A 113,677-nucleotide genomic window follows, 5' to 3' on the forward strand; every position below is an offset into this window, starting at 1 on the left:
CTCGCGGCTTGCGCCGCTGCACTTCCATCAAACGCCCACACTTATCGGCTGTTAATTTTTAAAGAACCTGTTCTGCCCTGCCTTTATTTCAGCAGCGCTGCGAAGCGTTTTGTTCGTCAGCAGCAGAGAAACGAGATTATGGGGCACTTCCTTCAACTCGTCAACTACTTTTGAAAAATTTCGTTGTCTTCGTTTCGGATCGGCTTTCACCTATCTCTCAAGAATCCTAGTCTTGCGACTTGTTTTCTTGCCCCGTTTTTCAACGGGAGGCGAACTATATCAAATCCCCTTGAAGACTGGCAAGCGCTTTTCCAGAAAAGCTTTCATTCCTTCTTTCTGATCTTCCGTTGCGAAAGTGCTATGGAAGAGCCGTCGCTCGAATTGCACACCTTCCGACAGCGTCGTTTCATAGGCGCGGTTGACCGCTTCCTTGGCCATCATCACCATCGGCAGCGACATTGCTGCGATAACCTGTGCTGCCGCCAATGCCTCTTCCTTTAATTTGTCCGCCGGGACGATGCGCGAGACAAGGCCCGCACGTTCGGCTTCCTGCGCATCCATCATGCGCGCCGTCAGACACATATCCATGGCCTTGGACTTGGAGATCGCACGCGGCAGACGCTGCGTACCGCCGGCGCCGGGAATAATGCCCAGTTTGATTTCCGGCTGCCCGAACTTCGCCGTATCGGCGGCAATGATGAAATCGCACATCATCGCCAGTTCGCAACCGCCGCCTAATGCATATCCGGCAACGGCTGCAATCACCGGCTTGCGTACGCTGCGAATCCGCTCCCAATTCCGGCTGATGAAGTCGCTCTTGTAGGCATCCATATAGGAATACGTCGCCATTGCGGCAATATCCGCCCCTGCGGCAAATGCCTTGTCGCTGCCAGTAACGATCATGCAGTGGATGTCGTCGTCGGCATCGAATGCCAGCAATGCCTGCCCCAACTCGTCCATCAGTCTATCGTTCAGCGCGTTCAGTACTTCCGGCCGATTGAGCATCACCAATCCGACCTTGCCGTGGATTTCCACAAGTATGTTTTCGTATTGCATGATCGCTCTCCGATTGATCCTGAGTAGTCCCTACTTATTAGCAGATCCGATCGTCACATTCTTGGGCAGCAGCACCCACATCACGCCGCGCTGCTTCATGCGCCCGGCCAGTTCGCCGGCCTGCGCACCGAAACCCCAGAAATAGTCGGCACGCACCGCATTCTTGATCGCGCCGCCCGTATCCTGCGCCATCACCAGCCGCTGCAACAACACCTTGCTGTTCGGCTGCGTTGTCGCCAGGAAGACCGGCACACCCAGCGGGATAAACTGCGGATCGACAGCAATCGAGCGTTGCGGCGTCAAAGGCACGCCCAGCGCACCTTTCGGTCCTACAGTCGGATCCGTCACTTTTTCCTCACGGAAGAAGACATAGCTGGGATTCGCATTCAGCAACTCCTGCTGGCGCTCAGGATTGGCCAGAACCCACGCCCGAATATTTTGCATCGAGGCCTGATCCAGAGTCAGTTCGCCCTTGTCCACCAGATAACGGCCGATGGACTTATACGGCCAGCCGTTCTGGTTCTCGTAAGCGAGGCGCACGATTTCATTATTGCCGGCCAGTTGCACCCTCCCCGATCCTTGCACTTGCAGGAAAAATGCCTCGATCGGATCATCCACCCAGAGAATTTCCTTACCGGCCAGCGCGCCCGACTGCATCAGTTCGGCACGCGACGGGTACGCCACCACTTTCTTGCCGTCCAGCCGGCCGCGCAGACGCAATCCCTTCAGCTCTGGATAGACATTTGTGAGGTCGATAGAAAGCAAATCGGCCGGCGCGCGATACAACGGCGTCTGATACGCCCCGCCACGTTTGCGTGCACCGCGCAGCAGGGGCTCGTAATAACCGGTAACGAGTCCGTTCTGCGAACCGTCGGCATTGGCAACCTGATAGGGCGTGAAATTCGCCTCGAAGAAAGCGCGAACCGCTTCCGTATCGCCACCATCCACGCTGCGCGCCGCAGCACAGACTTCTCTCCAGTCAGGACGCCTGATCAGCACCGAACAAGAAGCAACGAATGCCGGCCATGCTTCGTTTTGCCGATCGACTGCCCAACCAGGCATGGCGGCAAAGCTCGATGGCTGCAATGTCGCGCCGACTTCCGTTCGCGGCAATGCCGGTTTCGGCTGTTCGACCGGTTGCGCGGTCTTGCCCGGCTGCTCAGGTGGCATGGTCGAGCAGGAAACCAGCCCGAGCAATAACGATATGAGTACACTACGGCGGATAAAGGACATCGGGAGATGGAGCATGTGGCTATTGTTCGTTGAAGCAGGCATAGCGGTATTTTTGCTGATTTTCATCGTATGGTGGACGATGTTCGCCGGCAGAAAACCGGTCCGTCCACTCGATGAGACAAAGGACAATCCGCCCGCACGGGATGCGGACGGCAAACAGGATTAATGCAAGGTGCGCGGCAGAGACAACACGAACTCCGGAATCGGCACCTCGAAACGCGCACCGTCTTCCGCCACGCAGAAATACTCGCCCTTCATCGACCCCTGCGGTGTTTCCAGCGCGGCGCCGCTGGTGTATTCGAACTGCTCTCCCGGCTGCAGTAGCGGCTGGTTGCCGACAACACCCAGCCCGCTCACTTCCTCGATGCGGTTGTTGGCATCGGTAATGATCCAGTGGCGAGAAATCAATTGCGCCGGCACCGTGCCGGTATTCTTTATCGTCACCGCATAGGCAAAGACATAATGGGCGCGGTCCGGATCGGACTGCTCTTCCAGGTATTGCGTTCGAATGGAGACGGTGAATTCATAAGCTGGCATGCGATTCCTTCAATGCGACTGCAATCCGATGCAACGGACAATATCGGCAGCATCGGCTCTCATGGCGGCCCATTGCACACGAAATTCCCGGATCACGCAAGGAAAGCGAGCCCCAAGGTAAAATAACGGCCTTGCTTTCAGGGCTTGCTTCCAGCCCTTATTTCTCGGTTTTACCTGCAGCTTTATTTTCAGCCTCATTCGAAGGCCCTCATCATGCCGACCTATCGCATCGCTCCCAGCATTCTTTCCGCCGATTTCGCCCGTCTGGGCGAAGAAGTCCGCAATGTCGTTGCCGCCGGCGCCGACATCATCCACTTCGACGTGATGGACAACCATTACGTTCCCAACCTGACGGTCGGCCCGCTGGTCTGCGAAGCGATTCGCCCGCATGTGCAAGTGCCGATCGACGTGCACCTGATGGTCAAGCCGGTTGATCGCATCATTCCGGATTTCGCCAAGGCCGGCGCCGACATCATCACATTCCATCCGGAAGCGTCCGAGCACGTCGACCGTTCGCTGCAACTGATCCGCGACAACGGCTGCAAGGCCGGCCTGGTCTTCAATCCGGCCACACCGCTGCATTATCTGGAGCACGTGATGGACAAGCTGGACATCGTGCTGCTGATGTCGGTCAACCCCGGTTTCGGCGGCCAATCCTTCATTCCGCACACATTGAAGAAGATCGAAGCCGTGCGCCGGATGATCGACGAATCCGGACGCGACATCCTGCTGGAAGTCGACGGCGGCATCAAGGTCGACAATATTGCCGCCGCGGCAAAAGCCGGGGCCGATACTTTCGTGGCCGGCTCCGCCATCTTCGGCAAACCTGACTACAAGGCCGTCATCGACGCCATGCGCGGCGAACTGGCAAAAGTCTGATGGCGGGCAAGACAGCGCCGCAACCGGAGTTGCGACCATTGCACGACATTCGCGGCGTCATCATCGACCTCGACGGCACCATGCTGGATACGGCGCAAGATCTGCATGTGACCGTCAACCGCGTACGCCACGATCTGCAACTGGCGCCGCTCGACCAAAAAACCGTGGTGTCCTTCGTCGGCAAGGGCGCGGAAAACCTGGTGCGCAGCGCCTTGCGCCTCGACATGACGGAACAGCAAGTCGCGCAGCATTTCGACCAGGCCATGCAGGCATTCAACCGCCACTATCACGACATCAACGGCGACCATGCCACCGCCTACCCGGAAGTGCATGAAGGCCTGCAGGCCATGCAGGCCAAAGGCTTACGGCTCGCCTGCGTGACCAACAAGCCGCTGGCCTTCACGATTCCGCTGATGAAGAAAACCGGTCTGCACGACTATTTCGAGATCATCTATGGCGGCGACTCGTTCGCCAGGAAGAAACCCGATCCGATGCAATTACTGCAAGTCTGCGCAGATTTCTCCCTTTCGCCAGAAAGCGTCGTCGCCATCGGCGACTCGATCAACGATTCGCAGGCAGCGCGTGCGGCCGGCTGCCGCGTGCTGAACGTCCCGTATGGCTACAACCACGGGCAATCTATACAAGAAGTCGACAGCGATGGTATAGTTTCCTCGCTGCTCTGCGCAGCCCAACTGATCAATCCCTGAATCCATTCATGTCTCTCGGCAAAAAACGATTCGCGACACCCGGCACGCATGAGGCCTGGCTCTGGCGACGCTGGCAATTCTGGTGCTGACCACCAGCTGCCGCTGATCGCCCCTGCGCGGTCGGCAACGTTTTTTGAACACCGTCTACTGTGACGAACCGCTCGACTACAATAGCGGTCCGGGAGAAAACCATGACTGAACTCGAATTCAAATCGCTGGCCGCGCAAGGCTACAACCGCATTCCGCTGGTCGCAGAAGCCTTTGCCGATCTCGAAACCCCGCTGTCGCTGTACCTGAAACTGGCGCAAACCCAGAACGGCGGCAAGAACACCTTCCTGCTGGAATCCGTCGTCGGCGGCGAACGCTTCGGACGCTATTCATTCATCGGCCTGCCCGCCAACACGCTGATGCGCAGCTACGGCAACCGCGTCGAAGTCGTGCGCGACGGCGCCATCATCGAAACCTTCGACGGCAATCCGCTCGATTTCATCGCGCAATTTCAGTCGCGCTACAAGGTCGCCATCGCGCCGGGCATGCCGCGCTTTTGCGGCGGTCTGGCCGGCTACTTCAGCTACGACACGGTGCGCCACGTCGAGAAGCGTCTGGCGAACACCGCGCCGAGGGACGATCTCGGCCTGCCGGAAATTCAGCTGCTGCTGACCGAAGAACTCGCCGTCATCGACAACTTGTCCGGCAAGCTTTATCTGATCGTCTACGCCGACCCGACGCAACCGGAAGCCTTTGCAAAAGGCCGTCAACGCCTGAAGGACTTGCGCGCGAAACTGCATCGCGCGGTAGACGTACCGGTCACCAGCGGCTCGGTCCGCACCGAAACCATCCGCGAATTCGATAAAAAGGATTATCTGGATGCCGTCGCCAAGGCCAAGGAGTACATCATGGCCGGCGACCTGATGCAGGTGCAGATCGGCCAGCGCATCAAGAAACCGTACGTCGATGCGCCGCTGACGCTGTATCGCGCGCTGCGCTCGCTGAATCCGTCGCCGTACATGTACTTCTACAATTTCGGCGACATGCAGATCGTCGGCTCGTCGCCGGAAATCCTGGTGCGCAACGAGGCGACGCCGGACGGCAAGAAAAAAGTGACGATCCGTCCGCTGGCCGGCACCCGCCCGCGCGGCGAAACGCCGGAGAAGGATGCGGCGCTGGCGAAGGAACTGCTGGCCGATCCAAAGGAAATCGCCGAGCACGTGATGTTGATCGACCTCGCGCGCAACGACATCGGCCGCATCGCCGACATCGGCAGCGTCATGGTCACCGACAAGCTGGTCATCGAAAAGTATTCGCACGTGCAGCACATCGTTTCCAACGTCGAAGGCACATTGAAAGACGGCCTGTCGAATCTGGACGTGCTGAAAGCGACCTTTCCGGCCGGCACGCTGTCCGGCGCACCGAAAGTACGCGCGATGGAAATCATCGACGAACTGGAGCCGACCAAGCGCGGCATCTACGGCGGTGCCTGCGGCTATCTGTCGTTTGGCGGCGAAATGGATCTGGCCATTGCCATTCGTACCGGCGTCATCAAGGACGGCACGCTGTATGTGCAGGCCGCCGCCGGCATCGTCGCCGATTCGGTGCCCGAGATGGAATGGCAGGAGACCGAGAACAAGGCGCGCGCCGTGCTGCGCGCCGCAGAGCAGGTACAGGACGGTCTGGACGGCGAAGCCTGACGGCTGGCGCAAGGAGCATTCCCATGTCCTCCAAACCATTGTTCCTCCCACATTCGCCGGACGGCGTAACGCCGGACGGCTTTATCCGTTTTTCATGTAGTCCGAATGTCCGTACACATAGCTGCCCGCAGGTTTTCGTTTTCGCTATCGCCCGTTTTCTGTTTCTTCGCTGCGCTGGTCGCCAGTTATCTCATCGCACCGCGCCTGCCGGCGCCCTTCGGATGGGAAAACGGGCCGATCGAGAATCTGCAGGCTGCGCTGCTGCTCGTCGGCGGCATCTGGGCATTCCGCTTGCGCGCCGCGTCGCCGGAACCGCGCTATCGCGCATTCTGGCTGCTGATCGCGCCGATCTGGCTGGCAATGTTCGCGCGCGAACTCAGCTGGGGCGCCGTGCTGCTGCAACCGCTGGACGTATCGACTTTGACCGGGCCGGTCTTTTCATCGACGAAACAGCTCTGGTACAAGCCGGCCATTGCGCCCGCGCTACTGCTGTTGCTGCTGCTGGGCATCGGCTCGTTCATCCGCAACCGGCAGACGCTGACCGTCGGCGAACTTTGGCGATCGCGCAGCCTGCCGTTGCTGGAGATCGCGCTGTTCGTCTTCGTCCTGTTCGCTTCCGCAATAGCGGAAGGCCACATGGGCATGAATCTGGACGAACTTGGCGAAGCCGGCGCACAGAATTTCGAGGAACTGGTGGAACTATGGGGATACCTGCTCCTGATTGGCGCGCAATGGCGCGTCGCACGATGTCTGAAGCAACTGCAATCCTCGTTCCATTCGGGATGATTTCATCCCACTCACCATTATCGGGTGCCCTATGCTGCTCATGATCGACAACTACGATTCATTCACCTACAACCTGGTGCAATACTTCGGTGAACTCGGCCAGGACGTGCACACCGTGCGCAACGACGAAATCACGCTGGAAGAAATCGCCGCGCTGAAGCCGGAGCGCATCTGCATCTCGCCGGGACCCTGCACGCCACATGAGGCTGGCGTCTCGGTTCCCATCCTGCAGCACTTCGCCGGCAAGCTGCCCATTCTTGGCGTCTGCCTCGGCCATCAGGCAATCGGCGCCGCATTCGGCGGCAAGGTCGTGCGTTCCAAGCAGGTCATGCACGGCAAGACCTCGGCGATTGAACATACCGGCGTCGGCGTCTTCAAGGATTTGCCGAGCCCGTACACGGTGATTCGCTATCATTCGCTGGCGATCGAGCGTGCTTCTCTGCCGGATTGCCTGGAAGTGACCGCCTGGACTGCAGACGGCGAAATCATGGGCGTGCGCCACAAGCAGTTCGATATCCAGGGCGTGCAATTCCATCCGGAATCCATCCTGTCCGAACACGGCCACACGCTGTTGAAGAACTTCCTCGTCTGACAAAGGCATACGATGATCACCAACCAGGAAGCCCTGCTGCGCTGCATCGAACATCGCGAAATCTTCCACGATGAGATGCTGACGCTGTTCCGCCGCATCATGCGCGGCGAAATGTCGCCGGTCATGATTGCGGCGCTGACAATGGGCCTGCGCGTGAAGAAGGAAAGCATCGGCGAGATCGCCGCTGCCGCGCAGGTGATGCGCGAGTTCTCGACCAAGGTCGAACTGGCCGACACGACCGGCCTGCTCGACATCGTCGGCACCGGCGGCGACGGCGCCAACACCTTCAACATTTCGACCGCCTCCATGTTCGTCGCCGCCGCAGCCGGCGCGCGCGTCGCCAAGCACGGCGGCCGCAGCGTATCGTCGTCGTCCGGCAGCGCCGACGTGCTGGAATCGCTGGGCGCGAAGATCGACCTGCAACCGGCTCTGGTTGCCGAATCGATTGCGCAGACCGGCATCGGTTTCATGTTCGCCCCCAACCATCACGCCGCGATGAAGCACGCCGCGCCGGTACGCAAGGAGCTCGGCGTACGCACGATCTTCAATATCCTCGGCCCGCTGACGAATCCGGCCGGCGCACCGAACATCCTGATGGGTGTGTTTCATCCGGATCTGGTCGGCATCCAGGTGCGCGTGCTGCAGCGCCTAGGCGCACAGCATGCAATCGTCGTCTGGGGCCGCGACAACATGGACGAGGTGTCGCTGGGCGCTGCCACCATGGTCGGCGAACTGATCGACGGCGAAATCCGTGAATACGAAATTCATCCGGAAGATTTCGGCCTGCAGATGATCGCCAGCCGCAACCTGAAAGTCGGCAACTCCGTCGAATCGAAAGCCAAGATTTTCGAAGCACTCGACAACGTTGATGGCCCCGCCCGCGACATCGTTGCACTGAATGCCGCCACAGCGCTATATGCGGCCGGCATCGTCCCGTCGATTGCCGACGGCCTCGTCAAGGCACGCGAAACCATTGCTTCCGGCGCCGCCCGTGCGAAGCTCGAACAGTTCGTCCGCGTCACGCAAGAACTCGGCAAGCCCTGAGCCGATTCACACTCCATACTGGAACCGAAACATCATGTCCGACATTCTCAACAAGATACTCGCGGTCAAGGCTGAAGAAATCGCTACCGCGAAAAAGGCGCGCAGCCTGGCCAGCTTGCGCGACGAAGTCGAAGGCGACAAGGAAGCGCGCGCCGCACTGCGCGGCTTCGAGGCATCGCTGCGCGCGAAGATCGCTGCCGGCCATGCCGGTGTGATCACGGAAGTAAAAAAGGCTTCACCGTCGAAAGGCGTGCTGCGCACCGATTTCCGCCCGGCCGACATCGCCGCCAGCTATGCGCAACACGGCGCGGCCTGTCTTTCCGTGCTGACCGACGTGCAATTCTTCCAGGGCGCACCGGACTACCTGAAGCAGGCTCGTGCAGCCTGCGCATTGCCGGTACTGCGTAAGGATTTCATCGTCGATCCGTATCAAGTGTATGAAGCGCGCTCGTGGGGTGCGGACTGCATCCTGCTGATCGTCGCGGCACTCGATCACGGTCTGATGGCGGAACTGGAAGCCTGCGCGCACGAGCTGGGCATGAACGTGCTGGTCGAAGTGCACGATGCGGCAGAACTCGATGTGGCACTGAAACTGAAGACGGCACTACTCGGCATCAACAACCGCAATCTGCGCACGTTCGAAACGTCGCTGCAGACGACGATCGGCCTGCTGCCGCGTATTCCAGCCGACAAGCTGGTTGTCACCGAGTCCGGCATCCTGGCTCCGGACGACGTGAAGAAGATGCGTGATGCGAACGTGCATGCCTTCCTGATCGGCGAGGCGTTCATGCGCGCGCCCGATCCCGGCGTGGAACTGGCACGACTCTTCCAATAAAACCGCTTCTTCCGAATCAATAAAAAAGCCCGCAACAGCGGGCTTTTTTATTGTGCGCGATACGGCTCACTGGCCGAACCACGCCGCACGCGAACGCACGGCCGCGATCGGCCGTTCTTCCGCTTTCAGCGTAACGGCCGGCGTATCGTCACCGCCAAGCGTCAATGCAAGCGGCAGCAATTCGTCGCGACGGAATACATGCAGTGCAATCGTATCGCCGACGCGATAACGGCTCAACACACTCTCCAGATTGGTAGCCGTGACGCGCAAGCCATCTATCGCCACCAGCACATCGCCGGCCGACACGCCAGCGATGTGTGCCGCACCGTTTTCGTAAACGGCGGCCACCTTGCAATCCGCGTTGTCGCGCGCCGTGCGTACGCCCAGACTCGGCTTACCGCGCCGCTGATCGATATAAGCAATGCCGTACGGTGCAAGCAGTTTCTCCAGCGGCAGATCGCCCGTGCCGCGCACCCAGCGATCAAGCAGACGCTTGAGCCGCAATCCGGTCACGCTGTCGAATAATGCATCGACTTCGGCTTCCGTCACCCCGCGCCCGGCTTCGCCATCGGCATAGAAGTCGCGGCCGTAACGCTGCCACAAGGCACGCATCACATCGTCCAGCGACTTGCGCCCTTTGGTTTCCGCACGGATCGTCAAATCCAGTGCCAGTGCAACCAGCGAACCTTTGGTGTAATAGCTGACGATGGCATTGGTCGAATTTTCATCCTGGCGGTAATACTTGGTCCACGCCTCGAAGCTGGATTCCGCCACGCTCTGCTTGTGGCGTCCGCTGCCGCGCAACACGCCATTGATCGTCTTGGCGACCAGCTTCAGATAGGCTTCCTGCGAAATGACGCCGCTGCGCACCAGCATCAGGTCATCGTAGTAACTGGTGAAGCCCTCGAACAGCCATAACAGCGGCGTGTAGTTCTCGCGCGACAGATCGTACGGCGCAAACACCGCTGGCTTGATGCGCTTGACGTTCCACGTATGGAAATATTCATGGCTGCACAGCCCGAGGAAGGTGCGATAGCCGTCCGTCATTTCCTTCTGTCCCGTAACCGGCAGATCGGCACGCGAACAGATCAACGCTGTCGATGCGCGATGCTCGAGTCCACCATAACCGTCGCCGACCACCATCGTCATGAAGACATAGCGATCCATGGGCGCACGTTTCGACTGCGGTTCGAACAGCGCGATCTGCGCTTCGCAGATTTTCTTCAGGTCGGCTGTGATGCGCGGCAGATCCAGATTCGGGATCACGCCGGTAAACACCACGTCATGCTGCACGCCATGCGCCTTGAAGGTCGCCAGTGCGAACGTGCCCATTTCGACCGGATGATCGATCAATTCATCGTAGTTCGCCGCCGCATAGCGGCCGAAGCCGTACCGACGTCCCTTGATCTGCCGCATCGCCGTCGCGACACGCCAGTCGGCATAGGCGTCGCCTTCCGGCGCAACGATATCCACGACATGCGCGCCATGCTCATGTCCTTCGGCACGCAGGAAAACGCTGGTACCGTTGAAGAAGCCATGCGTGCGATCCAGATGCGCCGTCCTTACCGACAGATCCCATGCGTAGACTTCGTAGTACAGCGTCAGCGGCCCGTCGCACGGCGCCGCGCGCCAGGTGTGCTTGTCGAGCTTGCTCAGTTCCACGCGGGTATCGCCCGACATCGCGACAATCTGCACAATGTTCTTTGCGAATTCGCGAATCATGTAGCTGCCCGGAATCCAGGCCGGCAGCGAAAACGACTGCCCCGCCGGATCCGGACGCGCAACAGTGACGGTAACGCCGAATAGGTGCGCCGCCGGATCGCGCGGAACGATGGTGTAATGCACGGTATTTTTCATGCGAATTCTCGTCTTGTGAATGTGTCAGTGTAACGGCATCGTGCCTTGGCTGCATCGCGCCATCGCAAATGAAAATGGCCGCAAAACCTGCGGCCATTCATCGAAAGACGTGATGCTAAACGTGATACGTAAACGTAATGCGTCGTCGTTACTTGCTGCCCACTTCGGCCAGCTTGGCTTCCAAGCCCTTGGCATCGATCGCGCCGGGAATGCGCGAACCGTCGGCGAAGAAGATCGTCGGCGTACCGGTCACGCGCAGGCGTTTGCCCAGTTCCAGCACCTTCTCGTGCGGCGCGGAGCAGTTGGCGTTGGCCGCCGGCGGCAGCTTGCCGTCCAGCATCCAGTCTTCCCAGGCCTTATTGCGATCGGCTGCGCACCAAATGTCGCGCGACTTGGCGATCGAATCCGGTGACAGGATGTTGTACTGGAAAGTGTAGATCGTGATGTTGTCGATGCCTTGCAGCGTCTGGCTGAAACGCTTGCAATAGCCGCAGTTCGGGTCCTCGAACACGGCGATCTTGCGCTTGCCGTTACCCTTGACGCGCTTCATCGCCAAGTCCAGCGGCAAATCGGCAAACGGCACCTGGTTAATTTCCTCCAGGCGCGCCTTCGTATAGTCCTGATAAGTGCGTGTATCGACGACACGGCCGACGAACAGGTATTGCGCCTTGGCGTCGGTATAGATGATGTCGCCATTGACCTGAATTTCGTACAGGCCCGAGTATGGCGTCTTCGTTACCGATTCGATCTTCGCGTCTTCGCCCAGTCGCGGAGCGATCGCTTTCCGCACGGCAGTTTCCTGCGCCGTTTCCGCATGCGTCATGGCACTGGCCAATACTGCGAATCCAGCCAGCATCATGCCGGCGACTTTGCTCATATTCATCTGACTCTTTCGTTCGTTTTCAAGTTGCCGTAATACGGCATTACAGCGTTTTCCCAAGTGCATGGCCGATCAGCCGCCGCTTTAAGACAGGTATCCTGTTCACGAGGTTCAATCCGAGATTGCGCGCAATGCGCAACGGCTCCAGATCGACGGTAAACAATCGCGCCAGACTGTCGGTTGCCAGTTGCATCAGCAAGATATCTTCCTTGCGGGAACGGGCGTAACGCGACAGTACACGTGCATCGCCGCAATCACGATGCGCGTCGCGACCCGCAACGGCATCGACCAGTGCGGCAATATCGGCAAACCCGAGGTTCATGCCATGCCCGGCCAGCGGATGGATCACATGCGCAGCGTCGCCGATCAGCGCGACGCGCGGCGCGGTGATCGCATGCGGCCGCACCAATGCCAGCGGGAACGATTTCACTGTTTCCGGTTGCAGCGGCGTCAAATTGCCCAACTCCGGTAACGCATAGACTGCGAGACGCGATGCCAACTGGGTCGACGTCATCTGCAGCAATTTCGTTGCCAGCGCATCCGGCGCAGACCAGACCAGCGACACGCGCTCGCCCGACAACGGAAGCAATGCAACGATGCCTTCGTCGGCAGTGAACCATTGGTGTGCAACGTGACGATGCGGTTTCTCGCAACCGAAATTGGCAACGATCGCACGCTGGCCGTATGCACGGTAATCGAACCCGATATCGCAACGCGACCGCACCCACGATTGCCCGCCGTCGGCACCCACCAGAAGTTCGGCGGAAAGCACATCGCCGTTTTCCAGTTGCACGGAAACGCCGGCCGGCTCCATCTGCAATGCGCTTGCACGACCGGTCACGATACGTACATTCGATGCAAATTTCAGCGCGGCATCCAGCGCGTGATTGAGATTGGCGTCCTCGACGATCCAGGCCAGCGCGCCCACGCGCGCGCCATAGGCATCGAACGCCAGCGCGCCTGCCGCATCGCCGTTGACCGCCATCGCGTCCACCGGCGCGACGCGCGAAGCATCCAGCGCATCCCATACTTTCAGGGGCGACAGCAAGGCGCGTGCGGCGTGATTGAGTGCGTAGACGCGCGCATCCCACGCATCGGTCATCGGCGCTGCAGATGCCGCAGCGGCAGGACGCAGCAGGGTCACCCTCAATCCAGCCTGCGCGAACGCCAGCGCCGCCGCCTTGCCGATGACGCCGTCGCCGATGATGCAAATTTCGCTTCGTACCTGCATATTCCACACCGCATTCGCAAAAATATGTCCGCATTATAGCGGCGCGCTCTTCGCGCCACGCATATTGCACTTGCATATTGCCGCAAGTTTGCTATACTTGCGCGCCTTGGCCTGGTAGCTCAGTTGGTAGAGCAGAGGATTGAAAATCCTTGTGTCGGTGGTTCGATTCCGCCCCGGGCCACCAAGAAAATCAAGCACTTAGCCCAGCCTTGCGCTGGGCTTTTTGCTTTCCGGCCTTCTCCACTGCATTCAGCGACAATCCGCGCGCGTTGCACGCCCTGTTGAACAGGGATTCCAGCTGCCCTCTCTTCTCCCGAAACGACATCAAAGTTGTCTTTATTACCTCATTGCTCCCGCACGGAGCGGTGCAAATGACAATAAATAGTGCGCCCCCAAACAAAAACTGAAAATCGCGCACTCCTATGATTTGGGCAGACCACAATCAAGTGGAGCCTTAGAGAGATTAGGAGACATATGTCGGATCATATTTGCAGTGCTGGATGCACCCACTCTTCCCACCTGAACGACGCGGATCTGCAAGGGGAATTTGCAGAAGCCCGCCGTAGTTTGCGTGCCAGCATCGGAGGCAAGCCCACCACCGGAGCCGCAGGAAAGGCCGGCGTTACACAACGCCCGCTGCCTTCCAAGAAGGCCGGTGAGAACTTCAGCCATTACTACGTCCCGGCCAACGACAAGACCGTGCGCTGGGGTTATTTCAGCAAGTCCATCGAACCGCTGCTGAAAGTCGAATCCGGTGATTACGCGACGATCGAAACCGTCACGCACCACTCGAACGATGACTTCGATCGCATGATCAAGGGTGACCCGGGTGCCGAGAGCATTTTCCATTGGGATGCCAAGGGCAAGAACATCGATCGCCGCGGCATGGGGCCGATGGATCACCCGCTGGGCGCCGGCGGCGGCATGGGCGTTCACGTTTGCACCGGCCCGATCTTCATCAACGGCGCCGAACCGGGCGACGTGCTGGAAGTACGCTGCATCGACACGATGCAACGTCCGTCCGGCAACCCGGAATTCCATGGCAAGACCTTTGGCATCAACGCCGCCGCCAACTGGGGTTTCCAGTACAACAACCTCATCACCGAACCGAAGACGCGTGAAGTCGTCACCGTCTACGAAGTGTGTGCCAAGGGCGAATACACTTCGGCAAAGGCTGTCTACAACTACCGCTGGACGCCGCAAACCGACCCGTTCGGCGTCGTTCACCCGATCATCGACTACCCGGGCGTTCCTGTCGATCACTCCACCATCCAGAAGAACTTCGACGTTCTGAAGGGTTACGAAATTCCTGTGCGCCCGCACTTCGGCCTGATCGGCGTGGCTCCTGCAGAAGTGGAAATGGCTTCGTCGAACCCACCTAGCTACACCGGAGGCAACTTCGACAACTGGCGCATGGGCAAAGGCGCAACTGCCTTCTTCCCGGTCTCGGTCAAAGGCGCGATGTTCACGGTCGGCGATCCGCACGCTTCGCAAGGCGACGCGGAACTCTGCGGCACCGCGATCGAATGCTCGCTGACCGGCCTGTTCCAGTTCATCCTGCACAAGAAAGCGGATCTGCCGGGCACCAAGCTTTACGACCTCGACTATCCGCTGCTCGAAACCGAAAGCGAACTGATCGTTCACGGCTTCAGCTGCCCGAACTACCTCAAGGAATTTGCCAATAGCGCAGATCCGGTAGCAGAGGTCTGCAGCCGCGCTTCGCTCAACACAGCAATGACCGATGCCTTCAACAAGACGCGCCGCTTCTTCATGAATACGCGCAACCTGTCCGAAGACGAGGCGATTTCGCTGATTTCGGTGTCGGTCGACTTCGGCATCACGCAGGTCGTGGACGGCAACTGGGGCGTGCACGCCATCATCAAGAAAAACATCTTCCCTAAGTAAACGACGTGACATTGCACACCGGCGGAAATCCGCTGGTGTGTCTTCAGAATCCAGCAGAGACATTTGCCGAAAGGCTTTTACAAGGAGGAGCAAAAATGAAACCGGAACACGTCTATGTAGGTAGAAATGAGATCGTGGCGCTGATCGTCGGCCTGATTACGGGTGCACTGTACACATGGCTGAGCCTGCCGATTCCCGCACCACCCGTCCTTGGCGGCATCATGGCGATCATCTTCACGTACGTCGGCTATCTGATCGTACAAGTGATCCGCAAGGCTGTCGTATTTGGTCCGCCGAAAGAGTGATCTGTCTTTCGCAACATCATTTCATAAAAACAGGAGACACTCATGATCGAAATTGGCTTTGGCTCAACTGAATTGCTGGCGTCCGGCGTCGGCCTTGTTACCGGCTTGCTTTATACATCGGTGCGCGCACCGATCCCGGCGCCCAACGTGCTTGGCGGCATCTTCGCTATTCTGGGCACCTTCATCGGCTACCTCGCTGTCGCCGCGATGCGTGGTCAGGTGGTTTTTGTAGGCTGATCGCCGCAATTTCCGCACACATGACCGCCCCCCACCTTGCGTGGGGGTTTTTCATTTCCGCCGCAAAAAACGCACGACATTTTCGATACACCGGACGCGCCCGGCATTCACCTTCTCATCCATTGCATCGGCAGGCTTGATACACACCACTCAAGTCCCGGCAACAAACCCAAACCACATTGCAGGCCGCCACGCGGCGCATGAACCACGGTTCAGACAACAAAAATGCAATGTTATGTATCCGTCGCGACGACAGATACATTGCGACACAAACACCTCGCACTGCTTCGGTATAAATCCATCTGTCCGCAACGCACGTCGTTGATGAGACTGTGCATATCGCCGCTGCGACGCCGGCAGCGCCCCTTAATAGCCTGGCAACAGGCCATCCGTACAGTGAGAGCAAACATGTCCGAACAGATCAATCAGCATCGCCGCCGCTTCTTCAACACCGCCGCCTTGGGTCTGGCCGCTACACAGATGGGGCTGGCAACCCAGGCGGGAGCCGCTTTGGCATCGCCGTCATCGGCTGCCAGGAAAGCCGGCGGCCACACTTCCTTCGCCTCTCTGAAACAGGTCAAGGCAGGCCTGCTCGATGTCGGCTACGCCGAAGACGGCCCGGCAGACGGCGCGCCCGTCATCCTGCTGCATGGCTGGCCATACGACATCCACAGCTTCGTCGACGTTGCGCCCATCCTGGCAGCGGCCGGCTACCGCGTGATCGTTCCCTATTTGCGCGGCTACGGCACCACGCGTTTTCTCTCCGTCGACACCTTGCGCAACGGCCAGCAGTCCGTGTTTGCAGTCGACCTCCTCGCCTTCATGGATGCACTCAATATCCAGAAAGCCGTTATCGCCGGCTTCGACTGGGGCGCACGTATTGCAAATACGCTGGCCGTGCTGTGGCCGGAACGCTGCAAGGCGATGGTATCGGTCAGCGGTTACCTGATCGGCACACAGGAAGCCAATCGCAAGCCGTTGCCGCCAAAAGCCGAATTGCAGTGGTGGTACCAGTACTACTTCGCCACCGAGCGCGGCCAGGAGGGCTATCAGATGTACACACACGAATTCGCGCGCCTCATCTGGGAACTGGCTTCCCCGAAATGGGCTTTCGACGATGCCACCTTCAATCGTTCCGCCGCGGCGCTCGATAATCCCGATCAGGTCAGCGTAGCCATCAGCAATTACCGCTGGCGCCTGGGCCTCATCCAAGGTGAGGCGAAATATGACCGTCTGGAAGCTGTGCTGGCGCGACGCCCGGCCATCGCCATTCCGACCATCACGATGGAAGGCGATGCCAACGGCGCGCCGCATCCGGAACCGGCCGCCTATGCGGCAAAATTCTCCGGCCCTTACGCGCACCGCCTGATTACCGGTGGCATCGGCCACAATCTTCCGCAGGAAGCGCCCGAAGCGTTTGCACAAGCGGTTATCGATGTCGACAAATTCCGGACCTGAACCGCCTCCGGCCTTCAAATAGGCTCGCCGCACAGCCCCATGCCCGGTCGCATGGGGCTTTTTGTTTGGGCGCAGCAAACGGCCTGCCGCCGGCATCACGATAAATCGTGAAATTTCCTGTCTAAATTTCCGAAGTAATTTGTCGTTTACAGATTCAATCACCCAATGAAAAGGGCCAAGATTCCCTTTACGTTTTCTGAAGCGTGAATTTGCAAAACAATGTGAACTCTGACGGCGCACGATGCGGTTTGTAGTCAAATCGAAAACAAGCGACATTGCCAATCAGACAAATCGGCAAGAAAAGTACGGACAATCTTGCATTTTCCGTACGTGAGGAAATAGCGGACACGGTAAATTTTGTCGGTCAATAAAGTAAGTCAAACACCGACATGATGCAAAAAAGCCATAAAAATCCGGTATATAGCTTTCGGATTTGTGAAATATTGTCACATCGCAACTGTCGAAGGTTCAGCGCGGGAATAGTTTGTTAAATTAGGCCTACGATGTACTACCTGCTGATCAAGCGTCAAAAATATGCGAATCGCCGTACTTGATGATGACCGCAGCCAGACAGATTTAGTCTGTCAGGTGCTGAGTGCAGCCGGTCATTTCTGCCATCCATTCCAGAGCGGGAAGGAACTGCTGAACCAGTTGCGCCGTGAAAGCTTCGACATGCTGATCATCGATTGGCAGGTTCCTGACTTGAGCGGTGCCGATGTGCTGCGTTGGGCGCGCGAGAAATTGCCTGCCAACCTGCCGGTGCTGTTCATGACCAGCCGCTCGGGCGAAGACGATATCGTTGCCGGCCTAGCTGCAGGTGCCGACGACTACATGATCAAGCCGATTCGGCGCGGCGAACTGCTGGCGCGCGTACAGGCGCTGCTGCGACGCGCCTATCCGAGCCAGAATCCGATCGAACAGATCCAGTTCGGCAATTACGTATTCGAAGCACGCACCGGACGCCTGACGGTATCCGGCACGCCGGTCGAAGTAACGCAGAAGGAATTCGATCTCGCCCTGCTGTTCTTCCGCAATCTGGGCCGTCCGTTGTCGCGCGCCTACATTCTGGAAGCGGTGTGGGCGCGCGATGTCGAAATTCCGTCGCGGACGATGGACACACACGTTTCGCGCGTACGCAGCAAGTTACAATTGCGCCCGGAACATGGTTTCCGCTTGGCTCCGGTATACAGCTACGGCTACCGGCTGGAGCAAATGACAGGTTAGCAAGTCGCACCTTACAGGGTTGCGCGGAGAGGACAGATGCGCATCACCCTCCACAAACTGATTCTTGTTGCAGTGCTGGCACTCGGCTTGCCGGGTGCCTGGTCGAGTGCTGCTGCACAGACTCTCGGCAGCATCGTCGTCAATCCGTCCGGTATCGTCTACTACGCGCAGGCCGGCGATACGCTGATGTCGATCGCGCACCGCTTCACGTCCAAGGCGTCGAACTGGTCCGCACTTGGCGATATCAACCGCATTTCGCAGGACACCAGCATTCCGATCGGCACCGGCATCATCATCCCGGCAGACCTGCTGACCGACGAACCCAGCGAAGCCACCGTCATCGCCCGCAATGGCTCCATCACCGCCATCTATCCCGACGGCAGCAGCAGCCTGCTCAATGTGGGCAGCCGTGTTGTCGAAGGCATGAAAATCCAGACCGGCGCCAACAGCTTCCTGACGATCTCGCTGCCGGATGCATCGCGCATCTCGCTGCCGTCCAACAGCGGCATGCAGATGACCAAGTTGCGCCGTGCGCTCTATACCGGCAGTCCGCGCGTCGAAGTCACACTGCTGCGCGGCCGCGTGCTGTCGCGCGTTTCGCCACTGGATAAGAACAAGGGCCGCTTCGAAGTCCGCACGCCGGTGTCGGTTGCCGGTGTGCGCGGCACCTATTTCCGCGCCAGCTACGATGGCACCAAGGCAGCGACGGAAGTGCTGGACGGGCATGTCGCTGCCAGCTCCGCCCGTACCCAAGAAACGCGATTGCTGCTGCCTGCCAAAGGCAACATCATCACGCGCAGCGATGTCGGCCCAGCCATCGATCTGCTGCCGCCGCCACAATTGAACGGCATGCCGTACCGGCAGGAAGGCGCAGCGCAGTTCATGCTGAAACCGGTCAGCGGCGCACGTGTCTATCGCGTGGAACTGGCGCAGGATGCCGAGATGCTCAACCTGCTGGCGGAAGCTACCGCCAATACAACCAGCGTCCCGCTCGACAACATCGCCGAAGGCCATTATTTTGTCCGCCTGTCGGCCATCGATGCCCTCGGCCTGGAAGGCTTGCCACGCGTCGTCGCGGTCTCGATCCGGAACCGCACTGGCGCCGCAGCCATCGAGCCCATGCAGCCAGCACCCACCGTTGCCAGCAGCGATCCCAGCGAACTCGTCCTGCACTGGCAAGGCATGCCTTATGCGCGATACAACGTTCAGGTCGCGCGCGATCCGGAATTCAGCTGGCTCATCTGCTCGACTACAGTAACAGGCACGGAAGCGCGTTTTCCGCGACCGGCATTCGGTACCTACTACGCACGCGTGCAGCGCATCAACGAAGATGGCAGCACGCACGCCTTCTCGTATCCGCAAAGCCTGATCGTCACCGATCAATGGATCATCAACGATGGCCATCCGCTGCATCCCGGACAGTCGACGCGCAACGCTTACCGATAAGCATCGCCTCTCTTCATGAACACGCGCTGGCTTTCTCCCTTCGTGCGACGACTGGCCCTGCGCGAATGGCTGGTGCTGTTCGTCGGCCTGCTGATGCTGGCAGCGACGCTGGGCTGGCAGAACGGGCTGGGCCGCCTCGATCAGTCCATCTACGATTTCTTCCTGTCTTTCAATAACCGCGAGGCGCGTGACGACATCATCATCGTCGCCATCGACGACTACAGCATTTCCCAGCTCGGACGCTGGCCGTGGCCGCGCCACCTGCATGCGCAACTGGTCGACCGCATCAATCATGCACATCCACGCGCGCTCGGCCTCGACATCATCCTGTCGGAAGCGGAATCCGTAAAAACCGGCAATGGTGACGACGATGCACGGCTGGCCGCGGCAATCCGTCAGAACGGCCGCACCGTATTGCCGGCATTGATGTCGAGCGCCGGCCAGGGATTAATGATCAGCACGCCGATTCCGGCACTGGCGCAAGCCGCGCACGCACTCGGCCATATCGATCTGCAGCACGACAGCGACGGCGTCGTGCGCAGCGTCTATCTGCGCGAGGGACAGAACGGCCGCTGGTGGCCGCACTTCGCCACGGCGCTGCTCGCCACCGGGCACGGCGAAGACATGTCCGCCACCAGGCAGCCAGCCTCGCCGCATGCCGATCGTCCGGACGACTGGCAGCGCGACGACCTGATCCACATTCCGTTCGAAGGCGGCATCGGCCACTTCCAGTCGGTGCCGTATGTTGCGGTGCTGCGCGGTGAGGTTCCCGATGCATTCTTCGCCGATAAATACGTGCTGGTCGGCGCCACCGCACTCGGCATGGCCGATTCTTATCCGACGCCTGTCTCCGGCTCGTCGGGCGCCATGCCCGGCATCGAGATCAACGCGCATGTGCTCGCCAGCCTGCTGAACGGCGAACGCATCGTGATGGCATCGCCGTGGCAGAACGCGCTGTTCAACAGTCTGCCCTTGCTACTGGTGCTGTTCGGCTATCTGGCCCTGTCGCCGCGCATGTCGCTGCTGGCGACCGGCGGCTGTCTGGCAGCGACGCTGATCGCCAGCGGCATCGGACTGCAGATGGGCATATGGCTGGCGCCGTCGGCTGCCATCATCGTGCTGATGATGTCCTATCCGCTATGGAGCTGGCGCAGACTGGAAGCGGCCATTACCTATCTGGGCCAGGAATTCATTCGCCTCGACAAGGAGCCGCATCTGCTGCCGGAGCAGCGGAATGCACCGCAACAGGAAGAAATCGCCGACGTACTCGAACAGCGGATCATCGCGATGGAAAAGGCCACGCGGCGCGTGCGCGACTTGCGCCAGTTCGTTTCCGACAGCCTCAACAGTCTGCCCGATGCGACGCTGATCACGACGATGGAAGGCCGCGTGCTGCTGGCCAACAAGCATGCAGCCGATTATTACCGTTCGGTCGGCTTCGACGATGTCACCGGCCTGTGCATCCATCATCTGCTGCTGCACCTGAACGCGCCACAGCCACTGGATCAGCCGGCCATGCCATCGTTCGAATGGACGGAACTGCTCAATCCGGAATACGCCAGCGCCTTTGCCAACGGCGTCTCGGTGCAGGATCCGAAAGGGCGTGACCTGCTGATCAAGAGCGCACCGTGCTACGCATCGTCCAGCCAGCTGATCGGCTGGATCGTCAACATCATCGACATCTCGGCCATCCGTGCCGCCGAACGCAGCCGCGACGAAACGCTGCGCTTCCTGTCGCACGACATGCGCGCACCGCAGGCTTCCATCCTCGCGCTGCTGGAATTGCAAAATGAAGAATCATCGGCGCTGCCGCCGGAAGAATTCTTCGCGCGTATCGAAAAGGCATCGCGCAAGACGCTCGGCCTGGCGGACAACTTCGTGCAATTGGCGCGCGCCGAATCGCATGAATACCGGCTGGAGATCGTCGACTTCCACGATCTGCTGTTCGATGCCGCCGACGAAATCTGGTCGCTGGCGAAAAGCAAGCACATCGCCGTGCAGGTCGAAGGCGAGGAAGGCAGCTATCCGGTCAACGTCGACCGTACGCTGATGACGCGTGCGCTGAACAATCTGCTGTCCAACGCCATCAACTACAGCCCCGAACATACGAACATCGTCTGCACCGTCTGGACCGAAGAACGCAGCGGCCAGCCATATGTCGTCTGCGCGATTCGCGACCACGGCTACGGCATTGCGCCGGCCGATCAGGTCAAGCTGTTCCGGCGCTTCCAGCACGCGGAAACATCGACGCGGGCCCGCCACGACGGTGTCGGCCTCGGCCTGGTCTTCGTGAAGACCGTCGTCGAACGCCATCAGGGCAGTATCGCCTGCACCAGCCAACTCGGCGAAGGCACGACGTTTACACTGGCCCTGCCCTGCTGCCAGAGCGCCTAGCCTGAAACAGGCCTGCGCCCTTGGCAAACGGGCCGTCAGGCTATAATAATGAGCTATTCATGCGCTGAATATTTGTGCGAAAAATGCAACTCGTCGCCGTCGGCATCAACCACACTACCGCGCCTGTTTCGCTGCGCGAAAAGGTCGCTTTTCCCGCCGACCAGCTCGGTCAGGCGGTCGCGTCCGCGCGCTCGTGGTATGCGCGCAGCATGAGCAAGGCCTACAGCGACGAAGCGGCCATCCTGTCAACCTGCAACCGCACTGAGCTGTATGCCGCCAGCGACGTGCCCGGCGGCATCGACGAAGCACTCGACCTGACCGCGCATTTTCTCGCCGACTATCACAAGCTTTCCTATCCCGAACTGCGGCCCTATCTGTACGCGCTGCCGCAGGACAACGCCGTGCGTCACGCCTTCCGCGTCGCCTCCGGACTCGATTCGATGGTACTGGGCGAACCGCAAATCCTCGGCCAGATGAAGGATGCGGTACGCCAGGCCGATGCGGCCGGCGGACTCGGCACCTATCTGCACCAGATGTTCCAGCGCACCTTCGCCGTTGCCAAGGAAGTACGCAGCACGACGGAAATCGGCGCGCACAGCGTGTCGATGGCGGCTGCCGCCGTGCGCCTGTCGCAGCGCATCTTCGACAAGTTGTCCGAACAGCACGTGCTGTTCATCGGCGCCGGCGAGATGATCGAACTGTGCGCCACGCATTTCGCCGCGCAGAATCCGAAATCGCTGACAATCGCCAATCGCACGCAGGAACGCGGCGAAGCGCTCGCGCATCGCCTCAACGGCCGCGCGATCCGCCTGGCCGAACTGCCGGATCAGCTGGCGCAGTATGACGTCGTCATCTCGTCGACCGCCTCGTCGCTGCCGATCATCGGCCTCGGCATGGTCGAACGCGCGATCAAGACGCGCCGTCACAAACCGATGTTCATGGTCGATCTGGCCGTGCCGCGCGATATCGAGGAAGAAGTCGGCCGCCTGAACGACGCCTATCTGTACACCGTCGACGATCTCGGCACCTTCGTGCAGACCGGCGTCGAGAATCGCCAGGCCGCCGTCGCACAGGCGGAAGCCATCATCGAAACCCGCGTGCAATCGTTCATGCATTGGGTCGATACGCGGTCCGTCGTGCCGCTGATCCAGGACCTGCACGAAACCAGCGAAGCGATGCGCATGGCTGAACTCGATCGCGCCCGCAAGCTGCTCGCCAGAGGTGAGGATGTCGATGCCGTTCTCGAAGCGCTGTCGAAGGGTTTAACCGCCAAGTTCCTGCACGGCCCGCAGCAGGCGCTGCATCACGCGCAAGGCGACGAACGCGCGCGCCTCGCATCGCTGCTGCCGCAACTGTTCCGCACCAAACGCTAGCGACGCCCTGTCGCCGCTGCATGATTCGCATGCAGCATCCGCTCGCCGCATCGTCCTGCGATGCCGCCACTTTCTCCCGACTTTCCCGATCCGCTATCAAGATGAAACCATCGATGCTTGCCAAACTCGACCAGCTGACCGATCGCCTGGCCGAACTGAACCTGCTGCTGACACAGGAAAACGCGACGTCCAATATGGACAACTATCGCAAGATGACGTGCGAGCACGCCGAGCTCGGCCCGTTGGTCGCGCTGTACCACGACTATCGGCAGGCCGGCAGCGACATCGAAGCCGCGCAAGCCATGCTGTCTGATCCGGACATGAAGGAATTCGCGCAAGAGGAAATCGTCGGTGCCAAGGCACGCATCGAGCAGTTGGAACACGACCTGCAGATGATGCTGTTGCCGAAGGACCCGAACGATGAACGCAACATCTTCCTCGAAATCCGCGCCGGAACCGGCGGCGACGAATCGGCGTTGTTCGCCGCCGACCTCCTGCGTATGTACACGCGCTTCGCCGAACGCAACCGCTGGCAGGTCGAGATCGTGTCCGCGTCCGAATCCGAGCTCGGCGGCTATCGCGAAGTCATCGCCCGCATCATTGGCCACGGCGCGTATTCGAAGCTGAAATTCGAATCCGGCGGCCACCGCGTACAGCGCGTGCCGGTCACCGAAACGCAAGGCCGTATCCACACGTCTGCCTGCACCGTCGCCGTGATGCCGGAAGCCGATGAAGTCGAGGATGTCGACATCAATCCGGCCGATCTGCGCATCGACACCTTCCGCGCCTCTGGCGCCGGCGGTCAGCACATCAACAAGACCGATTCGGCGGTGCGCCTCACGCACCTTCCGACCGGCATCGTGGTCGAATGCCAGGACGACCGCAGCCAGCACAAGAACAAGGCGCAGGCGATGAAGGTGCTGGCCGCGCGCATCAAGGACGTGCAGCTGCGCGAACAGCAATCGAAGGAAGCCGCCACGCGCAAATCGCTGATCGGCTCCGGCGATCGCAGCGAACGCATACGCACCTACAATTTTCCGCAGGGCCGCATGACCGACCACCGCATCAACCTGACGCTTTACAAACTGGACTTCATCATGGACGGCGATCTGACGGAACTAACGAATGCGCTGGCGGCCGAACACCAGGCCGAATTGCTGGCCTCGCTGGCCGAAGCGGCCTGAACGGAATTGCTGTAGGCTTCCGCCACGCCGTTCATTCATCGATTTTTCACGATCGCATTTCGAAAGCCGGACATGAACAATTACCGCACCATCCTGCTCAGCATCGCCTTCATTTCAATCGCGCTGCTGGGCATCGCGCTGTATCTGCAATTCTTCGAAGACATGCTGCCCTGCCCGCTGTGCGTGATGCAGCGCTATGCCTTCGCCGCCATCGCCATCATCTGCCTGATCGCTGCCTGGCTGCCGCGCGCCGGTGCCAAAGCAGGAGCATTGCTGGCCGCGTTCGCTTCGATGGCCGGTGCCGGCATCGCCGGCTGGCATCTGTATGTGAAGGCGCATCCGACGGTTTCCTGCGGCATCGATCCGCTGGAAACGGCGATGAACCGCCTGCCGTTTGCCGACTGGCTGCCTTTCCTTTTCAAGGCAGACGGCCTGTGCGCAACCGAATACGCGCCGATACTAGGCCTGTCGCTGCCGCAATGGACGCTGGTCTGGTACGCCATCTTCGCCGTCCTGCTGCTGCGCACCGCATTGCAGCGCAGCCGCTGACATCGATGCCGCCTCCCGCCTTCCGGAGCGGCGAAACGCTGGCCGCCGTATTGCAGGGCATGCGCACCACGCTGTCTAGGCTCGAACTGCGCATGCTGATCCAGCATGTGATGCGACTGTCCCGCGTACAACTGCTCACCCAGTCCGAACGAGCGCTGACCGAAGAAGAAGCTGCGCACCTGAATGCGCTGGTCGCACGCCGCATTGCCGGCGAACCGGTCGCCTACCTGATCGGCGAGCGTGAATTCTTCGGCTTGCCATTCCGCGTGAATGCCGCCGTGCTCATTCCGCGTCCCGAAACGGAACTGCTGGTGGAACTGGCGATGCAGCGCCTGCCGCAAGGCGGCCGCGTGCTCGACATGGGCACGGGTTCCGGCGCGATTGCCGTTGCCATCGCACACACGCGTCCCGATGCCAGTGTCGCCGCGCTCGACGTCAGCGAAGCAGCGCTGGCTGTTGCACGAGAGAATGCCGATCGCAATCGCAGCACCGTCCATTTCCGCCGGAGCGACTGGTTTTTAGCTTTGCAGGCCGACGAGCGCTTCAACCTGATCGTTTCCAATCCACCCTATATCGTTGCCGGCGATGTGCATCTTTCGCAGGGAGACTTGCGCTTCGAACCTGCTGATGCGCTGACCGATCATGCAGACGGCTTGTCCGCATTGCGCACGTTGTGCCGCCATGCGGGCGCTTATCTGGAAGTCGATGGCTGGCTGCTGATGGAGCATGGATACGACCAGTCGGCCGCGGTGCGCCAGCTATTGAAGGAAGCGGGATTCGAAGAAGTGCAAAGCTGGCAGGATCTGGCCGGCATCGAACGCGTCAGCGGCGGTCGCAAGCCAATGGCTTAACTGCAGAATAATTAACTACGGATAGTTAACGGCGGAATAAAACGATCGTATAACTGGCGATCAAGCCGCCAGTTCCTTTTCCAGCAGGCGATGCAGCGCAGCGAAATCCGGCTCACCGACATAACGCTTGAGTACCTGGCCGCGCTTGTCGATCACCAGCGTGGTCGGCGTCAACTGGATATCGCCGAAGGATTTTGCCAGCGTACCTTGCGTATCCAGTGCCACTGTGAACGGCAGCTTGCGCGTCTCGACGAAATTCAACACATAGTTGGGTGGATCGTAGGCCATCGCCACTGCGATGAATTCCAGACCGGCCGCCTTGTACTTGTCGTAGGTCGCGACCATCTCCGGCATTTCCTTCACACAGGTCGTGCAGGAGGTCGCCCAGAAATTGATCATCACCACCTTGCCGCGCAAATCCTGCGACGTAATCTTCTGCCCCTGCAGGTCGACGAATGTTACGTCGGGGATCGTTTCCTTTTTCGTCACCGACAGATAACCCGCGACGACGATCGCCGCAACGGCAAGCGCCAGCAGGATTTTGAACCAGCTACGGGAAGCAATGGAGTCGGACATGATCGAAAAATCCGGTTGGAAAGCAGATGCGCCTCATTATAGTCAGATCGACGCAAGGCATCCGGCCACCATGAAAAAAGACCGCACGATGTGCGGTCTTTTCTTTACGGTCTCGCGCTACGGCGAACTTACTGCTGCGTACCCTGCGGCTTGTTCGCCGTATCCGGCGTCGTCGTCAGTTGGCGATATTCCTCGTCGCTGATGTACTCGAAAATCTTGACGACCTTCACCACGCCGCCAACGCCGCGCGCGATCTCGGCCGCACGATCGCCCTCGCTCTGCGTCACGCGCCCCATCAGATAGACAATGCCGCGCTCGGTCGTGATCTTGAATGCATTCGAATACAGCGCCTTGTCGTCGACGAACGACGCCTTGACCTTACCGGTGATCAGCGTGTCGTTCGAACGCGACGTGAAGCTGGAAGGGCCGAGAATCGCCAGTTCGTTGACGACGGACTGCACGCCTTCGATGGAAGCGGCTTCACGTTCGGCGGCGGCCTTGGCTGTCTCGTCGCGCACTTCGCCGGTCAACAACACCTTGCGGTTGAAGGACGTCACATTGACGTGATCGTTCGGGCCTACCACACCCGGGATACGGCTTTCTCCCTTGATCACGATGGCCTTGTCTTCGGTCTGCGCGCCCAGCGTGCGGCGATCCGTCGCCGCCAGCGTGCCCGCCACCGTGCCGCCGGCCACCAGTGCGAAGCAGCCTTGCAGGCTGACGGTCGCGGCACCGACGATCAGAGCCAGCGCGAGCGGACGTCGCGCAGCGACAAGGTAACGGTTCAGGTCAATCATGTTCATCTCCTCCGAAGAGTGCAACGTCGATGCCGTCGCACAGACAATGCAAGGTCAATAAATGCACTTCCTTGATACGGGCCGTGCGGTCATGGGGAACGCAGATGTGTACATCCGCGTCGGTAAGCAGCTTGCCGATCGCGCCGCCGCCTTTGCCGGTCAGCGCGACGACGCGCATGTCGCGCTCCAAGGCGGCTTCGATGGCGGCGACGATGTTGGCGGAATTGCCGGATGTCGACAACGCCAGCAGCACGTCGCCGGGCTGGCCGAATGCCTGCACCTGCTTGCTGAAGATTTCCTGATAGCTGTAGTCGTTTCCGATGGCAGTCAGTATCGAGGTATCGGTCGTCAGCGCCAGCACCGGCAGCGGCAATCGTTCGCGCTCGAAACGCCCTACCAGTTGTGCCGAGAAATGCTGGCAATCGGCGGCCGAACCGCCATTGCCGCACGCAAGGATTCTGCTTCCGTTAGACAGGGCGGCGAACATTAGTTCCACCGCCTCTTCGATCGCATGCGACAGTTGCGCCGCCGATTGAATCTTCAATTCGGCGCTTTCGTGAAAATGACTGAGGATGCGTTGCGTATTCATGGTGTACCGGATTATAGAGCAGCCATCACATCCCCATCATGCAGGCCGTTACCAATCCTTACAAAATCGTGATCGCGGACGTCGCCATCGCAGAACCGATTACAACGTCGATCAGGCAGTAATCGCATTCGCGATCCAGTCGATTTCGCCGCCGTCGATCGCAATCACGTCGAAGCGGCAGGCGGGTTGCATCCGGTAGCGCTGCAGATAATGCTGGGCCGCCAGAATCAGTTTTCGCTGCTTGGCCGGCGTCACGCTGGCGGCCGCGCCGCCGTGGCTGCGATCGGCACGCAAACGGACTTCGACGAAAACCAGTACGTCGCCCTGCTGCATGATCAGATCGATCTCGCCGCCCTTGCAGCGAAAATTGCGCTCGACCAGCACGAGGCCGCGCTGCCGAAGATAGTCGCACGCCGCATCTTCTCCACGCTGGCCGGCATCCTGCCTTGCAGTGCGCGGACGAAGAAAATGCGATAGCGGCACAGCTTACGTGTGTTTGATGACGCGCCGGTTACGGCGTGCCGGTCGTCGTCAGCGGCTGTACCATGCCGTCGCGGTAGACCGCCGTCGGCATGATGCGGTCGAAGGAAGTGCGGCCGTTGCCGAAGCGGATCGCCAGGCGGCCGGTCACGCCATCGAGCTGGAAGTCGTCTTCCTTTAATGCGAGATTGTGCGCAACGCGATAGGCGTCGATGCCAAGCGCATACAGCCGTTCGATGTCGGGGCTGCGGCGCTGGTCCGGATTCGGCGGCAGATGCGGATAGGCCATCACGGCCGCATGATCCGGCTGCAGTTGCCACGGCACGTCGACCAGCATCACGCCTTCCAGATCGTTCAGGCGGGTGGCGTTCGGCCAGTCGTCCAATGCAACAGGATTGAGCTGCGAGGTGCCGACCATCGGCACCTCATTGCCGATCGCCATGCGCAACTGGATGGCCTGTGCGGCATCGAGTGCGAGGAACAGCAGTGCGGGTTGTTCCGCCTGGATGCGCTTGCGCAGATCCAGCATGCCGTTCGCGCTGATGAAGCCGCTGCCCGTTTCCAGTTCGACCGTATCCGACCGCATGCCGAGCGCCTGCCATTTGGCGGCAAATGCACTCGCGGCACGGCGCTGCCACGAAACGGAAGTCGAAATCGCCAGCGCACGCAATCCATGCGGCTGGCCGACCGACATCCAGGTGGCATCCTGGCGCGCCTCGTCTTCCGCCGACAGGCCCATCATCAGCATGTTGGAGGAAATCGGCCCGGTTTCGGTCGCATCCAGCTGCGTCAATGCGATGGTCGGCTTGATAACGGCATGGTTCTGCACAATCGCACTCGCGCCGCTGCGCGTCAGCGGACCGACGACGATGTCGTTGTCGGCCGCCGCCTGCTGATAGGCTGTAAGCACGTCCTGCGCGGCATCGCCGGTTTCGACCAGATTGACGACGATGTTGGCCGGTTCATATTGATAGGCGGCCGTGAAGCCGGCCTGCACCGCATTGGCGACCTGTTTCAGCGAATCGGAAAGCGTGGGCAACAGGAGCGCAATGCGCGTCGGCGGCAGGATCGGCGTCACGGCCGGCTGTTCGATGGCTTCCGCGACAGGGCCGTAGCTGAGATCGGCCGGGCCGCCCTGCAGTGTCAGATCCGTCTGCGCCAACTGCATGCCGTCGAGGGTGTACTGCGCTTGCGCAACGTCAGCACCTGCTGCCGTTACGTTTACTGTTGCGGTTGTCATCGCAGAGACAGGCAGGCACAATCCTCCGATCAATCCTGCCAGTGCGCACATCCTCGCGAGATTTCCCAACATCCGGTACCCCCAAATGACTGATTCCGACCAATCCCTGTCCGCACTCGCGCCGCTCATGCACGATGTATTGCGACAGACGTATCCTGCCGCAACATTATATGTGGTGGCCACGCCGATCGGAAATGCAACCGACATATCGTTGCGTGCGCTGCACATTCTGGCGACGGTCGATGCCGTCGCCTGCGAAGACACGCGCAATACGGCGCATCTGCTGTCGCGCTACGGACTGTCGAAGCCGCTGATCGCCGCGCATCAGCACAATGAACGCGAAATCGCCGACAAGCTGGTCGCACGCCTGCAGGCAGGCGAACGCATCGCACTGGTTTCCGATGCCGGCACGCCGGCCGTCTCCGACCCTGGCGCGCGCATCGTCGATGCGGTGCGCCATGCCGGCCTGCGTGTGGTGCCGCTGCCCGGCGCATCGGCCGCCGTGACCGCGCTGTCTGCTGCCGGACTGACCGACGATGCCTTCCATTTCGTCGGCTTCCTTCCCGCGAAGGCCGGCCAGCGCGATACCGTGCTGGCCTCGCTGAAACGCATGCGCGCCACGCTGGTGTTTTATGAAGCGCCACATCGGATCGTTGAAACCGTAGCAGCACTGGCCGCCACATTCGAACCCTCGCGGCAGATCGTGTTGGCGCGTGAGCTGACGAAGCTGTTCGAGGAAATGCATCGCTGCCCGCTGGCCGATGCCGCTGCATGGATTACTGCCGATGCCAACCGACAGAAAGGCGAATTCGTGATCCTGCTCGAAGGCGCGGCCGATGATGACGATGCCGCATCGCAGGAAGCGGAACGCGTGCTGCGCATCCTGCTGCAGGAATGTTCGGTAAAGCAGGCCGCCGCACTGGCTGCGCAGATCACCGGCAGCAAGAAAAACGCGCTCTACGAGCGCGCCTTGCAGCTGAAATCCGTAGCAGAAGAGTAAGCGTTATCGCTGCACGATGAAGGGCTTGATGCCGTCCCGCTCCGCCTGCGCAGCTGCCGCAGCAGCTGCCTCACGGCTGGCAAACGGGCCGCTGTAGAGCCGATACAGGTTGTTCGACGATTCCACGGTCAGCGACGGCAGCAGCGTGCCAGCATCCTGTGACAAGCGCGCACGCAGCGCTTCCGCATTGGCCGCCTGCGTATACGCGCCGAACTGCAGGTAAAACCCTTTTGCCGGAACGGCAGCCTCGGATGGCACGATTGCCGTCGCTGCAGATACTGCGGATGGTTGCACCATCACGGCCGGTGCTGGCGCATCGGCAGAAGCAGATGTGGTCGAAACCGGCATCATTTGCGGCGCCGGTGCCGACAACGACGTCGTTTGCACCGCCGGCGTCACGATGCCGGCAGGCTCCGGCGTGGCGACAACGGTCTGCTGCGCATTTTCCCTGGCTGCCAGGATTCGTTCGATATCGGCCGGCAGCAGACGATCGACCTGCAGCTTCGCGCTGCCATGGCCGACATAGCCCAGCTTCAGCGCCGCCGTATAGGACAGATCGATGACACGGCCGGAACGGAACGGGCCGCGATCGTTGACACGCACGATCACCTGCCTGCCATTGCTGAGATTGGTGACACGCGCATAGGAAGGAATCGGCAATACCGGACTGGCTGCCGTCATCTTGTACATGTCGTACAACTCGCCGGACGAGGTCTTCTGCCCGTGGAATTTCTTGCCGTACCAGCTGCCATAACCCTGCACACTGTATGGACGATCGTCGGTGATCGGCACATAGCGCTTACCGAACACGACGTACGGCTTGTTGCCGGTACGCGAATACGGCTCGACGCGCGGATCGGCATCCGGCACTTCCATCAATCCCGCAGGAATCGCATCGCCGGGGCCGTCATCCAGGTAATAGCCGCCGCGTCCCGAACCGGCCGGTGGCAGTGCGGGGTAGGAGCCGCCCTGCGATTTGGCCGCAGGCTGGGATGATGTCGACGACGAGGACGGTGCAACGGGCGTGCTGCTGCAACCGGCCAAGGCCAGCAGCAATGCCAGACACGATGCGACTGGCAATGTAGCCGCCCCTGCGCGAATGACATTCAGAGTACGAAACTGCATCGGCTTCTCCTGAAAAATCGGCATGCGAATCAACATGCAATCAACGTGTGTCAGCTCTGCATCAGCTTCCTGTGGCGCTGGATGCTCATCAGAATGCCGATGCCAAGACCCAGCGTCACGAAAGCGGTACCGCCGTAGCTGACAAAGGGCAACGGCACACCAACCACCGGCAGGATGCCGCTGACCATGCCCATGTTGACGAACGCATAGGTGAAGAAAATCATCGTGATCGCGCCCGCCAGCAGCCGCGTAAACAGCGTCGGCGCATTGGCGGCAATCATCATGCCGCGCCCGATCAGCAGCAGATACAGCACCAGCAGGATGCCGTTGCCGATCAGGCCGAACTCTTCCGAAAACACGGCAAAGATGAAGTCGGTCGTGCGTTCGGGAATGAATTCCAGATGTGCCTGCGTGCCGTGCAGCCAGCCTTTGCCAGTCAGGCCGCCGGAGCCGATGGCGATGGTCGACTGGATGATGTGGAAACCCTTGCCGAGCGGATCGGTCGTCGGATCGATCAGCGTCATCACGCGCTCGCGCTGGTAATCGTGCAGCATCGACCAGGCAACCGGCAGGCTGGCCAGCGCGGCGATCAGTCCCGCCGCCAGCACCTTCCACGACAGGCCGGCGAAAAAGATCACGTAGAACCCCGCCGCCAGCACCAGCAGCGATGTGCCCAGATCGGGCTGCCGCATGATCAGGCCGATCGGTATCACCAGCAATATGCCAGCCACCAGGAATTCGCTCCAGCGCGTGATGCCTTCGCGCTTCTGGAAGAACCACGCCAGCATCATCGGCATCGCGATCTTCATGATTTCCGACGGCTGGATGACGATGCCGAGATCGATCCAGCGCCGTGCGCCGTTGCGGATCAGACCGAACAGCGCCACGCCGATCAGCAACGCGACACCTACCGTATACAGCGGCACCGCGAAGCGCATCATCGTCTGCGGCGGCACCAGCGCCGCCAGCCACATGATGAACAGCGAGATCATGATGTTGCGCATGTGGTCTTCGAAGCGGCCCGGGAAATCGATGCCGGCCGAATACAGCGTGATGGAACCCACCGTCAGGATCAGACAGACGATCAGGATCAGCGGGCCGTCGAAGACCTGCACATAGGGTCGCACCAGTTGCAGCAGCGAACGCTTATCCATCTTTACCTCATTGCGGCGCATGCGCCGCATCATTCGATTTCATCCGACGCAATGCGCGCCGGTCAATCCGTCAATTCCTCTTGCGGTATCGGCTTGGCTTCCTTCTTGTCGGCGGGCTTGGCCTCCGGCCGCTTGCCGAGCAGATAGTAATCCATCGCCGCCTTCGCAATCGGCGCTGCCGCCACTGCGCCGAAGCCGCCGTTCTCGACGATCAACGCGATCGCGATGCGCGGATTGTCGGCCGGCGCAAACGCCGTGTACAACGCATGGTCATGGTGGCGATCCCACAGCTTGGAAGCGTCGTACTTTTCGTTTTTCTTGATGCCGATCACCTGTGCGGTGCCGGTCTTGCCGGCCGATACGTAGCCGCTGTTGGCAAATACGCGCGCCGACGTGCCTTCCTTTGTGACGCCGACCATCGCATGCTTGATGAAATCGATGTTTTCCTGCTTCAGCGGAATGCGGTAGCTTTCCTTCGGCACCGTCAGCGTGCGCTCGCGCGTAGCGCCATCTTCGATCAACTTCACCAGATGCGGCTTCATCACAATGCCGTTGTTTGCCAGCGTGGCCGTCGCATGCGCCAGCTGCAGCGGCGTGAACGAGTTATAGCCCTGGCCGATACCGATCGAGATCGTCTCGCCGGCGTACCACTTCTGCTGTTCGGGGCGGCGATAGGCTTCCCGCTTCCATTGCGTGGAAGGCAGCACGCCCGTGCGCTCGTACTTCAGGTCGATGCCGGTCTTCTGGCCGAAGCCGAACGGCGCCATGAAATCGTGGATCGTATCGATGCCGAGATCGTTGGCCAGCATGTAGTAATAGGTATCGCAGGACTGGACGATGGACTTGTACATGTCGACCATGCCATGGCCGCCTTCCTTGTCGTCGCGGAAGCGGTGGCCGCCGAAGATGAAGTAGCCGGGATCGGCGATGGCATCGCTCGGCTTGCGCTTGCCCAGTTCCAGCGCGGCCAGCGCCATGAAAGGCTTGAAGGTGGAACCGGGCGGATAGGTGCCCGACAGCGGCCGGTTCAGCAGCGGATGATCGGGCGAATTGTTCAGCGCGTCCCAGCTCTGCTGATCGATGCCTTCGATGAACAGGTTGGGATCGAAATTAGGCATCGATACGTAAGCGAGAATGTCACCGGTCGACGGCTCGATCGCGATCAGCGCGCCGCGCCGGTTGCCGAATGCCTGCTCGACGACTTTCTGCAGCTCGATGTCGATCGACAGAATCAGATTGTCGCCAGGGATGGCAGGCGTGCGTGACAGCGTACGCACCGGACGGCCGCCGGCGGAGACTTCGACTTCTTCGTAGCCGGTCTTGCCATGCAACTGCCGCTCATAGCTGCGCTCCAGCCCTTCTTTGCCGATATGCTCGGTACCGCGATAGTTGGTGGCGTCTTCGCTTTCCTCGATTTCCTTCTCGTCGCGCTGACTGATGCGGCCGATGTAGCCGATCACGTGCGATGCTGTTTCTCCCAGAGGATACTGGCGGAACAAGCGCGCCTGAACCTCCACGCCGGGAAAACGATAGCGTTGCGCCGAGAAACGCGCCACTTCCTCGTCGGTCAGGCGCACGCGGATCGGCGAACTGCCGAGATTGCGCGACTCTTCGCGCAGCTTCTTGAAACGGCTGCGATCGCGCGGCGTGATTTCCACCAGCGTAGCCAGCTCGTCGATGATCTTGTCGAGTTTGCCGTCGATCTTGCTCGGCGTGATTTCCAGTGTGTAGGCGGAATAGTTGCGCGCCAGCACGACGCCGTTGCGATCCAGGATCAGGCCGCGATTCGGCACGATGGGAACCACCGAAATCCGGTTTTCTTCGGCCTGCGCGACATAGTCGTTGTGCTTGAAAACTTGCAGCCAGACGAAGCGCGCAAGCAGGCAGGAAAAAAATATGAACACCACGGCGCCGGCTACCGACAGGCGTACGCGGAAGCGATGCAGTTCGCGTTCGGTATCTTTCAGTTCAGTCATGCGCCGTCCATACCCGACGTCGGGCCGATAGCGACGGACAGACCGTCATGCGCCGCGTGGTGAATGCATTCGGAATCATCGTCAGATCGGCCGCGTATCGTCCCGGTCGACCGCCCTGCGCTGCGGTGCCAGCAGCGCCCAGGTGACGACCGGCCACAGGCAGGCGGCCACGGCGCTTTCGGCGAAAAACAGCATGCCGGGAAATTTGCCGCCGATGACTAAGCGCACCACCACGCCGACCACCTGCGCCGTCAGCAACAGGAAAAACACATGCAGCGCCTGGACACGCAAAGGAAACCACAGCACACGGCGATGAATCGTGATCGCGAAATAGGACAACAGCGTATAGGCCAGCGCATTCTCGCCCAGCACCGCCGCATCGTGCACATCCATCAGCAGGCCCATGAAGAAGGCGATGCCGATGCCGACCTTGCGCGGCTGGTACATGCTCCAGAACACTAGGATCAGCGCGACAAAATCGGGAATGCCGACCCACTGTCCCCACGGCAGGAGGTTCAGCACGAATGCACCGCACAGGCTCGCCGCAATGAACAGCGGGCTGACCGGCAGCAGGATGTCGTCAGAGTTGCGCGCGCTCATCGCGGTACCTTTCCGGATGCCGGTGCCGGCTCCGCTTCGGGTTGTTTGATCACCGGGTCGCCACCGCGGTTGGCCGCATGCTGCAGCAATCCCTGCTTGCGCGTATCCGGCTTGGCGTCGCTCGGAGGGCGCGGAGCGATCTTGTGCTCGGTCTGCAGGATCAGCAAATGACGATGCCGATCGATACCGGCAGCCGGCTCACAGATGATGCGCGCAAACGAATCGGACTTGTTTTCAACATGCGTCACCGTCGCCACTGCCAGTCCGGGTGGATAGACGCCGTCGATGCCCGACGTCACCAGCACGTCGCCTTTCTGGATATCGGCGCTGGTCGGCATGAAACGCAATTCCAGCAGATTGGATTGTCCCCGTCCGTAGGCCACGCTGCGCAAACCGTTGCGCACCACCTGAACCGGGATGACTTGCTCCTTGTCGGTCAGCAGCGTGACTTCGGAAGTGAACGGAAACACGCGCGTCACCTGCCCCACGACGCCGACATGGTCGATCACCGGCTCGCCCGGCTCGACGCCGCCATTCTGGCTGCCGCGATCCAGCAGCACTTTCCGCGTGAAGGGATCGCGCGCGTCGTACAGGATTTCGCCAAGCACGGATTTCACCGGCAATTGCTGGCTCATGCCCAGCAAGTTGCGCAGTTGTTCATTCTCGGCCAGCAACTGCTGGCCTTGCTGCAATGCGCGGGCATCCGTGGTCTGCTGCAGCCGCAACTGAGCGTTTTCCTGCTGCAGATCGGATACCGACGTGAAATAGCCCGCCACGTAACGGAAGCCGTCGCGCGGCGCGAGCGCCACGACCTGCAGCGGATACAGCACGGTGGAAACGACCTGCCGCACGACGCCGAGCGCGCCCACATGCGAATCGACTGTCAGCAATATCACGGCGACCAGCGAAAAGAACACCATCTTTGCGCGGGCCGAGGCGCCCTGCTTGAAAAGTGGTGGCGGACTGTATTCCATTTATTGACTGACTATTGCCTGACGAGACTGCGGGGAAAGCCTGAAACGCAATCTGAAACAAAACGCCGCGTCGAGGAAAACTTCCCGGCCGCGGCGCATCCTGCCTCGGTTGTTGCTGTCTTCATCGCATCATGCATGGTGTGCCGTCTGGTGATGAAGCATGCCGGAGAGCGATTACTCGTTGGAGAAGATGGAGCCGAGTTTGTCCATGCGCTCCAGCGCCATGCCGGAACCGCGCACGACGCAGGTCAATGGATCTTCTGCAACGATCACCGGCAAACCGGTTTCTTCCATCAGCAGACGATCCAGATCACGCAGCAGCGCACCGCCACCGGTCAGCATCATGCCCTTCTCGGCAATGTCGGCGCCCAGTTCCGGCGGCGTCTGTTCCAGCGCGTTCTTGACGGCGGAGACGATGTTGTTCAGCGGATCGGTCAGCGCTTCCAGGATTTCGTTGCTGGAAATCGTGAACGAACGCGGGATGCCTTCGGACAGGTTGCGGCCCTTGACTTCCATCTCACGCACTTCCGAACCCGGGAAGGCGGAACCGATTTCCTTCTTGATCGCCTCGGCGGTCTGTTCGCCGATCAGCATGCCGTAGTTGCGACGGATGTAGTTGACGATCGCTTCGTCGAACTTGTCGCCACCGACGCGGATCGAGCCCTTGTAGACCATACCGCCCAGCGAGATGATGCCAACTTCGGTGGTGCCGCCGCCGATGTCGACCACCATCGAGCCGGTCGCATCCGACACCGGCAGGCCGGCGCCGATCGCGGCAGCCATCGGTTCTTCGATCAGGTAGACCTGCGCAGCGCCGGCGCCGAGGGCCGATTCGCGGATCGCGCGGCGCTCGACCTGCGTGGAGCCGCAGGGAACGCAGATGATGATACGAGGGGAGGGTTTGAACAGCTTGGTGTCGTGCACCATGCGGATGAACTGCTTGAGCATCTGCTCGGTGACGGTGAAGTCGGCGATCACGCCGTCCTTCATCGGGCGAATCGCCTCGATGTTGCCCGGCACTTTGCCCAGCATTTGTTTTGCTTCCTTGCCAACCGCCATGATGGTCTTCTTGGCGTTCGGACCGCCTTGCTGGCGGATGGCGACAACCGACGGCTCGTCGAGCACGATGCCGGCGCTGCGTACATAGATCAGCGTGTTGGCGGTGCCGAGGTCGATTGCGAGGTCATTCGAAAAGTAACTGCGTAAAAATCCAAACATGAATTGTCCCGATGCGCAGCAGTCGTGCGCGAAAGTGTGAAAAGGATTTTTGGTGCCGCGAGGCCGGACATCGGCAGGATGTCGGCGCCAGCAGGGCATTAACCAAGTATTCTACCTTATAATTTACAGGAAACCGGGCAGCAAAAATCGTAAAAATCCGTGACAGCCGCACGTTTTTCGCGGGATGCGCCAACACCTGATGCACCTCTTCCCGTTTCTTCGTTCAACCTCTTTTTGACCGGCGGCCCGACCGCTTTTTCGCCATGTCTCTCGACCTTTCCGATGTCAAACGCCTATCAACGCTCGCGCAGATCGAACTGACCGAAGCCGAGTCCGCCCGCACGCTGGACAAGCTCAATGGCATCTTCTCGCTGGTCGAGGAACTGCGCGCCGTCGACACCACCGGCATTGCGCCGCTGAATCACCCGATCGCCGCCGCCCAGCCCGCGCTGTCGCTGCGCCTGCGCGAGGATGCCGTCAGCGAACCGAACCGCCGTGACGATTACCAGCAGGTCGCACCCGCCACGCAGGACGGCCTCTATCTGGTGCCGAAGGTCATCGAATAAGACCCGGACCCAATCGCGCATTCCCGACCGGCACATTGCCCCACTTGCGCCCACGCATACAGACATCACCATGCATAACAAGACTCTCAAGGAACTCTCCGCGCTGCTGCAGGCAAAGGAAATTTCGGCGGCCGAATTGGCCGAATTGTTTCTGCTGCGCATCGAAAAAAGCGATCTCAACGCCTTCCTGCACGTCGACCGCGACTTCACGCTGCAGCACGCGAAAGCAGCCGATGCGCGCCTGGCAGACGGCACCGCGACCGCGCTGACCGGCATCCCGATCGCGCACAAGGACATCTTCGTCACGCGCCACTGGCGTTCGACCGCCGCCTCGAAGATGCTGGAAAACTACGTCAGCCCGTTCGACGCCACCGTAGTCGAGCGCTTCAACCAGGCCGGTGCCGTCACGCTCGGCAAGCTGAATTGCGACGAATTCGCGATGGGTTCGTCGAACGAGAACTCGCATTTCGGCGCGGTGAAGAATCCATGGGACAAGGCGGCGATTCCGGGCGGCTCGTCCGGCGGTTCCGCAGCCGCCGTCGCCGCGCGCCTCGCGCCGGCCGCCACCGGCACCGACACCGGCGGCTCGATCCGCCAGCCAGCCGCGCTGTGCGGCATCACCGGCATCAAGCCGACCTACGGCAGCGTGTCGCGTTTCGGCATGATCGCCTTCGCGTCTTCGCTCGATCAGGGCGGCCCGATGGCGAAGACGGCCGAGGATTGCGCGCTGCTGCTCAACGCGATGGTCGGCTTCGACGAACGCGATTCGACCAGCGTGGAGCGCTCACAAGAAGATTTCGCGCGCGACCTGAACGCCAGCCTGAAAGGCCTGAAGATCGGCGTGCCGCGCGAATACTTCGGCGAAGGCTTGGCATCCGACGTCGAACAGGCCGTGCGCGCCGCGCTGGCCGAATACGAAAAATTGGGCGCGACGCTGGTCGACATCTCGCTGCCGAAGACCAAGCTGTCGATACCGACCTATTACGTGATCGCGCCGGCCGAAGCATCGTCGAATCTCAGCCGTTTCGACGGCGTACGCTACGGCCATCGTGCGAAGGATTACAAGGATCTGGTCGACATGTACCGCAAGACGCGCGCCGAAGGCTTCGGCGATGAGGTCAAGCGCCGCATCCTGGTCGGCGCCTACGTGCTGTCGCACGGCTACTACGACGCCTACTATCTGCAGGCACAAAAGCTGCGCCGCCTGATCGCCGACGATTTCCGCAACGCCTTCACGCAGTGCGACGTCATCATGGGACCGGTCACGCCGACGGTTGCCTGGAATCTGGGCGACAAGGCCGACGATCCGGTCGCCAACTACCTGGCCGACATCTACACGCTGTCGACCAGCCTGGCCGGCTTGCCGGGCATGTCGATCCCCTGTGGTTTCGGTCAGGGCGACAAAAACGGCAAGCGCCCGGTCGGCCTGCAACTGATCGGCAACTACTTCGCCGAAGCGAAGTTGCTGAACGTCGCGCACCAGTACCAGCAGGCGACCGACTGGCATCTGCTCCAGCCGGCCAACGCCTGATCGGCATCCGATATGAAACACGCAAATCAGCGAGTGAGGAAAACATGCAGTGGGAAGTAGTGATCGGTCTGGAAACGCACGCGCAGTTGACGACCAACAGCAAGATCTTCAGCGGCTCGGCGACGCAGTTCGGCGCTGAACCGAATACGCAGACGTCGCCCGTCGATCTGGCGTTACCCGGCGCGCTGCCGGTGATGAACCGCACCGCAGTCGAGCGCGCGATCCAGTTCGGTCTGGCAATCGGCGCGCACATCGCACCGACCTCGGTCTTCGCGCGCAAGAATTATTTCTACCCCGATCTGCCCAAGGGCTACCAGATCAGCCAGATGGATCTGCCGGTCGTGCAGGGTGGCACGATCTCGTTCCCGCTGGAAGTCGACGGCAAGACCGAGATCAAGTCGGTCACGCTCACGCGCGCGCACCTGGAAGAAGACGCCGGCAAGTCGCTGCACGAGGATTACCACGGCATGAGCGGCATCGACCTGAACCGCGCCGGCACGCCGCTGCTGGAAATCGTCACCGAACCGGACATGCGCAGCGCCGCCGAAGCGGTCGCCTATGCCAAGGCATTGCACACGCTGGTGACGTGGCTGGGCATCTGCGACGGCAACATGCAGGAAGGCTCGTTCCGCTGCGACGCCAACGTCTCGGTGCGCCCGATGGGCCAGAAGGAATACGGCACACGCTGCGAGATCAAGAACCTGAACTCGTTCCGCTTCCTGGAAGACGCGATCAACTACGAAGTACGCCGCCAGATCGAACTGATCGAAGACGGCGGCCGCGTGGTGCAGGCCACGCGCCTGTACGATCCGGACAAGCGCGAGACGCGCGAGATGCGCAGCAAGGAAGACGCGCAGGACTACCGCTACTTCCCCGATCCCGACCTGCCACCGCTGGTCATCGCCGACGAATGGATCGCACGCGTGAAGGCGGCGATGCCGGAACTGCCGGGCGCGATGCGCGAACGCTTTGCACGCGACTACGGCCTGTCGGAATACGACGCCTCGGTGCTGACGCAATCGAAGGCGATGGCGAACTACTTCGAGCAGGTCGTCGCGGCCGCGAGCAATGAACAAGCCAAACCCGCTGCCAACTGGCTGATGGGCGACGTGTCCTCCACGCTGAACCGCGAAGGCATCGAGATCGACGCATCGCCGGTTGCACCGGCGCAATTCGCGCTGCTGCTCAAACGCATCGCCGATGGCACGATTTCGAACAAGATCGCCAAGGAAGTGTTCGGCGGTATGTGGGAAGCGAAATCGGACAGCGCGACGCTGGCCGACGACATCATCGAAGCCAAGGGTCTGAAGCAGATTTCCGACAGCGGCGCGCTGGAGAAGATCGTCGACGACGTGCTGGCTGCCAACGAGAAATCCGTTGCCGAATACCGCGCCGGCAAGGAACAGGCGATCAACGCACTGATGGGACAGGCGATGAAAGCCAGCCGCGGCAAGGCGAATCCGGCGCAACTGACGGAACTGCTGAAGAAAAAACTGGCCGGCTAAACAAAGCATCACCCATGAAAAAAGCGCACCCTCGGGTGCGCTTTTTATTTCAGCCTTCGTTATGACAACGCTCAACCGAAACGCGTCGTTTCCTTGCCCGGCTGCGCGCACCAGTAGACGACGATGATCCAGCCGATGACGGGGATCAGGCCGACCAGTTGCCACCAGCCGCTACGGTCGATGTCATGCAGGCGCCGTGCAGTGACGGCGATATTGGGCAGGATCGTCGCCAGCGAAAACAGCTGCGCCAGCCTTTCGTTGATGCTGCCGAGTATGATGCCGACGACGATGACGAACAAGACCCACCACCAGAATTCCGGCCGCGTTGCGCGTCCGTTGAAATCGGCGTACTTCCTGAAACAGGTGCGAATCGATTCGGCGAATGTCATGGTTGACCTCCATTGAGCCCGGACCTTTTCCGGATTCCGCATGATACGCCGCACGCGGCGCTGCGCGGCATCCCATGCGCATGAGAATTTGGCGGATTCGTCTTCGTCGGAGAAAGCCGGAAGATTCAGCTTCCGGCAAAGCGGATTGATTATCGGCTGGCCGATTCTGTCGCCGATGACTGCCCGACGATCTTCCGGTAGCGCCGCAGCACGGCATCGTACTTCGCGTTGATCTGGGCCAGCGCGATTTCGTTGTCGCGCAAGGCCGCCTTGTGCAGGCGCACGGTTTCCAGCGACTTCGCCAGCTTGTCGCGCATGGCAGCCGGTACCGTCCCCTTATCCTGCCGTGCATCGACGGCGGCCTGCACGGCCTGCCATTCCTTTTCGGCAGCGGCCAATTCGTTCTTCTGCTGCGCGATCTGCTCATTCCTTGCCGCACAGGCGCGTTCGCGCGCGACGGCAATATCGTTCTCGCTGCGGTAGCGCGCCAACAACGCGCGGTCGCTGCGTTTCTGCTCCTCGATCGCAGCCAGTTCTTCCTGGCGCTGCTGCTCCTGCAACGCCAGCTCGCGCTTCTGCTCGGGCGTCAGCGGTGCGGCGATTTCCCGCTTCAGCACGCCGTTGCTGCCATATTCGCGCAGTGGCTGGTTCGCACACTCCGAGATCGGACGATCGGACGTGAACGTACGGCCGTTCGCATCCTTGCACATGTAGAACGTGCCGGCATGCGACGATGCCGCGCATAACAACGACAGCAACGACAGAAAACGCAGCGTTCTTACCGCACCTTGCATTCCGCTCCTCCCGCAGAAAAAACGACGATCAACTCACGCCGTACTTTCTGCGGTACGCCGCGATCGCTTCCTTGTACTGCGCCTGCTCCGACCCTGCGCCGGCATTCGAGATGTACTCGAACAGGTCCGACAGGTTGCCGATCGAGATGACCGGCATGCCGTAGGTGTTGCTGACTTCCTGCACTGCCGAATGCGCCGACAGCGCATCGTCCTTGCCGGAACGCTCCATGCGGTCCAGCGCGATCAGCACCGCGCATGGCGTGGCGCCTGCCGCACGGATCATGTCGACCGATTCGCGCACCGAGGTGCCGGCCGAGATCACGTCGTCGATGATGACCACGCGGCCTTCCAGCCTGGCGCCGACGATGGTGCCGCCTTCGCCGTGATCCTTGGCTTCCTTGCGGTTGAACGCAAACGGCACGTCGCGTCCGCGGTTCGCCAACGCCACCGCAGTAGCCGATGCCAGCGTGATGCCCTTGTACGCGGGGCCGAACAGCATGTCGAACTGCAGCCCGGAATCGATCAGCGTCTGCGCGTAGAAATCTGCAATCCGCCCCAGCGTACCGCCCTGGTTGAACAAGCCGGCATTGAAAAAATACGGCGACGTCCGCCCCGCTTTGGTAACGAATTCGCCGAAGCGCAACACGCCTGCGTCGACCGCAAATCTGATGAATTCCTGCCGCAAATTGTTCAAGACGACCTCATGACGAAAGAAAAAGTGACGAATTTTGTCGCTATTGGCGCGACGAAGGCCACATTTTAAATCGTTATCGGGCGATTCTTGCTGGCAACGCAAAGGCCGTGCCACCGTGGCCGCCGCATTGCCGCCGCCGAATCAGGTATCCTGTGCCCCTCTATTTTTGTGACGACACCATGAAAATCATCTCCGCCAATCTGAACGGCATCCGTTCGGCCGCCAGAAAAGGCTTCTTTCCGTGGATGGACAAACAGAACGCCGATTTCGTCTGCGTGCAAGAACTGAAGGCGCAGGCAACCGACATGACACCGGAATTCCTGACGCCCGAAGGCTATCGCGGCTATTTCCACTATGCGGAGAAAAAGGGCTATTCCGGCGCCGGCGTCTATTGCCGCAACGAGCCGGACAACGTGCAGATCGGCTTCAATTGCCCCGAATTCGATGCCGAGGGCCGCTACGTACAATGCGATTTCGGCAAGCTCAGCGTGATCTCGGTCTATTGCCCGTCCGGCTCGTCGAGCGAGGAACGGCAGCAGGCGAAGTTTCGCTTCATGGACCTGTTCCTGCCGCACCTGATCGAATTGAAGGCATGCGGACGCGAATTCGTCATCTGCGGCGACTGGAACATCGCGCACAACGAAATCGACCTGAAGAACTACAAGGGCAACCGCAAGAATTCCGGCTTCCTGCCGGAAGAGCGTGCATGGCTGACGCATCTGTTCGACGAAGTCGGCTTCGTCGACGTGTTCCGCCGCATCGACGTGCGGCCCGAACAATACACGTGGTGGAGCAATCGCGGCCAGGCATGGGCCAAGAACGTCGGATGGCGCATCGATTACCAGATCGCCACGCCGGACTTCGCCGGCACCGCGCAAAGCGTGTCCATCTACAAAGACGAACGCTTCAGCGATCATGCACCGCTGACCATCGATTACGACTGGCAGCTTTGATCGCAAGAATCTGCTGCCTTTTTCCAACGCTCCGCCCCACTACTCCCGCCGCATCGGATCACGAGTCATACTACTGACATTGCATGATCCAATGCGGCGGTGACGATGACGGCATTCGCCGCGTCGCCATTTTCTTCCGCGCTTCAGCTTCAATCTCCCCACGTCAAAACACTTCACGGCGATTCACCGCACTGCACGCATCTTCCTGCGCAGCAACTTCATCAAATCGTCACATCGCATTCCTATAATCCGCTCACCCCAACCCGGATTATCCTGAGCACCTGCCGGCCGCGATCGGCCGTGTCCAGACAGGTGCTCTCAGCCAACGGAACCGCCCATGCCAGACCTTGCCATTCCTTCGCGCCGCAAAGTTCTGAAACTGCTGTCGGCTGCACCGCTGCTTCCCCTCGGATCGATGGCAACGGCCTCACTGCTCGCCGGCTGCAGCAACATCGGCCGCACTACCGGTACGGCAAACTACGTTGCCACCTCTTTCACCGCGATGGCAGCGCCCACGAATGCCGCCGCGATGGCGACGACGACCGTGCATTCCGTCATGAACGTCCATTTCAGCGACGACACGGTGCAGCACTACCAACTCGCCTATCAACCGTTCTTCCTGACGGGCACCGAAGTACCGAAACAAGGCGGCGGCACCATCGTTGCCGGCGGCTACTACGACATCCACAACGTGCCGATCATGGATACGTCCGGTGCAACACCGCGCCAGTATTTCTCCGATTCGCCGGACGGCACGTCACTGCTCGCCCTGCCGAATCCCGTCGTGCCCGGCATCAAGGGCAAGGCCGTGTTTGCCGTCGTGCAGTTCGAATACACGAGCAACAATGCCGCCGGTGCCGACGTCTACGGCCAGTTGCCGTCGCCGATCGCCGTACTGACGCTGGATCAGGATCAGTCCACCGGCAAGCTGACGCTGGTGCAGTATCACAATGTCGACGCCTCCGGCGTGCATGGCCTGTGGATCACCTGCGGCGCCAGCCTGTCTCCCTGGGGTACGCACCTGTCGAGCGAAGAATACGAACCGAACGTGCCCTTCCTCGATGCGCCGGCCGGCAATCGCAACAACACTACGCCGTATTTCAACCAGTTCAGCCTGAACACGTTCAAGGCCGCCTACGGTACGCCCGGCGGCGCCAATCCTTACCACTACGGCCACGTACCGGAAGTCACCGTGCATCCCGACGGCAGCGGCAGCATCAAAAAGCATTATTGCCTCGGCCGTATCTCGCACGAACTGATCCAGGTGATGCCGGACGAGCGCACCGTGCTGATGGGCGACGACTATACGAACGGCGGTCTGTTCATGTTCGTGGCAGACAGGGAAAAAGATCTGTCGGCAGGCACGCTCTACGTTGCCAAGCTGACATCCAGTCTGACGCTGGACACGGCATCCGCCGGCGCGACGCTCAGCTGGATCAAACTCGGCCACGCCACCAGCGACGAGATCGAAGCGTTGATCGACAGCGGCATACGGCTGGACGACTTCATGAAAGTGACCGATACGGACATGAGCGCCGATCCGGGCTACACGAAGATCTTCGTCGACAAGAATGCCAACTGGGTGAAGCTGGTCGATCCCACCGATGCCAGGTTGGTGAAAGCCGCCGCCTTTCTCGAAACCCATCGCTACGCCAACCTGAAAGGCGCCAGCATGGGCTTCACGAAACTGGAAGGCACCACCGTCAACATCAGGGGCAAGATCGCCTACTCGGCGCTGCAGAACATCCAGGATTCGATGATTGCCGGCCATGCCGCCAACCGCCCGGACACGAATATCGCTCTGCCCAAGGCCTTGCTTTCCGGCGGCATATTCGCGCACGACCTGACCGGCGGCCAGCGCGACATAGACGGTGCACCTATCGACAGCGAATGGGTGCCGGCACGCACACGCGCACTGCTGCTGGGAGAAGACACCGCCACCGATGCGCTAGGCAACAAATCCAACCCGGACAAGATCGGCAATCCGGATAATCTGAAGTTCTCCGAGAAGATGCGTACGCTCTTCATCGGCGAGGACAGCAGCCGCCACACGAACAACTTCCTGTGGGCCTATCACGTCGACACAAAAAAACTGTCCCGCCTGATGTCGCTGCCCGCAGGCAGCGAATCCACCGGCCTGCATGCGGTCGACGAAATCAACGGCTGGACCTACATCATGAGCAACTTTCAGCATCCGGGCGAAGGCACGGCAAAAGCTGCCATGACAGACAAGCGTCTGCGCACCGACATCGTCACCGCGATCGACAAAAACTACGGCAACAAATATCAGGCAGCCGTCGGCTACCTGACTGCCGATCCCGTCCAGCCGAAACTGTCCTGAACCGAACATCGGCAATCGGACATCGGTTCCGGCGTCCTCAAAAAAAGCGCGCTTGATGCTTCCAGTCCTAATGGAACATCAAGCGCGCTTTCTCATCGGCAGCGGCAACGCCTGACACGCAATACAATCTCTCCTTTATCAGGACATCCTGTCTCATGCCCGTTTCATTTCGTTTGCGCACTGTCGCAACGCCCTTCCTCTTCATCCTGCTCGGCATCATCTATGCATCGTGGGCGGCACGCATTCCGGCGATCCGCGATGGCCTGCAGCTGACGCCGGCGCAGTTGGGCATCGTGCTGCTGGGCGGCGGCTTCGGCGCCGTCGCCTCGTTTCCGCTGGCGGCCGGCATGGTCGCGCGCTACGGCGCACGGCGCGCCGCCTGGTATGCCGGGCTCGCACTGATTGCCGTTCTGCCATGCACGACACTGGCACCCAATATGCCGCTGCTGGTGATGGCCGTCGTCGTGCTGGGCGCCGGCTCGGGTTGCTTCGACGTTGCCATCAACGCGCTCGGCACCGCGCAGGAAAAATCCGCAGGCCGCTCGACGATGTCGCTGCTGCACGCCTGGTTCTGCGTCGGCACGCTGTCGGGTTCGCTGCTCGGCAGCCTGCTGGCCGGCCTGGCGATCACACCGCTCGTGCATTTCCTTGCAACCTCGCTGTTGCTGCTGCCGCCGCTGGCACTCGCCTACCGCGCCTTGCCGCCGGATCGTGTCGAACCGGAGCCGGGACATGCGCTGTTCGCGATTGCGCACGGGCCGGTCATTGCGCTGGGCCTCATCGGTTTCTGCGGCGCAGTGGCAGAAGGATCGATCGCCGACTGGAGCGGCGTCTTCATGAAGGATGAACTGCATGTGCACGACGGCGTGGCGCCGCTGGCATTCGCCGGCTTCGCCTGCCTGATGCTGTTGGCACGGCTGGTCTGCGATCCGCTGAAGGATCGCTTCGGCGCACGCCGCGTGGTATCGCTGGGCGCGCTGCTGGCAGCGTGCGGCGTCTTCATCGCGACACTGGCACTGAACGTGCCATTGACGATCGCCGGTTTCGCACTGGCCGGTGCGGGACTGGCAGCGGTCTTCCCGTTCACGTTCAGTGCCGCCGGTCGTCACGGCTCGACTGCGCTGGCGGCCGTCGCCACCTTCAGCTACAGCGGCGGCCTGCTCGGTCCGCCGGTAGTCGGCTTTCTCACGCAGGGTTGGGGATTGCAGGCAGGCATCGCTTTCATCGGTGTGCTGGCGGTCGCCATCGCGATTGCCGCCAGCCGCGCACGCTGGCTGGAATAAGCGACTATTCCGGCAGCCAATCCAGCGTTCAAATCAGCGTATTCAATTCAGCCGCTCAGAAATGCAGCCAGCCGCGCCGCTGCATGTGATGCAGCATCAGTCCCGCCACGAAGCCGATGCCGACGTTCCACATGCACAGTGCAGCCGTCAGCAGCACGACGACACGGCCGCCACGGTCCTCGGGAAAGGCGCTGCTGCCCAGCGCCAGTTGCGCGCCGGTCAGGAACAGGATCACGCCGAGTACGGCGATCGGAAACAGGCGGAACAGCAACTCGACCGAACCGCTGAAGAAGAAAGCCAGCACCAGCAGCACGCAGCCGAGAATCACCGGTGCGCCGCCGGTACGCGCACCGAATGCGATATGCCCGGCCATGCCGCCGGCGCCATGGCACATCGGCACGCCGCCGAAGACTGCGCTGAACAGATTCATGATGCCAGTCGAGGCCGCCACACCGCTTTCGCTGACCGGACGATCCGGAAACAGCCGGTTGTTCTCCTCCTTGATCGCGATCACCGCGTTGCCCAGTGTCAGCGGCACCTGCGGCAAGGCCAGCAATACGATGCCGACGAAGAGCTGGTTCCACGTCAGCGTCGACAGCGCGAAGGTCGGTGCATGGAAAGTCGCGCCGGCCTGCACCAGCGCCGTCAGCGATTGCGGATCGCGATAGGCACCGACGGCGATACCGAACGTCAGCAGCACGAACATCGCCGGCACGCTGCGGTTGCCCATCAGCAGCATGGTGCCGATACCACCGATCGCAGCGATCACCCAGTCGTTGTGCATCATGCGCACACCTTCCAGCATGAAGCCGAAACCCAGGCCGAACACGATGCCGACCACCACCGTCGGCGGAACCAACTTCGCCACGCGTGCCGCCAATCCGCTCAAGCCCAGAAACAGCCAGATGATGCCGGTCGCCAGTGCCGCACTGTAGACCGCCGCCGGCGTGACGGTCGCCGTCTGCACGGCCTGCAAGGCGGCGACTGCGCCGATCGCCTTCATCGGCTGCACCGGGAACGGCGTGCGGTAATAGAGTCCGCACACCAGCATCGCTGTGCCGAACGCGAACAGCACACCGAACGGATCCATCCTCAGCACGCCGATGTAGGCCGCGACGAACGGGATCAGCGTGCCGAGATCGCCGAACGCGCCGGCCCACTCCATGCGGTCGTAGCGGTTGCGGCGCGGCTGCGCAGCGGAAGAAGGAAGATTCGGTTCGCTCATGGATAAGCTGCCTGTGTCGTGCGCCGTGAAGAAAGACCATGAAGGAATTGCCAAGGATGCGCCATGATAAACCGTAATAAACCGCGTATTTGAATCATGCAATCGCGTCACACAATCGAATCGCACTATCAAGCCATGTGATCGGGTCGCGCGATACACGACACAATAGACGGCCAAACCCACAGCAACCATGCCTTGTTCACGCTCGCTTGCCGCATCCCTGCGCTTGTGTCAGCATCCCACACTGCCGGTCACATACCGGCACTTCACTCGATCCCGCACTCGATCCGGACAGCAAACATGATTTTTCGCAACAGCGGTACGGCAAGGCGTTCCTGGTTGGACACGCTGAAGGTCTATCGCGAACCCGCCGCCCTGCGCATGCTGTTCCTCGGTTTTTCCGCCGGATTGCCGCTGATGCTGGTGCTGGGCACGCTGAGCTTCTGGCTGCGCGAAGCGGGCATCGACCGCAGCACGATCGGTTATCTCAGTTGGGTCGGCCTCGCCTACGCATTCAAATGGGCCTGGGCCCCGCTGGTGGATCGCCTGCCGATTCCGCTGCTGACGCGCAGCATGGGCCGCCGCCGCAGCTGGCTGCTGCTGTCGCAACTGGCGATCATGGCCGGGCTCGTCGGCATGGCGACGAACGATCCGCATACCGCACTGGAGCCCATCGTCTGGTGCGCCTTGATGGTGGCGTTCGGTTCCGCCACGCAGGATATCGCGCTCGACGCCTTCCGCATCGAATCGGCCGACACCGACCGGCAGGCGGCGTTGGCGGCCAGCTACCAGACCGGCTACCGGCTGGCGATGATCTGGGCCGGCGCCGGCGTGCTGTGGATTGCCGCGCGCGCCGAAGTCGCCGGCATCGACGGCTACCAGCAAGGCGCGTGGCGCGTCGCCTATCTGGCGATGGCGGCATCGATGCTGGTCGGCGTCATCACGGTCTTCTTTGCGCCGGAACCAGTGCAGCGCGCGCTGTCGCCGGCGAAGAACGTAGCAGCATGGCTGGACGATGTCGTCGTCGGCCCGTTCCGCGATTTCCTCATCCGTTATCGCTGGCAGGCCGTCACGATACTCGCGCTGATCGCAATCTATCGCATCAGCGACGTCGTGATGGGCATCATGGCCAATCCGTTCTATGTCGACATGGGCTACACGAAGGACGAGGTGGCGGCGGTCACCAAGGTGTTCGGCATCGTGATGACGCTGGCCGGCGCCTTCGTCGGCGGCGTGCTGTCGATGCGCTTCGGCATGATGCGCATCCTGGCGCTGGGTGCGGTGCTGAGTTCACTGACCAATCTGCTGTTTGCATGGCTGGCCGGCCATGGCCACGACGTGACGGCGCTGATCGCAGTGGTATCGGCCGACAATCTGGCCAGCGGCATCGCCAGCGCCGCCTTCATCGCCTATCTGTCGAGCCTGACCAACATCAGCTATTCGGCGACGCAGTACGCGCTGTTCAGCTCGATCATGTTGTTGCTGCCGAAATTCCTGGCCGGCTATTCGGGCGCTTACGTGGATGCCTTCGGCTATGCGAATTTCTTCACGGGCACGGCGCTATTGGGCGTGCCCGTGATCGTCCTGCTGTGGCTGGCGGCACGCATCGTACCGCCGAAGAATTCCGCGGCCGGCACAACGGCCGTGCCATCGGACGAAACGTAACGCTCAGATCTTCCGCAGGCGGAACACGGCGAGGCTGCCGCGCCAGTTCGGCAGGAAGTTCACCGGCTTGCCGTCGTCGAGCGCCACGCATTCGATCACTTGCAAGCCCACCTCGGCCGCCAGTTCCTCGAAATCGCGGATCGTCGCACAACGCAGGTTGGGTGTGTCGTACCAGTCGTACGGCAGGCTCTTCGACACCGGCATGCGGCCGCGCAGCAGCGCAATGCGATGCGGCCAGTAGGCGAAGTTTGGAAACGACACAATCGCATCACGGCCGACACGGGCAATATCGCGCAGCACGCCTTCGACGTTCTTCATCATCTGCAATGCAGACAGGCACAGCACCGTATCGAAGGCGTTGTCGTCGAAGATGGACAAACCCGATTCCAGATCGCGCTGAATGACATGTACGCCGCGTGCGATGCACTTCGGGATCATTGCATCGTCGATCTCGATACCGTAGCCGCTGCACTCCTTGTCCGTCTGCAGATAATCCAGCATCACGCCATCGCCGCAGCCGAGATCCAGCACATGCGATTCCTTCTTCACCCAGTGCGCGATGAAGGCGAGGTCCGGACGGAAGCCGCTCAATTCCCTGAAATTCATGCGTGCGCTCCTTCCGTCGGATGCGCTTGCGTCGGCTGTTGCACGACTTGTTGTGTCGGTTGCTGCATCTGTTGCCACACATTTCCGAAATAGGAACGCACGACATTCATGTAACGCACGTCGTCCAGCAGGAAGGCATCGTGGCCATGCGGCGCGTCGATCTCGGCGTAGCTCACCTTGCGGCGGTTGTTGACCAGCGCCTCGACGATCTCGCGGCTGCGTTCCGGCGCGAAGCGCCAGTCGGTCGTGAACGAGACGAGCAGGAATTCCGCCTGCGTGTTTTCCAGCGTCTTGGTCAGGTCACCGCCGAAATTCTTGGCTGGATCGAAATAGTCGAGCGCCTTTGTGATCAGCAGATAGGTATTCGCATCGAAGTATTCGGAGAACTTGTCGCCCTGATAGCGCAGATACGATTCGATCTCAAAATCGATGCCGTAGCCGAACTGATATTTGCCCGAACGCAGATCGCGGCCGAACTTGGCAGCCATCACGTCGTCAGACAGATAGGTGATGTGGCCAATCATGCGCGCCACGCGCAAGCCGTTCTTCGGCACCACGCCATGCGCGTAAAAATCGCCGCCGTGAAAATCCGGATCGGTCAGGATCGCCTGTCGCGCGACGTCGTCGAATGCGATGTTCTGCGTCGACAGTTTCGGCGTCGACGCGATCACCACGCAATGACGCAGGCGCTGCGGAAACAGGATGCTCCAGCTCAGCGCCTGCATGCCGCCGAGCGAGCCGCCCATCACGGCCGCGAATTGTTCGATTCCCAAGCGATCGGCCAGGCGCGCCTGCGCCTGCACCCAGTCTTCCACCGTCACGACCGGAAAATGGGCGCCGTAGGGTTTGCCGGTGGCCGGATTTGTGTGCATCGGACCGGTCGAGCCGAAACAGGAACCGAGATTATTGACGCCGATGACGAAGAACTTGTCGGTATCCACCGGCTTGCCGGGACCGACCATGTTGTCCCACCAGCCGACGCTGCCGGCATCTTCACCATAGCGGCCGGCGATGTGATGCGATGCATTCAGCGCATGGCAAATAAGGATGGCATTCGAACGGTCCGCATTCAGCGTGCCGTAGGTTTCGTAGACGAGCGTGTAATCGGCGATCTGCGCGCCGCTCTGCAACTGCAGCGGCTCGGGAAAGAACATCGATTGTGGGGAAACGATTCCGAGAGAACTCATGTTATCCATCAGGAGAAACGCCATTCGACGTGCAGGCAGCGGCTTCCCGATTTGCAAAAACATTTCGCAAAAAACAAAAAAGCCCGACGACGCTTGGACGTTCGGGCTAATTCGGGACTCGTTTCGAGCACGCGCTTTAGCCGTATTTGTTGTGCGCCCGCAAGCTGGTGTCAAATCGGCGCAATGACGTAAGAATAAACAAGTCGCCCGGCTGCGTCAAACGGCCGGTCTCACCTGCAACAGGATCTCCGATGTGAAAATAACAACCGCCGGCAATCGCGATCGTCGGCGCGGACTGACGCTGCAACTGCCTTCCGGCTACAAGGCCTGCAGGCGCTCGACCGCTTCAGCAATCGCCTGCGGCTCGTAGCTGCGCAAAATCTTGCGCGTAGCCGGCTCCAGCACCGTCAGATCGCTGTTGAGAATTTCATTCTTCACCGACAGCAGTTGCGCCGGATGCATCGAAAATTCGCGCAAACCCATGCCCAGCAGCAGGCGCGTCATCTTGATGTCGCCCGCCATCTCGCCGCACACCGAAATCGGCACTTCCGCCTTGGCCGCCATCGCGATCGTTGACGACAGCAGATACAGCACGGACGGATGCAGCGGGTTGTACAGGTGCGCGACCTCGTGATCGACACGATCGATCGCCAGCGTGTACTGGATCAGATCATTGGTGCCGATCGACAGGAAATCCAGTCGCTTGATAAACATCGGCAACGCCAGCGCCGCGCCCGGCACCTCGATCATCGCGCCGACCGGAATCTCGGCATCGAACTTGATCTTCTCGGCACGCAATTGCGCCTTGGCCTGCTCGATCAGCGCCAGCGCCTGGTCGATTTCGGATGCATGCGACAGCATCGGGATCAGCAGCTTGATCGGGCCGAACGCGGATGCGCGCAGGATCGCGCGTAGCTGCGTCATGAACATCTGTGGCTCGGTCAGGCAGTAGCGGATCGCGCGCAGGCCGAGCGCCGGATTCAGCGCAGTCTGCTCATCCTCGTCGATCGGCTTGTCGGAGCCGATGTCCAGCGTGCGGATCGTGACCGGACGGCCCTTCATCGCGATCACGGCCTGCTTGTACGAATGGAATTGTTCTTCCTCGGTCGGCAGCTTGTTGACGTTGCCGGCACGGTTCATGAACAGGAATTCGGAGCGGAACAGGCCGATGCCGTGCGCACTGCCTTCCAGCGCATGCGCGCAATCGTCGGGGAATTCGATGTTCGCCAGCAACGTGACCGGCGTGCCGTCCAACGTGACGGACGGCATTTTTTTCAGCTTGCCAAGCTTCTTGCGTTCGCGCAGCTGGCGCGCCTGTTTCTCGCGATACTGCTCGAGTACGATGGGCGCAGGGTCGACCACCACCACGCCGGCATCGCCGTCGATGATGATCCAGTCACCCTGGCGGATGAGTGCGGATGCGAACGACACGCCGACGGTGGCGGGGATGTCCAGACTGCGCGCGACGATCGCGGTATGCGAGTTCTGACCACCGACGTCGGTGATGAAACCGCCGAAGGCGCGATCGCGGAACTGCAGCATGTCGGCCGGCGAGATGTCGTGCGAGACGACGATCATGTGCGGGCCGTCGCCGTCGGCATTCTTCGGCAGCAAAGCAGCGCTGCCCATCAACTGCTTCAGGATACGTTCGCCGACCTGTTCGACGTCGGCCTTGCGCTCACGCAGATAGGCATCCTCGATCTCCTCGAACTGCGAAGACAGTTCCTCGATCTGCGTCACCAATGCCCATTCGGCGTTGTAATTGCGCGTGCGGATGATGTCGAGCGGCATGTCGGCGATCATCGGATCGGACAGGATCAGCGCATGAACGTCGATGAAGGCGCCGAGTTCGGCCGGGGCTTCCTTCGGCAGTTCGCTCCACAAGGTCTGCAGTTCGGTGCGTACCGCCGCCATCGCAGACTGCAGGCGTGCGACCTCGGCCTCGACCTGATCGTCGGCAATCAGGTAATGCTCGACATCGAGCGCAGCGGGCGCAAGCAGGTGCGCACGGCCGATGGCAATGCCGCGCGAAACCGGAATACCGTGTAGCGTGAAAGATGTCATCGAAATTCGTCTGTTCGGTGAACGTGGCGCAACAATGTGCAATTAAACAGGTAACAACCCGGTAATTAAGCGCAGAAGAACACACAACTATGCAGAGTTGACGCGCCATTGCGATGCAACGGGCGCGCCCATCGGAGAGGCTTATTCGCCCTCGCCGAATTTATCCTTGATCAGCAATTCGATCGCGTCGAAGCATTCCCGCTCGTCGGGGCCGTTCGTCTCCAGCGTGACCTTCGCGCCCTTGCCGGCCGCCAGCATCATCACACCCATGATGGATTTGGCGTTGACGCGGCGCTTGTTGCGCGTCATCCAGACTTCACTCTTGTACTTGGCCGCCAGTTGCGTCAGCTTGGCCGATGCGCGTGCATGCAGGCCCAGCTTGTTGATGATTTCGATTTCCTGTTCGATCATTTTTTCTTCTAGCTTTATGTTGCGGATTCAATTCGGTGCCAGCCGGACGCGGTTGTCCACCCTGACCGCTCCTCCCTGGCCACCGGCCAGCGCCATTTCCACCACGACGTCGAGCGTGTCGTTGCGGTAAGTGATTGCGCGCAGCAGCATCGGCAGGCTGATGCCGGCGATGATGGCCACGTTCTCGGCATTGCACAAACCCAGCGTGCAGTTGGACGGCGTGCCGCCCATCACGTCGGTGATGACCAGCACCCCCGAACCGTCGTCCAGCTTCGCGATCTCCTCCTTTGCGAGCCGCTCCACTTCGCGCGGGTCCTGGTCGGCGATGACGTCGAGCGCCGTCAGCCGTTCCGGTGCCGTGCGGAATACATGCGTCGCCGCGGAAATGAACGCCTGTCCGAGCGGCGCATGCGTCAACAACAGAATCCCGACCATCGGTTTTACCTACCCTTCAACTTAACGCTTCAATGCCGTTTCCGTGCACATGCCGTCAGGCATTCCACGTCGCGACGTGTTTTTCCAGCGCGTCGACGAACATCGCGGCCACGTCGAACCCCGTCTGCTGCCGGATTTCCTGGAAACAGGTCGGGCTGGTGACGTTCAATTCCGTCATCCAGTCGCCGATGGCGTCCAATCCTACCAGCAACAGGCCGCGTTTCAGCAGAACCGGCGCCAGCGCCGTACCGATCTCGCGGTCGCGCGCCGAAATCTCGCGCGCCACGCCGACACCGCCGACAGCCAGGTTGCCGCGAATCTCGGTGCCCTGCGGAATGCGCGCCAGGCAGTACGGCACGACCTCGCCGCCGATCAGCAGGATGCGCTTGTCGCCCTGCGTGATCTCCGGGATGTAGCGCTGGATCATGATGGTCTGGCGGCCGTTGTGCGTCAGCGTCTCGATGATGGAGCCAAGATTCATCGCATCGTCCTTCACGCGGAAGATGCCGATGCCGCCCATACCGTCCAGCGGCTTCAGGATGATGTCGCGATGCTGATGGTGAAAGGCGCGGATGCGTGCCGCATCGGCCGTCACCAGCGTCGGTGCGATGAATTGCGGGAATTGCGCGATCGCCAGCTTTTCGTTGAAGTCGCGGATTGCCTGCGGCTTGTTGAAGATGCGCGCGCCCTGCCTTTCCGCCAGTTCCAGCAGATAGGTCGCGTAGATGTATTCCATGTTGAACGGCGGATCGGTGCGTTCCAGCACCGCATCGAACCATGTCAGCTCGCGCTCCAGCGGCGCATCCATGCGATACCAGTCGTCCTGGTCGCCGGTCAGCGTCACGCGTGCGACATTGGCCACCACGCGGCCGCCTTCGAACGCCATGTCCTTGTGCTGCAGGACATGGATCGCATGGCCGCGGCGTGCCGCTTCCGCCATCATCGCGTAGGTAGTGTCCTTGTAGATCTTGAAGCCGTCCAGCGGATCGGCGATGAAAGCCAGTTTCATTCGATGTATCCCGGGAAATCTCGTCGCGGCCGCTCAAGCGACCGTGGAATATGCCATTGTGCCATCAAGCGGCTTTTTCGATACGGCGCGACGGCAATCTCCGCTCAGTACACTTCCGGATTCGGATCGGTCTTTTCCATCTCCAGCGAAGCCGCCAGCAACGCCAGTCGCGCAACGACGCCGTAGATGTAGAAACGATTCGGCGCGGCCGTGCCGGGCTTGGCCTGGTAATCCGGCAGCGCATGCTGATGCGCAAACGCCAGCGGCACGAAATGCGCGCCCGGTGCGTTCAGGTTTTCGTGATTGCCGCGATCCGCATGCACGCGATAGAAACCGCCGACGACGTAGCGGTCGATCATGTAAACCACCGGCTCGGCCACCGATTCGTTGATGTGCTCGAAGGTCGGCACGCCTTCCTGGATGATGACGTCGGTCACTTCCAGTCCGTCCTTCAGCACGGCCATCTTGTTGCGCTGCTTGCGGTTCAGGTCCTTGACCTCGGACGCATCGTGCACGGTCATGATGCCCATGCCATAGGTGCCGGCATTGGCCTTGACGACGACGAACGGCTTTTCCTTGATGCCGTATTCCTTGTACTTCTTGCGCATCTTCGCCAGCAGCGTGTCGACGTTGGCGGCCAGGCATTCCTCGCCGGTATGGTCGTTGAAATCGATGCCGTCGCATTTCATGAAGAAAGGATTGAGCATCCACGGATCGACGTCGATCAGCTTGGCGAATTTCTTGACCACCTCGTCGTAGGCAGCGAAGTGATTGGTCTTGCGGCGCACGGCCCAGCCGGCATGCAGCGGCGGCAGCAGGTTCTGCTCGTGGATGTTTTCCAGGATGGACGGCAGGCCGGACGACAGGTCGTTGTTCAGCAGGATCGTGCACGGATCGAAATTCTTCAGGCCGACGCGGCGGCCGTTGGCGGAGCGTTCCAGTGGTTCCAGCGTCAGCGTGCTGCCGTCGGGCAATTCGATCGGCGTCGGTTTCTTGACGTCCGGCGACAGCGAACCGAGGCGCACATTCAAACCCGTCTGGCGGAAAATCTGCATCAGTCGCGCGACGTTCTGCAAATAGAAGGTGTTGCGCGTATGCCCTTCCGGGATCATCAGCAGATTCTTGGCATCCGGACAATATTTCTCAATGGCGGCCATCGCCGCCTGTACGGCCAGCGGCAGCATTTCCGGCGATAGGTTGTTGAAGCCGCCCGGAAACAGGTTGGTATCGACCGGCGCCAGCTTGAAGCCCGCATTGCGCAAATCCACCGAACAGTAAAAAGGCGGCGTGTGTTCCTGCCATTCGAGGCGGAACCAGCGCTCGATGGCCGGCGTGGCGGTGAGAATCTTCTTTTCCAGATCGAGCAGCGGACCGTTGAGGGCGGTGACGAGGTGCGGAACCATATAAACCTTTGGCGTTGACTATCTTTGTAGACGCTTGATTCTAAACGGAAAATCCGATCGCGCCTCCGGATTCGATTGATCCGGCCTATGCAGATTAGGGTCGTTATGCAAATTTTAAAGGTCCATATGAAAAAAGCGCCTCCCGGAATCCGGAAGGCGCTTTTGCAAACCCGCTTGCGCGGGGAGAAACAATTACGAGTAGTAGGCCGATTCGCCGTGGCTGGTGATGTCCAGACCTTCGCGTTCCGCTTCGTCCGCGACGCGCAGGCCGATCGTCATGTCCACCAGCTTGTAGGCGATGAAGGCAACCACGCCCGACCAGACCAGCGTGATGACCACGCTCTTGATCTGCACCAGCACCTGATGGCCCATCGCATAGTCGGCTGCGCCGGTGCCGCCCAGCGCCGGCGAGGCAAACACGCCGGTCAGGATCGCACCGAGAATGCCGCCGACGCCATGGACGCCGAACACGTCGAATGCATCGTCCACACCCAGCATGCGCTTGAGGCCACTGACACCCCACAGGCAGACTGCACCTGCCAGCAGACCCAGCACGATCGAACCCATCGGGCCGACGAAGCCGGCAGCCGGCGTCACCGCGACCAGGCCGGCGACCGCACCGGATGCGGCACCCAGCATCGAAGGCTTGCCCTTCAGGATCGCTTCGAGGAACACCCACGACACGGCGGCGGCGCCCGTTGCCAGGATCGTGTTGATGAAGGCCAGGCCGGCAACGCCGCCCGCGCTCAGCGCGGAACCGGCGTTGAAACCGAACCAGCCCACCCACAGCAGCGAAGCGCCGATCATCGTCATCGTCAGCGAATGCGGCGGCATCGCCTCCTTGCCAAAGCCGATGCGCTTGCCGACCATATAGGCGCCGACCAGACCGGCGATACCGGCGTTGATGTGCACCACGGTACCGCCAGCAAAGTCCAGCGCACCGTCTTCAAACAGCAGGCCGCCGGCCGCCCAGACCATGTGGGCCATCGGGATGTAGCTGAACGTGAACCACAGCACGGCAAACGCCATTACGGCGGCGAACTTCATGCGCTCCGCAAAGGCACCGACGATCAGTGCACAGGTGATCGCGGCAAACGTTGCCTGGAACGACGCGAACACGTACTCCGGAATCGTGCCGGACAGCGTGTCCTTGCCGATGCCGTTCAGAAACAGCTTGTCGAAGGTGCCGACGAAGGAACCGCCGCCCGCGAACACCAGGCTGTAGCCGTAGATCGCCCACAGCACGGTAATCAGCGAGAACAGCATGAACACCTGCATCAGCACGGACAGCATGTTCTTGGAACGGCCAAGGCCGCCGTAGAACAGCGCCAGACCGGGGATCGTCATCAGGATGACGAGCAGCGTCGACGTCAGCATCCAGGCGGTGTCGCCGGAGTTCAGCGTCGGTGCCGCAGCGGGAGCCTCCGGTGCAGCGGGCGCTTCTGCCGCAGGCGCCGCTACCGGTGCTTCGGTGGTTACTGCCGGCGCGGCAGCCTCTTCCGCCATCGCCGGCATGCCGGCACCGGCTGCCATCAACAAGGCCCCGGCAGCCAGGGCGCTTGCGAACAGTTTCTTGATACTCATTGTTTTCCCCTTATAGAGCTTCGCTGCCGGTTTCGCCGGTACGAATGCGAACGACTTGTTGCAGGTCATAGACGAAAATCTTGCCGTCGCCGATCTTACCCGTACGCGCCGACGTTTCGATCGCTTCGATCGCACGATCGACGATGGCATCGTCGACGGCGGCTTCGATCTTGGTCTTCGGCAGAAAATCGACGACGTATTCTGCGCCACGATACAGCTCGGTGTGGCCTTTCTGGCGACCGAAGCCCTTGACCTCGGTCACGGTGATGCCTTGCACGCCGATCTCGGACAAGGCTTCACGCACCTCGTCCAGCTTGAACGGCTTGATGATTGCGGTAATCAGTTTCATGTTCGCCTCTTTGATTAGAAGGATTTGCTGAGGGTCAGGACTGCGCCGGTCTTGCCGTTGAAATGCGTGCTGCCGTTGTCTTTGACGTAGGAATACGCATCACGCTCCGCGTCCGTGCCGACCACGGCCAGCGTCACCGTCACAATCGGGAAATCCTTTGTCACGCCGACTTTCCAGTCGGTATAGCTTGCGTCGACCGGTTGATCGCCCTTGATCTTCTGATGACCGACGTGGAGACCGAGCATATAGCCGTCGACGATTTCAAAGCTGGCATTGGCTTCGATATAGTTGCTGTTCTTGCTGTCGTCAAAACCGAAGGCGTTGGTCACAGCGTGGGAATACTTGACGGAAACCGGACCATAGCCGACAGAGCCGTAAATTTCCGTCGTGTCGGGATTGGTGCCCAAGCCGCTGCCCGGATAGAAATAGCGCAGCACGCCGACATCATAGGAAACATCCTTGACGATCTCGCCGCGAATACCGCCGTACAGGTCATATTCGATATCGCTGTCACCGCCGGCATCGTCGATCCACTTGATGGACGATGCCCATACGCCGGCATAGAGACCTGTCGGATTGTGCGTGTAATCGACACCGCCGGAAATGGCAGGATCGCCGTGCGTTTGCGAGATGCCGCGGAAACGATAATCCGTGCTGAATGCGGCATTGAAGGCGAACTGATTGTCTGGAGCAGGTGCTGCAGCTTCCTGCGCATGAGAAACATTGGCAGCGAAGGCGGCCGACACAGCGACTGCAAGAATCAGTTTTTTCATGATATTCCCTTTAAAGTAAATGTAGAAACCAGACTTTGGAATGTCCTCGATCCACATTTAGCAGGACTCATGCCAGCTTGATTCTCCAGATGTATTATCATTTTTTCTATGAAGCACGGTGCAAAAAGCAGTTTGGAAATAACCTTTTCCATGCACCTTAATGGGCCTGCACCGTTCCCGAGCGATGCACGCCAAATTGCACCTGAATGGTGCTGAATTTTCACTTTTATAGGGGGCCCAGATGGAAAAGTCCACTTTCATCAACGATATGCAGAACAAGATTCACCAGGTGCTGGAAAACTCGCCGGCAAAGGACATCGAAAAAAACCTGAAGGCCATGATGAGTCAGGGATTCGCGAAACTCGATCTCGTCACGCGCGAGGAATTCGATGTGCAGGCGCAAGTGCTGGCAAATACGCGCGCCAAGCTGGAAGCACTGGAAGCCCAGGTTGCCGAACTGGAAGCGCGGTTGAAAGGATAAACAGGTACTGATCGGCATCGTTCGCTGTCGCTCACACCTGAAATACTGTGCGATGCGCGTCGCGCTTCATGGCAGCGCAACGCCATGGACGACATCCGAAGCCATGCCCGAGGTGCGTGCATGCAAATCCGCGGGCTGACCGCTACATCACGGGTCGGACGATGTGCAGCGCAGGGCGCATGTTTCCGGATTGTCGTACCGACTGCCCGGCATCCAGTGCCGGTACACATAACAAGTAGAAGAGACATTCGCAAAACAAGGGAGAACAATGAGCCTCGCCGTTCTGACCAGCCGCGCCCTGGCCGGCATGCAAGCGCCCGAAGTCCTTGTCGAAGTGCATCTGGCCAACGGCCTGCCCAGCTTTACTATCGTCGGCCTGCCGGAAACCGAAGTGAAGGAATCCAAGGATCGCGTGCGCGCAGCGCTGCAGAATGCCGGCTTCGAATTCCCCGCAAGAAGAATCACTGTCAATCTGGCGCCAGCCGATCTGCCGAAGGAGTCCGGGCGCTTCGATCTACCGATTGCACTGGGCATTCTGGCTGCTTCCGGGCAGATGCCGGCCGATTCGCTGGATCAATATGAATTTGCCGGCGAGCTGTCGTTGTCCGGCGAACTGCGGCCCATTCGCGGCGCACTGGCGATGACATTCGCCATGCATCGCGATGGCGGCCGCAGCGGCAAACATCGCGCATTCATTCTGCCACGCGCCAACGCAGATGAGGCGGCACTGGTCAACGACGTGACCATCCTGCCGGCCGACTCTTTACTGCAAGTTTGTGCCCACTTCGCGGCAGGCGACGGTGCATCAAAGCTTGCACGTCATCAAGCTCTCCCATCGGGGACAATGCCGGCTTACCCCGACTTGGCCGACGTAAAAGGCCAGGCGCAAGCCAAGCGCGCACTGGAAGTCGCCGCCGCCGGTTCGCACAGCCTGCTGATGGTCGGCCCACCGGGCACCGGCAAATCGATGCTGGCGGCGCGCTTCGCCGGCATCCTGCCGCCGATGACCGACGATGAAGCGCTAGAATCGGCCGCCGTGCAATCGCTGACCAGCGGCTTCACGACGTCACGCTGGAAGGTACGGCCCTATCGGGCGCCCCACCACACGGCATCCGGCGTGGCACTGGTCGGCGGCGGCAGCACGCCGCGGCCAGGTGAAATTTCGCTGGCCCATCGCGGCGTGCTGTTCCTCGACGAATTGCCCGAATTCAACCGCGCCGTACTGGAAGTCCTGCGCGAACCGCTGGAATCCGGCCGCATCACGATTTCACGTGCTGCGCGGCAGGCAGATTTCCCCGCACATTTTCAGTTGATTGCCGCGATGAATCCATGCCCATGCGGCTTCCTCGGTCACGCTTCCAACAAATGCCGCTGCACGCCGGACAACATCGCGCGCTATCAGGGAAAAATCTCCGGTCCGCTGCTCGATCGCATCGATATGCAGATTCAAGTCGGCGCGCTAGCGCATGACGATCTGGCCGGACAGTCGCAAGGCGAGTCGTCGCATACCGTCGCACAACGCGTATTGCGCGCCTCCTCACGGCAGCATGCCCGCCAGGGCAAGCACAACAATCTGCTGACCGTCGGTGAGATCGATGCGCATTGCCGTCCGGATGCCGGCGGCGAACAATTGCTGCGCACGGCGATGATGCGCTTGAACTGGTCGGCGCGCGCCTACCACCGCGTCCTGAAGGTCGCGCGCACGATTGCCGATCTGGCCGATGCGCCGTCGGTCGCACAGGCGCATGTGGCCGAAGCCATCCAGTACCGCCGTGCTATGCGCGAACAGTGATCTAATGCTTGCGAACGCTTTCTGCCACTTCCGGCGTGCCGTCCGGATACGAATGCAGGCAATAGGCGCTGCTGACCTGACCGTTCGCCTGCGGCTGGATGCCCTTGATCCGATAGACGATCGCGTTATTGAACACCACCGGTCCGTCCACGATGCGCGCGTCTTTCAACACGCTTTTTTTCAGACAGGCTTGCGCCGTTTGGTTGTACAGGGCCTGCCACGCTTCCGGCGAAGAAGCCAACGCGCCGCCTGCCACAGCAGCCAGTACACCCGTCAAAAGAATGCGTCGCATGATGTTTCCCTTTCGCGAAGTAGATCGATGCCGTTGCCGCATCGCATGATGCGGTGATGCGGTGATGCGGTGATGCGGAATGGACCTTCACTGACAGCCGAGGTTCCGCAGCGTCTCGACCCTGCCTGCCGCGTGTCAGCGCAGACTGTCGATATCGAATGCCAGCATGTTCCAACTGACGCCGATGCGCACATCGGTCTTCAGCGCAACCAGTTGCCGCGAGATTGCGAGATTCTCGCGGCCCTGCCGCAACCGTTCGCCGAGCGCGTCCTTCAATATGCCGGCACCGGCCATGATGCGATGGATATCGCCATAGTTTTGCAGCAACTTCGCCGCCGTCTTCACGCCGACCTTCTGCACGCCCGGAATGCCGTCCGCCGCATCGCCGGTCAATGCCAGCAGATCGGGCAACAGCGCAGGCGGCACGCCGAATTTCGCTTCGACCCATTGCGCATCGTGCCACTCGCCGCGAAAGTGGTCCCACAGCAACGCGCCATCGGCGATCAATCCATGCAAGTCTTTGTCGGTAGAAGCGACGATCGCATCGCCGCGCCCTTCGTGCAGCCAGCGCAGCACAGCCGTGGCGATGACGTCGTCGGCTTCCACGCCCTCGACGGAAACCGGCGTCAAGCCCCATTCGCCGAGTTGCGCGCAAAATCCGGCCAGGCCCGCCTGCAGCGCAGCGGGAACCTCTTCGCGCTGTTCGCGATAGGCGGCATACACGTCGTGCCGCCACGTCCGTCCACCTGCATCGAAAACGGGCAGCACGTGCGTTGGCGCATGCGTGGCCAGCAATTTGCGGAACGATGACAAGGCATGCCGCAATGCAAGCTCCGCCTTGGCTTCCAGCTCCGTTTCATCGTTGGCTTCATAAACACGGCGCACGATATTCATGCCGTCGATCGCAAGCAGTTTTCCCATCAGCGTTCCATCATTGTTCAGTGATCATCCATGGCAGGTTGACTGCAAACATCCGCAGATTCTACGCATCTCGCCACATGGAAGAAACCGCGCCGCGCGATGTAACATAGACCATTCTGATGACGACGGCCATTTCACCGTTTCTTCCTACATGAAACCTTTCCTGCTCCGCATTTCATTCGTCACGATGCTGGCAATAGTAGCCGCCTGCTCGCCGAAATTCGACTGGCGCGAAATCCGCGGCGACGATGCAACCTACGTGATCGCCATGCCGGCCAAGCCGGCCGTGTTCACGCGACGCATCGATCTGGATGGCATGACAACCGCGATGACGATGACAGCAACGGAAGTCGACGGCATCACTTTCGCCATCGGCATCGCCGAATTGCCCGAAGCGACGCAGGCACAAACTTCGCTGGCCGCGATGAAGACGGCAATGGTCAACAACATCCGCGGCACGGTCCGGCACGAGAAAACGGCAACGATGCCGCAATCGCAACGTGCCGGCGCAGGCATGCTGGCCTACACGGAAATCGCGGCGTCGGGTGCCGCCGATGCGGCAACGAACGGTCAACCTCGCGTGCTGTTCGCCCGTTTCTTCGCCAAGGAACGGCGCGTCTACCAGCTTGTCGTCACCGGCAGCGAAAAAGCGGTCCAGCGCGATCTGGTCGATACCTATTTTTCGTCGTTCCGATTCAATTGATGCACTGCATTTTCGGCATAACATCGTCGCATACATCACAGCGATGATAGATACACGGCCACGTTTTACGTTGCTAGAACACGCGCCGAAATCGTGCTATCGTTAATTCGCATTTACTAGAAGAAGGAGGCAGCTCATGCTAATCAAGTTCAAATCCAAAGCCGCCGCCGACGTACTGATGTACGAGGAACATGCGAGCCGGATTCTCGACCTGCTGCACAAGGATCACAAACTTGGCGTCATCACGGCTGCCGAAACCGGCAACGCGATCAAGCTGCTGGAAGGCGAGATCACGATGAGCAAGGCGCACGTTCCCTCCGACACGATCCAGCGCGACGTGCTGGCACATCACGGCGAAGACGGCGACGACAACGAACATGAGCATCCGGAAGTCGTCAGCTTTTCTTCCCGCGCCTACCCGTTGCTGGAGATGCTGCGTGCGGCGCATGCGGAAAACGAGGATGTGCTGTGGGGCGTTTGATCCCCGCCTGTCGTTTCCGCTGACTTTTCCCTTCCCGGGCAACACCGACGCATCCGCTCCATGCGGATGCGGTTAGCCACCTGTCTCGCCCAGTCACCCGTTACAATCACGTTCCCGAACTCTCTGCGCACGGCACTGCCGCCATGCCGCATAACGTGACGCGACTTTCCCTCAAACCCGATTCCCTTTCCTTCAGCCTGCATGGCGCAGCCACAGCAGTGGCTGCCGTCGGCCGCGGTACCGCACTGCCGCAGGCGCTGGCCCAGGTATTCGCGCAAACCGATGCCGCACCACAGGCGCGCGGCGCCATCCAGGATATCGCCTACTGCTGCCTGCGGCATCTGGGCTGCGCCGAAGCATTGCTCTCGGCCATGACACCGCGACGCGTCGAGCCGGCCACACTGCATGCACTGCTGTGCTGCGGACTGGCGCTGTTGATCGATGTCGACGACAGCGGCAACCCGCGCTACAACGCCTTCACCATCGTCGATCAGGCCGTGACCGCTGCTGCCTCCGACAGCAGCATGGCCCGAGCCAAGGGAATGGCCAATGCCGTGCTGCGCCGTTTCCTGCGCGAACGCGACACGCTGCTGCCACAAGTCCTGCGCGATCCGGTGGCGCAATGGAATTATCCGGCGTGGTGGATCAGGAATGTGCAGTCGGCCTATCCGAACAACTGGCAAGCCATCCTGCAAGCAGGCAATGCTGCGCCACCGCTGACATTGCGCGTGAACCGCCGCAAAACCACCGTTGACGACTATCTAGCCAAGTTGGCCAGCGCCGGCATCGCGGCCACACGGATCAGCATCGGTATCGGCGCCGACGCGATCCGGCTGGCGCAACCGATACCAGTGCATCGCATTCCCGGCTTCGACGACGGCATGGCCTCGGTCCAGGATGCCGCCGCCCAACTGGCGGCACCCTTGCTCGACCTGCACGACGGCATGCGTGTACTGGATGCCTGCGCCGCTCCGGGCGGCAAGAGCTGCCACATCCTGGAAACCGCCGACGTCGATCTGCTGGCACTGGACAGCGACGCGCGCCGCCTGCAGCGCATCGCCGAAAATCTGCAGCGCCTGCAGTTGCACGCCGCCTTGCATGCCGGCGATGCCAGCCTGCGCGACTGGTGGGACGGCCGGCCGTTCGACCGCATCCTGGCCGACGTACCCTGCACCGCATCGGGCATCGTGCGGCGGCATCCGGACATCCGCTGGCTGCGCCGCAAGGAAGATGCAACACAGTTGTCATCGATTTCGGCCAAAATCCTGGACAACCTTTGGCAGATGTTGAGGCCGGATGGTAAATTGCTGTTTGTGACCTGTTCGCTGTGGCCGCAGGAATCGGAACGGCAGGCGGCCGCCTTCGCGCAGCGCAACGGCGCAACGAGGCTGCCTGCGCCGGGCCAGTTGCTGCCGACGAGCGACGGAGAACGGGATCACGACGGATTGTTCTATGCGCTGTTCCAAAAGACCGCCGCCTGACCCGTCGATCGAACAACCTATTTTGCCGGCGGCTCTGCCGCGACATGCGTGAAAAGAAAAACCTTCTTTCCATTTCACTGGCTGTGCGCCATCTTTCTGCTTGCGTTCTCGCTGCAACACGCGACCGCGCATGCCGACGGCATCGACATCCAGGAAGCGCATCTGGAAAGCAGCGACGAAGGCTACCGTCTTTCCGCCATCTACAACTTCGATCTGAATCGCGGCCTGGAAGATGCGCTGTCGCGCGGCATCCCGCTCTACTTCACCACCGAGATCGAGATCACCAAACCGCGCTGGTACTGGTTCGATGCGAAGGAAGTCGTCAGTTCCCAGACCATCCGCATCTCGTACAACGTGCTGACGCGCCAGTATTACGCTGCGATCGGCAACCGCCTGCATCAAAGCTTCGATTCGCTGGATGATGCCCTGTCGCTGGTGCGACGCCCGAGCCGCTGGATCGTCGCCGACAACGGCACGCTCAAGGCCGGCACCACCTATGAAGTCGCGGTCCGCATGCAGCTGGACGTTGCGCAGCTTCCCAAACCCTTCCAGATCCACGCACTCAACAGCAGCGACTGGCGATTGTCCTCGGACTGGGAGCGCTTCGATTACACGGCAGACTGATCCGTGACGCGCCTGCTCCGGTACCTGCTCATCGTCGGCGGCGCCGTCGTCAGCATCCTGCTGTTCCTGCTGGCCTCGGCGTCGGAGAATTCCAATTCCTTCGAGCGCAACTATCCCTGGCTGCTGATCCTCAACGCCGTGGTCGCCGCTGCGCTGCTCGGCCTGGTCGTGCTGCTGCTGGTACGGCTGTACAAGCGCTACCGCCGCGGCAAGTTCGGCTCGCGACTGATGGCGCGGCTAGTGCTGCTGTTCGCCGTGATCGGCATCCTGCCCGGCGCGGTCATCTACACCGTCTCGGTGCAATTCGTCTCGCGCTCGATCGAATCGTGGTTCGACGTGCGTGTCGAATCGGCGCTGGAAGCCGGCCTCAATCTCGGCCGCACCGCGCTCGATTCCTCGCTCAGCGAATTGCGCGTCAAGGCATCCAATATGGCGCTGGAGCTGTCCGACATGTCGGACGCGACGCAGATTACGCAGCTGTCGCGCATGCGCGACCAGAATCTGCAACAGGATGCACTGATCGTGACCGGCAACGGCCAGATGGTCGCCAGCGCCGGCACGCAACTGAATGCGCTGCTGCCCGATTTCCCGAGCGCCGAGATGCTGCGTCAGGCTCGACAGACGCGCGGCTATGCCGCCATCGAAGGCAATGCCGACTTCCAGGACAGCAATGCACCCGCCGCCGAGACGAACACGATCACCTCGCCATCGCCGAATCCGGCCGGCCTGCGATTGCGCGTTGTCGTCGAGATCCCGACCTCTGTCCGCGCCATGGCGCTGCAGAACGAACCGCGCTATCTGCAACTGATGCAGCCGGTACCCACGCAGCTGGCCGTGAATGCCGAAGCACTGCGCGTGGCCTACAGCGAATATCAGGAACGCTATCTGGCGCGCACCGGCCTGCGCAAGATCTATATCGTCACGCTGACACTGACACTGCTGCTGGCAATCTTCGGCGCAATAGCTGCCGCCTTCCTGATCGCCAGCGATCTCGCCAAACCGCTGCTGCTGCTGGCCGAAGGCACCAAGGCGGTGGCCGAAGGCAACCTGTCGCCGCGCCCCATCATCGCCACCTCGGATGAACTGGGCACACTGACGAAATCGTTCAACACGATGACGCGCCAACTGGCGGACGCGCGTGCCTCGGTCGAGAAGAACCGTTCGGAACTGGAAGCGGCCAAGGCCTATCTGGAATCGGTGCTGGCCAACATGTCGGCCGGCGTCATGGTGCTGGACCGCAATTTCAAACTCGTCACCTGCAACGAATCGGTGGAACGCATCCTGCAGCGCGACTTCGCACAGCATGCCGGCAAGCCACTGCAGGATATCGACGGCCTCGGCACATTCGCGCAGATCATCACGCAATCGTTCTCCGCGCAAAGTGCGCAGTCGGTCGCCGTCGGACACGATGCGGAAAACCTGCACTGGCAGCGCCAGATCGACATCCCGCGCGATAGCGATGTCGAAGGTGAAAACGATATCTCGCTGCTGGCGCGCGGCTCGCGCCTGCCGGCAGTGCGCGACGGCGGCTATGTCGTCGTGTTCGACGATATTTCCGATGTGATCTCGGCGCAGCGTTCGATCGCCTGGGGCGAAGTCGCTCGACGCCTGGCGCATGAAATCAAGAATCCGCTGACGCCGATCCAGCTGTCGGCCGAACGGCTGCAGATGAAACTGGGCGGCAAGCTCGGCGAGACCGATGCGCAAGTGCTGGAACGCAGCACCGCCACCATCGTCAGCCAGGTCGCAGCAATGAAGCGCATGGTCGACGATTTCCGCGACTACGCGAAGACGCCTCCCGCCGTGCTGTCACCGCTGGATCTGAATGCGCTGATCGAAGAAGTCCTGCATCTGTATCTTGCCGGTGACGACCGCGACATCATTCACGCCACGCTGGCCGAAGGATTGCCGCACATCATGGGCGATCAGACGCAACTGCGGCAAGTCATCCACAACCTGCTGCAGAATGCACAGGATGCCGTTGCCGAGAAAGCGAACGCAAAGGAAGCGGCCACGGAGAACGCCGCCGTCAGTACCGAGCGCCCACGTGCGGATGTGCCGCGTATTGATATCATTACCGAAGAAATCCACTATCGCAGCTCCGACGGCGCCGTCAGCAATGCAGTGCAACTGACGATCAGCGACAACGGTCCCGGCTTCTCGCCCAAGATCCTGGCGAACGCTTTCGAACCCTACATCACGTCGAAACCGCGCGGCACCGGACTGGGCCTGCCGATGGTCAAGAAGATCGTCGAAGAGCATGGCGGGCGTATCGACATCCGCAATCGCGCCAGCACCAGCGGTGCCAAGGTGGCGATTTTGCTGTTAAAGTTAGCTCCTTGATCAAGGCTACTGCGAGACGACAGGGCGGGAAAAGAACAAAAGTGGCAATCAAGTTGAGAGAGGTGAGCACATGGCCAATATTCTAGTTGTCGACGACGAGATGGGAATCCGTGAATTGCTGTCCGAAATCCTCGGGGATGAAGGACACGTCGTGACGGCTGCGGAGAATGCGCGGCAAGCGCGCGAAATGCGCGCCATGGAAAAACCGGATCTGGTGCTGCTCGATATCTGGATGCCGGATACCGACGGCGTCACACTGCTGAAGGAATGGCAGCGCGACGGCCTGCTGACGATGCCTGTCATCATGATGTCCGGCCACGCGACGATCGACACCGCCGTCGAAGCCACGCGCATCGGCGCACTCAACTTCCTCGAAAAGCCGATTTCCCTGCAGAAACTGTTAAAGGCCGTGCAGCAAGGTTTGACGCGCGGACAGGAAGTGCCGCGTCCGGCTGCAATGCCCGTGCGCGCACCAATTGCACAGGATACGCAGCATCATGCAGGCGCACTCGACAAACAACCGCTGACCGCACAACCGGCAGGCCCGATGTATTCGACTGCAGCGCCCGCCGCCTTGATGCCGGCCGAAACGCCGTTCTTCACCGCATCGTTCGAACTGCCGCTGCGCGAAGCGCGCGATGCCTTCGAACGCGCTTACTTCGAGCATCATCTCGGTCAGGAAGGCGGCAGCATGACGCGCGTCGCCGAAAAGACCGGACTGGAACGCACGCATCTGTATCGCAAGCTCAAGCAACTCGGTGTCGAGCCCGGCAAGATCGCCAAACGAGGCGCATGATCTGGAGCGCATGACCGTCACATCGCTGGTCACCGGCAAACGCGCCGCACAACGCGAAGCCGCCATCGCCGCCCTGCTGGATCCGGACCAATCCACGGCCGTCATTCTCGAAGGCCTTTCCGACGGCAACGACATTCTCGCTTCCCTCTCGTCTCCTCGCCTGAACGTTGTTCGCATTGCTCCCGGCTGCATGCATTGCATCGGCAATCTGGTCATGCGCGTCACGCTGAATCGCATATTGCGCGATCCGCCACAACGCCTGTTCATCAGCGTCGCCAACGACGAACACATTGATCAGCTACGCGCCTTCCTTGCCGCGCCACCTTACGACGCACTGCTGGCACTGACCGACAATATCGTCTCCGCATCTTCCTGACACAGACGTACGCTCCGGTCGCAGATGCAATCCTCCATACATCATGTTCGCCCGCCTTCCCCCACATCGCCGCAACCACATCACCGGCCTGTCAGATTGGCTTGCACAACAGTCATGCCACATTGGCAATGCGCACTTGCGCGATCCGCATTCAACCTTTTCGACATCCAGCCGTTAATCAAATTAAGGGCGCAATCAAGGCAGCACCTTCGACGCGCATCTTGAAATCGCCCGACACTGGCGCCATGTTCCTATCAGCGCAATGCAATTGATTGCGATTGCCACAGGAGAAACGAATGAACCTGATCTACAACAGCGACCAGTACAGCGTAGTGGAATTCGGTGCGGATGAAGAGCGCGACGCCTTGCGTTTCGGCGGCTATGAAATTCTCGACAAACCGACGCAACGCGAGATATTCATCAGCGGCGCGATGGCGGAATCCTTCCGCCGGAACGTGCGCGAACTGATCGCTACCGAGCCGAGCGAAGAGGAAATCGACGACTTCCTCGGCAATTACGATCAGATGATGAGCCAGCCGATGACTTTTCACTAAGTCCGCGCTCGCATACAATCGCCAAGAGCCTGCGCCTGCATCGATCGGACGCGATCGGGCAGGCGCATTTTTCATGGCAACCGGATTTCTTGCCGACGCGCGATGCACGCCAACTCTTCTCCCATCTTCAGCCGCCAGACCGAGGCCCATGCGCAATTGCAGGCGACTGTCGCGCGTCACATCGCGCATCCGTTCCGCAAACCCGTCACTGCCTACAACCGCAACGCCTTCGAACATGGGATAGCAGCGTGGCAGGCTAAAGGTGGCAAGCCGCTGATCATCGACGCCGGCTGCGGCGTCGGCCTGTCGACGCTACATCTGGCAACGCAATTCCCCGACCATTTCGTTATCGGCGTCGACCAATCCGCCGATCGCATCGCACGCAATACGCAATGGCCCGGCGACATGCCAGAGAACTTCGCCTGGGTGCGTGCCGACCTGGTCGATTACTGGCGCCTGCTGCTGCAGGAAAACATCCATCCGGTCCGCCACTACATTCTTTATCCGAATCCGTGGCCGAAGATCGGTCATCTCGCGCGGCGCTGGCATGGACATGCAGTATTCCCAACCATCGTCGCACTCGGCGGCGTGCTCGAATGCCGCAGCAACTGGCAGATCTACATCGACGAATTCGCGACGGCGCTCACGCAAGTCAGCGGTATTCCGACGCACTGCGAACCGTTCGCAGCCGAACAGCCGATCACGCCATTCGAGCGGAAATATCGCGATTCCGGGCACGCGCTCTGGCGCTGCCGCATCCAGCTGTCGCAACCGGATACGGCGTCCGTCGCTTCCGTTCGTGCTACCGTGTAGGTCGCTGCTTCTCCATCTGTTTTATCGTTTTCTTCATCATTCTTTACCCGCATCAGATATGTGCCAGCTTCTCGGAATGAATTGCAACGTGCCGACCGATATCGTGTTCAGCTTCACCGGTTTCGCCACGCGCGGCGGCGGTACCGATCATCATGCGGATGGCTGGGGCATCGCCTTCTTCGAGGGCGCGGGCGTACGGCATTTCGTCGACTATCAGGCAGCCATAGAGTCGCCTATTGCCGACCTGATCCGGCGCGTACCGATCAAGTCGAAGAACGTCATCGCGCATATCCGCAAGGCGACACAGGGCCGCGTGGCACTGGAAAACTGCCATCCGTTCGTGCGCGAACTGTGGGGGCGTTATTTCGTGTTTGCGCACAATGGCGACCTGAAGAATTTCACACCGGAGTTGAACGGGCCATATCAGCCGGTCGGCACCACCGACAGCGAACGCGCGTTCTGCTACATCCTGCAGCAACTGCGCCGCCGCTTCGGCGATGCGCCACCGCTGCTGACCGACCTGACGGTGGCCATAAGCGAACTGACCAGCGAAATCGCCGGTCACGGCACGTTCAACATGATGCTGTCCGACGGCTCCGCATTGTTTGCGCACTGCTCGACCAGCCTGCACTACATCGTGCGCCAGTATCCGTTCTCCGAAGCAGTATTGAGCGACCAGGACATGAAAGTGGACTTCTCGGAAGTGACGACCGCCAACGATCGCGTCGCCGTCATCGTGACAGAACCGCTGACGACCAACGAGACATGGACGCCATTTGCCACCGGCGAACTGAAGGTGTTCATCGACGGTCAGCCCGTGGCATGAACGAGGTGCAAGGCCATGAAAAAAGCCGGGCAATGCCCGGCTTTTCGTTTGTACGATCAGGAAAAAGTATCAAGAGAGATTCGGCGCCAGCCAGCGTTCGATGTCTTCCTTGCTCACACCACGCCGCGCAGCCATGTCGACCACCTGATCGTCACCGATCTTGCCAACGACGAAATACTTGGCCTCCGGATGCGCGAAGTAGAAACCAGACACCGATGCGCCGGGGAACATCGCATACGAATCCGTCAGTTGCATGCCGACGTCTTCCGCCTGCAGCACGCGGAACACGTCCTTCTTTACCGTATGTTCCGGGCAGGCCGGATAGCCCGGTGCCGGACGGATGCCGCGATATGCTTCCTTGATCAGTTCGGCATTGCTGAGATGTTCATCCGGCACATAGCCCCACAGATCGGTACGCACGCGTTCGTGCAGGTATTCTGCGAAGGCCTCGGCCAGACGATCGGCCAATGATTTCAGCATGATCGACGAATAGTCGTCGTTCGCTTCCTCGAAACGCTTTTCATACTTTTCGATGCCGAGTCCGCCGGTTACCGCAAACATGCCGATGTAGTCGGCGATGCCAGAAGATTTCGGCGCAATGAAATCGGACAGGCACTGGTTCGGACGCGGCACACCATCGATCACCGGCTTCTCGGTCTGCTGGCGCGCACCGTAATAGGTGAACGCGACCTGCGTGCGCGACTCGTCCGTATAGATTTCGATGTCGTCGTCGTTGACCGTATTGGCCGGCAGCAGCGCGATTGCGCCGTTCGCCGTTAGCCAGCGGCCGTCGATGATTTTCTTCAGCAGATCCTGACCTTCTTCGAAGACCTTGCTCGCCGCTTCACCGACCACTTCGTCGGTCAAAATCGCCGGGAACGGGCCTGCCAGATCCCAGGTCTGGAAAAATGGACCCCAGTCGATATAGCGCGCGATCGTCGCCAGATCGACGTTCTTGAATTCGCGGCGGCCGATGAACTTCGGCTTGACCGGCGCTTCCTTGCCCAAAAAAGAAAGCTTCATCTTGTTGGCGCGCGCCTGCTCCAACGACAGCATCGGCACCGCCTTCTTGTTCGCATGCTGTTCGCGGATGCGGTCGTAATCGGCGGCAATTTCGGCAACGTATTGTTCGCGCTGTTCCGGTGTCAGCAGCGATTGCGCGACCGATACCGAACGCGAGGCGTCCGGCACGTAGACGACCGGGCCTTCGTAGTTCGGCGCAATCTTCACCGCCGTATGCGCACGACTGGTCGTGGCGCCACCGATCAGCAGCGGCATTTTCAGTCCACGGAAGTATTCGTCGCGCTGCATTTCCTTGGCGACGTAAGCCATCTCTTCGAGCGACGGCGTAATCAGGCCGGACAGACCGACGATATCCGCGTTCTCTTCCTTGGCCTTCGCGAGGATTTCGGAACACGGCACCATCACGCCCATGTTGACGACTTCGAAGTTGTTGCATTGCAGGACCACCGACACGATGTTCTTGCCGATGTCGTGCACGTCGCCCTTCACGGTTGCGATGACAATCTTGCCCTTCGGCTTGCTGACGATGCCGGTCTGCTCTTCCAGCAGGCGCTTTTCTTCCTCGATGAACGGAATCAGGTGCGCCACCGCCTGTTTCATCACGCGCGCGGACTTCACCACCTGCGGCAGGAACATCTTACCCTGGCCGAACAGGTCACCAACCACATTCATGCCATCCATCAGCGGGCCTTCGATCACGTGGATCGGACGGCCGCCATCGTTCATGACCTGTTGCCGTGCTTCTTCCGTATCCTCGACGATCCATTGCGTGATGCCATGCACCAGCGCATGCGACAGCCGCTGCTGCACGGTGCCGTTGCGCCATTCCAGCGTCGCCTCTTCCTTCTTGTCGCCGGCTTTCAGCGAAGCAGCGAATTCGATCATGCGCTCGGTTGCATCCTCGCGGCGGTTCAGCACAACGTCTTCGACGCGCTCGCGCAGCTCGGCTGGCAAATCGTCATAGACGCCGACCATACCGGCGTTGACGATGCCCATCGTCATGCCGGCCTTGATCGCGTGATACAGGAAGACCGTGTGGATCGCCTCACGCGCCGGGTCGTTGCCACGGAAGGAGAAGGACACGTTGGACACGCCGCCGCTGATCTTCGCATGCGGTAGATTTTCCTTGATCCAGCGTACCGAGTTGATGAAATCGACTGCGTAGTTGTTGTGTTCCTCGATGCCGGTCGCGATCGCGAAGATGTTCGGATCGAAGATGATGTCTTCCGGCGGGAAGCCGACCTTGTCGACCAGCAAGCGATACGCGCGTTCGCAGATCTCGATCTTGCGCTCGAAGGTATCCGCCTGCCCTTTTTCGTCGAAGGCCATCACGATGACGGCGGCGCCATAGCGGCGGCACAGCTTGGCTTCGTGCAGGAATTTTTCCTCGCCCTCTTTCATCGAGATCGAGTTGACGATGGACTTGCCCTGCACGCATTTCAAACCGGCTTCGATCACCGACCATTTCGACGAGTCGATCATGATCGGCACGCGCGCGATGTCCGGTTCCGACGCAACCAGATTCAGGAAGCGCGTCATCGCCGCCTGCGAATCCAGCATCGCCTCGTCCATGTTGATGTCGATGACCTGCGCGCCATTCTCGACCTGCTGGCGTGCGACTGACAGCGCCTCATCGTACTGCTCGTTGATGATCATGCGCGCGAAGGCTTTCGAGCCGGTGACGTTAGTGCGTTCGCCGACGTTGATGAACAGCGACTGCTCGTCGATGACGAAAGGCTCCAGCCCCGACAACTTCATCGTCGGCTCTACCGTCGGCACCACGCGGGGCGAAATGCTGGCAACGGTTTGCGCAATTGCGCGGATATGGTCCGGCGTCGTGCCGCAGCAGCCGCCGGCGACGTTGACGAAACCGCTTTCGGCGAAATCCTTCAGCAGCGACGACGTGACGTCCGGCGTTTCATCAAAGCCGGTATCGCTCATCGGATTTGGCAAACCCGCATTCGGATAGATGCAGACGTAGGTATCGGCAATCTTCGACAGCTCTTCCGCGTAGGGACGCATCAGCGCCGCGCCAAGCGCACAGTTCAAACCGACCGTCAGCGGTTTCGCATGGCGTACCGAATGCCAGAATGCCGGCACCGTCTGGCCGGACAGGATGCGGCCCGATGCATCGGTCACCGTGCCCGAGATCATGATCGGCAGACGCTTGCCCGTCTCTTCGAAGAAGGTGTCGATCGCGAACAGCGCAGCCTTGCAGTTCAACGTATCGAAAATGGTTTCGACCAGCAGCACGTCAGCACCGCCTTCGACCAGGCCCCGCGTCTGTTCCAGATAAGCGGTTACCAGTTGATCGAAGGTGACGTTACGTGCGGCCGGATCGTTGACGTCCGGCGAAATCGACGCGGTCTTCGGCGTCGGGCCGAGCGCGCCGGCGACGAAGCGCGGCTTGTCCGCAGTCGAATACTTGTCGCAAGCGGCGCGCGCCAGCTTTGCCGACGCCACGTTCATCTCGTAGGCGAGATGGCCCATGTGGTAATCGTCCTGCGCCACCGTGGTCGCACCGAAGGTGTTGGTTTCGATCAGATCGGCACCGGCCGCCAGATACTGCTCGTGGATTTCGCTGATGACGTCCGGCCGCGTCAGCGACAGCAGTTCATTGTTGCCCTTGACGAACAGCTCCTTGCCGGGAACGCTGAAATCCGCAAACCGCTGGCCGCGGTAATCCTCTTCCGTCAACTTGTAGCGCTGGATCATCGTACCCATTGCGCCATCCAGGATCAGGATGCGCTGCGCCATCAGGTCGCGCAACAGGGCTTCGGTATCGGGGAGAGTGTCGCGTTTCATCGTGTGTTCTTATGATTTAGTCATGAATGCGGCGCCATAAATGCAAAAACCCGGTCTGCAACGGGACCGGGTTTTCACCAACGCCGCTTTAGCAGTATTTATATGGAGCCATGCTCCGCGCCCGCAAGCTGGTTTGACCTTTCAGAATCAAATCGGCGCAGGGAAATTATACGTGCAATCGACGGTTGCGGTAATCCGCTGCCTTGTACGGCCTTGAGAAACGAAGTCAGACAAGCTACGCGGCCTTACCGCATTTAACGGAAACTGCCGCCCTCCAGCGGGAATCCCTTCAGGAATTCGGCAGCCGACAGGCGCTTGCCGCCCGGCTTCTGCAACTCCCGCACGCGCAACGCGCCTTCACCACAAGCAACCAGCACGCCATCCTGCGGATTGGCCGCGATCACCTGCCCCGGTTGCCACGCGCCGCAATCGACCGGTTCGGCACACCAGAACTTGACGGCCGTGCCGTCGAATTGCGCGGCCGCGCCGGGGAAGGGATTGAATGCGCGGATCTTGCGTGCCAGTTGCTCTGCCGGTTGACTGAAATCGAGCGCCGCCTCGTCCTTGGCGATCTTGGCCGCATAGTTGGCGCCGGCTGCCGGTTGCGGCGTGGCCGGCAACGCACCCTGCTGCTCCATGCGGCGCAGCGTATCGACGATCATGCGACCGCCCAGCGCGGCCAGCTTGTCGTGCAGCGTGGAGGTCGTGTCGTCGGCCGCAATCGGCAGGCTTTCCATCGCCAGCATCGGGCCGGTATCGAGATCGAGTTCCATCTGCATGATGGTGACGCCGGTCTCGGCATCGCCGGCCTCGATCGCACGATGGATGGGCGCGGCGCCACGCCAGCGCGGCAGCAGCGAAGCGTGGATGTTGATGCAGCCCAGCGGCGGGATATCCAGCACCGATTGCGGCAGGATCAGCCCGTAAGCCGCCACCACCATTACATCGTGCGGCGTAGCCTGCAACAGCTCATGCGCTTCGCGCGCGATGTCCGGATGTTTGCCGTCCAGCCGCAGCGACACCGGTTGTGCCACCGGAATGCCGTGTACCTGCGCGAACTGCTTGACGGCCGATGCGTGCAGTTGCATGCCGCGTCCGGCCGGACGATCGGGTTGCGTCAGCACGAGCGGAATCTCGAAACCTGCGTCGTGGATCGCGGCCAGCGCGACCGCGGCGAATTCCGGCGTGCCGGCGAAGATGATTTTCATGACGGCGATTGTAGTACGACGGTCGCCGAAAACGAACCGGTATCGACGCAGGATGGTGCGCAATACCGCACGGCAATCCGCCGGCGGCGCGAAGAAGAAATCCGGCGGATTAACGGGCGGCGGCAGTACGCGTCTGGCTGCGCGCCAGTTCGCGTTCTTCCTTCAGCATCTTGGTCTTGATGCGATTGCGCTTCAACGGCGAAAGGTATTCGACGAAAACCTTGCCCTTCAGGTGATCCATCTCGTGCTGGATGCAGACCGCCAGCAGGCCGTCGGCCTCCAGTTCGAACGCCTTGCCGTCGGCATCGAAGGCGCGCACCTTGACGCGCGCCGGACGCTCGACGCCGTCGTAAATGCCGGGTACCGACAGACAGCCTTCGTCGTAGACCTGCTTTTCGTCGCTGGCCCAGAGGATTTCCGGATTGATGAAAGCGCGCAGATCGCTGCGGTTTTCAGAGGTATCGATGACGATGACCTGCTCGTGCACGTCGACCTGCGTCGCCGCCAGGCCGATGCCCGGCGCGTCGTACATGGTCTCGGCCATGTCGGCGACCAGCTTCTTGAGACGTTCGTCGAATTGGGTCACCGGCTTGGCAGTCTTGTGCAGGCGCGGGTCGGGATAACGCAGGATGTTCAGTATGGACATACGGGTTTTTGTGCAACAGGATGACTGCAGATGGTGCAGTCTTCTTGCTGTTTCAAGGATTTATGTGCAGAATTTGATTCAATTTGGCAAGTTTTTTCACGAAGCAATTGTTTCGTAGGCAACCTGCTGCTGCACAGTAATGGCGTCACAATTGGTCAAGCTCAACCGGACAAACCATGAAAAATTCTAGCACAGCTGCACTTTTCCTCGCTCTCGCCACCACCGTTTTCCCCGCCCTCGCTTCCGCCCAGACCACGACATCCGCCGTCGCCGCCAGCGCGCGCTGCGCCTTCCGGGCAAATGCGCCGGATCAGCATGTCGTGGTGAAGGGCGATACCTTGTGGGATATCTCTGGAAAATTCCTGCAGCATCCGTGGTGCTGGCCGAAAGTGTGGGACATGAACCGGGAAGACATCCGCAATCCGCACTGGATCTATCCGGGCCAAATCGTCTACTTCGACCGTGTCGCCGGCCGCCTGCGTCTGGGCAAGCCGGTGGGCGATGGCAGCGGCGTGCCGACCGTCCGCCTGTCGCCGCAGGTGCGCAGCAACGAACTGCCGGCCGACGCCATTCCTTCCATCCCGATGGGCGCCATCGAGCCTTTCCTGTCCAAGCCGCTGGTCATCGAGGAAACCGAACTGAACAATGCGCCGCGCATCGTCGCCACGCAGGAAGGCAGCGTCTATATTTCCGTCGGCGCGAAAGCCTATGTGCGCGGCGACCTGAAAGGCGCGACGACTTTCGACGTCTTCCATCCGGGCAAGCCGCTGAAGGATCCATCCACCGACCAGATCCTCGGCTATGAAGCCGTCTACCTCGGCACGCTGCGCCTTGTGCGCGCCAGCACCTCGGAAAGCGAGCCGCATACCTTCATCGTCGTCAACAGCAAGGAAGAAATGGGCGTGGGCGACCGCATGGTGCCGCAGGAACCGACGCCTATCGTCAACTACGTGCCGCATCCACCGGAACAACAAGTCGTCGGCCAGATCATGTCGGTCTACGGCGGCGTCAAGCAGGCCGGACAAAACCAGATCGTCACCATCAATCGCGGCGCCAAGGACGGCCTGGACCGCGGCAGCGTGCTGCAGCTCTATCGCCTCGGCATGATGATGAAGGACACCACCGATCCGGAAAAAGCCGTGATGAAACTGCCTGACGAACAATACGGCGATCTCTTCGTCTTTCGCGTCTTCAACCATGTCTCCTATGGCCTGATCATGGAAGTACGCGATACCGCACAGGTCGGCGACATCGTCCGTTCGCCCGAATAACCACCGCATTTCCCGACCACGGCGCGCGATAAGCGCGCCGTCGTTTTTTCACCTTCTCAACCGCCTCCGTCTACCGCTTTTTACATCCATTCATTCCCGTACGCTCATGTCGTCATCCGAGGAACTGTCCCACTGGCTGCGTCTGATGCAGACGCCCGGCGTCGGCCCCGAAACGGCACGCCGCCTGCTGGGCGCGTTCGGCCTGCCGGAGAACATCTTCACGGCATCGCTGCCGGCCTTGCGCCAGTTCGTACCGGAACGCATCGCGCAGGCGCTCGCCGCCGCACCTTCCGCAGAAGCCGTCGCACACATTGCGCGAACATTGGAATGGATTGAACAACCCAGCAATCGCGTGCTGACGCTGGCAGACGACGACTATCCGGCAAACCTGCTGGAAATCGCCGATCCGCCCATCCTGCTGTACGTAAAGGGCCGCGTCGAACTGCTGTCGCACCCCGCGATCGCCGTCGTCGGCAGCCGCAACGCAACGGCGCAAGGCATCGCCAACGCAGAACGCTTTTCCGAAGCACTGGCGCAGGCCGGCCTGACCGTGATTTCCGGTATGGCTTCCGGCATCGACACCGCCGCGCATCAAGGCGGTTTGCTGGCAACGCACGGCAACGGCGGCTCGACGGTCGCCGTCATCGGCACCGGCGCCGACATCGTCTATCCGGCACGCAACCGCGCGCTGGCGCACCGCCTTGCCGAAGCAGGCTGCATCGTCAGCGAATACCCGCTCGGCATGCCGGCAATCGCCGCCAATTTCCCGCGCCGCAATCGCATCATCAGCGGCCTGGCGCGCGGCGTGCTGGTGATCGAAGCTGCGCTGCAATCCGGATCGCTGATCACGGCGCGCATGGCGGCCGAACAGGGACGCGACGTGTTTGCGATTCCCGGCTCCATCCATTCGCCGCTCGCCAAGGGCTGCCATCAATTGATCAAGCAGGGCGCGAAACTGGTGGAATCCGCACAGGATGTACTGGAAGAATTGCGCTATCTGCCTGCTGCATCATCCGTGCCGAACGGCTCCATCTCGGATACGGCCACGGATGACGCTTCCCTGTCATCTTCATCTGCGCTCGACGATGCCTGCGCACAAGTATTGCAAACGATGGGCTTTGATCCGGTCGATGCCGATACGCTGGCGGTGCGCTGCGGTTTCGACATTGCCGCCATCCAAACGCACCTGTTGTCGCTGGAGCTGGCTGGCGCAGCGGAAATGCTGCCGGGAGGCATGTATCGCCGCGTTGCATGATGTCCGCCTTCCGGTGCTTTGTCTCCAACTCTTGTCTGATTCCTGCTTCAAATTCCTGCTCTTCTTGTCGCGCAGACATCGTTCGATGCCATGCCGCCATCTTTCCTTGATCGCGCGGCAACGACATTTCCATTCGGACATCGCGCGACTGCAACAAAATATTTCCGTCGCTGTCGACATCCGGGAATTTCGGGTATCCTAGATTCCAGTAAGCGCTGTCTTTGATCTGCCGCTGTCGTACCACCTCTTTGTATCTGTTCGTTGAAGAGCGTGATTCAAACGCATCCGATCCCGATGGCATCTCAGGGTGCCGTCTCAACCCTAGCGCTACGGTGACGCCATGTTCGACGTTCTAGTCTATCTGTACGAAACCTATTACCGCCCCGACGCCTGCCCCGATTCCGAAGCGCTGACGAAAAAACTGTCCGCCATCGGCTTCGAGGAAGAAGAAATAGCCAAGGCACTCGGCTGGCTGACGGATCTGGCGGAAACCAACCACGAATTCATCGATTCCACGCCGCATCAGACGGCCTTCTCGTTCGGCTTCCGCATCTATGCGGACCGCGAGATGGATGTCATCGGCACGCCGGCCATCGGCTTCATCCAGTTCCTTGAATCGGCCAAGCTGATCGATGCAGTCCAACGCGAGATCGTCATCGAACGCGCGCTGGCCGTCGGCGAATCGCCGATTTCGCTCGACAAGCTGAAAGTCATTGTGCTGATGGTGCTGTGGAGCCAGGGCAAGGAACCCGACAGCCTGATCTTCGACGAACTCTTCGTCGACGAAGACGACGCCGAACCGCGCCTGCTGCACTGAAATCTCTTCTTTCACATGTCCGGCCGCTCGGCCGGACATGCCTCTTCGGCAACATCCTGCCGGCCAACGCACCATTGCCGCACCAACATCTGTTGCTTCGCTTGCGATTTTCGTCGCAACCCGCTTATCATTGGCTCGCTTGACAGCCGGGCAACTATATATATTAGGCAGTGCTTGAAAAAACCTGCCGCCACCAGCAAGTTGGCAGGCCGTCCGCCGCCGGGGCGCTATCCGGCACTTCTTTCGAGACCATTTCAACATGACAAAATCCCTCATCATTGCCGAGAAGCCATCCGTCGCGAACGACATCGCGAAGACGCTCGGCGGCTTCACCAAGCACGATGAGTACTTCGAATCCGACGAATACGTGCTGTCGTCGGCGGTCGGTCACCTGGTCGAAATTGCAGTGCCGGAAGAATACGACGTCAAGCGCGGCAAATGGACCTTCACGCACCTGCCGATGATTCCGCCGCACTTCGCGCTCAATCCGATCGCCAAGACCGAATCGCGCCTCAAGGTGCTGAACAAGCTGATCAAGCGCAAGGATGTGACGACGCTGATCAACGCATGCGACGCGGGCCGCGAAGGTGAACTGATCTTCCGCCTGATCGCGCAGTACGCAAAAGCCAAGCAGCCGGTCAAGCGTCTGTGGCTGCAATCGATGACACCGACCGCAATCCGCGAAGCGTTCAAGAACTTGCGCGACGATCAAGAAATGTTGCCGCTGGCCGATGCCGCACGCAGCCGCAGCGAAGCCGATTGGCTGATCGGCATCAACGGCACGCGTGCGATGACTGCCTTCAACTCGAAGGAAGGCGGCTTCTACCTGACGACGGTGGGCCGCGTGCAGACGCCGACACTGTCGATCGTGGTCGAGCGCGAAGAAAAGATCAAGAAATTCGTGCCGCGCGATTACTGGGAAGTGCGCGCCGAATTCGTCTGCGCTGCCGGCATCTATCAAGGTCGCTGGCTGGACACCAAGTTCAAGAAGGACGAGACCGATCCGGAGAAACGCGCCGAGCGCCTGTGGAGCAAGGCCGCGGCCGAATCCATCGTCGCCGCCTGCCGCGGCAAGATCGGCATCGTCACCGAAGAGTCGAAGCCGACCACGTCGATGGCGCCCGCGCTGTTCGACCTGACCAGCCTGCAGCGCGAGGCGAATGCGCGTTTCGGCTTCTCGGCCAAAAATACGCTGGGCCTGGCGCAGGCGCTGTACGAAAAGCACAAGGTGCTGACCTATCCGCGTACCGATTCGCGCCATCTGCCGGAAGACTACCTGCCGACCGTGCTGGAAACGCTGGACGTGCTGGCCGAGAACAACAACTACCACCAGTTCGCGAAACAGATCACGAACAGCAAGTGGGTCAAGCCGAACAAGCGCATCTTCGACAACACGAAGATCAGCGATCACTTCGCGATCATCCCGACCACGCAGGCGCCGAAGAATCTGTCCGAGCCGGAACAGAAACTGTACGACCTCGTCACACGCCGCTTCATGGCGATCTTCTTCCCGGCTGCCGAATTCCAGGTGACGACGCGCTTCACCGAAGTCTCGGGCCACAAGTTCAAGACCGAAGGCAAGGTGCTGACCAACCCCGGCTGGCTGGCTGTCTACGGCAAAGACGTGGACGAAGAGAAGGATGGCGAAAGCAGCGGCAACCTGGTGCCAGTCGCCAAGGACGAAAAGGTGCAGACCGAATCAGTGGTCGCCAACGGCCTCGTCACCAAACCGCCGGCACGCTATTCGGAAGCCACGCTGCTGTCGGCAATGGAAGGCGCCGGCAAACTGGTCGACGACGAAGAGCTGCGCGATGCAATGGCAGGCAAGGGCCTCGGTACGCCAGCCACGCGCGCAGCCATCATCGAAGGCCTGCTGACGGAAAAATACCTGCTGCGCGAAGGCCGTGAACTGATTCCGACGGCGAAAGCCTTCCAGCTAATGACGCTATTGCACGGCCTCGGCGTCGACGAACTGACCGAGCCGGAACTGACCGGCGAATGGGAATACAAGCTGGCGCAGATCGAACGCGGCAACATCAGCCGCGAGGAATTCATGCGCGAGATCGCGCAGATGACGCAGATCATCGTCAAGCGCGCAAAGGAATACGACAACGATACGATTCCCGGCGATTACGCGACGCTGACGACGCCGTGCCCGAACTGCGGCGGCGTGGTGAAGGAAAACTATCGTCGCTTCGCCTGCACCAACTGCGAATTCTCGATGACGAAAGTGCCGGGCGGACGTCAGTTCGAAATTGCGGAAGTAGAAGAACTGCTGACCAATCGCACCATCGGCCCACTGCAGGGCTTCCGCTCCAAGATGGGCCGCCCGTTTGCCGCCGTGCTGAAGATTTCACGCGACGAGGAAATCAAGAACTACAAGCTGGAGTTCGATTTCGGCCAAAGCAATGACGATGAAAACGCCGAACCGGTAGATTTCAGCGGGCAGACACCGGTTGGCCCGTGCCCGAAATGCAGCGGCAACGTCTACGAACAGCCGCTGTCCTACATCTGCGAAAACTCGGTCGCCAAACCCAAGACCTGCGATTTCCGCAGCGGACGCATCATCCTGCAGCAGGAAATCCTGCCGGAACAGATGCGCAAGCTGCTAAACGACGGCCGCACCGATCTGCTGCCGAGCTTCGTCTCGCAGCGCACGCGCCGCGCGTTCAAGGCTTATCTGGTCAAGGGCAAGGACGGCAAGGTCAGCTTCGAATTCGAGCCGCGCAAGGAAAAGGCGTCGGCGAAAGGCAAGGCTGCCACAGAAACGGACAAGGCCGACGCAGCAACCGATGAATCGGCCAAGGCCGCACCGGCCAAGAAAACTGCAGCGAAAAAAGCCACTGCAAAGAAAGCGCCTGCCAAGAAAGCAGCGGCCAAGAAGACATCCAAGGCAGCATAAGTGACATGAGCGGCGCGCGGCCCGAATAGTCGCGCGCCTTCCATCCACATCGTTCCGGCTGAATGCGCATGCGCTCCTTCATGGAAAAACTATTCCGCACGCCGCAAGGCCTCGTCCTGCTGCTGGCGATCGTTGCCTATCTGGGTTGCGCGCTGCTGTTCGGTGCGTTCGACATAGCGCCGCCGTTCGGCTGGCAAACGAACAAGGCCATCGGTATTTTCATCGCATGGCCGATCCTGCTTCTCATCCTGTTCATCCGACTCAATCGCCCTGCGTTCGCCGCCTCCTGGCCGGCTGCCGGACGACTGGCGTTCTATGCAGTCGGCCCCTTCCTGTTCATGCTGCTCGGCATGCTGGCCGAGGCCTGAACATTCACGGCAAGGAAATACCTTCCAGCGCCAGCAGGAAGCGCTTACGCTCCAGTCCACCCGCATAACCCGTCACCGCGCCGGAAGAGCCGAGCACGCGGTGGCACGGCACGATGATCGATACCGGATTGCGGCCGATTGCCGCGCCTACTGCACGCAAGGCCTTGGGCTTGCCGAGCTTCTGCGCATGCTGCGCATAACTGATGTGGCAACCGAAAGGGATGTCGACCAGCGCCTGCCAGACGTCGCGCTGGAATACCGTGCCGGACAGATCGAGCGGCACGTCGAATTCGGTGCGCTTTCCTGCGAAATATTCATCGAGTTGCGCGGCCGCCAGCGCCAGATGGCTTGCCGCCGGCGAACCCGCTTGCGACTGCATCCATCCATCCTTGCCCTTGAAGTGCTTGTGCTCTTCGAAATAGATGCCGCAGATGCCGGCATTAGTCGCTGCGATCAGCAAGCTGCCGACCGGGCTTTCCTGTTCAAGATAGAAAATCATGATGGCTCCATGCCGTCCGCTGACGGCGCAATGTAATCAATCCGGCGCATGCCACAACAGCATCGCCGCATAACTTCGCCACGGCGACCAGTGCGTGGTGCGCGCCAGCAACTGCTTTTCCGTGAACCGTCCGCCGGCGGTTTCCGCTGCCGCCTTCTGCAAACCGAGATCGCCAGCCGGAAAGGCATCGGAGAAACGCAACGCTCGCATGGCGATGTACTGCGCCGTCCATTCGCCTATGCCCGGCATCGTCTTCAACTGCACAATCGCATCCGCCAGGGGCATTCCCGGTTTCAACTGCAAACCGCCCTGCGCCGCAAATTGCGCAAAGTTGCGAATGGCCTGCGCACGCGCCATCGGCATGCCGATGGCGGCGATATCCTGCGCTTCCGCGCGTGCCAGCCGTTGCGGCGTCGGAAAATGATGCGTCACGCCATCGAACGGCGTCGCCGCCGGTTCGCCGAAACGCTGCACCAGCCGACCCGACAGCGTCGTCGCACCGCGCACGCTGACCTGCTGTCCAAGCACGGCGCGTATCGCCAGTTCGAAGGCATCGAAAGCACCGGGCACACGCAAACCCGGTGTATCCGCGATCCGTTTTGCCAGCAAAGAATCCGGCAATAAATGCTCCGCGATAACAGCTGGATTGGCATCCAGATCGAACTGCGCACGCAGACGCGCAAGCAACGGCATCAGCACGTGCGCCAGCGAAGCCGCAAGCGAGAGTTCGATCTGCCGCTTCGCCGGCACATGGCGCACGCTCAGCCAGCCGCTCGCAACGCTCGATCGATCGTCCGGTTGTTTGTCCACTCGCTCATCCACTCGACCACCGAGCCGAATGCTGCGCAGATAACGGTACTCGCCCGATGCCGTCTGCTCCACCTTCTCGACGCCGGGGACCGCCCTGCCAGCCAGATAAGCCATCATTGCGTCCCATGCGAACGGCGGACGATAGGCAAGCCGCAGGGTCAGCGCATCCTGCCCTTGCACATGCGGCGTTTCTGCAGCGCGCCTGATTTCCGTCGGTGCCATGCCGTAGCGCGACAGGAACAAGGCGTTGAAACGGCGTATGCTGCCGAACCCTGCCGCATACGCGACGTCGCTCATCGGCAGATACGTTTCCTGCAGCAGTTTCTTGGCGAACAGCAGCCGTTGCGTCTGCGCCAGTTCGACCGGTGTCACGCCGAAATGCTGTAGCAGCACGCGGCGAAGCTGCCGCGACGACAGGCCGACTTCGTTTGCCAGCCTTTCTGTATCGCCATCGTTCAACGCGCCAGCGGCGATGCGTTGCCACACCGCATGCGCCAGATTCTGCTGCAGCGCATACGGCGCCAATTCGGGGCGGCAACGCAGGCAGGGACGAAATCCCGCCGCTTCCGCCGCTGCGGCCGTGCTGAAGAAAGTGCAGGACGATGCACGCGGCGTCTTCACGCCGCAAACCGGGCGGCAATAGATGCCGGTGGTCTTGACGCCGGTAAAGAACACGCCGTCGAAACGCGCATCCTTTGCCGCCAGTGCGCGATAGCAGCTGGCCGGCGTCAGCGCCGTTCCAGTCTCGCGATCGATGATGATGTCCCCATCCATGCAATCGTTATACGCATTGAGCGGAGAGACGTCTAGCCGTTTTCGGACATGAATATGCGACGAGGCATACGCATCCAATATGCAAAAATTCAGAAGCGGAAGAAGAACCGGCGGCGTCGTGCGGACAGGTCATCGTACCGCCGTCCGATCGCCTGCCAGACGGTGCGCTTGCTTGCATCGTCGAAGACACCCCATTGCGCAATTTCGTCGCGTGTGCGCAGGCAGCCTTCGCACAGTGCAGTGCGCGCGTCGATGCGACAAATGCCGATGCAAGGCGACGGCAGCGGCGAATCATGCAGATCGACGCGCGCCAGCAGCGCTTCCAACGCCTCGCGAGACGTCGATTTCTTTCTCATGATGAATATGCAATGGGCAGGTTGAATCGAGCGCCCATCTTACAGGTGTCGTGCGGGAACACATGCATCGCGACGGATGGACGTGTTCTTCTGGATCGCATGAGCGATGAAGTTGGCCTTGTCGATCGAGGTTTACCATTCACGTTCGCGCGAGGCGAAGCGCAAATGGAAGCCGCTCGGCTTTGCGATACGCTCGTTGTCGTTCTTGAATTCTTCAAGCACGAGTTTCATCGCAGATGGCCGCAGTTTCGCGTCACTGAACGCAATCGGCATCGAAATCCATCCGTCGCTGTTCAATGCACGTTCAGCCGTGCCGTGGCGCGAATGCAATGATCGCCATGCCGGCCAGCGTCACCGCCACGCCCAGCACATCCCACATCGATGGCCGCACGCCGTCCACCAGCCACAGCCAGACCAGCGCAACGCTGACGTAGACGCCGCCGTAAGCGGCATAGACGCGCCCGCTGGCGTCGGGATGCAAGGTCAGCAGCCACGAGAACAGCGCCAGGCTGATCGCCGCCGGCACCAGCAGCCAGATCGACGCGCCGTGGCGCAGCCACAGATATGGCAGATAGCAGCCGACGATCTCCGCAATTGCTGTGACGATGAACAATCCGATGGTTTTCAGTTCAGGCATGGCGGCGATTGTCCAAAGAGTTTTTGCGATATGCACGCGATGTTTTACACGCGGCGATCAGGCTGCGGAATTCCATTCCCACAACCAGACAGTGCCTTCTTCCGGATCGGCGCGCTCGCCGACGAACTGGAAGCCGAACTTGCGCAGAATGACGTTCGATGCATTTTCTTCGTTCGCCGTTTGCGCAACCACGGTCAGGTTCGCATTGGTGTCCTGCACGATGTGCAACAATTCGCGCACCATCTCGGTGGCAATGCCGCGATTCTCGAAATTCGGAAAGGTCAGATAGCCGATTTCCACGCGCTCCACGCCATCCTCGCCCCTGTTCGGCGGCGACTTGAATGCGCAGGCGCCGACCAGCTGGCGATCGTGCGTGGCGAGGTAGCCGATCCACGGCTGTACGAAGCCCGCACTGCGATACAGCGTTGCCGTCGCCTTGCAGACCTGCTTGGTCACGGCGTCGAGACGGCCGGATACTTCCTGCGGCTTTCCCTGCCTGTCGATGGGAATCAGATGGACGTGCATGCGGAATCTGCCTTTTTTGCCGCCAGCGCATTGCCGGCGCGGCCGGCCGCCTTGCGACCGAGATGGCGGGAAATGAATTGTCCCGCATCGACTACCGCATCCAGATCGATGCCGGTTTCGATGCCCAGCCCGTTCATCATGTACAGCACATCTTCGGTCGCGACATTGCCGGTCGCGCCTTTCGCGTACGGGCAACCGCCGAGGCCGGCAACCGATGCGTGATAAATAGTGATGCCGACTTCAAGGCTGGCATAGATGTTTGACAACGCCTGACCGTAGGTATCGTGGAAATGACCGGACAGTTGCGCGATCGGGAATTCCTGCGCGGCGCGCTGCATGATGGCCTGCACATGGCGCGGCGTGGCGACACCGATGGTGTCGGCGATGTCGATTTCATCGCAGCCCAGATCGCGCAGGCGCTGCACCACGTCGGCCACGCTGTCGGCGCTGACTTCGCCCTGATACGGGCATCCGAATGCGCAGCTCAACGCACCGCGCAGACGCAGGCCGTTGCGCTTCGTCTCAGCCGCGACATCTTGAAAACGTGCGATTGATTCCGCGATCGAGCAGTTGATGTTTTTCTGCGAGAACGCTTCCGATGCGGCAGCGAAGATCACTATCTCGTCGACACCGGCCGCCAGCGCGGCTTCGAAGCCTTTCATGTTGGGAACCAGCGCCGAATAGATCGTGCCAGGGCGACGCGTAATGCCGGCCATCACGTCGGACGACGTCGCCATCTGCGGCACCCACTTCGGCGAGACGAAGGAAGCGGCTTCGACATTCTGGAAACCGGCCGAGGACAGCCGATTCACCAGTTCGATTTTCACGTCAGCCGAAATCGTCTGCGGTTCGTTCTGCAGCCCGTCGCGCGGACCGACCTCGACGATCTTGACCGATTTCGGCAGCGATGCGGAAGACAGCGACATCAATGAAGCACGTAATCGAGTATGCGATTATGACGATGTGACTTCGCAGCGCGCATCGATCGCGTTGTTGCGCGAATGCATGCCGAGCTTCTTCAGCAAGACCTGGTCGGCATCGGCTTCCGGATTGCCGGTCGTCAGCAGCTTGTCGCCATAGAAGATCGAGTTCGCGCCGGCGAGGAAGCACAGCGCCTGGATCGCTTCTCCCATTTCGCGGCGGCCTGCCGACAGGCGCACGCGCGCTTTCGGCATCGTGATGCGTGCGACCGCCACGGTACGCACGAATTCCAGCGGATCGATCGGCTCGGTGCCGTGCAGCGGCGTGCCTTCGACTTGCACGAGGTTGTTGACCGGCACCGATTCCGGATACGGGTCCATATTGCACAGTTGCGCCATCAGGCCGGCGCGCTGCAGGCGCGATTCGCCCATGCCGACGATGCCGCCGCAGCAGACCTTGATACCGACGTTGCGCACGCGCTCCAGCGTATCCAGACGGTTCTGGTAATCGCGCGTGGAGATGATGTTCGAGTAGAACTCGGGCGCGGTATCGAGATTGTGGTTGTAGTAATCGAGGCCGGCGTCCTTCAGCTTTTCAGCCTGGCCTTCGCCCAGCATGCCGAGCGTGGCGCAGGTTTCCAGGCCAAGCGCCTTCACTTCGCGCACCATTTCCTCGACCTTTTCCAGATCGCGGTCCTTCGGCTCGCGCCATGCCGCGCCCATGCAGAAGCGCGTTGCGCCATGCGATTTCGCTTCGCGTGCGGCAGCCAGCACTTCGTCCAGCGGCAGAATCTTCTGCGCAGTCACGCCGGTATCGTAGCGCGCGGCCTGCGGGCAGTAGCCGCAATCTTCCGGGCAGCCGCCGGTCTTGATCGACAGCAGCGTCGCCAGTTCGACTTCGTTCGCATCGAAGTTTTCGCGATGCACGAGTTGCGCGCGATACAGCAGGTCGTTGAACGGCAGATTGAACAGCGCGAGCACGTCCTCGACCGGCCACTTGGTCGGAACGATGGGTGCGACCGGCGCGGCAGGCGCCTGGAACGTGATGGGTTGCGACGACATAAAAACTCCTGACTAAAAATTCCACTCAACGCTTGTCGGGCCATCCCGGCAGGCTTGAAAAATCCAGATAATCGGCAGCGGCCGACGGTAGCGGCGCAGGCAATCGCGGCACGCAGCCGAGCAGCGGCGCCAGCAAACGCCGCACCAGCGCTTCGACGTTGTCTTCCGCATACGTCATGCCGGCATCGACGGTATTGGCGACCCAGCCGGCCAGCGTCAATCCGCGTGCAGCGATCGCCTCCGCCGTCAGCAATGCGTGATTGATACAGCCCAGCCGCAAACCGACCACCATTATGACGGGCAAATCGAGTTCCCGGGCCAGATCTGCGGTATCGGCATCGTCATTCAGCGGCACGCAAAACCCGCCAACGCCCTCGACAACAACTGCATCGGCTTGCGCCGCGACCTGCTCGTAGGTCCTGACGATATGCGCCAGATCGATGACCACGCCTTCCTGTCTTGCCACGATGTGCGGAGCGGCGGGCGCACGCAGCAGGTAGGGAACCGTCGATTCCATTGGCAAATCGACATTGGATGCCTGCCGCAACTGGTCGGCGTCGTCATTGTGCCAGACCTCGACGCCGGATTCCTTGACCGGCGTCGCCCCGGCGGCCACCGGTTTCATCGCGGCGGTACGCGCGCCGGCCTGCACCAGCGCATGAATCAGCGCGGAGGAAATCAGCGTCTTGCCGATTTCGGTATCGGTACCGGTGACGAAACAGCGGAATGCAGCACTCATGCGTTCTCCAGAGACAGGATGACAGCACACAGATGCGACACGTCTTCGCTGCGATGCGCGGCGGACAGCGTCACGCGCAGGCGTGCAGTGCCGGCCGGCACCGTCGGCGGCCGGATTGCCGGCACCCAGTAGCCGGCGTCGTACAGTGCAGCGGCAGCTTGCAGCGTTTCGTCGTTGCCGCCGATCACGACCGGCTGGATCGCGGTAGCCGATGGCAACCGTTGCCAGCGCTGCAATGCCGTTTCCTTGCGGAACTGCGCGATCAATGCCTGCAGCTTCGCGCGGCGCACGCGCCCCTCATCGCCGCCGACAATGTCGATCGCCGTCAGCAGCGCATGCGCGACAGCTGGCGGCGATGCCGTGGTGTAGATATAGGGCCGCGCGCGTTGCACCAGCCATTCGATCACGCTGGCATGCGCGGCCACGAAAGCGCCGGCCACGCCAGCCGCTTTGCCCAGCGTACCCATGTAGACGAGATTGGGCGACTTCAGATGGAAATGTTCCAGCACGCCACGACCATGTTCGCCAAGCACGCCGAAACCGTGTGCATCGTCGACGACCAGCCACGCGCCATGAGCCTCGCACAGCGCCAGCAGTTCCGGCAACGGCGCCAGATCGCCATCCATGCTGAACACGCTGTCGGTGACGACCAGCTTGGTTTCGGCCTTGCTCGCTGCCAGCAGCGCCGCCAGTTGCGCGACATCACCGTGCGGATAGACGTTGACCTTCGCGCGCGACAGGCGCGCGCCGTCGATCAGCGATGCATGGTTCAGGCTTTCGGAAAACAGTTCGGCATCAGTGCCACCCGATGCATCCGAAGCACTCAATGCACCCAGCATTGCCAAGTTCGCCATGTAGCCGGTGCAGAAATACAGCGCGCGCGCATTGTCGATCTGCGGCGACATGAATTCGGCCAGCTTTTCTTCCAGCATCGCATGCGCGCGCGAATGGCCGCTGATCAGGTGCGACGCGCCGCTGCCAGCACCGTAGCGCAATGCGCCTTCACGCAAGGCTTCGACGATGTGCGGATGCGCAGCCAGGCCGAGGTAATCGTTGCTGCAGAAGGCCAGCATGTCACGGCCGTCGACGCGCATCTGCGCATCGCAGGGCGAATCCGCCACGCGCAGCCTGCGCCGCAAGGCCTGCGCATCAAGTTCGCGCAGCCGTTGTTCCAGTCCGGCGATCAGATCGCGGCTCATGTGCGCATCACCTTGTCGAATATCGTTTGCACCGATGCCGCCAAATGGGCGATTTCGTCATCGCTCAGGATATACGGTGGCATCATATAGACGGTTTTGCCAATCGGGCGCAGCAGCAGTTCGTGTTCGAGCGCAGCGGAAAAGAAGCGACGCGAAAATGTCGCCGCCTGTTGTGCATCGTCGATCACCGCATCGAATGCGAAGATCATGCCGCGCCGACGAAAATGCGCCACGCGCGCATCGTCGCACAGCGGCTGCAATGCGGTTTCGATACGATCGCCGCGCAGACGATTCACTGCGATGACATCGTCTTCGTCAAAGATCTGCAGGGTCGCCAGCGCAGCGCGGCAGGCCAACGGATTGCCGGTATAGGAATGCGAATGCAGAAAGCCGCGCGTCACATCGGCATCGTAGAAGGCGCGATAGATGTCGTCGCGCGTCATCACCAGTGACAGCGGCAGGTAACCGCCGCTGATGCCTTTCGACAGGCAAAGGAAATCCGGCCAAATGCCAGCTTGTTCGCAGGCGAAGAAGGTGCCGGTGCGGCCGCAGCCGACCGCGATCTCGTCGGCAATCAGGTGCACGCCGTAGCGATCACACAAGGCACGCACTTCCTTCAAATACAGCGGATCGTACATCGCCATGCCGGTCGCGCATTGCACCAGCGGCTCGACGATGAGGGCGGCGATTTTGTCCGCGCGTTGTTCGAACAACGTTTCCAGTTCTCTTGCCGCACGGCGCGCGACGTCGGCCGCGCTTTCGCCATCCTGCGCATCGCGCGCATCGGGATTGGCGATCACATGTGCGCGCTGCAGCATCGGGCCGTAGGCTTCGCGGAACAGCGACACATCGGTGACGGCCAGCGCGCCGACCGTCTCGCCGTGATAGCTGCCCTTCAGGCAGACGAATTCCTGCTTGGCGCCCTGACCGAGATTGCGCCACGCATGAAAACTCATCTTCAGCGCAATCTCGACCGCCGACGCACCGTCCGATGCATAGGAGCAATGGCCGAGCACACCGCCGGTCAGCGCGGACAGGCATTCCGACAGTTCGACCACCGGTTCGTGCGTAAAGCCGGCCAGCATCGCGTGTTCCAGCTTGTCCAGCTGATCCTTCAGCGCCGCGTTGATGCGCGGATTGGCATGGCCGAACAGGTTGACCCACCACGAACTGATCGCGTCCAGATAACGGCGGCCCTGCGTATCGATCAGCCATGCACCTTCGCCACGCGCGACGGGAATCAGCGGAACCGTCTCGTGGTGCTGCATTTGCGTGCACGGATGCCAGACGCTGCGCAGGCTGCGCGCAACCAGATCATCGTGATGGGAAATTTCGCTCTTTGCGTTCACTGCCATTTACTCCTGCCATCGCGCTCCGCGCAACAACTTATTCGGGGAAGACGCCGTCGACGTAGAACCAGCGACCATCCTCGCGCACGAAGCGGCTGATTTCATGCAGGCGATGCGCGCGGCCGCCGGCCTTGGAACGTGCAACGAATTCGACCGTCGCTTCATCGCCATTCACGACGTGTTTCTTCACTTCCAGCCCCAGCCACTTGACCGCCAGATCGCCTGACTCGCGCGTCAATTCATCCAATGACGGGCGCATAGTCGCATGCCAGGTCGCATGCACATAATCGGTCAGCCCCAGCACATACGCGCTGTAACGCGAACGCATCAGCGTTTCGGCCGTCGGCGCAGCCGCGCCACCGTGAAACGGCTTGCAGCATTGCGCATATTCGGCGCCGCCGCATGGGCAGGTTGTCGCCGCAGGCTGTTTCTTCGTCATTCGCCGTCCATGTTCGTCTGCACCACCATTGCACTACGGCGCCTCGCAACTCCTCACGAAGCGCGGCAGACAAGCGTTTACAATGGCGGCATATTCCGGCGGCTATTGTATCGCGCGATGGAATAGGCGTCCTTCCGCCAGCTGAGAAAACCCCGATGAATCCGCTCGAATCCCAACTCGATTATCCGTTCGACGATGCCCTGCCGGACACCGGCGCCGTGCACGACGTTGCGCCCGGCATCAAATGGCTGCGCATGGGGCTGCCGTTCGCGTTGAATCATATCAACTTGTGGCTGCTGGAAGATACGCAAGAGACGCCAACCGGCACGCAGCGCGGCTGGACCGTCATCGATTGCGGCATTGCCAATGACGCGACGCGCGATGCGTGGGAAAGCATTTTCGCCACGCAACTGGACGGCCTGCCCATCCTGCGCGTGATCGCCACCCACTGCCATCCCGATCATGTAGGGCTGGCCGACTGGATTTGCACGCGCTGGAACGTACCGCTGTGGATGACGACCGGCGAATATGCATTCGCACGCATGATGTCGGCGGCCTTGCCGGGCGCAGACGGCACGGCGATGTTTCCCTTCTTCTGCCGCCACGGACTGAAAGATCCGGCGATGCTGCAGCAGCTCGAAGGCCGGCGCAGCTACTACCCCGGCATCGTGCCGAGCGTGCCGCAATCGTACATACGGCTGCAGGACGGCCAGGCCGTGCGCATCGGCCGGCACGGGTGGCGCATCATCACCGGTTTCGGCCATTCGCCCGAACATGCGGCACTGTATTGCGAAGAACTGAACGTGCTGATTTCCGGCGACATGGTATTGCCGCGCATCTCGACCAATGTGTCGGTATTCGCGATCGAGCCGGAATCGAATCCGGTGCAGCTGTTTCTGGATTCCTTGCGAAAGTTCGCTGAATTGCCGGACGATACGCTGGTACTGCCGTCGCACGGCAAACCGTTTCGCGGCCTGCACATGCGGATCGCGCAATTGTGCGCGCACCACGCGGCGCGTCTGCAGGAAGTGCTGGACACTTGCTCGACGCCGCAATCGGCGGTCGACATCGTGCCCGTCATGTTCAGGCGGCCGCTGGATGCGCATCAACTAAGTTTTGCACTGGGCGAAGCGCTCGCGCATCTGCACAAACTGTGGTTCGACGGCAAGCTGCAACGCATGGAAGATGCCGACGGCATCATCCGCTTTCGTACGCTTTCCCTCGCGCCGGCCTAACTTTATTTATCGATCTGCCACAAGAATGCGCTGCTTCCAGCGCGCGGTCTTTTCCCTGACGGTGCCTTCGTCGATCGTCAGCAGCTTTCTTTCATCCATCAGACAGCGCCCGTCCACCCATACATGCGTGACGCCATGGCCGACGGACGTATAGACCAGTTGCGATGCCGGATTGTAGACCGGCTGCTGCGCCAGATCGGCCAGTGAAACCGCGATGAAGTCGGCGCGCTTGCCGGCTTCCAGACTTCCGACCAGCGCAGCCATGCCCAGCGCCTTCGCACCGTTCAGCGTCGCCATTTGCAGCGCCGTATGTGCATCCACTGCCGCCGCATCGTCGGCGACGACCTTGGCAAGCAAGGCAGCAGCCTTCATCTCGCCGAACAAATCCAGATCGTTATTGCTGGCCGCGCCATCGGTACCGAGCGCGACGTTGACGCCCGCTTGCAACAGCCGGCCGACCGGACAGAAGCCGCTCGCCAGTTTCAGATTCGATTCCGGGCAATGGATGACGTGCGCGCCGCTCTGCTGCAGCAAGGCGAGATCGCCGTCATCGATCTGCGTCATGTGCACGCATTGCGTGAAAGGGCCGAGCACGCCCATTTCCATCATGCGCTGCATCGGCCGCTTGCCGTATTGCTGCAGCGATTCACGTATCTCGTTGGCCGTCTCGTGCAGATGGATCTGAATCGGTATCGCGCGTTCATGCGCGAGCGCGACGATCTTCTCCATCCAGGCCGGCGACACCGTATAGGGCGCATGCGGACCGAGCGCAATGCGAATGCGCGGATCGCCACGATAACGTTCTTCCAGCGCCATGCCCTTGTCGAGATAGGTCTGCGGCCCGGCGCCCCAGGCTGTCGGAAAATCCATGATCGGAAACGCCGCCTGGCAACGCATGCCAGCCGCATCGGCGGCCTGCACGATCTGCTCCGAAAAGAAATACATGTCGGAGAAGCAGGTTGTGCCGCTACGCACCATCTCGGCAATCGCCAGTTCGGTGCCATCTCGCACGAAATCGGCAGCAACCCAGCGCTTCTCGGCCGGCCAGATGTGTTCATTCAACCACGTTTCCAGCGGATGATCGTCGGCAAAGCCGCGTAACAGCGTCATCGCTGCATGGCCATGCGTATTGATCAGGCCGGGAAGCAGTACGTGATCATCCAGCTGCATCATGCGTCTTCCCTGATAGCGCAGCCGTGCTTCCTGCTGCGGCAGCAGCGCGACGATTGCGCCCTGATCCACGATCAGGGAAAAATGTTCAAGGACTTGCCGCTCCGGCACGATCGGAATGATCCAGCGCGCATGGACGAGAAGATCGACGGTCGTCATGAATTTGCCAGTAAGTCTAGTGAGGATCGCGCGTCTTGCGCGGCGCATTGACGAACGCATAGTCATACAGCCAGTTCGGCAGTAGGCGCAGCAGCTTCGCCACGATGCCCATCTGCCACGGAATCACGCGATAGCTGGCGCCCACGGCAATCGCCGCGACCGCCTGCTGCGCGAATTTCTCCGCCGGCATCAGAAACGGCATCGCGTAATCGTTCACCTGCGTCATCGGCGTATCGATGTAACCCGGCGCAATCGTGACGACCTTGATGCCGCTCTTCTTTAATTCCACGCGCAGCGATTCGCAATAGCTGATGACGGCGGCCTTCGACGCGCTGTACGCGCCACCACCCGGCAGGCCACGAATACCGGCGACGCTGGCAATGCCGACCAGCCGCATGCCGGACTGCCCCGCCTGTGCCTGCTGCTGCATCGTCGCAAGAAAAGGCGCAAAGGTCGCAACCGTCGACACGACGTTGGTATCGAATACGGTGCGCAGGACATCGAGATCTTCCGCATGCTCAGTCAGCATGCCGCGCGAGACGCCGGCGCTGGCGATGACGATATCGATGCCTTGCGCAGCAGCGATGAAATCGGCAGCGACTTGCGCCACCGCACCGCTATCGGTGACGTCCACCGCATACGCGCGATGGCGCTCCGGATTCGGCAAGGCGGCGATCAATTCCTGCAGGCGCTCGCCGCGCCGCGCCAGCAGGCCGAGCATGGCCCCCTGCTGCGCATAACGGTGCGCCAGCGCCATGCCGAGGCCGCTGGATGCACCGGTGATGAAGACACGCTGCATGCTCATGAATGCTCCAAAAGAAAAGTCCGCACTCTTGCGAGATGCGGACTCGTCATCATGCTGCCGAAACCGGCGACAGCAACGCTCTTATTTCTTGCCTGCCGCCGATTTGGTGACGAGGAAATCCAGCACCTGCGTCGTGGCATCGAACAATACCTGCTCCGGACGATTGCCCAGGCCGGCGCCGACAATCGACGGCGACGTCAGGTAGCGGCCGTCGACGGCGATCGTCGGCACGCCGTCGATCTGGTAGTCGGTCTGCAGCTGCGCGGCTTGGCGTACCTTGGCCTGCACGCCAAAGGAATTATAGGTATCGTTGAACTTCTTCATGTCCACGCCCTGCTTGGCGATGAAGTCGGCGATCTGCTTGTCGGTATCCAGATGCTGGCGCTCGGTATGAATCGCGCGGAAAACCTTCGCATGCAGCTGGTCGACCAGACCCATCGCTTCCAGCGTGTAGTACAGCTTCTGCTGCGGGATGAAGGAGTCGCGGAAGATCACCGGCACGCGCTTGAAATTGATCTTGTCGGCATTCTTCTTCACCCATGCTTCCAGCGTCGGCTCCAGCGCATTGCAGTGCGGGCAGGAATACCAGAAGAATTCGGTGACATCGACCTTCTTGCCGGCGGCAGTCGCCTGCGCCTTGTCCAGCGTGCGGTAATCGGTGCCGTTGACCGGGGACGACGGCGACGCGCCGGCGGCGGCGGCGAACAGGCTGAGACTTGCGATGGCCAGCAGTTTTTGAAGCAGACGCATGATTTCCCTTTCAGTGAATTGCCTTGGCGGCTTACCTTGCGGTTAACTTGTTTGTTGCCTTGGTTGTTGTCTTGTGCGCCACCTTATTTGCCGATGCGTACCACCGCGACATCGACGCCGTTATCGGACAGTTTGCCGCGCACGCGGTTCATCGTTTCCATCTGGTTGAACGGGCCGATGCGCACGCGATACAGTGTGCCGTTGTCGGCCTGACGCTCGGAAACGCTGGCTTCGAAACCAAGCAGGGCCAGCTTGGCCTTCATGCTTTCCGCATCGGCCTTGCCGCGGAAGGCACCCGCCTGCAGATAGTACAGCCACTTGTCATCGCCATCGGCCGGCGCGGTGCTGGCGCGGGACGGCGCCGGCTTGATCGTGTTTTCGATGACGGTCGGCGCCGGCGCAGTCTGGGCAGGCGCCGGTTGCGGTTGCGCCTGATCCGGCACGGAAGCCTTCTTGCCGTATAGCGGCTTGTTCGGATCGGCGACGTCGCCGGCCGGTTGCGTGATGCGTTCGGCGTGGCCGAACTTGTTCGTGAACGGCAGTGGCGTTTTGGATATCATCATCGCCACACAAACCGCGATGCCGAGACCGATGATCAGGCCGATGATGAGGCCGGCCAGCGTGCCGCCGGCCTGCTTTTTACGTTTCGTCATAACTGTTTCCTGTTACATGCGGACCGGCGACGACACGCCGATCAGGGTCAACCCATTGCGCAACACCTGGCGCGTGGCGACCAGCAGCGCGATGCGCGCCATCTTCAGCGCTTCATCGTCGACCAGCACGCGTTCCGCATTGTAGTAGCTGTGCAGTTCACCTGCCAGATCGCGCAGATAGAACGCCACCTGGTGCGGACCGAGTTCTTCCAGCGCCTTCTGCAGCATTTCCGGATATTCGGCCAGCTTGGCCAGCAAGGCGGCTTCACGCGGAGACGTCAATGGCGACAGATCGATATTGGACAATGCCGATTCATCGATGTTCATTTGCGCCTGATTCAGCACCGAACAGATACGCGCATGCGCATACTGAACGTAATAGACCGGATTTTCGTCGGATTGTGCCAATGCCAGATCGACGTCGAACACGAATTCGGTATCGCCCTTGCGCGAGATCAGGAAGAAGCGCACCGCGTCGCGGCCACGCGTCACGTCGCGTTCCTGCCCTTCCGGCGTTTCGCCGGTGGACCATTCGATCAGGTCGCGCAGCGTGACGTAGGAGCCCGCACGCTTGGAAATCTTCACTTCCTCGCCGTTTTTCATCACGGTGACCATCTTGTGCAGCACGTAATCCGGATAACCTTCCGGGATGCCGATGTCCAGCGCCTGCAGGCCGGCGCGCACGCGCGCGATCGTGCCGTGGTGGTCGCTGCCCTGCACGTTGATTGCCTTCTTGAAGCCGCGCTGCCACTTGACCGTGTGGTAGGCAACGTCGGGCACAAAGTAGGTGTAGGTGCCGTCCGATTTCTTCATCACGCGATCCTTGTCGTCGCGGTAGTCGGTCGTGCGCAGCCACAGCGCGCCTTCCTGTTCGTAGGTCTTGCCGGCCTTGATCAGCGCATCGACGGTGGATGTCACCTTGCCGTCCTTGTACAGCGACGATTCGAGGAAATAGTTATCGAATTTAATGCCGAAGGCTTGCAGATCCAGATCCTGCTCGCGGCGCAGGTAGGCGACAGCGAAGGCACGGATCGATTCGATGTCGTCGACGTTGCCGCTGCCAGTGACCGGCGCACCGTCGCTGGCGGAAACGATCTTCTTGGCGAGGAAATCGTCGGCGATGTCCTGAATGTAATCGCCGTTGTAGGCCGATTCGGGCCAGCCGTCCGCGCCCGGTTTCAGGCCGCGCGCGCGCGCCTGCACGGAAGTCGCCAGCGTGGCGATCTGCACGCCGGCATCGTTGTAATAGAACTCGCGCGTGACCGCATAGCCTTGCGACTGGTACAGCGACGACAATGCATCGCCCAGCGCGCCCTGACGGCCGTGGCCGACGTGCAGCGGGCCGGTCGGATTGGCCGACACGAATTCGATGATGACCGGTTGCTTGCCGCCGGCATCGCTCTGGCCGTAGGCCGCGCCCTGCTGCAGCACCGTCTTGACGACGGCCTGGCGTGATGCGGCGGTCAGGCGCAGGTTGATGAAGCCGGGGCCGGCGATCTCGGCCGACGCCACCAGTTCCTTCGCCGCCGGATTCGCCAGCAGCGCATCGACCAGTACCTGCGCGACTTCGCGCGGATTCTTCTTCAGCGGCTTGGCGATCTGCATCGCCAGATTGCAGGCAACGTCGCCATGCGACGGATCGCGCGGGCGTTCCAGCACAATGTTGGGAGAAAGTTCAGTGCCGGCAACCAGCGGGGCGACGGCGGCCTGGAAGAATTCGGTGATGCGTTGTCTTTGTGCTGCAAGCATGGGATGTGCGCGCCGCAACGGCGCGAATGAAAAAGGAGTGAAATCGGTAGCCGGCATTATACCGGGCCATGGCATTTCATAGCTGCCGCCAGCGCAGGCGGCGGCGTATCCGGCCTTCCTACAGCGCCGGTCTTAACGGGAATCAAACGCGGAATTGGCGCAATCGGTTTAAGCTGTTAATGTTCATTTACCATGCCGCCTCATGCATGGCCGCCGTCGGTTTAACCACTACAACATCGCGAGTCCGACGCTGCGCCGATGAACGCCTCGTCATCGCGAATACAACGGAGACTGCCATGCTCGAACTCTTGACCGACCCGCATGCCTGGATGGCGCTGATTACCCTGACCGCCCTGGAACTGGTGCTCGGCATCGACAACATCATTTTCATTTCCATCCTGGTGGACAAGCTGCCCGAGGAACGGCGCGAATTCGCGCGCAAGCTGGGTCTGTTCATTGCCATGTTCATGCGCATCGGCCTGCTGATGATCCTGGCGTGGATCGTGGGGCTGGTCGAACCGCTGTTCACGATACTCGGCAAGGACATTTCCGGCCGTGACCTGATCCTGATCGGCGGCGGCCTGTTCCTGATCTGGAAGAGCACCAGCGAAATTCACCAGTCGCTGGAAGGCGAGGAAGGCCATACGTCCAGCGTCGTGAAGGCGACCTTCACCGCCGTCATCCTGCAGATCATGGTGATCGACATGGTGTTCTCGCTGGATTCCATCATCACGGCGGTCGGCATGGTCGATCACATCGAAGTGATGGTGGCGGCCGTGATCCTGTCGGTCGGCATGATGATGCTGTTCGCCGGGCCGATCGGCCGCTTCGTCTCTAACCATCCGACCATCAAGATTCTGGCTCTGGCCTTCCTGGTCGCCATCGGCCTGGTGCTGATCGCCGACGGTTTCGGCCATCACGTTCCGAAAGGCTATATCTACACGGCGATGGCCTTCGCACTGATAGTGGAACTGATCAATATTCGCATGCGTGCGAAGACGGCACGACCGGTGCATCTGCACACGCCTTACGCCGATACGCAGCAAGAGAAGAAATAAGCAGGAAGATGGAAGAACAAAGGCCGGGGAATTCCCGGCCTTTTTCTATTCATTCTGTCCATGCAGGCTTCAGGCAATCGTCGATTCGCTCGTATTGCCCGCATCGCCGCCGCAATGGGCCGTGATGAATTTCGCCAGGCGAAAGTGCTGCGGCTCCCATGCCTGATCAGCCAGCCGATGAGCGGCAAGGAACAGATAAGCATCGGCCACTATCGTTTCCGTCGATGTGCCTGCTGCCGTTCGTACCGTTACGCGTTCGCGCCGGTATTCGCTGCCTTCGAACACATCCAGTGTCGCGACATCGGCCTCGCTCACATCCAGATACAGCATGCCTTCCACGGACGCACCTGGGCGATGCACGATGCCGGGGTAGAGCTCACCGCGCACCGCATGGCGCGCATACCCGTCCAGTACGGCCGGCAGCGAACGATGACTGCCGCGCACGACGCGTTGCCAGACTGCCGGAAACATCAGCGAACCGTAGGTGAAGACGTGCATGTCAGTGCGGCGTCCGGCGATGCAGGCGCTTCTGCCAGCGCAGGCGTGCCTGCAAATGCCAGACCACGTTGACCAGTACGTAACCGGCGAGTGCGGCGGCTACCGCAATCACCGCAAGGCCGGCCATCAGTTGCGGACCGACGCTTTGCACCCAGTCGATCATGTTGGCGAACCAGCTGCCGACCTCGGCCTGCTCGTTGGCGACCTTGTCGACCATGCCGTGATTGGGCGCGCCGGGCGGCACGTCATCGTCGCCGATCATCAGGTGGCCGAGCCGGTAGGCGGCGTAATACAGCGGCGGCACCGTGAACGGGTTGGTGGCGAAGGTTGCAAATGCGGCGACCGGCAGGTTGACGCGCACCAACAGCGCACCGATCGCACCGAACAGAATCTGCGCGAACGGGATCAGGATGCCGACGAACAGGCCGACGGCCAGGCCGCCCGCGACGCCACGGCGATTGAATTGCCAGAGAAAATGGTGATGCAGATAGCCGCTGAACGGTTTCAGGAAACGGTTTTCCTGGATGCTCTGCGACGTCGGCATGTGCTTGAAAAACCGGCTGCGACGCATGAAAACTCGGCTCCCGATTGCAGAATGGCTACGACGAACGACTGATGACGATAAACATGCCGGATGGCATGCCCGAAAAATTATGACACGCAAACCGCGCGCAAATTCACGACGTTAGCGCGACTGTTCGTGATTGTTGCGATTGTTCAAATGCTAACGATCTTTTCCGTGCAGTTGCCTTCTTGTCACTGCCACGACGATCCATGTCAGCACAAAGGAACCCAGCGTTCCCGCCGCGAACGTTGCAGCACCGGACGAATAGCGTGCCGCCATCACGGCATTGAACAGTAACGCAATCAGATAAGGAGAAGCCCTGCCGGCAAACACTGCCGGCGTCAGACGATTGGCGGCTGCCGGCCTCACGTTTTGATGCGCGGCAATCAACACGGCAACGCCGTAGACCGCCAGCCACATGATGCCGCCGACGATGACCAATCCGATAAGCATGTTCTCTCCTCTCCGTTTGCGCTGTTTGTTCTTCTGCGGCAACGTCATGTTGCCGGTTTTACCCTGCCAGTCGCGCCGCGTACAATGGTCCGATGGATATTACGCTGCCCGAACTCGAAGAAGCGATCAATTACTGGCGCACTGCGCGTCCGTCCACCGGCGAGGAGCGCGCGCTGTCGCCGGAAGTCGACAGCCTGGCCGAGCTGTATGCGCTGATGATCTTCCATGGCAGCAAGGCCGTGCCGCTGGAAGCCGCGCCGTCCACCTGCCGCCAGTTGATCGAGGCATGGCGGCGGCAAGCCGCCTGATCAGATTCCTGTCGTTTCGGCTTCGACGCACACCCGCTACGCTGCCATGTGCCGTGCCTGTCGCTGCGGCAGCGCCTGTTTCTGTACCGGCGCCTTCTTCACGTTCGCCTGTCCCGCATAGTCGCTGCGCACCAGCGCCGCGGCGGCTTCCGCATCCATTCCCTCTTCCGCCAGCCATTGCGCCACCAGCGCCGCCAGCCGTTCCAGCGCGATGCGATGCGTGGCATCGGTACGGGCGAACAGCCATTGCGACAGGCGCATGAAGCGCGCAAACGGCGTCGCGCCCAGAATCAGCGGCAGCGTATGCGCAAAACGGCCGGAGTTCGCAACCAGATCCCAATAGCGCGAGAACCGCACCAGTTCCTGCATCTCGGCAAACGTGATGCGATCGGTCGCCAGGATCGCATACGGCGGATGCGGATCGAAGACGAGACCGTACGCTTCGGTATGGCGGATGATCGGCGTGCCGCGCAGCCGCTTCAGGATGCCGAACTGGATTTCATGCGGCCCCAGTTCGACCAGCCGGTCGAAGCCGCGCGCGAAACTTTCCACGTCTTCCCCCGGCAAACCGGCGATCAGATCGACGTGCAGGTGTGCATGCGAATGTTCATGCAGCCAGCGGATGTTGTCCGCCGCCTTGTCGTTGTTCTGCTTGCGGCTGACCAGCGTCTGCACGTCGGGATTGAAGCTCTGGATGCCGATCTCGAACTGCAGCGTACCGGGCGGGAATTGCCTGATGCTGTCCTTCAGCGCATCGGGCAGATGATCGGGCACCACTTCGAAGTGCGCATAGACCGGATCGTCCGGATGCGCCGCCAGCTTGTCGAGAAAGAACTGCATGATCTTCAGGCTGGTCTTCACGTTCAGGTTGAACGTGCGGTCGACGAACTTGAACAGCCGCGCACCGCGCGCATACAGCGTTTCCAGCTCGCCCAGGAAACGATCGAGGTCGAACGGCCAGGCCGTCTTGTCCAGCGACGACAGGCAGAATTCGCACTTGAACGGACAACCGCGCGACGCTTCCACGTACAGCGTGCGATGCGCGATGTCTTCGTCGCTGTACAGCGTGTACGGCAAGGCGATGTCGTCCAGCGGCGGCTGCACGCCGGCATGGATTTTCATCAGCGGCTTCGGCCCGTGCAGGATATTCCTGCACAGCTGCGGGAACGTCACGTCGCCCCAGCCGGTGACCGTGTAATCGGCCAGGCGCACGATTTCCTGGCCTTCGGTTTCGTACGACACTTCCGGCCCGCCCAGCACGATCGTCACATCCGGCGCGACGCGCTTGAGCAAGGCGACGACCTTCACCGTTTCCTCGACGTTCCAGATATAGACGCCGAAACCGACGATGCGCGGCCGGTGCTCCAGCACGCGCTCGACGATATCGACCGCGCGCGTGCCGATGACGAATTCATGGATCTTCGTCTGCGCCTGCAGTTCGCCCATGTTCGCCAGCAGATAGCGCAAACCGAGCGAGGCATGCGTATAGCGGGCATTCAGCGTGGACAGCAGGATGGTCATCGGACAGGAGCAGCAATGGGAAAACCGTCATTCTACGCTGTGCCACTCGCGCGGCAGGATTGATATGGTGTATGGTGCTGCGGCAATACCACCACATTCGCCAGCCGCTCGCAGCCATGTTCATGTTTCCGCTTCGATTTTTCTTGCTGCCTTTCTTTCTCACAGGGCTCGCGGCTTCCCTGCCTGCGATGGCGAACGGCACGGCGCGCATCGTACAGCCCGATGCAGCAGGCTGCACGGCCATGCAGGCCGCGGGCGTGCTGCGCGCGCATTCGCCCGTCCCTTGCGAGCGGCTGCGCCGCGTGCGCTTTGCCTATGTGGACTTTGACGGACGCCGACACGACGATGGCGAAATCGTCGTGCTGGATGCGGCTGCACCGCATGTGCAGACACTCTTCGCTGCCTTGCTGCAGCAGCGCTTTCCGCTGGCGCGTGCGCGCGCGATGAAACATTACCGTGGCGACGACGAAGCATCGATGCGCGACAACAACACGTCAGCCTTCAACGACCGCGCCATCACTGGCGGCGCCGCACCTTCGCTGCATGCCTACGGCTTGGCGATCGATATCAACCCGGTGCAGAACCCTTACATCGAGATCGCCGACGGCAATGCGCATTTCCATCCGGCCAACGGCAGCCGGTACGCCAATCGCGCTGCAGCGCGACCGGGCAAACCCGCACGCGCCGGCATGGCGGAAGAAGTCGTCGAACTTTTCGCACGTCACGGTTTCACAACATGGGGAGGCGACTGGGACGCACCGATCGACTACCAGCATTTCCAGACCAGCCGCAAGCTCGCGCAGCAGCTGGCTGCCTTGCCGCCCGATCAGGCGCGCGCCGCCTTCGATGCACACGTAGCAGCCTATCGGCGTTGCCGCACCGGCGGTACGCGCGCGGCATGTGCAAAGTAAAGGAGCCGACGACCATGAAAGTCAAACGCATCGTCCACAACATCGCCGCCACGCATATCGAATCGGCCCGGATTTTTTATCAGGATGTGCTGGGGCTGGATCTGCTGATGGATCATGGCTGGATCACCACCTACGGCAGCCATGAACCTGCATCGCTGCAGGTCAGCATCGCGGCCGAAGGCGGCAACGGCACGCCGGTGCCAGCGCTATCGATCGAGGTCGACGACCTGGACGCGGCGCTCACGCGCATGCAGAATGCCGGCTTCGCCATCGAGTACGGGCCGGCCGACGAAGCATGGGGCGTGCGACGCTTCTATGTTCGCGATCCATTTGGTACGCTGGTCAACATTCTTGCGCATACCTGAAGCCAAAACGATTACGCCGTCACCGGCCGGAGAAAAACATGCTCATCAACTGCGTCGCCTATCAGGAAGGCCGAAAACTGGCCGACATCACGGCCGACCAGATCAGCGACTATCTGCTGCATCCGAAATGCTTCGTCTGGGTCGCGCTGATGGATGCCGATCCGGCCGAGCTGGCGCAGATGCAGCAGGAATTCCATCTACACGATCTGGCCATCGAGGATGCGCGCAACGGCCACCAGCGGCCGAAGATCGAGGAATACGGCGATTCGCTGTTCGCCGTCGTCAAGACGGCCGAGATGACGGACGAAGGCCTGCACATCGGCGAACTGGATATCTTCGTCGGCAAGAACTATGTACTGTCGGTGCGCAACCGCAGCCGCCACAGCTTCCTCGGCGTGCGTGCACGCTGCGAGCAGGAACCGCATCAATTGCGCAAGGGCTCCGCCTTCGTGCTGTACGCGCTAATGGATGCCGTGGTCGATCGCTACTTCCCCATCGTCGAGGCGCTGGAAACCGAACTGGAAACCATCGAAGGCAAGATCTTCGAGCAGGGTTCGCAGCGCGCCAACATCGAACGCCTGTACGAATTGAAACGCGAAGTGGTGATGATGAAGCACGTGGTTGCGCCGCTGATGGATGCGGTAGGCCGGCTGTACGGTGGGCGCGTGCCGACCATCTGCGAAGACACGCGCGACTATTTCCGCGACATCGGCGATCACCTGTACCGTATCAACACACTGATCGACGCGATCCGCGATACGATCACCACGGCAATTCAGGTCAACCTGTCGATGGTTGCGATTGAAGAAAGCGAAGTGAACAAGCGACTGGCCGCATGGGCCGCCATCTTCGCGGTCGCCACCGCCTTCTTCGGACTGTGGGGCATGAACTTCAAGTTCATGCCGGAACTGGACTGGAAGTACGGCTATCCGACCGCCATCGTGCTGGTGGGCGGCGTCTGTAGCTATCTGTATTACCGCTTCAAGCGATCAGGCTGGTTGTAGCTGCTGCAGTCGCTATGACCGGCCGGCGTTTCTTTCAGACGCCGCGCTTCTCCGTTTCCAGCATGCTGAGCGCCACCGCTTCCGCCACGCGGATACCGTCGATTGCGGCTGACATGATGCCGCCTGCGTAACCCGCGCCTTCGCCCGCCGGATACAACCCCTGCGTATTGATGCTCTGCAGCGTTCTGTCGTCGCGCTTGATGCGGATCGGCGACGACGTGCGCGTCTCGATGCCGGTCAGCACCGCATCATGCATCGAGAAACCCTTGATCTGTTTGTCGAACGCCGTCAGCGCTTCGCGAATCGCATCGATCGCATACGACGGCAATGATGGATTCAAGTCGCCCAATGTCACGCCCGGCTTGTACGACGGCTGCACGGTGCCGAATTGCGTGGACGGCTTGTTCGCGATGAAATCGCCGACCAGTTGACCCGGCGCGTTGTAATTACCGCCGCCGAGTTCGAATGCCTTCGCTTCCCATTGCTGTTGGAATTCCATGCCGGCCAGCGGATGGCCCGGATAATCGTCCGGCGTGATGCCGACGACGATGCCGGCATTCGCATTGCGCTCGTTGCGCGAATACTGGCTCATGCCGTTGGTGACCACGCGCCCCGGTTCCGACGTCGCGGCGACCACGGTGCCACCCGGACACATGCAGAAGCTATAGACGCCGCGGCCGTTGCTGGCGTGATGCACCAGTTTGTAATCGGCTGCGCCGAGGATCGGATGGCCAGCGTTTGCGCCGAAGCGGCAGGCATCGATCAGCGATTGCGGATGCTCGATGCGGAAGCCCATCGAGAACGGTTTCGCTTCGACATAGATGCCGCGCGCATGCAGCATGCGGAAGGTGTCGCGCGCGCTATGACCGATCGCCAACACGACGTGATCGGTAACGAGCTCGCTGCCGTCGGCCAGCTTCACTCCAACCACGCGGCCATTGTCGAGCACGATGTCGTCGACCTTGCTCTCGAAACGGAATTCGCCGCCCAGACGTTCGATCTCGGCGCGCATCAGTTCGACCATCTTCACCAAGCGGAAGGTGCCGATGTGCGGCTTGCTGACGTACATGATCTCGGGTGGTGCATCGGCTTTCACGAATTCGGTCAGCACCTTGCGGCCGTAGAACTTCGGGTCCTTGATCTGCGTCCACAGCTTGCCGTCGGAAAAGGTGCCGGCACCGCCTTCGCCGAACTGCACATTCGACTCCGGATTCAGCTCGCGCTTGCGCCACAGGCCCCAGGTATCCTTCGTGCGTTCGCGCACGACCTTGCCGCGTTCGAGGATGATCGGACGAAAACCCATCTGCGCCAGGATGAGCGCGGCGAAGATGCCGCACGGACCGAAGCCGACCACGACCGGGCGCGACTGCAATCCGGCCGGTGCCTGCGCGACGAACTTGTAGCCGGTATCCGGTGCAACAGCGACATGGCGGTCGCCCTTTGCGCGTTTCAGCACGCGCGCTTCGTCGCGCACTTCCACGTCCAGCGTATAGACCAGCGTGATCGCGTTCTTCTTGCGCGCGTCGTAGCCGCGCCGGAAGATCGTGTGCGCGATCAGATCGCCGCGTGCGATGCCGAGACGCGCAACGATGGCCGCGACGAGTGCGTCTTCGGTGTGGTCGAGAGGGAGTTGGACATCGGTCAATCGCAGCATGCTTGTTTTCCAGCCGACCCTTCGTCAACACGCGTCTGCCGCCAGGGTCGTACCGGTCGACAGGGGCGCCATTTTACTCCAGCACACCTTCACGCATTCCCCCGCTCTGTATTCCACATCCCATCGCGCGGCACGGCGCGAAATGCGTACACGAGGCGCAACACCGCGCCCGACAAATGAATTGATTTATACGATTTAACAGTGTTTTGCGTTTGCGCCTGCGCGTGAGGATTGCGTGAAGAACGTTTGCCTTTCCCTCTGGAATCGTCATGATCGTGCCGCGATTCTCTGCGATCTTGCTTGATTGTCATCGATTGACGATGCACAACGATTTGATTAAGGTGAAATCGAGTCTTCTGCGGCATCTCGCTTTCCGTAACGATTTGCCCGCACCCCTCATGTTTGCATCTGACAAAAAAGCAGCGTTCACCGTAACGCCAAAAGAGACGAAACAGGGAAGGAATGCAGATGAACACCACCACAGAAATCGGATCGCAACCGCTTGAAGTGCTGTCGTTCCGGCTGGGTAACGAAGAGTACGGCCTGTCCATCCAGAAGGTGCAGGAGCTGCGCGGCTACGACACCGTCACGCGCATCGCCAACGCACCGGATTTCATCAAGGGCGTCGTCAACCTGCGCGGTACCATCGTGCCCATCGTCGACATGCGCATTCGTTTCAATCTCGGCACGCCGACCTACGACCAGTTCACCGTCGTCGTGATCCTCAACATCGGCGGCCGCGTGATCGGCATGGTGGTCGACAGCGTCTCCGACGTCATCACGCTGGCGCCGGAACAGATTCGTCCCGCGCCGGACATGCAGGGCGCGATGGATACCGCCTGCATCGTCGGCATCGGCACCATCGATTCGCGCATGCTGATCCTGATCGACATCGACAAACTGATGGCCGGCCCCGAAATGGGACTGGTCGCAGAAGAGGCGTTCTAACGCCCGCACGTCCGCGAAAGCGCCGACGGCGCATTCGCTTCCGGAAGACAGCCGAAAAAGACTGAAAAATCAGCACAACAATCGGCGTAATAAAAGAGTGCAATAAAAGAGCCCGCAACAAGACAAGGCTCAATACATAGAAGAGACAACCATGTTCAAGAACATCACCATCAAATCCTTGCTGCTGTTCGTGATGGGTCTGCTTTCCGCATTGCTGGTGGCAACCGGCGTGCTGGGACTGACCTCGCTCGACACCACAAACAAGGCGCTGAAGAGCGTCTACGAAGACCGCACCGTTCCGATCGGCGAACTGAACACCGTCATCGCCGGCGTGATGCTCAACCAGATCGATCTGTCCGCTTCGATCTACGGCAATCCGGATCTGGTCATCCCCAAAATGGATGCGATCGAAAAACGCTCGAAGGAAGTCGATGCGGCCTTCGCCGCCTACATGGCAACCGATGCGACGCCGGAAGAAAAAGCCGTCGCCACCAAGTTCGCCAACGACCGGAAAATCTTCAAGGAAAAGGCCCTGCTTCCCGCCGTCGAGGCATCCCGCACCGGCAACGTGCTGCGCGTGACGGAAATCGTCAACGGCCCGATGGAGGAACTGTTCGCGCCGGTGCGCACCGGTGTCACCGAACTGATCCAGATCCAGTTGCGCGAAGCAAAGAAGATGTACCAGCATTCGCAGGAGCGCTTTGCGCTGGTGCGCAACATCTCGATCGCCGCCATCATCTTCGGCGTGATCGTTGCTGCCTGCATGGCCTTCCTGCTGATCCGCATGATCGCGCGGCCGCTGCATGATGCAGTGCGCGTCGCCCGCAGCGTCGCCGCCGGCGATCTCACGCAGAAGATCGACGTAAAAACGAAGAACGAGACCGGCCAGCTGCTGCAGGCGCTGAAGGACATGAACGAAAGCCTGGCACGCACCGTCAGCGCTGTGCGTCACGGCACCGAAACGATCAACGTCGCCTCGGCCGAAATCGCCACCGGCAATGCCGACCTGTCCAGCCGCACCGAATCGCAGGCCGGCTCGCTGGAGGAAACCGCCAGCTCGATGGAAGAGCTGACGTCGACTGTCAAACAGAACGCCGACAACGCGCGCCAGGCCAACCAGCTGGTGCTCACCGCATCGGAAGTCGCGGTGCGCGGCGGCGAAGTCGTCGGCCAGGTCGTCGACACGATGGGCTCGATCAACGCCTCGTCGAAGAAGATCGTCGACATCATTTCCGTCATCGACGGCATCGCTTTCCAGACCAACATCCTGGCGCTGAATGCCGCCGTCGAAGCCGCGCGTGCCGGCGAACAGGGCCGCGGCTTTGCGGTGGTTGCCGGCGAGGTGCGCAGCCTGGCGCAACGCAGCGCCGGTGCAGCAAAGGAAATCAAGGAGCTGATCGGCGATTCCGTCGCCAAGGTCGATGCCGGCAGCAAGCTGGTCGATCAGGCCGGCACGACGATGGAGGAAATCGTCAGTTCGGTGCGCCGCGTGGCCGACATCATGAACGAGATCACCGCCGCCAGCGAGGAACAGAGTTCCGGCATCGAGCAGATCAACCAGGCCATCACACAGATGGACGAAATCACGCAGCAGAACGCCGCGCTGGTCGAAGAAGCCGCTGCCGCCGCGCAAAGCCTGCAGGATCAGGCCGGCGAACTGTCGCAAGCCGTCAGTATCTTCCGTCTCGACGAACATGCCGTTCCTGTGGCCGAGACGCGGCACGCGGCACTGCCACTGCAATCGGCAGCGTCGGCTCCACAGCAAGCGCCGCAGCAGACGCAAAGACAGACGGTGCCCGCAAAGATCGCTGCACCGGCACCGAAAGCGGCAAACGAACCCGCGCTCAAACCCGCGACGCCGACCAGAAAACCGGCGCTGGCAGAAGGCGGCGACGACTGGGAAGAATTCTGAGTCATCCTGTCCTGTCGATGCCGCCTTCGGGCGGCATTTTTTTGTCTTGCGCAGCAACGCTGCATGATTTGCGCATGACGCCTTCATGACAATTGCATGACATGCGGCAATCGCGCGTTACAGAGCCGCGCATATTGATACAATGGCGCGCCCGGGCAATCGGCCCGGCTTCATTTTCTGCTGCCGACCGAACCTCATGACCAAACCGAGCAAGAGCACCACCGCATCCGATAAACCGCCGTTCATCGTACGCAATTCCCCGATCCATGGCCGCGGCGTTTTCGCCGTGCGCAATATCCCGGCCGATACCTTCCTGATCGAATACGAAGGCGAACGCATCAGCGACAAGGAAGCCGACCGCCGCCACGGACAGGATCCGGAAAATCCGTATCACACCTTCTTCTTCAGCCTGGAAAACGGCAAGCTGATCGACGGCGGCGTCGACGGCAGCGACGCACGCTGGATCAACCACGCCTGCGATCCGAACTGCGAGGCGCGCGAGGAAAAGGGCCGCGTCTACATTTACGCATTGCGCGACATCAAGCGCGGCGAAGAACTGAACTACGACTACGGCCTCATCGTCGAGGAACGCCAGACCAAGACGCTGAAAAAAGCCTACGAATGCCGCTGCGGTTCGCCGGAATGCCGCGGCACGATGCTGGCGCCGCCGCCCAAGAAGAAGAAAAAGAAGGTGAAGGATAAAAAAGACAAGAAGGAAAAGAAAAGCAAGAAGAAGGACTGATCGACACGTCGTCGACGCAAGGACGTTCCTTTGAAACACACCAAACCTTCGTATTCCCTCGGCTTCTTCCTGCCGCACGCAGTGCGCTGGCTGGTGACCGGCTCGCTGCTGGTGCTGCTGGGCATCGCGGTCTACATCGGCATCCGCTTCTATCACGTCGACAATCAGCTCTATCTCTGGTGGCGCGACGTGCGGTCGAATCAGACTGCCGCCGCACCGCTAGCCGGCAGCCTGCCGCTACAGGCCTATCGGATGGAAATCGACGGCCGCGCCGTCGCCGGCATCGATCGCAATCTTTCCGGCCTGGCCTTCAATCACGAAGCAAAACAGCTGATCGCCGTCATCAATCGCCCTGCCACGCTGCTGACGATGGATCTGGAAGG

At 60.7% G+C, this 113,677-nt stretch carries 112 protein-coding genes and 1 tRNA gene (1 of these 113 cut by a window edge); 55 read left to right on the plus strand and 58 right to left on the minus strand.

Going from position 1 to position 113,677, the window contains the following annotated elements; all coding sequences use genetic code 11:
* Window positions 1-279: 279 nt before the first annotated feature.
* Both ACO1VH_RS11730 and mltA read right to left on the minus strand, forming a co-directional pair.
* A complete protein-coding gene (locus ACO1VH_RS11730; protein ID WP_486244659.1) occupies window positions 280-1,056 on the minus strand; it encodes an enoyl-CoA hydratase in 777 nt (258 codons plus the stop codon).
* Window positions 1,057-1,086: 30 nt separating this feature from the next.
* Complete coding sequence (gene mltA, locus ACO1VH_RS11735) at window positions 1,087-2,118, minus strand: murein transglycosylase A (protein ID WP_486244660.1); 1,032 nt, start codon at window positions 2,116-2,118, stop codon at window positions 1,087-1,089.
* On the opposite strand from mltA, the gene ACO1VH_RS11740 reads away from it, so the two are divergent.
* Window positions 2,117-2,455 carry a hypothetical protein gene (locus tag ACO1VH_RS11740; RefSeq protein WP_486244661.1) on the plus strand — a complete coding sequence of 113 codons (339 nt, stop codon included), beginning with the start codon at window positions 2,117-2,119 and terminating at the stop codon, window positions 2,453-2,455. The genes mltA and ACO1VH_RS11740 overlap by 2 nt on opposite strands.
* Here the strand turns inward: ACO1VH_RS11740 and apaG are convergent.
* The gene (apaG, locus tag ACO1VH_RS11745) at window positions 2,452-2,826 is read right to left on the minus strand and encodes a Co2+/Mg2+ efflux protein ApaG (RefSeq protein WP_486244662.1); all 375 of its coding nucleotides are present in this window, start codon (window positions 2,824-2,826) and stop codon (window positions 2,452-2,454) included. The genes ACO1VH_RS11740 and apaG overlap by 4 nt on opposite strands.
* 213 nt (window positions 2,827-3,039) lie before the next feature.
* Here apaG and rpe point away from each other — a divergent pair, with 213 nt between their 5' ends.
* The 7 genes from rpe to trpC all read left to right on the plus strand — a co-directional run bounded on the left by rpe (window position 3,040) and on the right by trpC (window position 9,357).
* Window positions 3,040-3,705: a ribulose-phosphate 3-epimerase gene (gene rpe, locus ACO1VH_RS11750; RefSeq protein WP_486244663.1), complete on the plus strand. Its 666-nt coding sequence runs from the start codon at window positions 3,040-3,042 to the stop codon at window positions 3,703-3,705.
* Window positions 3,705-4,412, plus strand: coding sequence for a phosphoglycolate phosphatase (locus tag ACO1VH_RS11755; RefSeq protein WP_486244664.1), 708 nt, complete (start codon window positions 3,705-3,707; stop codon window positions 4,410-4,412). Before rpe ends, ACO1VH_RS11755 begins: the two co-directional genes overlap by 1 nt.
* A gap of 191 nt (window positions 4,413-4,603) precedes the next feature.
* Window positions 4,604-6,100 carry an anthranilate synthase component I gene (trpE, locus tag ACO1VH_RS11760; RefSeq protein ID WP_486244665.1) on the plus strand — a complete coding sequence of 499 codons (1,497 nt, stop codon included), beginning with the start codon at window positions 4,604-4,606 and terminating at the stop codon, window positions 6,098-6,100.
* Between the two features lie 105 nt (window positions 6,101-6,205).
* Window positions 6,206-6,886 (plus strand): hypothetical protein, encoded by a 681-nt coding sequence (locus tag ACO1VH_RS11765; protein WP_486244666.1) that lies wholly within the window; start codon window positions 6,206-6,208, stop codon window positions 6,884-6,886.
* 31 nt (window positions 6,887-6,917) lie between these two features.
* Window positions 6,918-7,478, plus strand: a complete 561-nt coding sequence (locus ACO1VH_RS11770; RefSeq protein WP_486244667.1) for an aminodeoxychorismate/anthranilate synthase component II — start codon at window positions 6,918-6,920, stop codon at window positions 7,476-7,478.
* A 12-nt stretch (window positions 7,479-7,490) separates the two neighbouring features.
* Entirely contained in the window at window positions 7,491-8,522 is a 1,032-nt protein-coding gene (trpD, locus tag ACO1VH_RS11775; RefSeq protein WP_486244668.1) for an anthranilate phosphoribosyltransferase, read from the plus strand.
* 34 nt (window positions 8,523-8,556) lie between these two features.
* The gene (trpC, locus tag ACO1VH_RS11780) at window positions 8,557-9,357 is read left to right on the plus strand and encodes an indole-3-glycerol phosphate synthase TrpC (protein WP_486244669.1); all 801 of its coding nucleotides are present in this window, start codon (window positions 8,557-8,559) and stop codon (window positions 9,355-9,357) included.
* Between the two features lie 66 nt (window positions 9,358-9,423).
* Here the strand turns inward: trpC and ACO1VH_RS11785 are convergent, their stop codons facing one another.
* The 3 genes from ACO1VH_RS11785 to ACO1VH_RS11795 all read right to left on the minus strand — a co-directional run bounded on the left by ACO1VH_RS11785 (window position 9,424) and on the right by ACO1VH_RS11795 (window position 13,325).
* Entirely contained in the window at window positions 9,424-11,214 is a 1,791-nt protein-coding gene (locus ACO1VH_RS11785; protein WP_486244670.1) for a M61 family metallopeptidase, read from the minus strand.
* A gap of 148 nt (window positions 11,215-11,362) precedes the next feature.
* On the minus strand, window positions 11,363-12,097 hold the full coding sequence (locus ACO1VH_RS11790; RefSeq protein WP_486244671.1) for a DsbC family protein: 735 nt from the start codon (window positions 12,095-12,097) through the stop codon (window positions 11,363-11,365).
* A gap of 40 nt (window positions 12,098-12,137) precedes the next feature.
* A complete protein-coding gene (locus ACO1VH_RS11795) occupies window positions 12,138-13,325 on the minus strand; it encodes an FAD-dependent monooxygenase (protein ID WP_486244672.1) in 1,188 nt (395 codons plus the stop codon).
* A 108-nt stretch (window positions 13,326-13,433) separates the two neighbouring features.
* On the opposite strand from ACO1VH_RS11795, the gene ACO1VH_RS11800 reads away from it, so the two are divergent.
* From ACO1VH_RS11800 to prmC, 12 genes are all read left to right on the plus strand, one after another.
* Window positions 13,434-13,509, plus strand: a tRNA-Phe gene (locus ACO1VH_RS11800).
* A gap of 383 nt (window positions 13,510-13,892) precedes the next feature.
* Window positions 13,893-15,230 carry an acetamidase/formamidase family protein gene (locus tag ACO1VH_RS11805; RefSeq protein WP_486244673.1) on the plus strand — a complete coding sequence of 446 codons (1,338 nt, stop codon included), beginning with the start codon at window positions 13,893-13,895 and terminating at the stop codon, window positions 15,228-15,230.
* A 95-nt stretch (window positions 15,231-15,325) separates the two neighbouring features.
* A complete protein-coding gene (locus tag ACO1VH_RS11810; protein ID WP_486244674.1) occupies window positions 15,326-15,535 on the plus strand; it encodes a XapX domain-containing protein in 210 nt (69 codons plus the stop codon).
* A gap of 42 nt (window positions 15,536-15,577) precedes the next feature.
* The gene (locus ACO1VH_RS11815) at window positions 15,578-15,772 is read left to right on the plus strand and encodes a DUF1427 family protein (RefSeq protein WP_486244675.1); all 195 of its coding nucleotides are present in this window, start codon (window positions 15,578-15,580) and stop codon (window positions 15,770-15,772) included.
* A 408-nt stretch (window positions 15,773-16,180) separates the two neighbouring features.
* Entirely contained in the window at window positions 16,181-17,230 is a 1,050-nt protein-coding gene (locus ACO1VH_RS11820) for an alpha/beta fold hydrolase (RefSeq protein WP_486244676.1), read from the plus strand.
* Between the two features lie 534 nt (window positions 17,231-17,764).
* On the plus strand, window positions 17,765-18,454 hold the full coding sequence (locus tag ACO1VH_RS11825) for a response regulator transcription factor (protein ID WP_486244677.1): 690 nt from the start codon (window positions 17,765-17,767) through the stop codon (window positions 18,452-18,454).
* 36 nt (window positions 18,455-18,490) lie between these two features.
* Window positions 18,491-19,900, plus strand: coding sequence for a FecR family protein (locus ACO1VH_RS11830; protein WP_486244678.1), 1,410 nt, complete (start codon window positions 18,491-18,493; stop codon window positions 19,898-19,900).
* Between the two features lie 15 nt (window positions 19,901-19,915).
* A complete protein-coding gene (locus tag ACO1VH_RS11835) occupies window positions 19,916-22,294 on the plus strand; it encodes a CHASE2 domain-containing protein (RefSeq protein ID WP_486244679.1) in 2,379 nt (792 codons plus the stop codon).
* An 83-nt stretch (window positions 22,295-22,377) separates the two neighbouring features.
* Window positions 22,378-23,667 (plus strand): glutamyl-tRNA reductase, encoded by a 1,290-nt coding sequence (hemA, locus tag ACO1VH_RS11840; RefSeq protein WP_486244680.1) that lies wholly within the window; start codon window positions 22,378-22,380, stop codon window positions 23,665-23,667.
* Window positions 23,668-23,768: 101 nt separating this feature from the next.
* Window positions 23,769-24,851, plus strand: coding sequence for a peptide chain release factor 1 (prfA, locus tag ACO1VH_RS11845; protein WP_486245137.1), 1,083 nt, complete (start codon window positions 23,769-23,771; stop codon window positions 24,849-24,851).
* Between the two features lie 72 nt (window positions 24,852-24,923).
* Window positions 24,924-25,400: a disulfide bond formation protein B gene (locus ACO1VH_RS11850; protein WP_486244681.1), complete on the plus strand. Its 477-nt coding sequence runs from the start codon at window positions 24,924-24,926 to the stop codon at window positions 25,398-25,400.
* 5 nt (window positions 25,401-25,405) lie between these two features.
* Window positions 25,406-26,251 carry a peptide chain release factor N(5)-glutamine methyltransferase gene (gene prmC, locus ACO1VH_RS11855; protein ID WP_486244682.1) on the plus strand — a complete coding sequence of 282 codons (846 nt, stop codon included), beginning with the start codon at window positions 25,406-25,408 and terminating at the stop codon, window positions 26,249-26,251.
* 60 nt (window positions 26,252-26,311) lie between these two features.
* Here prmC and ACO1VH_RS11860 read toward each other — a convergent pair whose 3' ends face one another.
* The 5 genes from ACO1VH_RS11860 to ACO1VH_RS11880 all read right to left on the minus strand — a co-directional run bounded on the left by ACO1VH_RS11860 (window position 26,312) and on the right by ACO1VH_RS11880 (window position 29,933).
* Entirely contained in the window at window positions 26,312-26,827 is a 516-nt protein-coding gene (locus tag ACO1VH_RS11860) for a TlpA disulfide reductase family protein (RefSeq protein WP_486244683.1), read from the minus strand.
* Window positions 26,828-26,955: 128 nt separating this feature from the next.
* Window positions 26,956-27,624 (minus strand): BON domain-containing protein, encoded by a 669-nt coding sequence (locus tag ACO1VH_RS11865; protein WP_486244684.1) that lies wholly within the window; start codon window positions 27,622-27,624, stop codon window positions 26,956-26,958.
* On the minus strand, window positions 27,617-28,213 hold the full coding sequence (locus ACO1VH_RS11870; protein WP_486244685.1) for a phosphoheptose isomerase: 597 nt from the start codon (window positions 28,211-28,213) through the stop codon (window positions 27,617-27,619). Before ACO1VH_RS11870 ends, ACO1VH_RS11865 begins: the two co-directional genes overlap by 8 nt.
* 111 nt (window positions 28,214-28,324) lie before the next feature.
* Window positions 28,325-28,696: a YraN family protein gene (locus tag ACO1VH_RS11875; RefSeq protein ID WP_486244686.1), complete on the minus strand. Its 372-nt coding sequence runs from the start codon at window positions 28,694-28,696 to the stop codon at window positions 28,325-28,327.
* Window positions 28,697-28,724: 28 nt separating this feature from the next.
* Window positions 28,725-29,933, minus strand: a complete 1,209-nt coding sequence (locus ACO1VH_RS11880) for a penicillin-binding protein activator (protein WP_486244687.1) — start codon at window positions 29,931-29,933, stop codon at window positions 28,725-28,727.
* 85 nt (window positions 29,934-30,018) lie between these two features.
* Here ACO1VH_RS11880 and rsmI point away from each other — a divergent pair, with 85 nt between their 5' ends.
* Window positions 30,019-30,933: a 16S rRNA (cytidine(1402)-2'-O)-methyltransferase gene (gene rsmI, locus ACO1VH_RS11885; RefSeq protein ID WP_486244688.1), complete on the plus strand. Its 915-nt coding sequence runs from the start codon at window positions 30,019-30,021 to the stop codon at window positions 30,931-30,933.
* Window positions 30,934-30,936: 3 nt separating this feature from the next.
* Here the strand turns inward: rsmI and ACO1VH_RS11890 are convergent, their stop codons facing one another.
* The 6 genes from ACO1VH_RS11890 to ACO1VH_RS11915 all read right to left on the minus strand — a co-directional run bounded on the left by ACO1VH_RS11890 (window position 30,937) and on the right by ACO1VH_RS11915 (window position 37,980).
* Complete coding sequence (locus ACO1VH_RS11890) at window positions 30,937-32,058, minus strand: septal ring lytic transglycosylase RlpA family protein (protein ID WP_486244689.1); 1,122 nt, start codon at window positions 32,056-32,058, stop codon at window positions 30,937-30,939.
* A 50-nt stretch (window positions 32,059-32,108) separates the two neighbouring features.
* Window positions 32,109-33,212, minus strand: a complete 1,104-nt coding sequence (gene rodA, locus ACO1VH_RS11895) for a rod shape-determining protein RodA (RefSeq protein ID WP_486244690.1) — start codon at window positions 33,210-33,212, stop codon at window positions 32,109-32,111.
* Between the two features lie 62 nt (window positions 33,213-33,274).
* A complete protein-coding gene (gene mrdA / locus ACO1VH_RS11900) occupies window positions 33,275-35,188 on the minus strand; it encodes a penicillin-binding protein 2 (RefSeq protein ID WP_486244691.1) in 1,914 nt (637 codons plus the stop codon).
* A gap of 81 nt (window positions 35,189-35,269) precedes the next feature.
* Window positions 35,270-35,788 (minus strand): rod shape-determining protein MreD, encoded by a 519-nt coding sequence (gene mreD, locus ACO1VH_RS11905; RefSeq protein ID WP_486244692.1) that lies wholly within the window; start codon window positions 35,786-35,788, stop codon window positions 35,270-35,272.
* On the minus strand, window positions 35,785-36,762 hold the full coding sequence (mreC, locus tag ACO1VH_RS11910) for a rod shape-determining protein MreC (protein ID WP_486244693.1): 978 nt from the start codon (window positions 36,760-36,762) through the stop codon (window positions 35,785-35,787). Before mreC ends, mreD begins: the two co-directional genes overlap by 4 nt.
* A gap of 174 nt (window positions 36,763-36,936) precedes the next feature.
* Window positions 36,937-37,980, minus strand: coding sequence for a rod shape-determining protein (locus ACO1VH_RS11915; protein WP_188422257.1), 1,044 nt, complete (start codon window positions 37,978-37,980; stop codon window positions 36,937-36,939).
* A gap of 263 nt (window positions 37,981-38,243) precedes the next feature.
* Here ACO1VH_RS11915 and gatC point away from each other — a divergent pair, with 263 nt between their 5' ends.
* The 3 genes from gatC (at window position 38,244) to gatB (ending at window position 41,582) form a co-directional block, all read left to right on the plus strand.
* Window positions 38,244-38,546, plus strand: a complete 303-nt coding sequence (gene gatC / locus ACO1VH_RS11920; RefSeq protein WP_486244694.1) for an Asp-tRNA(Asn)/Glu-tRNA(Gln) amidotransferase subunit GatC — start codon at window positions 38,244-38,246, stop codon at window positions 38,544-38,546.
* Window positions 38,547-38,616: 70 nt separating this feature from the next.
* A complete protein-coding gene (gatA, locus tag ACO1VH_RS11925) occupies window positions 38,617-40,077 on the plus strand; it encodes an Asp-tRNA(Asn)/Glu-tRNA(Gln) amidotransferase subunit GatA (protein ID WP_486244695.1) in 1,461 nt (486 codons plus the stop codon).
* Window positions 40,078-40,082: 5 nt separating this feature from the next.
* Window positions 40,083-41,582: an Asp-tRNA(Asn)/Glu-tRNA(Gln) amidotransferase subunit GatB gene (gene gatB, locus ACO1VH_RS11930; protein ID WP_486245138.1), complete on the plus strand. Its 1,500-nt coding sequence runs from the start codon at window positions 40,083-40,085 to the stop codon at window positions 41,580-41,582.
* A 71-nt stretch (window positions 41,583-41,653) separates the two neighbouring features.
* Here the strand turns inward: gatB and ACO1VH_RS11935 are convergent, their stop codons facing one another.
* The 3 genes from ACO1VH_RS11935 to pyrE form a co-directional block, all read right to left on the minus strand.
* On the minus strand, window positions 41,654-41,971 hold the full coding sequence (locus tag ACO1VH_RS11935) for a DUF805 domain-containing protein (protein WP_486244696.1): 318 nt from the start codon (window positions 41,969-41,971) through the stop codon (window positions 41,654-41,656).
* 149 nt (window positions 41,972-42,120) lie between these two features.
* Window positions 42,121-42,765, minus strand: a complete 645-nt coding sequence (locus ACO1VH_RS11940; RefSeq protein ID WP_486244697.1) for a DUF4124 domain-containing protein — start codon at window positions 42,763-42,765, stop codon at window positions 42,121-42,123.
* 28 nt (window positions 42,766-42,793) lie between these two features.
* Entirely contained in the window at window positions 42,794-43,459 is a 666-nt protein-coding gene (gene pyrE, locus ACO1VH_RS11945; RefSeq protein WP_486244698.1) for an orotate phosphoribosyltransferase, read from the minus strand.
* Window positions 43,460-43,638: 179 nt separating this feature from the next.
* Between pyrE and ACO1VH_RS11950 the strand changes: the two genes are divergently transcribed.
* The 3 genes from ACO1VH_RS11950 to ACO1VH_RS11960 all read left to right on the plus strand — a co-directional run bounded on the left by ACO1VH_RS11950 (window position 43,639) and on the right by ACO1VH_RS11960 (window position 48,036).
* A complete protein-coding gene (locus ACO1VH_RS11950) occupies window positions 43,639-44,412 on the plus strand; it encodes an exodeoxyribonuclease III (protein ID WP_486244699.1) in 774 nt (257 codons plus the stop codon).
* A gap of 337 nt (window positions 44,413-44,749) precedes the next feature.
* Window positions 44,750-46,753, plus strand: coding sequence for a PhoX family protein (locus ACO1VH_RS11955; RefSeq protein WP_486244700.1), 2,004 nt, complete (start codon window positions 44,750-44,752; stop codon window positions 46,751-46,753).
* A 155-nt stretch (window positions 46,754-46,908) separates the two neighbouring features.
* Entirely contained in the window at window positions 46,909-48,036 is a 1,128-nt protein-coding gene (locus tag ACO1VH_RS11960) for an MFS transporter (protein WP_486244701.1), read from the plus strand.
* 55 nt (window positions 48,037-48,091) lie between these two features.
* Here the strand turns inward: ACO1VH_RS11960 and ACO1VH_RS11965 are convergent, their stop codons facing one another.
* Window positions 48,092-49,261, minus strand: a complete 1,170-nt coding sequence (locus tag ACO1VH_RS11965; RefSeq protein WP_486244702.1) for a putative sulfate/molybdate transporter — start codon at window positions 49,259-49,261, stop codon at window positions 48,092-48,094.
* A gap of 300 nt (window positions 49,262-49,561) precedes the next feature.
* Between ACO1VH_RS11965 and ACO1VH_RS11970 the strand changes: the two genes are divergently transcribed.
* Window positions 49,562-50,926, plus strand: a complete 1,365-nt coding sequence (locus tag ACO1VH_RS11970; RefSeq protein ID WP_486244703.1) for an AmpG family muropeptide MFS transporter — start codon at window positions 49,562-49,564, stop codon at window positions 50,924-50,926.
* Window positions 50,927-50,929: 3 nt separating this feature from the next.
* Here ACO1VH_RS11970 and metW read toward each other — a convergent pair whose 3' ends face one another.
* The 10 genes from metW to ACO1VH_RS12020 all read right to left on the minus strand — a co-directional run bounded on the left by metW (window position 50,930) and on the right by ACO1VH_RS12020 (window position 60,747).
* Window positions 50,930-51,532, minus strand: a complete 603-nt coding sequence (gene metW / locus ACO1VH_RS11975) for a methionine biosynthesis protein MetW (RefSeq protein ID WP_486244704.1) — start codon at window positions 51,530-51,532, stop codon at window positions 50,930-50,932.
* Window positions 51,529-52,719 (minus strand): homoserine O-succinyltransferase MetX, encoded by a 1,191-nt coding sequence (metX, locus tag ACO1VH_RS11980; protein ID WP_486244705.1) that lies wholly within the window; start codon window positions 52,717-52,719, stop codon window positions 51,529-51,531. Before metX ends, metW begins: the two co-directional genes overlap by 4 nt.
* A 318-nt stretch (window positions 52,720-53,037) precedes the next feature.
* Window positions 53,038-54,783, minus strand: a complete 1,746-nt coding sequence (gene ptsP, locus ACO1VH_RS11985) for a phosphoenolpyruvate--protein phosphotransferase (protein WP_486244706.1) — start codon at window positions 54,781-54,783, stop codon at window positions 53,038-53,040.
* A gap of 141 nt (window positions 54,784-54,924) precedes the next feature.
* Complete coding sequence (locus ACO1VH_RS11990) at window positions 54,925-55,194, minus strand: HPr family phosphocarrier protein (RefSeq protein WP_486244707.1); 270 nt, start codon at window positions 55,192-55,194, stop codon at window positions 54,925-54,927.
* Between the two features lie 27 nt (window positions 55,195-55,221).
* On the minus strand, window positions 55,222-55,629 hold the full coding sequence (locus ACO1VH_RS11995; RefSeq protein ID WP_486244708.1) for a PTS sugar transporter subunit IIA: 408 nt from the start codon (window positions 55,627-55,629) through the stop codon (window positions 55,222-55,224).
* 55 nt (window positions 55,630-55,684) lie between these two features.
* Window positions 55,685-56,638, minus strand: coding sequence for a glutathione synthase (gene gshB / locus ACO1VH_RS12000; protein ID WP_486244709.1), 954 nt, complete (start codon window positions 56,636-56,638; stop codon window positions 55,685-55,687).
* 104 nt (window positions 56,639-56,742) lie between these two features.
* Window positions 56,743-58,041, minus strand: coding sequence for a glutamate--cysteine ligase (gshA, locus tag ACO1VH_RS12005; RefSeq protein WP_486244710.1), 1,299 nt, complete (start codon window positions 58,039-58,041; stop codon window positions 56,743-56,745).
* 192 nt (window positions 58,042-58,233) lie between these two features.
* A complete protein-coding gene (locus ACO1VH_RS12010; protein WP_486244711.1) occupies window positions 58,234-59,625 on the minus strand; it encodes an ammonium transporter in 1,392 nt (463 codons plus the stop codon).
* Between the two features lie 10 nt (window positions 59,626-59,635).
* Window positions 59,636-59,974 (minus strand): P-II family nitrogen regulator, encoded by a 339-nt coding sequence (locus tag ACO1VH_RS12015; RefSeq protein ID WP_486244712.1) that lies wholly within the window; start codon window positions 59,972-59,974, stop codon window positions 59,636-59,638.
* 14 nt (window positions 59,975-59,988) lie between these two features.
* On the minus strand, window positions 59,989-60,747 hold the full coding sequence (locus ACO1VH_RS12020; protein WP_486244713.1) for a TorF family putative porin: 759 nt from the start codon (window positions 60,745-60,747) through the stop codon (window positions 59,989-59,991).
* 241 nt (window positions 60,748-60,988) lie between these two features.
* Between ACO1VH_RS12020 and ACO1VH_RS12025 the strand changes: the two genes are divergently transcribed.
* Both ACO1VH_RS12025 and ACO1VH_RS12030 read left to right on the plus strand, forming a co-directional pair.
* Complete coding sequence (locus ACO1VH_RS12025; protein WP_486244714.1) at window positions 60,989-61,228, plus strand: accessory factor UbiK family protein; 240 nt, start codon at window positions 60,989-60,991, stop codon at window positions 61,226-61,228.
* 268 nt (window positions 61,229-61,496) lie between these two features.
* The gene (locus ACO1VH_RS12030) at window positions 61,497-63,020 is read left to right on the plus strand and encodes a YifB family Mg chelatase-like AAA ATPase (RefSeq protein ID WP_486244715.1); all 1,524 of its coding nucleotides are present in this window, start codon (window positions 61,497-61,499) and stop codon (window positions 63,018-63,020) included.
* 1 nt (window position 63,021) lies between these two features.
* On the opposite strand, the gene ACO1VH_RS12035 is transcribed toward ACO1VH_RS12030, so the two are convergent.
* Entirely contained in the window at window positions 63,022-63,312 is a 291-nt protein-coding gene (locus ACO1VH_RS12035) for a hypothetical protein (RefSeq protein ID WP_486244716.1), read from the minus strand.
* A 135-nt stretch (window positions 63,313-63,447) separates the two neighbouring features.
* The gene (locus tag ACO1VH_RS12040; RefSeq protein WP_486244717.1) at window positions 63,448-64,233 is read right to left on the minus strand and encodes a 5'-3' exonuclease; all 786 of its coding nucleotides are present in this window, start codon (window positions 64,231-64,233) and stop codon (window positions 63,448-63,450) included.
* Between the two features lie 151 nt (window positions 64,234-64,384).
* On the opposite strand from ACO1VH_RS12040, the gene ACO1VH_RS12045 reads away from it, so the two are divergent.
* The 10 genes from ACO1VH_RS12045 (at window position 64,385) to ACO1VH_RS12090 (ending at window position 73,230) form a co-directional block, all read left to right on the plus strand.
* Complete coding sequence (locus ACO1VH_RS12045) at window positions 64,385-64,936, plus strand: hypothetical protein (protein ID WP_486244718.1); 552 nt, start codon at window positions 64,385-64,387, stop codon at window positions 64,934-64,936.
* 136 nt (window positions 64,937-65,072) lie between these two features.
* On the plus strand, window positions 65,073-65,417 hold the full coding sequence (locus ACO1VH_RS12050) for a DUF1840 domain-containing protein (protein ID WP_486244719.1): 345 nt from the start codon (window positions 65,073-65,075) through the stop codon (window positions 65,415-65,417).
* A gap of 143 nt (window positions 65,418-65,560) precedes the next feature.
* Window positions 65,561-66,898, plus strand: coding sequence for a 16S rRNA (cytosine(967)-C(5))-methyltransferase RsmB (gene rsmB / locus ACO1VH_RS12055; protein ID WP_486244720.1), 1,338 nt, complete (start codon window positions 65,561-65,563; stop codon window positions 66,896-66,898).
* Window positions 66,899-66,946: 48 nt separating this feature from the next.
* On the plus strand, window positions 66,947-67,522 hold the full coding sequence (locus tag ACO1VH_RS12060) for a DUF4390 domain-containing protein (protein WP_486244721.1): 576 nt from the start codon (window positions 66,947-66,949) through the stop codon (window positions 67,520-67,522).
* 3 nt (window positions 67,523-67,525) lie between these two features.
* Entirely contained in the window at window positions 67,526-69,865 is a 2,340-nt protein-coding gene (locus tag ACO1VH_RS12065; protein WP_486244722.1) for a sensor histidine kinase, read from the plus strand.
* A gap of 70 nt (window positions 69,866-69,935) precedes the next feature.
* Window positions 69,936-70,661 (plus strand): response regulator, encoded by a 726-nt coding sequence (locus ACO1VH_RS12070; RefSeq protein WP_486244723.1) that lies wholly within the window; start codon window positions 69,936-69,938, stop codon window positions 70,659-70,661.
* A 10-nt stretch (window positions 70,662-70,671) separates the two neighbouring features.
* Window positions 70,672-71,037, plus strand: coding sequence for a GTPase (locus ACO1VH_RS12075; protein WP_486244724.1), 366 nt, complete (start codon window positions 70,672-70,674; stop codon window positions 71,035-71,037).
* A 296-nt stretch (window positions 71,038-71,333) separates the two neighbouring features.
* Window positions 71,334-71,591 (plus strand): BTH_I0359 family protein, encoded by a 258-nt coding sequence (locus ACO1VH_RS12080; protein WP_486244725.1) that lies wholly within the window; start codon window positions 71,334-71,336, stop codon window positions 71,589-71,591.
* Between the two features lie 102 nt (window positions 71,592-71,693).
* On the plus strand, window positions 71,694-72,404 hold the full coding sequence (gene trmB / locus ACO1VH_RS12085; protein ID WP_486244726.1) for a tRNA (guanine(46)-N(7))-methyltransferase TrmB: 711 nt from the start codon (window positions 71,694-71,696) through the stop codon (window positions 72,402-72,404).
* Window positions 72,405-72,462: 58 nt separating this feature from the next.
* Window positions 72,463-73,230 (plus strand): class II glutamine amidotransferase, encoded by a 768-nt coding sequence (locus tag ACO1VH_RS12090; RefSeq protein ID WP_486244727.1) that lies wholly within the window; start codon window positions 72,463-72,465, stop codon window positions 73,228-73,230.
* A gap of 69 nt (window positions 73,231-73,299) precedes the next feature.
* Here ACO1VH_RS12090 and metH read toward each other — a convergent pair whose 3' ends face one another.
* The 3 genes from metH to def all read right to left on the minus strand — a co-directional run bounded on the left by metH (window position 73,300) and on the right by def (window position 78,912).
* Window positions 73,300-77,058, minus strand: a complete 3,759-nt coding sequence (gene metH / locus ACO1VH_RS12095) for a methionine synthase (protein WP_486244728.1) — start codon at window positions 77,056-77,058, stop codon at window positions 73,300-73,302.
* Window positions 77,059-77,312: 254 nt separating this feature from the next.
* Window positions 77,313-78,266: a methionyl-tRNA formyltransferase gene (gene fmt / locus ACO1VH_RS12100; protein ID WP_486244729.1), complete on the minus strand. Its 954-nt coding sequence runs from the start codon at window positions 78,264-78,266 to the stop codon at window positions 77,313-77,315.
* Window positions 78,267-78,375: 109 nt separating this feature from the next.
* A complete protein-coding gene (gene def / locus ACO1VH_RS12105; RefSeq protein ID WP_486244730.1) occupies window positions 78,376-78,912 on the minus strand; it encodes a peptide deformylase in 537 nt (178 codons plus the stop codon).
* Between the two features lie 176 nt (window positions 78,913-79,088).
* Here def and ACO1VH_RS12110 point away from each other — a divergent pair, with 176 nt between their 5' ends.
* The 5 genes from ACO1VH_RS12110 (at window position 79,089) to ACO1VH_RS12130 (ending at window position 85,525) form a co-directional block, all read left to right on the plus strand.
* A complete protein-coding gene (locus tag ACO1VH_RS12110) occupies window positions 79,089-80,183 on the plus strand; it encodes a LysM peptidoglycan-binding domain-containing protein (RefSeq protein WP_486244731.1) in 1,095 nt (364 codons plus the stop codon).
* Between the two features lie 106 nt (window positions 80,184-80,289).
* Window positions 80,290-81,438: a DNA-processing protein DprA gene (gene dprA, locus ACO1VH_RS12115; protein ID WP_486244732.1), complete on the plus strand. Its 1,149-nt coding sequence runs from the start codon at window positions 80,290-80,292 to the stop codon at window positions 81,436-81,438.
* A gap of 340 nt (window positions 81,439-81,778) precedes the next feature.
* Window positions 81,779-82,255, plus strand: a complete 477-nt coding sequence (locus ACO1VH_RS12120) for a Smg family protein (protein WP_486244733.1) — start codon at window positions 81,779-81,781, stop codon at window positions 82,253-82,255.
* A 259-nt stretch (window positions 82,256-82,514) separates the two neighbouring features.
* The gene (locus tag ACO1VH_RS12125) at window positions 82,515-85,157 is read left to right on the plus strand and encodes a DNA topoisomerase III (RefSeq protein WP_486244734.1); all 2,643 of its coding nucleotides are present in this window, start codon (window positions 82,515-82,517) and stop codon (window positions 85,155-85,157) included.
* A gap of 80 nt (window positions 85,158-85,237) precedes the next feature.
* Window positions 85,238-85,525, plus strand: a complete 288-nt coding sequence (locus ACO1VH_RS12130) for a hypothetical protein (RefSeq protein ID WP_486244735.1) — start codon at window positions 85,238-85,240, stop codon at window positions 85,523-85,525.
* 4 nt (window positions 85,526-85,529) lie between these two features.
* Here ACO1VH_RS12130 and ACO1VH_RS12135 read toward each other — a convergent pair whose 3' ends face one another.
* The 11 genes from ACO1VH_RS12135 to ACO1VH_RS12185 all read right to left on the minus strand — a co-directional run bounded on the left by ACO1VH_RS12135 (window position 85,530) and on the right by ACO1VH_RS12185 (window position 94,834).
* Window positions 85,530-86,024, minus strand: a complete 495-nt coding sequence (locus ACO1VH_RS12135; protein WP_486244736.1) for a methylated-DNA--[protein]-cysteine S-methyltransferase — start codon at window positions 86,022-86,024, stop codon at window positions 85,530-85,532.
* 36 nt (window positions 86,025-86,060) lie between these two features.
* Complete coding sequence (locus tag ACO1VH_RS12140; protein WP_486244737.1) at window positions 86,061-87,608, minus strand: AlkA N-terminal domain-containing protein; 1,548 nt, start codon at window positions 87,606-87,608, stop codon at window positions 86,061-86,063.
* An 89-nt stretch (window positions 87,609-87,697) separates the two neighbouring features.
* A complete protein-coding gene (locus tag ACO1VH_RS12145) occupies window positions 87,698-87,964 on the minus strand; it encodes a DUF1289 domain-containing protein (protein ID WP_486244738.1) in 267 nt (88 codons plus the stop codon).
* A gap of 304 nt (window positions 87,965-88,268) precedes the next feature.
* Window positions 88,269-88,601 (minus strand): YnfA family protein, encoded by a 333-nt coding sequence (locus tag ACO1VH_RS12150; protein ID WP_486244739.1) that lies wholly within the window; start codon window positions 88,599-88,601, stop codon window positions 88,269-88,271.
* A gap of 57 nt (window positions 88,602-88,658) precedes the next feature.
* Window positions 88,659-89,126, minus strand: coding sequence for a GNAT family N-acetyltransferase (locus tag ACO1VH_RS12155; protein ID WP_486244740.1), 468 nt, complete (start codon window positions 89,124-89,126; stop codon window positions 88,659-88,661).
* Window positions 89,111-90,052 (minus strand): hydroxymethylglutaryl-CoA lyase, encoded by a 942-nt coding sequence (locus ACO1VH_RS12160; RefSeq protein ID WP_486244741.1) that lies wholly within the window; start codon window positions 90,050-90,052, stop codon window positions 89,111-89,113. Before ACO1VH_RS12160 ends, ACO1VH_RS12155 begins: the two co-directional genes overlap by 16 nt.
* Window positions 90,053-90,079: 27 nt before the next feature.
* Window positions 90,080-91,108 (minus strand): biotin synthase BioB, encoded by a 1,029-nt coding sequence (gene bioB / locus ACO1VH_RS12165; RefSeq protein WP_486244742.1) that lies wholly within the window; start codon window positions 91,106-91,108, stop codon window positions 90,080-90,082.
* A gap of 25 nt (window positions 91,109-91,133) precedes the next feature.
* The gene (bioD, locus tag ACO1VH_RS12170; RefSeq protein WP_486244743.1) at window positions 91,134-91,847 is read right to left on the minus strand and encodes a dethiobiotin synthase; all 714 of its coding nucleotides are present in this window, start codon (window positions 91,845-91,847) and stop codon (window positions 91,134-91,136) included.
* The gene (gene bioF, locus ACO1VH_RS12175) at window positions 91,844-93,046 is read right to left on the minus strand and encodes an 8-amino-7-oxononanoate synthase (protein WP_486244744.1); all 1,203 of its coding nucleotides are present in this window, start codon (window positions 93,044-93,046) and stop codon (window positions 91,844-91,846) included. The genes bioD and bioF overlap by 4 nt, the downstream gene beginning before the upstream one ends.
* On the minus strand, window positions 93,043-94,401 hold the full coding sequence (bioA, locus tag ACO1VH_RS12180; RefSeq protein ID WP_486244745.1) for an adenosylmethionine--8-amino-7-oxononanoate transaminase: 1,359 nt from the start codon (window positions 94,399-94,401) through the stop codon (window positions 93,043-93,045). The genes bioF and bioA overlap by 4 nt, the downstream gene beginning before the upstream one ends.
* 31 nt (window positions 94,402-94,432) lie before the next feature.
* Window positions 94,433-94,834, minus strand: coding sequence for a YchJ family protein (locus tag ACO1VH_RS12185; protein ID WP_486244746.1), 402 nt, complete (start codon window positions 94,832-94,834; stop codon window positions 94,433-94,435).
* A gap of 155 nt (window positions 94,835-94,989) precedes the next feature.
* On the opposite strand from ACO1VH_RS12185, the gene ACO1VH_RS12190 reads away from it, so the two are divergent.
* The gene (locus tag ACO1VH_RS12190; protein WP_486244747.1) at window positions 94,990-96,069 is read left to right on the plus strand and encodes an MBL fold metallo-hydrolase; all 1,080 of its coding nucleotides are present in this window, start codon (window positions 94,990-94,992) and stop codon (window positions 96,067-96,069) included.
* Window positions 96,070-96,075: 6 nt separating this feature from the next.
* On the opposite strand, the gene ACO1VH_RS12195 is transcribed toward ACO1VH_RS12190, so the two are convergent.
* From ACO1VH_RS12195 to argS, 5 genes are all read right to left on the minus strand, one after another.
* A complete protein-coding gene (locus ACO1VH_RS12195) occupies window positions 96,076-97,398 on the minus strand; it encodes a TRZ/ATZ family hydrolase (RefSeq protein WP_486244748.1) in 1,323 nt (440 codons plus the stop codon).
* A gap of 16 nt (window positions 97,399-97,414) precedes the next feature.
* Window positions 97,415-98,197, minus strand: coding sequence for an SDR family oxidoreductase (locus ACO1VH_RS12200; protein ID WP_486245139.1), 783 nt, complete (start codon window positions 98,195-98,197; stop codon window positions 97,415-97,417).
* A gap of 87 nt (window positions 98,198-98,284) precedes the next feature.
* Window positions 98,285-98,953 (minus strand): thiol:disulfide interchange protein DsbA/DsbL, encoded by a 669-nt coding sequence (locus ACO1VH_RS12205; RefSeq protein ID WP_486244749.1) that lies wholly within the window; start codon window positions 98,951-98,953, stop codon window positions 98,285-98,287.
* Between the two features lie 83 nt (window positions 98,954-99,036).
* Window positions 99,037-99,606, minus strand: coding sequence for an SPOR domain-containing protein (locus ACO1VH_RS12210; protein WP_486244750.1), 570 nt, complete (start codon window positions 99,604-99,606; stop codon window positions 99,037-99,039).
* 12 nt (window positions 99,607-99,618) lie between these two features.
* The gene (gene argS / locus ACO1VH_RS12215) at window positions 99,619-101,355 is read right to left on the minus strand and encodes an arginine--tRNA ligase (protein ID WP_486244751.1); all 1,737 of its coding nucleotides are present in this window, start codon (window positions 101,353-101,355) and stop codon (window positions 99,619-99,621) included.
* A gap of 296 nt (window positions 101,356-101,651) precedes the next feature.
* Here argS and ACO1VH_RS12220 point away from each other — a divergent pair, with 296 nt between their 5' ends.
* Complete coding sequence (locus ACO1VH_RS12220) at window positions 101,652-102,413, plus strand: TerC family protein (protein ID WP_486244752.1); 762 nt, start codon at window positions 101,652-101,654, stop codon at window positions 102,411-102,413.
* 69 nt (window positions 102,414-102,482) lie between these two features.
* Here the strand turns inward: ACO1VH_RS12220 and ACO1VH_RS12225 are convergent, their stop codons facing one another.
* The 3 genes from ACO1VH_RS12225 to ACO1VH_RS12235 all read right to left on the minus strand — a co-directional run bounded on the left by ACO1VH_RS12225 (window position 102,483) and on the right by ACO1VH_RS12235 (window position 103,929).
* Window positions 102,483-102,911 (minus strand): gamma-glutamylcyclotransferase family protein, encoded by a 429-nt coding sequence (locus ACO1VH_RS12225; protein ID WP_486244753.1) that lies wholly within the window; start codon window positions 102,909-102,911, stop codon window positions 102,483-102,485.
* 1 nt (window position 102,912) lies between these two features.
* Window positions 102,913-103,482: a DUF2062 domain-containing protein gene (locus ACO1VH_RS12230; protein ID WP_486244754.1), complete on the minus strand. Its 570-nt coding sequence runs from the start codon at window positions 103,480-103,482 to the stop codon at window positions 102,913-102,915.
* A 153-nt stretch (window positions 103,483-103,635) separates the two neighbouring features.
* Entirely contained in the window at window positions 103,636-103,929 is a 294-nt protein-coding gene (locus ACO1VH_RS12235) for a hypothetical protein (protein WP_486244755.1), read from the minus strand.
* Between the two features lie 92 nt (window positions 103,930-104,021).
* Here ACO1VH_RS12235 and ACO1VH_RS12240 point away from each other — a divergent pair, with 92 nt between their 5' ends.
* Window positions 104,022-104,237, plus strand: a complete 216-nt coding sequence (locus ACO1VH_RS12240) for a DUF3717 domain-containing protein (RefSeq protein WP_486244756.1) — start codon at window positions 104,022-104,024, stop codon at window positions 104,235-104,237.
* Window positions 104,238-104,273: 36 nt separating this feature from the next.
* Here the strand turns inward: ACO1VH_RS12240 and ACO1VH_RS12245 are convergent, their stop codons facing one another.
* Window positions 104,274-105,758: a B12-binding domain-containing radical SAM protein gene (locus ACO1VH_RS12245; RefSeq protein ID WP_486244757.1), complete on the minus strand. Its 1,485-nt coding sequence runs from the start codon at window positions 105,756-105,758 to the stop codon at window positions 104,274-104,276.
* 188 nt (window positions 105,759-105,946) lie between these two features.
* Between ACO1VH_RS12245 and ACO1VH_RS12250 the strand changes: the two genes are divergently transcribed.
* Genes ACO1VH_RS12250 through corA form a run of 3 tightly spaced genes read left to right on the plus strand, consistent with a single transcriptional unit; the run spans window position 105,947 to window position 108,038 of the window.
* Window positions 105,947-106,669, plus strand: coding sequence for a M15 family metallopeptidase (locus tag ACO1VH_RS12250; RefSeq protein WP_486244758.1), 723 nt, complete (start codon window positions 105,947-105,949; stop codon window positions 106,667-106,669).
* A 14-nt stretch (window positions 106,670-106,683) separates the two neighbouring features.
* Window positions 106,684-107,034 carry a VOC family protein gene (locus ACO1VH_RS12255; protein ID WP_486244759.1) on the plus strand — a complete coding sequence of 117 codons (351 nt, stop codon included), beginning with the start codon at window positions 106,684-106,686 and terminating at the stop codon, window positions 107,032-107,034.
* A gap of 38 nt (window positions 107,035-107,072) precedes the next feature.
* Window positions 107,073-108,038: a magnesium/cobalt transporter CorA gene (gene corA, locus ACO1VH_RS12260; protein ID WP_486244760.1), complete on the plus strand. Its 966-nt coding sequence runs from the start codon at window positions 107,073-107,075 to the stop codon at window positions 108,036-108,038.
* Between the two features lie 34 nt (window positions 108,039-108,072).
* Here the strand turns inward: corA and ACO1VH_RS12265 are convergent, their stop codons facing one another.
* A complete protein-coding gene (locus ACO1VH_RS12265) occupies window positions 108,073-109,692 on the minus strand; it encodes an NAD(P)/FAD-dependent oxidoreductase (RefSeq protein ID WP_486244761.1) in 1,620 nt (539 codons plus the stop codon).
* A gap of 89 nt (window positions 109,693-109,781) precedes the next feature.
* The gene (locus ACO1VH_RS12270; RefSeq protein WP_486244762.1) at window positions 109,782-110,057 is read right to left on the minus strand and encodes a hypothetical protein; all 276 of its coding nucleotides are present in this window, start codon (window positions 110,055-110,057) and stop codon (window positions 109,782-109,784) included.
* Between the two features lie 103 nt (window positions 110,058-110,160).
* On the opposite strand from ACO1VH_RS12270, the gene ACO1VH_RS12275 reads away from it, so the two are divergent.
* The 4 genes from ACO1VH_RS12275 to ACO1VH_RS12290 all read left to right on the plus strand — a co-directional run.
* Window positions 110,161-110,640 (plus strand): chemotaxis protein CheW, encoded by a 480-nt coding sequence (locus tag ACO1VH_RS12275; protein ID WP_486244763.1) that lies wholly within the window; start codon window positions 110,161-110,163, stop codon window positions 110,638-110,640.
* Between the two features lie 151 nt (window positions 110,641-110,791).
* The gene (locus ACO1VH_RS12280) at window positions 110,792-112,552 is read left to right on the plus strand and encodes a methyl-accepting chemotaxis protein (protein WP_486244764.1); all 1,761 of its coding nucleotides are present in this window, start codon (window positions 110,792-110,794) and stop codon (window positions 112,550-112,552) included.
* Between the two features lie 196 nt (window positions 112,553-112,748).
* Complete coding sequence (locus ACO1VH_RS12285; RefSeq protein ID WP_486244765.1) at window positions 112,749-113,294, plus strand: SET domain-containing protein; 546 nt, start codon at window positions 112,749-112,751, stop codon at window positions 113,292-113,294.
* Between the two features lie 30 nt (window positions 113,295-113,324).
* Window positions 113,325-113,677, plus strand: the beginning of a protein-coding gene (locus ACO1VH_RS12290) for an SdiA-regulated domain-containing protein (protein WP_486244766.1). Its footprint extends 613 nt past the window's final position; the window shows 353 of its 966 coding nt (coding positions 1-353); it begins with the start codon at window positions 113,325-113,327; the stop codon falls past the right edge of the window.

It is taken from the genome of Oxalicibacterium sp. (assembly GCF_057353965.1).

Bases quoted from the DNA above. Each gene is read 5' to 3' on its own strand.
- ACO1VH_RS12045 (WP_486244718.1), top strand. From the start codon at position 64,385: ATGAAACCTTTCCTGCTCCGCATTTCATTCGTCACGATGCTGGCAATA.
- ACO1VH_RS11865 (WP_486244684.1), bottom strand. From the start codon at position 27,624: ATGATTGACCTGAACCGTTACCTTGTCGCTGCGCGACGTCCGCTCGCG.
- prmC (WP_486244682.1), top strand. From the start codon at position 25,406: ATGCCGCCTCCCGCCTTCCGGAGCGGCGAAACGCTGGCCGCCGTATTG.
- ACO1VH_RS11990 (WP_486244707.1), bottom strand. From the start codon at position 55,194: ATGATCGAACAGGAAATCGAAATCATCAACAAGCTGGGCCTGCATGCA.
- mreD (WP_486244692.1), bottom strand. From the start codon at position 35,788: ATGAGCGCGCGCAACTCTGACGACATCCTGCTGCCGGTCAGCCCGCTG.
- ACO1VH_RS11940 (WP_486244697.1), bottom strand. From the start codon at position 42,765: ATGCAAGGTGCGGTAAGAACGCTGCGTTTTCTGTCGTTGCTGTCGTTG.
- bioA (WP_486244745.1), bottom strand. From the start codon at position 94,401: ATGGCAGTGAACGCAAAGAGCGAAATTTCCCATCACGATGATCTGGTT.
- trpC (WP_486244669.1), top strand. From the start codon at position 8,557: ATGTCCGACATTCTCAACAAGATACTCGCGGTCAAGGCTGAAGAAATC.
- ACO1VH_RS11960 (WP_486244701.1), top strand. From the start codon at position 46,909: ATGCCCGTTTCATTTCGTTTGCGCACTGTCGCAACGCCCTTCCTCTTC.
- bioD (WP_486244743.1), bottom strand. From the start codon at position 91,847: ATGAGTGCTGCATTCCGCTGTTTCGTCACCGGTACCGATACCGAAATC.
- ACO1VH_RS12035 (WP_486244716.1), bottom strand. From the start codon at position 63,312: ATGCGACGCATTCTTTTGACGGGTGTACTGGCTGCTGTGGCAGGCGGC.
- gatC (WP_486244694.1), top strand. From the start codon at position 38,244: ATGTCTCTCGACCTTTCCGATGTCAAACGCCTATCAACGCTCGCGCAG.
- ACO1VH_RS12120 (WP_486244733.1), top strand. From the start codon at position 81,779: ATGTTCGACGTTCTAGTCTATCTGTACGAAACCTATTACCGCCCCGAC.
- ACO1VH_RS12195 (WP_486244748.1), bottom strand. From the start codon at position 97,398: ATGACGACCGTCGATCTTCTCGTCCATGCGCGCTGGATCATTCCGATC.
- ptsP (WP_486244706.1), bottom strand. From the start codon at position 54,783: ATGACATCTTTCACGCTACACGGTATTCCGGTTTCGCGCGGCATTGCC.
- ACO1VH_RS11915 (WP_188422257.1), bottom strand. From the start codon at position 37,980: ATGTTTGGATTTTTACGCAGTTACTTTTCGAATGACCTCGCAATCGAC.
- ACO1VH_RS11765 (WP_486244666.1), top strand. From the start codon at position 6,206: ATGTCCGTACACATAGCTGCCCGCAGGTTTTCGTTTTCGCTATCGCCC.
- gshA (WP_486244710.1), bottom strand. From the start codon at position 58,041: ATGGTTCCGCACCTCGTCACCGCCCTCAACGGTCCGCTGCTCGATCTG.
- ACO1VH_RS11890 (WP_486244689.1), bottom strand. From the start codon at position 32,058: ATGCAGTTTCGTACTCTGAATGTCATTCGCGCAGGGGCGGCTACATTG.
- ACO1VH_RS12250 (WP_486244758.1), top strand. From the start codon at position 105,947: ATGGCGAACGGCACGGCGCGCATCGTACAGCCCGATGCAGCAGGCTGC.
- trmB (WP_486244726.1), top strand. From the start codon at position 71,694: ATGCACGCCAACTCTTCTCCCATCTTCAGCCGCCAGACCGAGGCCCAT.
- ACO1VH_RS12080 (WP_486244725.1), top strand. From the start codon at position 71,334: ATGAACCTGATCTACAACAGCGACCAGTACAGCGTAGTGGAATTCGGT.
- ACO1VH_RS11955 (WP_486244700.1), top strand. From the start codon at position 44,750: ATGCCAGACCTTGCCATTCCTTCGCGCCGCAAAGTTCTGAAACTGCTG.
- argS (WP_486244751.1), bottom strand. From the start codon at position 101,355: ATGCTTGCAGCACAAAGACAACGCATCACCGAATTCTTCCAGGCCGCC.
- ACO1VH_RS12245 (WP_486244757.1), bottom strand. From the start codon at position 105,758: ATGACCATCCTGCTGTCCACGCTGAATGCCCGCTATACGCATGCCTCG.
- ACO1VH_RS12280 (WP_486244764.1), top strand. From the start codon at position 110,792: ATGTTCAAGAACATCACCATCAAATCCTTGCTGCTGTTCGTGATGGGT.
- ACO1VH_RS12125 (WP_486244734.1), top strand. From the start codon at position 82,515: ATGACAAAATCCCTCATCATTGCCGAGAAGCCATCCGTCGCGAACGAC.
- ACO1VH_RS12050 (WP_486244719.1), top strand. From the start codon at position 65,073: ATGCTAATCAAGTTCAAATCCAAAGCCGCCGCCGACGTACTGATGTAC.
- ACO1VH_RS12255 (WP_486244759.1), top strand. From the start codon at position 106,684: ATGAAAGTCAAACGCATCGTCCACAACATCGCCGCCACGCATATCGAA.
- ACO1VH_RS11935 (WP_486244696.1), bottom strand. From the start codon at position 41,971: ATGACATTCGCCGAATCGATTCGCACCTGTTTCAGGAAGTACGCCGAT.
- apaG (WP_486244662.1), bottom strand. From the start codon at position 2,826: ATGCCAGCTTATGAATTCACCGTCTCCATTCGAACGCAATACCTGGAA.
- ACO1VH_RS12230 (WP_486244754.1), bottom strand. From the start codon at position 103,482: ATGCGTCGCAGCCGGTTTTTCAAGCACATGCCGACGTCGCAGAGCATC.
- rpe (WP_486244663.1), top strand. From the start codon at position 3,040: ATGCCGACCTATCGCATCGCTCCCAGCATTCTTTCCGCCGATTTCGCC.
- ACO1VH_RS12285 (WP_486244765.1), top strand. From the start codon at position 112,749: ATGACCAAACCGAGCAAGAGCACCACCGCATCCGATAAACCGCCGTTC.
- gatA (WP_486244695.1), top strand. From the start codon at position 38,617: ATGCATAACAAGACTCTCAAGGAACTCTCCGCGCTGCTGCAGGCAAAG.
- ACO1VH_RS11755 (WP_486244664.1), top strand. From the start codon at position 3,705: ATGGCGGGCAAGACAGCGCCGCAACCGGAGTTGCGACCATTGCACGAC.
- ACO1VH_RS12160 (WP_486244741.1), bottom strand. From the start codon at position 90,052: ATGTCGCTGTCTTCCGCATCGCTGCCGAAATCGGTCAAGATCGTCGAG.
- ACO1VH_RS11785 (WP_486244670.1), bottom strand. From the start codon at position 11,214: ATGAAAAATACCGTGCATTACACCATCGTTCCGCGCGATCCGGCGGCG.
- dprA (WP_486244732.1), top strand. From the start codon at position 80,290: ATGTCGTCATCCGAGGAACTGTCCCACTGGCTGCGTCTGATGCAGACG.
- ACO1VH_RS11730 (WP_486244659.1), bottom strand. From the start codon at position 1,056: ATGCAATACGAAAACATACTTGTGGAAATCCACGGCAAGGTCGGATTG.
- bioB (WP_486244742.1), bottom strand. From the start codon at position 91,108: ATGTCGTCGCAACCCATCACGTTCCAGGCGCCTGCCGCGCCGGTCGCA.
- ACO1VH_RS12155 (WP_486244740.1), bottom strand. From the start codon at position 89,126: ATGCACGTCCATCTGATTCCCATCGACAGGCAGGGAAAGCCGCAGGAA.
- ACO1VH_RS12240 (WP_486244756.1), top strand. From the start codon at position 104,022: ATGGATATTACGCTGCCCGAACTCGAAGAAGCGATCAATTACTGGCGC.
- ACO1VH_RS12190 (WP_486244747.1), top strand. From the start codon at position 94,990: ATGAATCCGCTCGAATCCCAACTCGATTATCCGTTCGACGATGCCCTG.
- rsmB (WP_486244720.1), top strand. From the start codon at position 65,561: ATGCCGCATAACGTGACGCGACTTTCCCTCAAACCCGATTCCCTTTCC.
- trpD (WP_486244668.1), top strand. From the start codon at position 7,491: ATGATCACCAACCAGGAAGCCCTGCTGCGCTGCATCGAACATCGCGAA.
- ACO1VH_RS12140 (WP_486244737.1), bottom strand. From the start codon at position 87,608: ATGGATGGGGACATCATCATCGATCGCGAGACTGGAACGGCGCTGACG.
- rodA (WP_486244690.1), bottom strand. From the start codon at position 33,212: ATGGATAAGCGTTCGCTGCTGCAACTGGTGCGACCCTATGTGCAGGTC.
- ACO1VH_RS12020 (WP_486244713.1), bottom strand. From the start codon at position 60,747: ATGAAAAAACTGATTCTTGCAGTCGCTGTGTCGGCCGCCTTCGCTGCC.
- gshB (WP_486244709.1), bottom strand. From the start codon at position 56,638: ATGAAACTGGCTTTCATCGCCGATCCGCTGGACGGCTTCAAGATCTAC.
- ACO1VH_RS12275 (WP_486244763.1), top strand. From the start codon at position 110,161: ATGAACACCACCACAGAAATCGGATCGCAACCGCTTGAAGTGCTGTCG.
- prfA (WP_486245137.1), top strand. From the start codon at position 23,769: ATGAAACCATCGATGCTTGCCAAACTCGACCAGCTGACCGATCGCCTG.
- metX (WP_486244705.1), bottom strand. From the start codon at position 52,719: ATGAGTTCTCTCGGAATCGTTTCCCCACAATCGATGTTCTTTCCCGAG.
- ACO1VH_RS11820 (WP_486244676.1), top strand. From the start codon at position 16,181: ATGTCCGAACAGATCAATCAGCATCGCCGCCGCTTCTTCAACACCGCC.
- metW (WP_486244704.1), bottom strand. From the start codon at position 51,532: ATGAATTTCAGGGAATTGAGCGGCTTCCGTCCGGACCTCGCCTTCATC.
- ACO1VH_RS12030 (WP_486244715.1), top strand. From the start codon at position 61,497: ATGAGCCTCGCCGTTCTGACCAGCCGCGCCCTGGCCGGCATGCAAGCG.
- ACO1VH_RS11880 (WP_486244687.1), bottom strand. From the start codon at position 29,933: ATGACAACCGCAACAGTAAACGTAACGGCAGCAGGTGCTGACGTTGCG.
- ACO1VH_RS11870 (WP_486244685.1), bottom strand. From the start codon at position 28,213: ATGAATACGCAACGCATCCTCAGTCATTTTCACGAAAGCGCCGAATTG.
- ACO1VH_RS12265 (WP_486244761.1), bottom strand. From the start codon at position 109,692: ATGCTGCGATTGACCGATGTCCAACTCCCTCTCGACCACACCGAAGAC.
- ACO1VH_RS12075 (WP_486244724.1), top strand. From the start codon at position 70,672: ATGACCGTCACATCGCTGGTCACCGGCAAACGCGCCGCACAACGCGAA.
- ACO1VH_RS12135 (WP_486244736.1), bottom strand. From the start codon at position 86,024: ATGATTTTCTATCTTGAACAGGAAAGCCCGGTCGGCAGCTTGCTGATC.
- metH (WP_486244728.1), bottom strand. From the start codon at position 77,058: ATGAAACGCGACACTCTCCCCGATACCGAAGCCCTGTTGCGCGACCTG.
- ACO1VH_RS12205 (WP_486244749.1), bottom strand. From the start codon at position 98,953: ATGCGTCTGCTTCAAAAACTGCTGGCCATCGCAAGTCTCAGCCTGTTC.
- mltA (WP_486244660.1), bottom strand. From the start codon at position 2,118: ATGCCTGGTTGGGCAGTCGATCGGCAAAACGAAGCATGGCCGGCATTC.
- rsmI (WP_486244688.1), top strand. From the start codon at position 30,019: ATGACTGATTCCGACCAATCCCTGTCCGCACTCGCGCCGCTCATGCAC.
- ACO1VH_RS12185 (WP_486244746.1), bottom strand. From the start codon at position 94,834: ATGACGAAGAAACAGCCTGCGGCGACAACCTGCCCATGCGGCGGCGCC.
- ACO1VH_RS11860 (WP_486244683.1), bottom strand. From the start codon at position 26,827: ATGTCCGACTCCATTGCTTCCCGTAGCTGGTTCAAAATCCTGCTGGCG.
- ACO1VH_RS12235 (WP_486244755.1), bottom strand. From the start codon at position 103,929: ATGCTTATCGGATTGGTCATCGTCGGCGGCATCATGTGGCTGGCGGTC.
- ACO1VH_RS12070 (WP_486244723.1), top strand. From the start codon at position 69,936: ATGGCCAATATTCTAGTTGTCGACGACGAGATGGGAATCCGTGAATTG.
- mrdA (WP_486244691.1), bottom strand. From the start codon at position 35,188: ATGACTGAACTGAAAGATACCGAACGCGAACTGCATCGCTTCCGCGTA.
- ACO1VH_RS11740 (WP_486244661.1), top strand. From the start codon at position 2,117: ATGGCGGCAAAGCTCGATGGCTGCAATGTCGCGCCGACTTCCGTTCGC.
- ACO1VH_RS12220 (WP_486244752.1), top strand. From the start codon at position 101,652: ATGCTCGAACTCTTGACCGACCCGCATGCCTGGATGGCGCTGATTACC.
- ACO1VH_RS12025 (WP_486244714.1), top strand. From the start codon at position 60,989: ATGGAAAAGTCCACTTTCATCAACGATATGCAGAACAAGATTCACCAG.
- ACO1VH_RS11970 (WP_486244703.1), top strand. From the start codon at position 49,562: ATGATTTTTCGCAACAGCGGTACGGCAAGGCGTTCCTGGTTGGACACG.
- bioF (WP_486244744.1), bottom strand. From the start codon at position 93,046: ATGAGCCGCGATCTGATCGCCGGACTGGAACAACGGCTGCGCGAACTT.
- ACO1VH_RS11795 (WP_486244672.1), bottom strand. From the start codon at position 13,325: ATGCAGGTACGAAGCGAAATTTGCATCATCGGCGACGGCGTCATCGGC.
- ACO1VH_RS11830 (WP_486244678.1), top strand. From the start codon at position 18,491: ATGCGCATCACCCTCCACAAACTGATTCTTGTTGCAGTGCTGGCACTC.
- ACO1VH_RS12010 (WP_486244711.1), bottom strand. From the start codon at position 59,625: ATGAGTATCAAGAAACTGTTCGCAAGCGCCCTGGCTGCCGGGGCCTTG.
- ACO1VH_RS11965 (WP_486244702.1), bottom strand. From the start codon at position 49,261: ATGAGCGAACCGAATCTTCCTTCTTCCGCTGCGCAGCCGCGCCGCAAC.
- ACO1VH_RS11770 (WP_486244667.1), top strand. From the start codon at position 6,918: ATGCTGCTCATGATCGACAACTACGATTCATTCACCTACAACCTGGTG.
- ACO1VH_RS12145 (WP_486244738.1), bottom strand. From the start codon at position 87,964: ATGAGAAAGAAATCGACGTCTCGCGAGGCGTTGGAAGCGCTGCTGGCG.
- mreC (WP_486244693.1), bottom strand. From the start codon at position 36,762: ATGGAATACAGTCCGCCACCACTTTTCAAGCAGGGCGCCTCGGCCCGC.
- ACO1VH_RS11790 (WP_486244671.1), bottom strand. From the start codon at position 12,097: ATGAATATGAGCAAAGTCGCCGGCATGATGCTGGCTGGATTCGCAGTA.
- ACO1VH_RS11835 (WP_486244679.1), top strand. From the start codon at position 19,916: ATGAACACGCGCTGGCTTTCTCCCTTCGTGCGACGACTGGCCCTGCGC.
- ACO1VH_RS12270 (WP_486244762.1), bottom strand. From the start codon at position 110,057: ATGCCGCAGAAGACTCGATTTCACCTTAATCAAATCGTTGTGCATCGT.
- ACO1VH_RS11950 (WP_486244699.1), top strand. From the start codon at position 43,639: ATGAAAATCATCTCCGCCAATCTGAACGGCATCCGTTCGGCCGCCAGA.
- ACO1VH_RS12210 (WP_486244750.1), bottom strand. From the start codon at position 99,606: ATGACGAAACGTAAAAAGCAGGCCGGCGGCACGCTGGCCGGCCTCATC.
- ACO1VH_RS12150 (WP_486244739.1), bottom strand. From the start codon at position 88,601: ATGCCTGAACTGAAAACCATCGGATTGTTCATCGTCACAGCAATTGCG.
- hemA (WP_486244680.1), top strand. From the start codon at position 22,378: ATGCAACTCGTCGCCGTCGGCATCAACCACACTACCGCGCCTGTTTCG.
- ACO1VH_RS12200 (WP_486245139.1), bottom strand. From the start codon at position 98,197: ATGCAGCGTGTCTTCATCACCGGTGCATCCAGCGGCCTCGGCATGGCG.
- ACO1VH_RS12225 (WP_486244753.1), bottom strand. From the start codon at position 102,911: ATGCACGTCTTCACCTACGGTTCGCTGATGTTTCCGGCAGTCTGGCAA.
- ACO1VH_RS12040 (WP_486244717.1), bottom strand. From the start codon at position 64,233: ATGGGAAAACTGCTTGCGATCGACGGCATGAATATCGTGCGCCGTGTT.
- ACO1VH_RS12110 (WP_486244731.1), top strand. From the start codon at position 79,089: ATGAAAAATTCTAGCACAGCTGCACTTTTCCTCGCTCTCGCCACCACC.
- ACO1VH_RS12090 (WP_486244727.1), top strand. From the start codon at position 72,463: ATGTGCCAGCTTCTCGGAATGAATTGCAACGTGCCGACCGATATCGTG.
- def (WP_486244730.1), bottom strand. From the start codon at position 78,912: ATGTCCATACTGAACATCCTGCGTTATCCCGACCCGCGCCTGCACAAG.
- ACO1VH_RS11810 (WP_486244674.1), top strand. From the start codon at position 15,326: ATGAAACCGGAACACGTCTATGTAGGTAGAAATGAGATCGTGGCGCTG.
- ACO1VH_RS11995 (WP_486244708.1), bottom strand. From the start codon at position 55,629: ATGGTCGGGATTCTGTTGTTGACGCATGCGCCGCTCGGACAGGCGTTC.
- corA (WP_486244760.1), top strand. From the start codon at position 107,073: ATGCTCATCAACTGCGTCGCCTATCAGGAAGGCCGAAAACTGGCCGAC.
- ACO1VH_RS11825 (WP_486244677.1), top strand. From the start codon at position 17,765: ATGCGAATCGCCGTACTTGATGATGACCGCAGCCAGACAGATTTAGTC.
- trpE (WP_486244665.1), top strand. From the start codon at position 4,604: ATGACTGAACTCGAATTCAAATCGCTGGCCGCGCAAGGCTACAACCGC.
- fmt (WP_486244729.1), bottom strand. From the start codon at position 78,266: ATGAAAATCATCTTCGCCGGCACGCCGGAATTCGCCGCGGTCGCGCTG.
- ACO1VH_RS12015 (WP_486244712.1), bottom strand. From the start codon at position 59,974: ATGAAACTGATTACCGCAATCATCAAGCCGTTCAAGCTGGACGAGGTG.
- ACO1VH_RS11815 (WP_486244675.1), top strand. From the start codon at position 15,578: ATGATCGAAATTGGCTTTGGCTCAACTGAATTGCTGGCGTCCGGCGTC.
- ACO1VH_RS12130 (WP_486244735.1), top strand. From the start codon at position 85,238: ATGGAAAAACTATTCCGCACGCCGCAAGGCCTCGTCCTGCTGCTGGCG.
- ACO1VH_RS11850 (WP_486244681.1), top strand. From the start codon at position 24,924: ATGAACAATTACCGCACCATCCTGCTCAGCATCGCCTTCATTTCAATC.